The sequence below is a fragment of the Pseudooceanicola nanhaiensis genome (assembly GCF_020171315.1).
Taxonomy (GTDB): Bacteria; Pseudomonadota; Alphaproteobacteria; order Rhodobacterales; family Rhodobacteraceae; genus Pseudooceanicola; species Pseudooceanicola nanhaiensis_A.
In genome coordinates this window covers 1-111,516 of record NZ_JAIUZP010000004.1, presented here as the reverse complement: position 1 = coordinate 111,516, position 111,516 = coordinate 1, and the positions used below count along the sequence as shown (strand labels likewise).

Annotated in this window: 106 protein-coding genes and 2 tRNA genes (1 of these 108 only partly in view); 59 read left to right on the top strand and 49 right to left on the bottom strand. The window is 68.1% G+C overall.

What is annotated here, in order from left to right; genetic code table 11:
- A protein-coding gene (locus LCM32_RS05525) for a polysaccharide biosynthesis/export family protein (RefSeq protein WP_224820068.1) crosses the window boundary here: on the bottom strand, positions 1-17 show its 5' end (the start). Its footprint begins 1,219 nt before the window's first position; only the first 17 of its 1,236 coding nucleotides appear in the window; its start codon is at positions 15-17; the stop codon falls past the left edge of the window.
- A gap of 234 nt (positions 18-251) precedes the next feature.
- On the opposite strand from LCM32_RS05525, the gene LCM32_RS05520 reads away from it, so the two are divergent.
- The 4 genes from LCM32_RS05520 to LCM32_RS05505 are packed head-to-tail and all read left to right on the top strand — an operon-like array spanning position 252 to position 4,445.
- Positions 252-1,490 carry an oligosaccharide flippase family protein gene (locus LCM32_RS05520; protein WP_224820067.1) on the top strand — a complete coding sequence of 413 codons (1,239 nt, stop codon included), beginning with the start codon at positions 252-254 and terminating at the stop codon, positions 1,488-1,490.
- A gap of 1 nt (position 1,491) precedes the next feature.
- Complete coding sequence (locus tag LCM32_RS05515; RefSeq protein WP_224820066.1) at positions 1,492-2,406, top strand: glycosyltransferase family 2 protein; 915 nt, start codon at positions 1,492-1,494, stop codon at positions 2,404-2,406.
- Between the two features lie 28 nt (positions 2,407-2,434).
- Positions 2,435-3,427, top strand: a complete 993-nt coding sequence (locus tag LCM32_RS05510; RefSeq protein WP_224820065.1) for a glycosyltransferase family 2 protein — start codon at positions 2,435-2,437, stop codon at positions 3,425-3,427.
- A 22-nt stretch (positions 3,428-3,449) separates the two neighbouring features.
- Positions 3,450-4,445: a glycosyltransferase family 4 protein gene (locus LCM32_RS05505; RefSeq protein ID WP_224820064.1), complete on the top strand. Its 996-nt coding sequence runs from the start codon at positions 3,450-3,452 to the stop codon at positions 4,443-4,445.
- A 177-nt stretch (positions 4,446-4,622) separates the two neighbouring features.
- On the opposite strand, the gene LCM32_RS05500 is transcribed toward LCM32_RS05505, so the two are convergent.
- On the bottom strand, positions 4,623-6,017 hold the full coding sequence (locus LCM32_RS05500) for an FAD-binding oxidoreductase (RefSeq protein WP_224820063.1): 1,395 nt from the start codon (positions 6,015-6,017) through the stop codon (positions 4,623-4,625).
- Positions 6,018-6,182: 165 nt separating this feature from the next.
- Between LCM32_RS05500 and LCM32_RS05495 the strand changes: the two genes are divergently transcribed.
- The 4 genes from LCM32_RS05495 to LCM32_RS05480 all read left to right on the top strand — a co-directional run bounded on the left by LCM32_RS05495 (position 6,183) and on the right by LCM32_RS05480 (position 9,822).
- Positions 6,183-6,920 (top strand): FadR/GntR family transcriptional regulator, encoded by a 738-nt coding sequence (locus LCM32_RS05495; protein WP_224820062.1) that lies wholly within the window; start codon positions 6,183-6,185, stop codon positions 6,918-6,920.
- Positions 6,921-6,958: 38 nt separating this feature from the next.
- Positions 6,959-7,954 carry an MDR family oxidoreductase gene (locus LCM32_RS05490; RefSeq protein ID WP_224820061.1) on the top strand — a complete coding sequence of 332 codons (996 nt, stop codon included), beginning with the start codon at positions 6,959-6,961 and terminating at the stop codon, positions 7,952-7,954.
- 199 nt (positions 7,955-8,153) lie between these two features.
- Entirely contained in the window at positions 8,154-9,467 is a 1,314-nt protein-coding gene (locus LCM32_RS05485) for an amidase (RefSeq protein WP_224820060.1), read from the top strand.
- An 85-nt stretch (positions 9,468-9,552) separates the two neighbouring features.
- Positions 9,553-9,822, top strand: coding sequence for a DksA/TraR family C4-type zinc finger protein (locus LCM32_RS05480; protein WP_224820059.1), 270 nt, complete (start codon positions 9,553-9,555; stop codon positions 9,820-9,822).
- Between the two features lie 216 nt (positions 9,823-10,038).
- On the opposite strand, the gene LCM32_RS05475 is transcribed toward LCM32_RS05480, so the two are convergent.
- The 11 genes from LCM32_RS05475 to LCM32_RS05425 all read right to left on the bottom strand — a co-directional run bounded on the left by LCM32_RS05475 (position 10,039) and on the right by LCM32_RS05425 (position 22,810).
- A complete protein-coding gene (locus LCM32_RS05475; RefSeq protein WP_224820058.1) occupies positions 10,039-11,700 on the bottom strand; it encodes an acyl-CoA synthetase in 1,662 nt (553 codons plus the stop codon).
- 142 nt (positions 11,701-11,842) lie between these two features.
- Positions 11,843-12,238: a rhodanese-like domain-containing protein gene (locus LCM32_RS05470; protein ID WP_224820057.1), complete on the bottom strand. Its 396-nt coding sequence runs from the start codon at positions 12,236-12,238 to the stop codon at positions 11,843-11,845.
- A 3-nt stretch (positions 12,239-12,241) separates the two neighbouring features.
- A complete protein-coding gene (locus tag LCM32_RS05465; protein WP_224820056.1) occupies positions 12,242-12,811 on the bottom strand; it encodes a peroxidase-related enzyme in 570 nt (189 codons plus the stop codon).
- Positions 12,812-12,823: 12 nt separating this feature from the next.
- Entirely contained in the window at positions 12,824-15,133 is a 2,310-nt protein-coding gene (locus LCM32_RS05460; protein ID WP_224820055.1) for a molybdopterin-dependent oxidoreductase, read from the bottom strand.
- 11 nt (positions 15,134-15,144) lie between these two features.
- Entirely contained in the window at positions 15,145-16,698 is a 1,554-nt protein-coding gene (locus LCM32_RS05455; RefSeq protein WP_224820054.1) for an acetolactate synthase large subunit, read from the bottom strand.
- Positions 16,695-18,203, bottom strand: a complete 1,509-nt coding sequence (locus tag LCM32_RS05450) for an FGGY family carbohydrate kinase (RefSeq protein ID WP_224820053.1) — start codon at positions 18,201-18,203, stop codon at positions 16,695-16,697. Before LCM32_RS05450 ends, LCM32_RS05455 begins: the two co-directional genes overlap by 4 nt.
- A gap of 3 nt (positions 18,204-18,206) precedes the next feature.
- Positions 18,207-18,884 carry a class II aldolase/adducin family protein gene (locus tag LCM32_RS05445; protein WP_224820052.1) on the bottom strand — a complete coding sequence of 226 codons (678 nt, stop codon included), beginning with the start codon at positions 18,882-18,884 and terminating at the stop codon, positions 18,207-18,209.
- 10 nt (positions 18,885-18,894) lie between these two features.
- Complete coding sequence (locus LCM32_RS05440) at positions 18,895-19,953, bottom strand: 2-hydroxyacid dehydrogenase (RefSeq protein ID WP_224820051.1); 1,059 nt, start codon at positions 19,951-19,953, stop codon at positions 18,895-18,897.
- Between the two features lie 10 nt (positions 19,954-19,963).
- The gene (locus LCM32_RS05435) at positions 19,964-21,163 is read right to left on the bottom strand and encodes a CaiB/BaiF CoA transferase family protein (protein ID WP_224820050.1); all 1,200 of its coding nucleotides are present in this window, start codon (positions 21,161-21,163) and stop codon (positions 19,964-19,966) included.
- A 79-nt stretch (positions 21,164-21,242) separates the two neighbouring features.
- Positions 21,243-22,001: a CoA transferase gene (locus tag LCM32_RS05430; RefSeq protein WP_224820049.1), complete on the bottom strand. Its 759-nt coding sequence runs from the start codon at positions 21,999-22,001 to the stop codon at positions 21,243-21,245.
- Positions 21,998-22,810: a CoA transferase subunit A gene (locus LCM32_RS05425; protein ID WP_224820048.1), complete on the bottom strand. Its 813-nt coding sequence runs from the start codon at positions 22,808-22,810 to the stop codon at positions 21,998-22,000. The genes LCM32_RS05430 and LCM32_RS05425 overlap by 4 nt, the downstream gene beginning before the upstream one ends.
- 222 nt (positions 22,811-23,032) lie before the next feature.
- On the opposite strand from LCM32_RS05425, the gene LCM32_RS05420 reads away from it, so the two are divergent.
- The 4 genes from LCM32_RS05420 to LCM32_RS05405 all read left to right on the top strand — a co-directional run bounded on the left by LCM32_RS05420 (position 23,033) and on the right by LCM32_RS05405 (position 28,313).
- Positions 23,033-24,178 carry an ABC transporter ATP-binding protein gene (locus LCM32_RS05420; RefSeq protein WP_224820047.1) on the top strand — a complete coding sequence of 382 codons (1,146 nt, stop codon included), beginning with the start codon at positions 23,033-23,035 and terminating at the stop codon, positions 24,176-24,178.
- Positions 24,175-25,953, top strand: coding sequence for an ABC transporter permease subunit (locus LCM32_RS05415; protein WP_224820046.1), 1,779 nt, complete (start codon positions 24,175-24,177; stop codon positions 25,951-25,953). Before LCM32_RS05420 ends, LCM32_RS05415 begins: the two co-directional genes overlap by 4 nt.
- A gap of 48 nt (positions 25,954-26,001) precedes the next feature.
- A complete protein-coding gene (locus tag LCM32_RS05410) occupies positions 26,002-27,087 on the top strand; it encodes an extracellular solute-binding protein (RefSeq protein ID WP_224820045.1) in 1,086 nt (361 codons plus the stop codon).
- A 473-nt stretch (positions 27,088-27,560) separates the two neighbouring features.
- Entirely contained in the window at positions 27,561-28,313 is a 753-nt protein-coding gene (locus tag LCM32_RS05405) for an IclR family transcriptional regulator (protein ID WP_224820044.1), read from the top strand.
- 31 nt (positions 28,314-28,344) lie between these two features.
- Here the strand turns inward: LCM32_RS05405 and LCM32_RS05400 are convergent, their stop codons facing one another.
- From LCM32_RS05400 to LCM32_RS05370, 7 genes are all read right to left on the bottom strand, one after another.
- Positions 28,345-29,343 carry a LacI family DNA-binding transcriptional regulator gene (locus LCM32_RS05400; protein ID WP_224820043.1) on the bottom strand — a complete coding sequence of 333 codons (999 nt, stop codon included), beginning with the start codon at positions 29,341-29,343 and terminating at the stop codon, positions 28,345-28,347.
- Positions 29,340-29,927 (bottom strand): dual specificity protein phosphatase family protein, encoded by a 588-nt coding sequence (locus LCM32_RS05395; protein WP_224820042.1) that lies wholly within the window; start codon positions 29,925-29,927, stop codon positions 29,340-29,342. The genes LCM32_RS05400 and LCM32_RS05395 overlap by 4 nt, the downstream gene beginning before the upstream one ends.
- A gap of 2 nt (positions 29,928-29,929) precedes the next feature.
- Positions 29,930-30,952: an MBL fold metallo-hydrolase gene (locus tag LCM32_RS05390; protein WP_224820041.1), complete on the bottom strand. Its 1,023-nt coding sequence runs from the start codon at positions 30,950-30,952 to the stop codon at positions 29,930-29,932.
- A complete protein-coding gene (locus LCM32_RS05385; RefSeq protein WP_224820040.1) occupies positions 30,940-32,676 on the bottom strand; it encodes an ABC transporter permease in 1,737 nt (578 codons plus the stop codon). The genes LCM32_RS05390 and LCM32_RS05385 overlap by 13 nt, the downstream gene beginning before the upstream one ends.
- 4 nt (positions 32,677-32,680) lie before the next feature.
- A complete protein-coding gene (locus LCM32_RS05380; RefSeq protein WP_224820039.1) occupies positions 32,681-33,649 on the bottom strand; it encodes an ABC transporter substrate-binding protein in 969 nt (322 codons plus the stop codon).
- Positions 33,650-33,691: 42 nt separating this feature from the next.
- A complete protein-coding gene (locus LCM32_RS05375; RefSeq protein ID WP_224820038.1) occupies positions 33,692-34,762 on the bottom strand; it encodes an ABC transporter ATP-binding protein in 1,071 nt (356 codons plus the stop codon).
- 192 nt (positions 34,763-34,954) lie between these two features.
- Positions 34,955-35,278, bottom strand: a complete 324-nt coding sequence (locus tag LCM32_RS05370) for a HesB/IscA family protein (protein WP_224820037.1) — start codon at positions 35,276-35,278, stop codon at positions 34,955-34,957.
- 174 nt (positions 35,279-35,452) lie between these two features.
- Here LCM32_RS05370 and LCM32_RS05365 point away from each other — a divergent pair, with 174 nt between their 5' ends.
- On the top strand, positions 35,453-36,646 hold the full coding sequence (locus LCM32_RS05365; RefSeq protein WP_224820036.1) for a deoxyguanosinetriphosphate triphosphohydrolase: 1,194 nt from the start codon (positions 35,453-35,455) through the stop codon (positions 36,644-36,646).
- Positions 36,647-36,793: 147 nt separating this feature from the next.
- Here LCM32_RS05365 and LCM32_RS05360 read toward each other — a convergent pair whose 3' ends face one another.
- Both LCM32_RS05360 and LCM32_RS05355 read right to left on the bottom strand, forming a co-directional pair.
- Complete coding sequence (locus LCM32_RS05360; protein WP_224820035.1) at positions 36,794-37,258, bottom strand: GAF domain-containing protein; 465 nt, start codon at positions 37,256-37,258, stop codon at positions 36,794-36,796.
- Entirely contained in the window at positions 37,255-38,943 is a 1,689-nt protein-coding gene (locus LCM32_RS05355) for a gamma-glutamyltransferase family protein (RefSeq protein ID WP_224820034.1), read from the bottom strand. Before LCM32_RS05355 ends, LCM32_RS05360 begins: the two co-directional genes overlap by 4 nt.
- Before the next feature lie 96 nt (positions 38,944-39,039).
- Between LCM32_RS05355 and LCM32_RS05350 the strand changes: the two genes are divergently transcribed.
- The 11 genes from LCM32_RS05350 to LCM32_RS05300 all read left to right on the top strand — a co-directional run bounded on the left by LCM32_RS05350 (position 39,040) and on the right by LCM32_RS05300 (position 50,241).
- Complete coding sequence (locus LCM32_RS05350; protein WP_224820033.1) at positions 39,040-39,837, top strand: GntR family transcriptional regulator; 798 nt, start codon at positions 39,040-39,042, stop codon at positions 39,835-39,837.
- Between the two features lie 54 nt (positions 39,838-39,891).
- A complete protein-coding gene (locus tag LCM32_RS05345; RefSeq protein WP_224820032.1) occupies positions 39,892-40,830 on the top strand; it encodes a tripartite tricarboxylate transporter substrate binding protein in 939 nt (312 codons plus the stop codon).
- Positions 40,827-41,450: a tripartite tricarboxylate transporter TctB family protein gene (locus tag LCM32_RS05340; RefSeq protein ID WP_224820031.1), complete on the top strand. Its 624-nt coding sequence runs from the start codon at positions 40,827-40,829 to the stop codon at positions 41,448-41,450. The genes LCM32_RS05345 and LCM32_RS05340 overlap by 4 nt, the downstream gene beginning before the upstream one ends.
- 10 nt (positions 41,451-41,460) lie before the next feature.
- On the top strand, positions 41,461-43,044 hold the full coding sequence (locus tag LCM32_RS05335; protein WP_224820030.1) for a tripartite tricarboxylate transporter permease: 1,584 nt from the start codon (positions 41,461-41,463) through the stop codon (positions 43,042-43,044).
- 140 nt (positions 43,045-43,184) lie between these two features.
- Positions 43,185-44,015, top strand: a complete 831-nt coding sequence (locus tag LCM32_RS05330; protein WP_224820029.1) for a sulfite exporter TauE/SafE family protein — start codon at positions 43,185-43,187, stop codon at positions 44,013-44,015.
- A gap of 413 nt (positions 44,016-44,428) precedes the next feature.
- On the top strand, positions 44,429-46,174 hold the full coding sequence (argS, locus tag LCM32_RS05325) for an arginine--tRNA ligase (protein WP_224820028.1): 1,746 nt from the start codon (positions 44,429-44,431) through the stop codon (positions 46,172-46,174).
- Positions 46,175-46,242: 68 nt separating this feature from the next.
- The gene (locus LCM32_RS05320; protein ID WP_224820027.1) at positions 46,243-47,421 is read left to right on the top strand and encodes an SPOR domain-containing protein; all 1,179 of its coding nucleotides are present in this window, start codon (positions 46,243-46,245) and stop codon (positions 47,419-47,421) included.
- Positions 47,418-48,422 (top strand): beta-N-acetylhexosaminidase, encoded by a 1,005-nt coding sequence (nagZ, locus tag LCM32_RS05315; protein WP_224820026.1) that lies wholly within the window; start codon positions 47,418-47,420, stop codon positions 48,420-48,422. Before LCM32_RS05320 ends, nagZ begins: the two co-directional genes overlap by 4 nt.
- A gap of 20 nt (positions 48,423-48,442) precedes the next feature.
- The gene (locus LCM32_RS05310; protein WP_224820025.1) at positions 48,443-49,243 is read left to right on the top strand and encodes a segregation and condensation protein A; all 801 of its coding nucleotides are present in this window, start codon (positions 48,443-48,445) and stop codon (positions 49,241-49,243) included.
- Positions 49,236-49,919, top strand: a complete 684-nt coding sequence (gene scpB / locus LCM32_RS05305; RefSeq protein ID WP_224820024.1) for an SMC-Scp complex subunit ScpB — start codon at positions 49,236-49,238, stop codon at positions 49,917-49,919. Before LCM32_RS05310 ends, scpB begins: the two co-directional genes overlap by 8 nt.
- 97 nt (positions 49,920-50,016) lie before the next feature.
- A complete protein-coding gene (locus LCM32_RS05300) occupies positions 50,017-50,241 on the top strand; it encodes a hypothetical protein (protein WP_224820023.1) in 225 nt (74 codons plus the stop codon).
- Here the strand turns inward: LCM32_RS05300 and LCM32_RS05295 are convergent.
- A complete protein-coding gene (locus LCM32_RS05295) occupies positions 50,216-51,370 on the bottom strand; it encodes an MFS transporter (protein ID WP_224820022.1) in 1,155 nt (384 codons plus the stop codon). The genes LCM32_RS05300 and LCM32_RS05295 overlap by 26 nt on opposite strands.
- Before the next feature lie 427 nt (positions 51,371-51,797).
- Here LCM32_RS05295 and LCM32_RS05290 point away from each other — a divergent pair, with 427 nt between their 5' ends.
- Positions 51,798-52,349, top strand: coding sequence for an NYN domain-containing protein (locus tag LCM32_RS05290; protein WP_224820021.1), 552 nt, complete (start codon positions 51,798-51,800; stop codon positions 52,347-52,349).
- A gap of 117 nt (positions 52,350-52,466) precedes the next feature.
- Here the strand turns inward: LCM32_RS05290 and LCM32_RS05285 are convergent, their stop codons facing one another.
- The 8 genes from LCM32_RS05285 to LCM32_RS05250 all read right to left on the bottom strand — a co-directional run bounded on the left by LCM32_RS05285 (position 52,467) and on the right by LCM32_RS05250 (position 58,705).
- Entirely contained in the window at positions 52,467-53,543 is a 1,077-nt protein-coding gene (locus LCM32_RS05285) for a 2'-deoxycytidine 5'-triphosphate deaminase (RefSeq protein ID WP_224820020.1), read from the bottom strand.
- A 240-nt stretch (positions 53,544-53,783) separates the two neighbouring features.
- Positions 53,784-53,860: transfer RNA gene (locus LCM32_RS05280), tRNA-Pro, on the bottom strand.
- Between the two features lie 147 nt (positions 53,861-54,007).
- A complete protein-coding gene (locus tag LCM32_RS05275) occupies positions 54,008-55,096 on the bottom strand; it encodes a MerR family transcriptional regulator (RefSeq protein ID WP_224820019.1) in 1,089 nt (362 codons plus the stop codon).
- A 4-nt stretch (positions 55,097-55,100) separates the two neighbouring features.
- Positions 55,101-55,403 (bottom strand): integration host factor subunit alpha, encoded by a 303-nt coding sequence (gene ihfA / locus LCM32_RS05270; RefSeq protein ID WP_222489683.1) that lies wholly within the window; start codon positions 55,401-55,403, stop codon positions 55,101-55,103.
- Positions 55,404-55,506: 103 nt separating this feature from the next.
- The gene (locus tag LCM32_RS05265) at positions 55,507-56,481 is read right to left on the bottom strand and encodes a beta-ketoacyl-ACP synthase III (protein ID WP_224820018.1); all 975 of its coding nucleotides are present in this window, start codon (positions 56,479-56,481) and stop codon (positions 55,507-55,509) included.
- Positions 56,482-56,485: 4 nt separating this feature from the next.
- Positions 56,486-57,601 carry a phosphate acyltransferase PlsX gene (gene plsX / locus LCM32_RS05260; RefSeq protein WP_263618102.1) on the bottom strand — a complete coding sequence of 372 codons (1,116 nt, stop codon included), beginning with the start codon at positions 57,599-57,601 and terminating at the stop codon, positions 56,486-56,488.
- Between the two features lie 23 nt (positions 57,602-57,624).
- Positions 57,625-57,831 carry a 50S ribosomal protein L32 gene (gene rpmF, locus LCM32_RS05255; protein WP_224820017.1) on the bottom strand — a complete coding sequence of 69 codons (207 nt, stop codon included), beginning with the start codon at positions 57,829-57,831 and terminating at the stop codon, positions 57,625-57,627.
- A 310-nt stretch (positions 57,832-58,141) separates the two neighbouring features.
- Entirely contained in the window at positions 58,142-58,705 is a 564-nt protein-coding gene (locus LCM32_RS05250) for a YceD family protein (protein WP_224820016.1), read from the bottom strand.
- A 95-nt stretch (positions 58,706-58,800) separates the two neighbouring features.
- Between LCM32_RS05250 and LCM32_RS05245 the strand changes: the two genes are divergently transcribed.
- Together LCM32_RS05245 and LCM32_RS05240 are read left to right on the top strand one after the other, a co-directional pair.
- Positions 58,801-59,247, top strand: coding sequence for an outer membrane protein assembly factor BamE (locus tag LCM32_RS05245; RefSeq protein ID WP_224820015.1), 447 nt, complete (start codon positions 58,801-58,803; stop codon positions 59,245-59,247).
- A 288-nt stretch (positions 59,248-59,535) separates the two neighbouring features.
- Positions 59,536-60,276 carry a GNAT family N-acetyltransferase gene (locus tag LCM32_RS05240; RefSeq protein ID WP_224820014.1) on the top strand — a complete coding sequence of 247 codons (741 nt, stop codon included), beginning with the start codon at positions 59,536-59,538 and terminating at the stop codon, positions 60,274-60,276.
- A 148-nt stretch (positions 60,277-60,424) separates the two neighbouring features.
- Here the strand turns inward: LCM32_RS05240 and ssb are convergent, their stop codons facing one another.
- Positions 60,425-60,967, bottom strand: a complete 543-nt coding sequence (gene ssb, locus LCM32_RS05235; RefSeq protein WP_224820013.1) for a single-stranded DNA-binding protein — start codon at positions 60,965-60,967, stop codon at positions 60,425-60,427.
- Between the two features lie 374 nt (positions 60,968-61,341).
- On the opposite strand from ssb, the gene LCM32_RS05230 reads away from it, so the two are divergent.
- The 5 genes from LCM32_RS05230 (at position 61,342) to LCM32_RS05210 (ending at position 64,135) form a co-directional block, all read left to right on the top strand.
- On the top strand, positions 61,342-61,623 hold the full coding sequence (locus LCM32_RS05230; protein WP_224820012.1) for a PepSY domain-containing protein: 282 nt from the start codon (positions 61,342-61,344) through the stop codon (positions 61,621-61,623).
- Positions 61,610-62,212 carry a cytochrome b/b6 domain-containing protein gene (locus LCM32_RS05225; protein ID WP_318246178.1) on the top strand — a complete coding sequence of 201 codons (603 nt, stop codon included), beginning with the start codon at positions 61,610-61,612 and terminating at the stop codon, positions 62,210-62,212. The genes LCM32_RS05230 and LCM32_RS05225 overlap by 14 nt, the downstream gene beginning before the upstream one ends.
- Positions 62,209-62,769, top strand: coding sequence for a helix-turn-helix transcriptional regulator (locus LCM32_RS05220; protein WP_224820011.1), 561 nt, complete (start codon positions 62,209-62,211; stop codon positions 62,767-62,769). The genes LCM32_RS05225 and LCM32_RS05220 overlap by 4 nt, the downstream gene beginning before the upstream one ends.
- 38 nt (positions 62,770-62,807) lie before the next feature.
- Positions 62,808-63,392, top strand: a complete 585-nt coding sequence (locus LCM32_RS05215; RefSeq protein ID WP_224820010.1) for a lytic transglycosylase domain-containing protein — start codon at positions 62,808-62,810, stop codon at positions 63,390-63,392.
- A 227-nt stretch (positions 63,393-63,619) separates the two neighbouring features.
- Positions 63,620-64,135: a hypothetical protein gene (locus LCM32_RS05210; RefSeq protein WP_224820009.1), complete on the top strand. Its 516-nt coding sequence runs from the start codon at positions 63,620-63,622 to the stop codon at positions 64,133-64,135.
- 118 nt (positions 64,136-64,253) lie between these two features.
- Here the strand turns inward: LCM32_RS05210 and LCM32_RS05205 are convergent, their stop codons facing one another.
- From LCM32_RS05205 to miaA, 6 genes are all read right to left on the bottom strand, one after another.
- Positions 64,254-66,314: an ABC transporter ATP-binding protein gene (locus LCM32_RS05205; protein WP_224820008.1), complete on the bottom strand. Its 2,061-nt coding sequence runs from the start codon at positions 66,312-66,314 to the stop codon at positions 64,254-64,256.
- 4 nt (positions 66,315-66,318) lie between these two features.
- Complete coding sequence (locus LCM32_RS05200; RefSeq protein WP_224820007.1) at positions 66,319-67,515, bottom strand: ABC transporter permease; 1,197 nt, start codon at positions 67,513-67,515, stop codon at positions 66,319-66,321.
- A 55-nt stretch (positions 67,516-67,570) separates the two neighbouring features.
- On the bottom strand, positions 67,571-68,614 hold the full coding sequence (locus LCM32_RS05195) for an ABC transporter permease (RefSeq protein WP_224820006.1): 1,044 nt from the start codon (positions 68,612-68,614) through the stop codon (positions 67,571-67,573).
- 244 nt (positions 68,615-68,858) lie between these two features.
- Positions 68,859-70,508: an ABC transporter substrate-binding protein gene (locus tag LCM32_RS05190; protein ID WP_224820005.1), complete on the bottom strand. Its 1,650-nt coding sequence runs from the start codon at positions 70,506-70,508 to the stop codon at positions 68,859-68,861.
- 283 nt (positions 70,509-70,791) lie between these two features.
- Positions 70,792-71,616: a helix-turn-helix transcriptional regulator gene (locus tag LCM32_RS05185; RefSeq protein WP_224820004.1), complete on the bottom strand. Its 825-nt coding sequence runs from the start codon at positions 71,614-71,616 to the stop codon at positions 70,792-70,794.
- Positions 71,617-71,750: 134 nt separating this feature from the next.
- Positions 71,751-72,650 (bottom strand): tRNA (adenosine(37)-N6)-dimethylallyltransferase MiaA, encoded by a 900-nt coding sequence (gene miaA, locus LCM32_RS05180; protein ID WP_224820464.1) that lies wholly within the window; start codon positions 72,648-72,650, stop codon positions 71,751-71,753.
- A gap of 189 nt (positions 72,651-72,839) precedes the next feature.
- On the opposite strand from miaA, the gene pyrH reads away from it, so the two are divergent.
- The 13 genes from pyrH (at position 72,840) to lpxB (ending at position 85,393) form a co-directional block, all read left to right on the top strand.
- Positions 72,840-73,568, top strand: a complete 729-nt coding sequence (gene pyrH, locus LCM32_RS05175; protein WP_224820003.1) for a UMP kinase — start codon at positions 72,840-72,842, stop codon at positions 73,566-73,568.
- Positions 73,569-73,796: 228 nt separating this feature from the next.
- The gene (gene frr, locus LCM32_RS05170) at positions 73,797-74,363 is read left to right on the top strand and encodes a ribosome recycling factor (protein WP_224820002.1); all 567 of its coding nucleotides are present in this window, start codon (positions 73,797-73,799) and stop codon (positions 74,361-74,363) included.
- 22 nt (positions 74,364-74,385) lie between these two features.
- Entirely contained in the window at positions 74,386-75,111 is a 726-nt protein-coding gene (uppS, locus tag LCM32_RS05165; protein ID WP_224820001.1) for a polyprenyl diphosphate synthase, read from the top strand.
- On the top strand, positions 75,108-75,917 hold the full coding sequence (locus LCM32_RS05160; RefSeq protein ID WP_224820000.1) for a phosphatidate cytidylyltransferase: 810 nt from the start codon (positions 75,108-75,110) through the stop codon (positions 75,915-75,917). Before uppS ends, LCM32_RS05160 begins: the two co-directional genes overlap by 4 nt.
- Entirely contained in the window at positions 75,917-77,086 is a 1,170-nt protein-coding gene (gene dxr / locus LCM32_RS05155; protein ID WP_224819999.1) for a 1-deoxy-D-xylulose-5-phosphate reductoisomerase, read from the top strand. The genes LCM32_RS05160 and dxr overlap by 1 nt, the downstream gene beginning before the upstream one ends.
- A gap of 29 nt (positions 77,087-77,115) precedes the next feature.
- Positions 77,116-78,468: an RIP metalloprotease RseP gene (gene rseP, locus LCM32_RS05150; protein WP_224819998.1), complete on the top strand. Its 1,353-nt coding sequence runs from the start codon at positions 77,116-77,118 to the stop codon at positions 78,466-78,468.
- A 149-nt stretch (positions 78,469-78,617) separates the two neighbouring features.
- Positions 78,618-78,758, top strand: coding sequence for a hypothetical protein (locus tag LCM32_RS05145; RefSeq protein ID WP_224819997.1), 141 nt, complete (start codon positions 78,618-78,620; stop codon positions 78,756-78,758).
- 263 nt (positions 78,759-79,021) lie between these two features.
- On the top strand, positions 79,022-81,373 hold the full coding sequence (gene bamA / locus LCM32_RS05140) for an outer membrane protein assembly factor BamA (RefSeq protein WP_224819996.1): 2,352 nt from the start codon (positions 79,022-79,024) through the stop codon (positions 81,371-81,373).
- A 56-nt stretch (positions 81,374-81,429) separates the two neighbouring features.
- Entirely contained in the window at positions 81,430-82,083 is a 654-nt protein-coding gene (locus LCM32_RS05135; RefSeq protein ID WP_224819995.1) for an OmpH family outer membrane protein, read from the top strand.
- Positions 82,084-82,160: 77 nt separating this feature from the next.
- Positions 82,161-82,622 carry a 3-hydroxyacyl-ACP dehydratase FabZ gene (gene fabZ / locus LCM32_RS05130; RefSeq protein ID WP_224819994.1) on the top strand — a complete coding sequence of 154 codons (462 nt, stop codon included), beginning with the start codon at positions 82,161-82,163 and terminating at the stop codon, positions 82,620-82,622.
- Positions 82,623-82,627: 5 nt separating this feature from the next.
- On the top strand, positions 82,628-83,431 hold the full coding sequence (lpxA, locus tag LCM32_RS05125; RefSeq protein ID WP_224819993.1) for an acyl-ACP--UDP-N-acetylglucosamine O-acyltransferase: 804 nt from the start codon (positions 82,628-82,630) through the stop codon (positions 83,429-83,431).
- Between the two features lie 4 nt (positions 83,432-83,435).
- Positions 83,436-84,242, top strand: a complete 807-nt coding sequence (locus LCM32_RS05120) for an LpxI family protein (RefSeq protein WP_224819992.1) — start codon at positions 83,436-83,438, stop codon at positions 84,240-84,242.
- Complete coding sequence (lpxB, locus tag LCM32_RS05115; RefSeq protein WP_224819991.1) at positions 84,242-85,393, top strand: lipid-A-disaccharide synthase; 1,152 nt, start codon at positions 84,242-84,244, stop codon at positions 85,391-85,393. The genes LCM32_RS05120 and lpxB overlap by 1 nt, the downstream gene beginning before the upstream one ends.
- Before the next feature lie 234 nt (positions 85,394-85,627).
- On the opposite strand, the gene mnmA is transcribed toward lpxB, so the two are convergent.
- Positions 85,628-86,770, bottom strand: a complete 1,143-nt coding sequence (gene mnmA, locus LCM32_RS05110; protein ID WP_224819990.1) for a tRNA 2-thiouridine(34) synthase MnmA — start codon at positions 86,768-86,770, stop codon at positions 85,628-85,630.
- A 166-nt stretch (positions 86,771-86,936) separates the two neighbouring features.
- Here mnmA and LCM32_RS05105 point away from each other — a divergent pair, with 166 nt between their 5' ends.
- The 5 genes from LCM32_RS05105 (at position 86,937) to LCM32_RS21945 (ending at position 92,994) form a co-directional block, all read left to right on the top strand.
- The gene (locus LCM32_RS05105) at positions 86,937-87,245 is read left to right on the top strand and encodes a DUF1153 domain-containing protein (protein WP_224819989.1); all 309 of its coding nucleotides are present in this window, start codon (positions 86,937-86,939) and stop codon (positions 87,243-87,245) included.
- Between the two features lie 80 nt (positions 87,246-87,325).
- Entirely contained in the window at positions 87,326-88,042 is a 717-nt protein-coding gene (ctrA, locus tag LCM32_RS05100) for a response regulator transcription factor CtrA (RefSeq protein WP_224819988.1), read from the top strand.
- 195 nt (positions 88,043-88,237) lie between these two features.
- Positions 88,238-90,667 (top strand): NAD-dependent DNA ligase LigA, encoded by a 2,430-nt coding sequence (gene ligA, locus LCM32_RS05095; protein WP_224819987.1) that lies wholly within the window; start codon positions 88,238-88,240, stop codon positions 90,665-90,667.
- Positions 90,664-92,754 (top strand): ATP-dependent DNA helicase RecG, encoded by a 2,091-nt coding sequence (recG, locus tag LCM32_RS05090; RefSeq protein ID WP_224819986.1) that lies wholly within the window; start codon positions 90,664-90,666, stop codon positions 92,752-92,754. Before ligA ends, recG begins: the two co-directional genes overlap by 4 nt.
- A 117-nt stretch (positions 92,755-92,871) precedes the next feature.
- Entirely contained in the window at positions 92,872-92,994 is a 123-nt protein-coding gene (locus tag LCM32_RS21945; RefSeq protein WP_263618100.1) for a hypothetical protein, read from the top strand.
- Positions 92,995-93,471: 477 nt separating this feature from the next.
- Here the strand turns inward: LCM32_RS21945 and LCM32_RS05085 are convergent, their stop codons facing one another.
- Positions 93,472-94,950 carry a methyl-accepting chemotaxis protein gene (locus tag LCM32_RS05085; RefSeq protein WP_224819985.1) on the bottom strand — a complete coding sequence of 493 codons (1,479 nt, stop codon included), beginning with the start codon at positions 94,948-94,950 and terminating at the stop codon, positions 93,472-93,474.
- 144 nt (positions 94,951-95,094) lie between these two features.
- Positions 95,095-95,544: an iron-sulfur cluster assembly scaffold protein gene (locus LCM32_RS05080; protein WP_224819984.1), complete on the bottom strand. Its 450-nt coding sequence runs from the start codon at positions 95,542-95,544 to the stop codon at positions 95,095-95,097.
- 101 nt (positions 95,545-95,645) lie between these two features.
- Here LCM32_RS05080 and hisI point away from each other — a divergent pair, with 101 nt between their 5' ends.
- Positions 95,646-96,005, top strand: coding sequence for a phosphoribosyl-AMP cyclohydrolase (gene hisI / locus LCM32_RS05075; protein ID WP_224819983.1), 360 nt, complete (start codon positions 95,646-95,648; stop codon positions 96,003-96,005).
- 72 nt (positions 96,006-96,077) lie between these two features.
- Positions 96,078-96,794 (top strand): hypothetical protein, encoded by a 717-nt coding sequence (locus LCM32_RS05070; protein WP_224819982.1) that lies wholly within the window; start codon positions 96,078-96,080, stop codon positions 96,792-96,794.
- On the opposite strand, the gene gluQRS is transcribed toward LCM32_RS05070, so the two are convergent.
- From gluQRS to LCM32_RS05055, 3 genes are all read right to left on the bottom strand, one after another.
- A complete protein-coding gene (gene gluQRS, locus LCM32_RS05065) occupies positions 96,791-97,660 on the bottom strand; it encodes a tRNA glutamyl-Q(34) synthetase GluQRS (RefSeq protein ID WP_224819981.1) in 870 nt (289 codons plus the stop codon). The genes LCM32_RS05070 and gluQRS overlap by 4 nt on opposite strands.
- A gap of 10 nt (positions 97,661-97,670) precedes the next feature.
- Complete coding sequence (gene trmFO / locus LCM32_RS05060) at positions 97,671-99,023, bottom strand: methylenetetrahydrofolate--tRNA-(uracil(54)-C(5))-methyltransferase (FADH(2)-oxidizing) TrmFO (RefSeq protein ID WP_224819980.1); 1,353 nt, start codon at positions 99,021-99,023, stop codon at positions 97,671-97,673.
- A 620-nt stretch (positions 99,024-99,643) separates the two neighbouring features.
- Positions 99,644-100,429 carry an enoyl-CoA hydratase gene (locus LCM32_RS05055; RefSeq protein WP_224819979.1) on the bottom strand — a complete coding sequence of 262 codons (786 nt, stop codon included), beginning with the start codon at positions 100,427-100,429 and terminating at the stop codon, positions 99,644-99,646.
- Positions 100,430-100,507: 78 nt separating this feature from the next.
- On the opposite strand from LCM32_RS05055, the gene LCM32_RS05050 reads away from it, so the two are divergent.
- The 4 genes from LCM32_RS05050 (at position 100,508) to LCM32_RS05035 (ending at position 104,306) form a co-directional block, all read left to right on the top strand.
- Positions 100,508-100,930 (top strand): PaaI family thioesterase, encoded by a 423-nt coding sequence (locus LCM32_RS05050; protein WP_224819978.1) that lies wholly within the window; start codon positions 100,508-100,510, stop codon positions 100,928-100,930.
- Positions 100,931-101,138: 208 nt separating this feature from the next.
- Positions 101,139-101,600, top strand: coding sequence for a 50S ribosomal protein L13 (gene rplM, locus LCM32_RS05045; RefSeq protein WP_222489724.1), 462 nt, complete (start codon positions 101,139-101,141; stop codon positions 101,598-101,600).
- Positions 101,601-101,602: 2 nt separating this feature from the next.
- A complete protein-coding gene (rpsI, locus tag LCM32_RS05040) occupies positions 101,603-102,091 on the top strand; it encodes a 30S ribosomal protein S9 (RefSeq protein WP_224819977.1) in 489 nt (162 codons plus the stop codon).
- Between the two features lie 190 nt (positions 102,092-102,281).
- Positions 102,282-104,306 (top strand): DEAD/DEAH box helicase, encoded by a 2,025-nt coding sequence (locus LCM32_RS05035; RefSeq protein WP_224820463.1) that lies wholly within the window; start codon positions 102,282-102,284, stop codon positions 104,304-104,306.
- 135 nt (positions 104,307-104,441) lie between these two features.
- On the opposite strand, the gene LCM32_RS05030 is transcribed toward LCM32_RS05035, so the two are convergent.
- Positions 104,442-105,353 (bottom strand): pirin family protein, encoded by a 912-nt coding sequence (locus tag LCM32_RS05030; RefSeq protein ID WP_224819976.1) that lies wholly within the window; start codon positions 105,351-105,353, stop codon positions 104,442-104,444.
- Between the two features lie 221 nt (positions 105,354-105,574).
- Between LCM32_RS05030 and LCM32_RS05025 the strand changes: the two genes are divergently transcribed.
- Positions 105,575-106,081 (top strand): hypothetical protein, encoded by a 507-nt coding sequence (locus LCM32_RS05025; RefSeq protein WP_224819975.1) that lies wholly within the window; start codon positions 105,575-105,577, stop codon positions 106,079-106,081.
- A 128-nt stretch (positions 106,082-106,209) separates the two neighbouring features.
- On the opposite strand, the gene LCM32_RS05020 is transcribed toward LCM32_RS05025, so the two are convergent.
- The 3 genes from LCM32_RS05020 to LCM32_RS05010 are packed head-to-tail and all read right to left on the bottom strand — an operon-like array spanning position 106,210 to position 108,700.
- Positions 106,210-106,776 carry a TadE/TadG family type IV pilus assembly protein gene (locus LCM32_RS05020; RefSeq protein ID WP_224819974.1) on the bottom strand — a complete coding sequence of 189 codons (567 nt, stop codon included), beginning with the start codon at positions 106,774-106,776 and terminating at the stop codon, positions 106,210-106,212.
- Positions 106,777-106,787: 11 nt separating this feature from the next.
- Positions 106,788-107,324 (bottom strand): TadE/TadG family type IV pilus assembly protein, encoded by a 537-nt coding sequence (locus LCM32_RS05015; RefSeq protein ID WP_224819973.1) that lies wholly within the window; start codon positions 107,322-107,324, stop codon positions 106,788-106,790.
- Positions 107,321-108,700 (bottom strand): TadE/TadG family type IV pilus assembly protein, encoded by a 1,380-nt coding sequence (locus LCM32_RS05010; protein WP_224819972.1) that lies wholly within the window; start codon positions 108,698-108,700, stop codon positions 107,321-107,323. Before LCM32_RS05010 ends, LCM32_RS05015 begins: the two co-directional genes overlap by 4 nt.
- 404 nt (positions 108,701-109,104) lie before the next feature.
- On the opposite strand from LCM32_RS05010, the gene LCM32_RS05005 reads away from it, so the two are divergent.
- A complete protein-coding gene (locus LCM32_RS05005; protein ID WP_224819971.1) occupies positions 109,105-110,535 on the top strand; it encodes a Glu/Leu/Phe/Val family dehydrogenase in 1,431 nt (476 codons plus the stop codon).
- Between the two features lie 80 nt (positions 110,536-110,615).
- Positions 110,616-110,718, top strand: a tRNA-Ser gene (locus LCM32_RS05000).
- Positions 110,719-110,778: 60 nt separating this feature from the next.
- On the opposite strand, the gene LCM32_RS04995 is transcribed toward LCM32_RS05000, so the two are convergent.
- The coding region (locus LCM32_RS04995; RefSeq protein WP_224819970.1) for a tyrosine-type recombinase/integrase at positions 110,779-111,516 on the bottom strand (738 nt) is incomplete at its 5' end.

The following is a 111,516-nucleotide window of genomic DNA, read 5'->3' as shown; positions in this document are numbered from 1 at the left end:
ATGGTCTTGCGGGGCATGGCTGCCTCCTCTGATGGGTGTGAATTCCTGACCTCAGGGATAGCGCGCCGCACCTCCACAGGTCCAACGCGCGGGGGGATTGCCGGGCCTATCCAAGGGGATAGGGCGCTGACCTTTGGGGCGCCTCACCTCGCCGCCCGCGCGGAGGCGGCACGGCGGCCGCGCTGCTAGACCTGTCTCAGCGCCCATTCCCCAACCCCCACACGGTGGGCGCCGCAAAGGAGCTGACTGCCATGACCACAGAGAGCCGCACGGGACATTTCGCCCGTCACCTTCTCGCCTACTGCCTGTCCGAAGTGGCAGCCAAGGCGTCGCGGCTGCTGGTGGTCGTGGCAGTCGCCCGAACGCTGGACGCCGGCGCCATCGGGATCGCCGCCGCCGCCATGGCCGCCGCCGATATCCTCAAGGCCCTGACCGAGACCGGGGTGAACCAGCGTATCATCGCCGCCCCGCAGGGAGAGCTGGAGGCCACCTGCCGCACCGCGCAGCGGATCTTCGACGGCTGGTGCCTCGGGCTCTTCGGGCTTCAGATGATCCTCGGCGCCGCGCTCTGGCTGGCCGGGGGCGAGGCGCTGCTCTTTGCCCTGATCGCGATCCTCGCGGGGGAATACCTCTTCATGCCGCGCGGGCTGGTGCAATGCGCCCTTGCCATGCGGGCGGGCAAGATGCGCCAGACCGCCGCGATTGCCGCCGGTCAGGTGGTGGGGGCGAATATCGCCACTGCCGTGCTGGTGCTGGTGCTGCCCGGGCCGCTGGCGCTGGTGCTGCCGCGCCTGCTGGCCGCGCCGATCTGGCTGATCGCCATGCGCCGCCTGCACCCCTGGCGCCCGGACCGGACCGTTTCTCCCGCGCCGCTCGCGCCCTTCGCCCGCTACGGCTGGGCCGTGCTGGGGGTCGAACTGGTCAAGGCGCTGCGGCTGCAGGCGGACAAGCTGGTCGTCGGCCTTCTGCTGGGGCCCGAGATGCTGGGGCTCTACTTCATGGCCTTCAACGCGGGGCTCGGCCTTGCCAATTCCTTCTCGCAGGCGCTCTCCGTCGCGCTTTTCCCGTCGCTCTGCGCCGCGGAAGACCGCGGGCTGGAGCTGCGCCGCGCCCTGATGCTCTCGGTCGGGATCATCGCCCCGGTGGTCGTGCTGCAGGCCTTCGCCGCGCCGCTCTACGTGCCGGTGCTCTTCGGGGCGCAATGGGCCGGGCTGGCCAAGGTCGTCTCGATTCTCTGCCTTGCGGCGATCCCGGGCGTGATCTGGTCCGCCGTGGCGCAATACCTGCGCGCCGAGGGCCGCCCGCAGCGCGAATTCACCGTCACGCTGGCGATGACCGCCGCGCTGATCGCCAACACCGTCCTCATGGCGCCGCACGGGTTGACCGCGCTCGCCTGGGGCTACCTCGCCGTCGCCGTCGTCACACAGGCCGCAAGTGCGCTGCCCGTGCTGCTGGCGACGCTGCAGTCCCCGCTGATCCGGAGAGCCTGACATGCCGTATTTCTCGATCCTGATCCCCTGCCTGAATGCCGCCGCCACGCTGGGTGAGACGCTCGACAGCCTGCTGGCCCAGACCGATGCCGACTGGGAGGCGCTGATCGTCGATGACGGCTCCTCCGATGGCAGCTGGTCGCTGGCAATCGCCTATGCCCGCCGCGACCGGCGTATCCGGGTGATGCGCAATCCGGGGCAGGGGCCCAGCACCGCCCGCAACCTCGCCATGTCGCTGGCCGAGGGCGAGGTGGTGGCCTTCTGCGATGCCGATGACCTCTGGGACCGGGCCAAGCTGGCCTGCATGCGCGCGGTCTTTGCCGACCGTCACGTGGATGCCGCCTACGCGCAGATCGCCTTCTTCGACGCGCGCGGCTCGCGCACGCTGTCGACGGTGCCCAAGGGTGCGCTGACCGTGCCGCAGCTCATGGGGGAAAACCCGGTTTGCACCATGTCCAACCTCTGCGTCCGCACCCGCGTGCTGACCGCCACGGGCGGCTTCGACCCGGCCATGGTCCACAACGAGGACCTCGAGTGGCTGATCCGCCTTGCGGGCCTCGGTCACCGGGTGATCGGGCTCGACCGGCTGCTGGTGCATTACCGGACCTCGCCCACCGGCCTCTCCGCCGATCTGGAGAAGATGCGGCTGGGGCGCGAGGCAGCCCTGGCCACGGCGGCGCAGCTTGGCTTCCGCCCCGATGCGCGGGCCGAGGCGATCCACCTGCGCTACCTCGCCCGCCGGGCGCTGCGTACCGACGCCCCCGCGCGTGAGGCGCTGCGGCTGGCGCTGCGCGGTGCCTGCCTCAGCCCGCCGGGGTTCTTTTCCGACCTCAAGCGCGGCGGGCTGACCTTCGCCTGTGCCGCCGCCGCCCCCCTGATGCCCCGGACCCTGCGCCGGGCGCTCTTTTCCCACTGACCCCGGCCCACCGAGAGGAGGCTTTCCGATGTCCAAACGCACCCCAAAGGCGACCATCGTGGTCCCCGCCTACAACGTCGCCGAAACCATCGGTGAGACGCTCCAGAGCCTGCTGGCGCAGACCTTCACGGAGTTCGAGATCGTGGTGGTCGACGACGGTTCCCACGACCGGACGCTGGCCGTGGTCCGCGCCATGGGCGATCCCCGTATCCGGGTGATCCAGCAGCCCAACCGGGGCCTTGCCGGGGCGCGCAACACCGGGATCAATGCCGCGCGCGGGTCCTATATCGGCTTCTGCGACAGCGATGACCTCTGGCGCTCGACCAAGCTGGCGGCCCATGTGGCGCATCTGGAGGCCAATCCGCAGGTCGGCCTCAGCTACTCCGGCTCCGAACTGATCGACGCCGCCAGCCGCCCCATGGGCCTTGCGCAGCGCCCGCGCCTGCGCGGCGTGACGGCGGCCCATGTGTTCCAGCGCAACCCGGTCGGCAACGGCTCTGCTGCCGTAATGCGGCGCGCGGCGCTCGATGCCATCGCCTTCCGCCCGTCCTACGAGGAGAGCCGTGACTGGTGGTTCGACGAACGCTTCCGCCAGTCCGAGGATATCGAGTGCTGGATGCGCCTGATGCTGACCACCGACTGGGAGGTGGAGGGCGTGCCGGGCCTGCTGACCCGCTACCGGGTGGTGTCGGGCGGGCTCTCCGCCGGGATCGCGCGGCAGTACCAGACGTGGGAAGCCGTGGTGGCCAAGCTGTCGCGCCTCGCGCCGGGTTTCGTGGCTGCCCATGCCCCCGCCGCGCGGGCCTTCCAGCACCGCTACCTCGCCCGGCGGGCGATCAGCTCCGGCGACGGGGCCGAGGCGCTGCGCCGCACCCGGGCCGCATGGGCCGCCGACCCGCGCGCCCTGCTGCGCGAGCCGGTGAAGACCGCCACCACCACGCTGGCCGCCGGGGTGCTTGCTGCCCTCGGCCCCGCCGCCATCGCCCGTCTGGCCCGCGCCACGGGCCGCCGCGCCACCTGATCTGCCCCTTGGAGGACATGCCATGATCCGTATTGCCCATCTCGTCGATGACACCACCGCAGGCGGCGTGACCCGCTACCTCGATTTCCTCCGGCAGGACCCGCAGATGGCCCGCATCGCCGACCATCAGGTCTGTGTCGTGCCGCGCCATGCGCCTGCGCGCGCCGGGATCGACGCCGACATGATCGTCTCGCATCTGGCGATCACGTGGCGCGGGCTGCCGGGGCTGATGGCGCTGCGGGCGCGTCACTCCGGCCTGCCGCTGGTCCATGTGGAGCACAGCTATTCCGAGGGCTTCACCGCCGCCAATGTCACCTATCGCACCCGCTTCCACCACCTGCTGCGCTGCGCCTATGCGCTCTTCGACCGGGTCGTGGCGGTGAGCGCGGCGCAGGCCGGGTGGCTGGAGTGGCGCGGGCTGGTGCGGGCGCAGGCGCTCGACGTGATCCCGCCCTGTGTCGAGCTTGCCCCCTGTGCCGCGCTGGAGGCCCCGCTGGGCCCGGTGCGGGTGCTGGGCGCCGTGGGACGGTTCGAGACCCAGAAGGGCTTCGACGTGCTGATCCGCGCCTTCCGGTCGCTGCCCGATCCCTTCCTGCGGCTGGCGCTCTTCGGCGAGGGCGCGGCGCGGGCGGAGCTGGAGGCGCTTGCCGCGGGTGATCCGCGCATCCTCTTCCCCGGTTTCACCGCGCGCCCCGAGGAGGCCTATGCCGCCTGCGACGCCATCGCCATGCCCTCGCGGTGGGAGCCCTATGGCCTCGTCGCGCTGGAGGCCAATGCCGCCGGGCGTCCCGTGCTGATGTCCCGCGTGGACGGGCTGAAGGAGCAGGCGGCACGCGGCAATATCCCCGTGACGGAGCTGAGCGAGGAGGCCTGGACCGAAGCAATCGCCCGGCTGACGGAGGCAGAGCGCCCCGAGATCGACCGCAACCTTGCCACGGCGCAGCCCACCCGTGACGGCTGGGCGCGGCTGGTGGAGGAGCTGATGAGCGCGGGCGAGCGGCTGGCGCAGACCGCCTGAGGGCGGGCAGGTCCTAGCGTCATGTTCGGGCGCGACGTCCGTCGGGGCCGGGACATGGCCCGGCCGACCCCGAGACAGGGGCGGGCGTTTTAGGGGACGGATGCGGTGCTGCGCAGGCCCCGCATCGGGACAGGGCGGCGGTGGACAGGCGCGGCGCAGCGCTCCGCGCCCCCCCCCTCAGAGATCGAAGATCCGCCCCCGGTTCAGGATGCCGTTCGGGTCCAGCGCGCGCTTCAGCCGCCGCATCACCGCGATCTCGCCCGGGCTGCGGGCGAGGGGGAGCCACGGCTTCTTGTCCACGCCGATCCCGTGTTCGGCCGAGATCGCGCCGCCATGATCCGCCACCACGTGATAGAGCCGGTCCAGCGCCGCCTCCTTCCGCGTGGTGGTGAAAACGTAGTGCAGGTTGCCGTCGCCGATGTGGCCGAACATGTAGAAGTCCGCCCCCGGATCGACCTCCCGCACCGCCTTTTGGCTGGCCACGGCAAAGTCGGCCATCCGCGTCAGCGGGACCGAGATGTCGCCGCTCGCGGTCTTGTCGAGGTGGCGCACGAACTCCGCCCCGCCGTCGCGGATCTCCCACAGCGTCTCGTATTCCTTGAGCGATTGCGAGACGACGGCATCCAGCGCCAGCCCGTCCTCGATCCCCTCCATCAGCGTGTCGAGGAAACCCTCCGCCGCGCCGCCGGGCGTTGGGGACTGGCTCTCGGCCAGCAGGTAGAAGGGTGCCTCGGTCGCCAGTGGCGGGGTGCGGCCCTGATGGCGGCAGATGCCGAAATAGGCGCCGGGCCACATCACCTCGCAGGCGGTCAGCCGGGGGCCGAGGGCGGCGCGCAGCCGTTGCAGAAGGCTCAGCGCCGCCTCCAGCGAGGGCACGGCGAGGAGGGCGTTCATCGCATCCGCCGGGGCCGGGTGCAGGCGCAGCAGGGCCTTGGTCACCACGCCCATGGTGCCCTCGCTGCCGATGAAGAGCTGGTTCAGGTCGCAGCCGCTGTTGTCCTTCTCCAGCCCGCGCAGGCCCGACAGGATCGTGCCATCGGCCAGCACCGCCTCCAGCCCGGCCACCTGTGCCCGGAACATGCCGTAGCGCAGCACCCGGATGCCGCCCGCGTTGGTGGCGATATTGCCGCCGATGGTGGCGGTGCCGCGCGCGCCGATGTCCACGCCGAAGGTGAACCCGGCCGCGCTTGCGGCCTCCTGCACGGCTTGAAGGGGGGCACCGGCCTCGGCCAGCAGGGTGGCGCCTTCGGTCGAGACGGGGCCGACGGCGGTCATGCGCTCCAGCGAGAGGACGGCTTCGCCCTCGACGATCCGATGCGCCCCCGACAGGCCGGTGCGCCCGCCATGGACCACCACGCGCTGTCCGGCCGCATCGCAGAGCCGCAGCGCGTCCGACACCTCCTGCGTCGTGGCAGGCCGCAGCACGAAGCGGGGCCGGGCCGAGAAGCGATCGCGCCGGTCCTCCTGATAGCGCGGGTCGATCCTGTCTCCGGTCAGCAGGGCCTGCGGCGGCAGCACCGCGCCCAGCCTTTCGATCAGGGCCTCCTCGACCCCGCTCAGTACCTCTGTCATCCGCTCCTCCCCAGGACCTGTGATGGGCAACGGGACGACGGTCGCAGAATTAACCTATTTGTCAAACCTTTTAATCTTTTGCGCGCGGTGCTAGCCTCCGAGTCGCTTGAGAGGGGGACCGCCATGGCGCTCGGCAGTGGGCTACAGACAGGATTGCAGACGGGCTTGCAGACCGGAGAGATCGTCCGGGACGGGCTGTCGCGGCAGGTGGCAGACCAGTTGCGCGCGGCGATCCTCGACGGTCAGCTCAAGGTCGATGACCGGCTGCCGAACGAGGAGGATCTTGCCAAGCATTTCGGCGTGTCCCGGCCCACGATCCGCGAGGCGCTCAAGATCCTCGCCGCCCAGAACCTGATCCGCTCGCGCCGGGGCCCCGCCGGGGGCACCTTCGTCTCGCGCCCCGATCCGCAGGGGCTGGGGGAGGCGATTGCCGATGCGGCCACGCTGCTGGTGGGCACCGGCGATATCGACGTGGAGGAGATGCTGACCGCCCGGGCCGAGACCGAGGCCGTCTGCTGCCGCCTTGCCGCCACCGCCCGGACCGAGGCGGACCTCGCCGCGCTGCGGGCCGAGGTTGCCCTGCAACGGGACGAGAGCCTGCGCGACGAGGACTTCTGCGCCTCCGACGTGCGGTTCCACCGGGCGCTGGTGCAGGCGACGCACAACCAGCCGCTCAAGCTGATGATGTACGCGGTGATCGAAAGCTTCATCCCCGTGACCAACATGCTGATCTACCGCGAGCACGAGCGTCGGCGGTCCGTCGACCTGCACGAGCAGATCACCGAGGCGATCGCGGCGGGCGAGGGCGCCCGCGCCGCAGAACTGATGGGCCGTCACCTCGAGGGGATGCGCGGCCTGCTGAATGCCACGCTCGACCGGCGCGCCGCCGGGCGTACCGGCTGACACACCACCAAGAGATCTATTCCGGGAGGAGAACGGAAATGAGCGAAACCTTTCGCGCCATGATGATCACCGATGTCGAGGGCAAGCCCAAGGCGGGCTTTTCCGACATCACGCTGGCCGATCTGCCCGAGCACGAGGTGCTGGTCGAGATCGCCTATTCCACCGTCAACTACAAGGACGGGCTCGCGGTCAGCGGCAAGGGCCGCATCGCGCGCCGCCGCCCCATGGTGGCGGGGATCGACCTTGCCGGGACCGTGGTGGAAAGCGCCTCTCCGGCGTGGAAGGCGGGCGACAAGGTCGTGGTGAACGGCTGGGGCCTGTCCGAGACGGAATGGGGCGGCTACAGCCGTTACCAGCGGCTCAAGCCCGAATGGCTGACCCGTCTGCCCGAGGCCTTCAGCATGGAACAGGCTATGGCGATCGGCACCGCGGGCTATACCGCCGCGCTCTGCGTCGATGCGCTGGAGCACTGGGGCGCGATCCAGCCCGGCGGCGGCGAGGTGCTGGTGACCGGGGCGGCCGGCGGCGTCGGCTCCACCGCGATCAGCCTGCTCTCGGCCAAGGGCTATACCGTCACGGCGGCCACCGGGCGGCCCGAGACCCATGATTACCTCGCAGGCCTTGGTGCCAGCGGCTTTGTCGCCCGCGCCGAGTTGGCCGAACCGGGCGGGGTGCTGCAGAAGGAACGCTGGGCGGGGGCGGTGGATTCCGTCGGCTCCACCACGCTGGCGAACGTGCTGGCGCAGACCTGCTATGGCGGGGCCGTGGCGGCCTGTGGCCTCGCAGGCGGCATGGACCTGCCGGGGTCGGTCGCGCCGCACATCCTGCGCGGCGTGGCGCTTTTGGGGATCGACAGCGTGATGGCCCCGCAGGCCAAGCGGGACCGGGCCTGGGCGCTGCTGGCAGAGTACCTCGACACTGCCAAGCTGGCCGAGATCGCCCATGTGGAGCCGATGTCGAACCTGCCGCAGCTGGCCGCCGACATCGTCGCGGGCAAGATCCGCGGCCGGGTGGTGGTGGACGTCACCACGTAAGCGCTGCCATACGGGCGGGCGAACTGCCTCATAATTGTACGCAGTACAAGACAAGGCCCGTCCCGCAGGGGGCGGGCCTGCCGCTTTCGCGCGGCCCCTCTTGCGGGGCGCGGGGGGATGGCGAAGAAATCGGGCGGGGGCCCGGGCTGACATATGGCGACCTACACCCCCCGCGCACCACGACCGAAAGGACCCTCCGATGACTTCCGCCGCCCTGCCTTCCGCGCTTCCCCTCACCGCGGTGTCCCCGCTGGACCGGCTGGAGGCCTGTTTCGCCGCCATCGATGCCGACGAGGGCCGGGTGCAGGCCTTCACCGCCATCGCCCGCGACAGCGCCCGCGCCGCCGCCGAGGCCGCCACGCGCCGCTGGCAGGCGGGCACGCCGCTGTCGCCGGTGGACGGGCTGATCGTCGTGCTCAAGGACATCATCGAGACCGCCGACATGCCCACGGATGAGGGCACGCGCTTCTACCACGGCCGCGAGACCGGGCGCGACGCGGCGGCGGTCATGGCGCTGCGGATGGCGGGGGCGGTGATCCTCGGCAAGGTCACGACCACCGAATTCGCCGCCACCGAACCCTTCCACCAGACGGTGAACCCCCATGACGTGACGCGCACGCCCGGCGGTTCCTCCTCCGGGTCGGCCGCGGCGGTGGCCGCGGGCTTTGCCGAGGTGGCGCTTGGCTCGCAGGTGGTGGGCTCGACCCTGCGGCCGGCCAGCTACTGCGGGATCATCGGCTACAAGCCCTCGGTCGGCGGGCTGAACCGGCAGGGCACCTATGACCACTTCAGCCAGAGCTGCATGGGCGTCTTCGGCACCACGCTGGATCAGTGCTGGCTGACGGCGCGGGCGATCTCCTCCCGCGCGGGCGGCGATCCGGGCTATGTCGGCGTGACCGGCCCCGAGGCGCTGCCCGAGGCCGCGCCCAAGGGGCGGCTCGGCGTGCTGAAGCCCGAGGGCTGGGACAAGGTCGGCCCCGAGGCCCGCGCCGCGTTCGAGGCGGCACTGGAGCGCCTGACCGCCGCCGGCTGGGAGGTGGTGCAGGAGGACGCGGCCCTGAGCGCCTTCCGCGACAGCGTCGCGGTGGCCCTGCCGCTGAGCAAGCGCATCAACTCGCGCGAAGGCGCATGGCCCGCCGCGGATCACGCCAGCCGCCACGAGGCAGAGATGAGCCCCACCGTGCTGGAGCGGGTCCAGTTCACCGCGCCCGCCTGCCAGCAGACCTATGCCGCCGACATCGCGCAACGCGCCGCGATCCGGGCCGAGCATGACGTGCTGATGCAGGGCTATGACGCGCTGATCACGCTGGGGGCCACGGGGGCGGCGCCCGTCGGTCTGGGCTGGACCGGCGATCCCTCCATGAACGTGCCTGCCTCGCTGCTTGGCGCCCCGGCGCTGAGCCTGCCGCTGCTGGCGGACGCGGGCCTGCCGCTGGGGCTGCAACTGGTGGGCCGCCGCGATGGTGATGCCGCGCTCTTTGCCGTGGCGGGCGGGGTTCTGGCGGCCTTCTGACGCCTTCGGGCGCGCAGGTGTCGCTGCGCCGCTTTGACCTCGGCCCGGCGCGTGCCTATCTTGAGGCCCTGGACAGGAGGATGCCATGGCCGGTGGATGGGCGCGCGACGGCGCGGTGAGCGAACAGATCGAAGCCTCGATCAGCGACGAGCTGAAGCGGATGCAATCCCGCCGCGGCCCCATGGGCGAGAGCCTGACCCATTGCGCCGAATGCGAGGAGGAGATCCCCGAGAAACGCCGTGTGGCGATCCCGGGGGTGAAGCTCTGCATCGACTGCCAGAACGAGCGCGACGGCCGCATGGTCCAGCGCGGCGGGATCAACCGGCGCGGATCGAAGGACAGCCAGTTGAAGTGACGCGGGCGGGGCCGGGCTTGGGCCCGGCGCGGGGGCTCGGTGCCCGCTCAGGGCACTTCATCCGCAAGGACGGCATGCAGCCTCTCCGGCATGACCCGGAAAATTCGAATTTTCCGGTCCGTTTTCTTCGAAGAAAACGGGCAGGGCCTCACGCGCGCACCAGACGGTGAGCGCCCGCGCGGGGCAGAGGCGGCCGGAGGCCGGCCGCCGCACCCGTCACTCCGCCGCCACGCCCGCGGCCATGGCCTTGGCCCGTTCGCGCAGCACGAACTTCTGGATCTTGCCGGTCGAGGTCTTGGGTAGCTCGTCGAAGACCACCCGCGCGGGGCATTTGAAATGCGCCAGCGACCCGCGGCAATGGGCGATCAGCTCGGCCTCGCTCAGCACGCGCCCCGGGCGCAGCTCCACGAAGGCCGCGGGCCGTTCGCCCCACTTCTCGTCCGGCATCGCCACCACGGCACAGAGTGACACGTCGGGATGCCGGAAAAGCGCCTCCTCCACCTCGATGGAGGAGATGTTCTCACCGCCCGAGATGATGATGTCCTTGGACCGGTCCTTCAGCTGGATGTAGCCGTCCGCATGCATCACGCCGAGGTCGCCGGTGTGGAACCAGCCCCTGGCAAAGGCCTCCTCGGTCGCCTTGGCGTTCTTGAGGTAGCCCTTCATGATCACGTTGCCGCGCAGCATGACCTCGCCCAGCGTCTCGCCGTCGGCGGGGACGGGCTGCATCGTCTCGGGGTCCAGCACGGCGGCTTCGGAGAGCGACAGGTAGCGTACGCCCTGACGGGCCTTGTGGGCGGCCTGGTCGGGCAGGGGCAGGGCATCCCAGTCGCGGTTCCATTCGTTCACCACGGCGGGGCCGTAGGTCTCGGTCAGGCCGTAGAGGTGCAGCACCCGGAAGCCCGCGTCCTTCATGGCGGCCAGCACCGCCTCGGGCGGGGGGGCGGCGGCGGTGATGAAGATCGCCTCCTGCGGGAAGCTGCGCTTGTCGGCGTCATCAGCGTTGAGCAGCGTCGACATGACGATGGGCGCGCCGCAGAGGTGGGTCACGCCATGTTCGGCGATCAGGTCGTAGATCGGCTTGGCCCGCACCCAGCGGAGGCAGACATGGGTGCCCGCCTGCACCGCCACGGTCCAGGAGAAGCTCCAGCCGTTGCAGTGGAAGAGCGGCAGCGTCCAGAGGTAGACCGGATGCTTGCCCATCTCGCCGTGGATCACCTTGTTCAGCGCCATCAGCGCCGCACCCCGGTGGTGCAGAACGACGCCCTTGGGGTTGCCCGTGGTGCCCGAGGTGTAGTTGAGCGAGATCGCCTCCCATTCATCCTCGGGCGGCGGGGCGACATAGGCGGGATCGCCCGAGGCGAGGAACTCGGCATAGTCCCACGTCCCGATGGCCGGGCCCTTGGGATAGGGGGCATCCTCGGGATATTCGGGATCGTCGTAGTCGATGATCAGCGGCGGATTGGCGAGGCCCGCGACCGCCTCGGCGGCAAGGGCCGAAAACTCCCGGTCCACGATTAGCACCTTGGCCTCGGCGTGTTCCAGCTGGAAGGCGATGGCGGGCGCGTCGAGCCGGTAGTTCAGCGAATGCAGCACCGCGCCCTCGGCCATGGCGACGCCGTAATGCGCCTCCACCATGGGCGGCGTGTTGGAGAGCAGGACCGAGACCGTATCGCCGCGCCCGATCCCCTGCTGCACCAGCGCCGAGGCGAGGCGGCGGCAGTTCTCCCAGAGCTGCGCGTAGGAGGTCCGCTGGCCGCCATGGACCACGGCGAGGTGGTCGGGATAGGTCAGAGCCGCCCGCTCAAGATAGGAGATCGGCGTCATCGGCTGATGGTTGGCCGGGCAGGGGGCGAGCCCCTCGTCGTATTTGGTCATCGGTTCCTCCACCGGGCGGGCCCGGCCTCCTCATGGCCCGGGGGCCACATGCCGACCCCCGCACGGGCGGCGGGGGCGTAATCGTCGTTCAGCGCCGGGGCGCGGGGCGGCTCTGCCAGCCGCGCCACCGGCCGCAGGCCCCTCAGGCGCTGCGCTTTTCCTTCTCGGCGGTGGGGTGGCCGTCCTTCTTCCAGCCACCGAAGCCGCCGCGCAGGCTCTGCGCGTCCAGCCCCATCTCCTGCCCGACCCGGGCCGCCAGCAGCGACCGCCAGCCGGAGGCGCAGTAGAAGACATAGGTCTTGCCCTCCGCGAACCACTCCTTGTGGTAGGGGCTTTCCGGGTCGATCCAGAACTCCAGCATACCACGGGGCGCGTGTTTTGCGCCCGGGATCATGCCGTCCCGCTCCAGCTCGCGCGGATCGCGGATGTCGACCAGCACGATGCCCGCGTCCTCCAGCTTGCCTGCCATCTCCTCCGCGGTGACCGAGGTCACCATCGCGTCGGCCTCGTCGAGCATCTGCTTATAGCCTTTTGCCATCGTTCAACGTCCCATGCTGTAGAATTCGGGGTTCGGTTTCATGCTGGTCAGGTTCGCCAGCCGGTTCGACATGCCGAAGAAGGCGGTGATCGCCCCGATGTCCCAGATATCCTCATCCGTGAACCCGTGGCCGTGCAGCGTGGCGATATCCTCGTCCCCCACCTCGTAGGCCCGTTCACAGACCTTCATGGCAAAGTCGATCATGGCCTTCTGGCGGTCGGTGATCGCCGCCTTGCGGTAGTTGATCGCCACCTGGTCGGCGATCAGCGGATCCTTGGCGCGGATGCGCAGGATCGCGCCGTGGGCTACGACGCAATACTGGCACTGGTTCAGGTTCGAGGTGGCGACCACGATCATCTCGCGCTCGGCCTTGGTGAGACCCTCCTTCTTGTCCATCAGCGCATCGTGATAGGCAAAGAAGGCCCGGCATTCGTCGGGGCGGTGTGCCAGCGTCAGGAAGACATTGGGCACGAAGCCGGATTTCTCCTGCACGGCGAGGACTTTCTCGCGGATGTCCTCCGGCAGGTCGGCGATCTCCGGCACCGGGAAGCGGCTGATCGGGGTCTCGGTCATCTTGGTCCTTTCTCAGGTTTCGGCAGCAGCCAGAAGCTCCGCCTGGTAGGTCTCGATCGCGTCACCGGCGGGGCCCTGGTAGGGCGCCACGCGGATCAGGCAGGTATGGGCCGAACAGCCCTGTCCGAACTTGGAAGAGCCGACATCGACGGTCAGCACGTTGGCATTGCCCGCCAGCTCCGGCCCCTGCGCCTGCGGGGTGAACCACGCGCCGGTGGGCAGGACGGCCACGCCCGCGCGCTGATCGGTCGTCAGCGTGGCGGTGGCGAGGCACTCGCCCCGGTCGTTCCAGACCCGCACGGTCTGGCCGTCGCTGATGCCGCGCGCCGCCGCATCCTCGGGGTGCAGGCGCAGCTGTTCGCGGCCATGGCGTTTCTCGGCAAGGCTCGCCGCCCCGGTCTCCAGCTGCGAATGCAGCCGCCCCTTGGGCTGGTGCGAGATCAGGTGCAGCGCCTCGCCGCTGGTGTCATTGCCCAGCCATTCGACCGGCTCGATCCATGCGGCATGGGACCAGCAGTCGTCGTAATCGAGCGCGGCGAGCTTGCGGCTGCCGAGGACGATCTTGCCGCTTTCGGTCGCCAGCGGTGCGGCTTCGGGATCGGCGCGGAATGCCTTGAGGTAGGTGTGATGCCGCTCGACCGGGGCGGGGGTGTGGCCCTCAGCCCAGAAGCTGTCGAAATCGGGCATCTCGAACCCCAGCCGCTCTGCCGCGTCGGCCCGGGTCTGGTCATAGAGGTGGCGGATCCAGCCCATCTCGTCCCGGCCCTCGGTAAAGGCCTCCTCGACCCCCAGCAGGGCGGCAAGGCGCGAGAAGATCTCGTAGTCCGACAGGGCCTCGCCCACGGGCGGGATCGCCTGACCCATGGCCAGCACGTAGTCCGACCGCCGCGCCCCCGCGATGTCGTTGCGCTCCAGCGAGGTGGAGGCCGGCAGCAGGATGTCGGCGCGCCGCGCGGTGGGGGTCATCATCGGCTCCTGCACGATGATCGTCTCGGGCCGGGTCCAGGCCTCGGCCAGGCGGTTGAGGTCCTGGTGATGGTGGAACGGGTTGCCGCCCGCCCAGTAGACGAGGCGGGTGTCGGGGTAGGTGCGGGTCTCGCCTTCGTAGGTGAATTCCGCCCCCGGGTTCAGCAGCAGGTCGGTGATCCGCGCCACGGGGATGAAGCTGTCGATCACGTCGCGGCCCTTGCTCATCGCGGGCGACTTGCCACGCGCGATGGGAGAGCCGACACCGCCGAGAGAGCCGTAGCCATAGCCCACGCCGCCGCCGGGCAGGCCCAGCTGGCCGATGACGCAGGCAAGCGCGAGGGCGGCCCAGAACGGCTGTTCGCCGTGGTGCGCCCGTTGCAGCGCCCAGCTGACGGTGATCATCGAACGGGAGGTCAGCATCGCCTCAACTTGCGCGCGGATCGCCGGGGCCTTCAGCCCGGTGATGCGTGCGGCCCAGTCGGCATCCTTCACCACGCCGTCGGCGCGGCCGTCGAGATAGGCCAGCAGCTCCTCCGACCCGCTGGTGTAGCGGTCGAGGAAATCGGTATCGGCGCGGCCGGTCTTCACGATCTCGCCGGCCATGCCCAGCATAAGCGCCGCATCGGTGTTCGGGCGGATCGGCCACCACTCGGCCTCCATCCACTCGGGCAGGTCGTCCTTCAGCGGCGAGACGAGGGTCACCTTGACGCCGCGCTCCTGCATCCGGGCGAGGAATGTCTCCAGCTGGTGGGTGCCGATGCCGCCCGCCTCACTCTGCGCGGTGCGGGGCGAAAGCGCGCCGAAGACCAGCAGGGTCTCGGTGTTTTCGGCGATGGAATCCAGCGTGTTGGCCCCGCCGCCGCAGGCCTGATCGTCGCCCAGCGTGTGGCGCAGGATCACCGGCCCTGCGGCGATGGAATAGGTGTCGCGGTGGCCGGTGTAGCCGCCCACGAGGTTCAGCACCCGCTTGAGCAGGGTCGAGGCATGGTGGAAGCGCCCGCAGCTGGTCCAGCCGTAGGAGCCCGCGAAGATCGAGGCATTGCCATGATCCCGAGACACGCGGGTGATTTCATCCGCCACCAGCGACAGGGCGATGTCCCAGCTGACCGGGATCATCTTTTCCGACCCGCGCCCGCGGCGGTTGCTGTCCAGACGCTTCTCCAGCCAGCCCTCGCGCACCATGGGACGCAGCACCCGACGCTCTTCCTTCGCCCATTCCGGCACGGAATGGATGATCGGCGAGGGCGCGGGATCGGCGGCGAAGGGCTCGACCCCGGTGATCTGGTCGCCCTCCACCAGCAGGGTATAGGCGCCCCAGTGGCTGCAATGCGGAATGCGTCGGGTGGTGGTCATATGTCGATCCCTCAGATCATGGCTTCGATCAGGAAGGGGCCGGGGCGGGACAGGGCGGCGGACAGCAGGTCGGCAAAGCCCTCTGCAGTGTCGGCGCGGGCCGCTTCGACCCCCATTCCGTTTGCCATTTGCACCCAGTTGAGCGCGGGGTCATCCAAATCCAACATCTTGCGTGCATTTTCACCGGGGTCCCCGGCACCGACGCCTTTCAATTCACCATGCAGGATGTTGTAGCGCCGGTTGGCAAAGACGATGGTCACCACGTCCAGCCGCTCGCGTGCCTGCGTCCAGAGCGCCTGCACCGTGTACATGCCCGAGCCATCCGCCTGCAGCGAGATCACCTTGCGGTCGGGGCAGGCGACGGCGGCGCCGGTGGCCATCGGCAGGCCAAGGCCGATGGCTCCGCCGGTCAGTTGCAGAAAGTCATGCGGTGCCGCGCCATAGGTGGTGCGGAAGAAGTCCCGCCCGGAAGAGACGCTTTCATCGCAGATGATCGCGTGGTCGGGCATGTGGCGGGCCAGGGCGATGGCGATGACATCGGGGGTCAGCGCGCCGGTGGGCATGTCGGGCGCCCCACGCGCGGCCAACTGTGCCGCGGGCGCATCCGCAAGGCCCACCTCGTCGGCCAGTGCCGCGATGGCGGCGGGCACGTCATGGGCGCCGGTGGCCATGTCGATGACGGTGCAGCCCTCGGGCAGCATGTCGCCGGGCTGGCCGGGATAGGCAAAGAAGCCGACGGGCGACTTGGCCGAGATCAGGATCACCTGTTCCGTCTCGGCAAAGGTCTTGAGCGCCAGTTCGATCTTGTAGGGCACCCGGTCGAGCAGCGGGCGGCCCGCACCCCGTTCCATCCGCCCGTTCGACTGCTGCGCGATCAGCCGCGCGCCGGTCTTGCGGGCGATCCGGTCCAGCACCGCCTGCTGCTCCGCGCGCAGGGCCTTGCCGGAGATGATGATCGTCGTGCTCTTGCCGTTGCGCAGGGCCTGTGCGGCCGCGCGGATCTGCGCGGCCTCGGGGGGCAGCGGCGCGGGCGGGATCAGGGCGGCGGGCACCGCCTGCTGCGCGGCACCCCAGGAGGCATCGGCATGCAGGATCAGCGTGGCGATCCGGCCCGGCGCGGTCATCGCCTCGGCGATGGCCTCCTCGGTGCGGTCCACGACCGTGTCGGGGCTGTCCGCCCGTCCGACCCAGTGCGACATCGGCGCGGCGAGGCTGTCGATGTCCGAGGTCAGCGGCGCGTCGAGGGCAAGGTGATAGGTCGCGTGATCGCCCACCACGTTCACCATCGGCGTGTTCGCGCGCTTGGCGTTGTGGACGTTGGCCAGCCCGTTGGCGAGGCCCGGCCCGAGGTGCAGCAGCGTGGCGGCGGGCTTCTCGGCCATGCGGGCATAGCCGTCGGCGGCGCCGGTCACCACGCCCTCGAAGAGGCCCAGCACGCAGCGCATCCGGGGCTGCCGGTCGAGGGCGGCCACGAAGTGCATCTCGGAGGTACCGGGGTTGGCGAAACAGGTGTCGATCCCGTTGGCCAGCAGGGTTTCGCAAAGCAGGTCGGCGCCGATGGTCATGCGTATTCCTTGTCGTGCAGGGGGGCGGCCTTGGCCGCGAGATCTGAAAGCGCGGCCCAATGGGGCCGGGTGGTGTCGATGAGCTGCCGGAAGGCGGCGTATTTGCCCTGTGCGTAGTCCGCCACGGGGCCGCTGTCCGGCATCAGCCGTTCTTCCGCCGGGCCGATCCAGTGCAGGGCGATGTCCTGCGGACCGGCGCCCAGCAGGTGGGTCGCGGCGATGGCCGCAAGGCCGCGCGGCCCGGCATGGGCGGTGGGCGAGCGCAGCACCGGCACCCCGGTGCAGGTGGCGAGGAAGCGGGCGAACGCTGCATCCCGCGCCAGCCCGCCGCCGAGAGAGAGCGCCCCGCCGGGGGCGCCCATCATCGCGTGCGACGTGCAGGCCACGAAGGCGAGCGCCTCGCGCCCGGCCCAGGCGACCTGTGCGGGCGTGGTGGCGGCGGTCAGGCCGAAGAGCGCGCCGGAGGCCTGCGGATCGGTCCAGGGCGCGCGTTCGCCCCCCGGTTCGAGGAAGGGATGCAGGATCAGCGGGGAATAGGCGGGCTCATGTGGCGTGACGGGATCGCGGAAGACGCCGCCCAGATGGGCCAGCACCGTCGCCCCGTTGAAACAGGGGTGGAAGCAGAGGTAGCCCTCGCCGAGCACGTATTTCTGCACCATCGCCCCGCGCGGTGCCTCGGGCATCGTGTCGGGATCGTCGAGCAGGCAGGCGTGGATCGCGCTGGTCCCGAAGACCGAGGCGCGGGTGACTTCGGGCCGTGTGCCAAGGCCGAGGCCGATCAGCGTGGACTGCACGTCGCCCGGCCCCAGCAGCACCGGCAGCCCGGCGGGCAGGCCGGTCATCGCGGCCGCAGTGGGTGAGAGCGCGGCGCGGGCCTCGCCCACGGGGGCGAAGGCGGGTTGCAGCTCGACCCCGCGGGTCAGGCCGAGGGCCTCCTGCACAAGGCGGGAGGTCTCACCGCTGCGCCAGCTGCCCCAGACGGGCAGGGCGGCGGTGGGCTCTGCCAGCAATGTGCCGGTGAGCGTGTAGAAGAGCCAGTCCTTCAGCCGCAGGGCATGGGTGATGCGGGCAAAGCGTTCGGGCGCATTCTGTTGCAGCCAGAGCAGTTGCAGCGATTGCGCGGCGGCGGTGGGGCGGGCGCCGGTGACAGCCTCGATCGCGTCGAGCGCGGGCGCCATGGCGGCGGCGAGCGCGCGCGCCCGCCCGTCAAGCCATGTGAAGGCAGGACCGACCGGGCGGCCCTCGGCATCCACGGGCCAGAGCCCGTCGCCCTGACCGGTGAGGATCAGCCCCTCGGGCCGGCCCTGCGCCTGCGCAGCCACGTCGCGCAGCACCGCCATGGCGAGGTCGCGGCTTGCCTCCATGTCCTGCTCGACCCGTGCGCCCTCACGGCGCAGCGCGGTGTTCGGCCGTTCGGCCGAGGCCAGCAGATGCCCCGCGAGGTCGAAGGCCGCAGCCTTGACCGCCGTGGTGCCGCTGTCGAGACAGATCAGGAAGCGGGTCATGGATCAGGACGCCTTGCGCAGCCCTTCCAGCGTGCCGGGGCTCTGCTGGCCGTAGGTCTTGAACTTCACCAGCACCTCGGCGATCTGCGCCTCGGAGAGGGCAGGCGGCTCGCCCATCGGCAGCAGGAGCAGCAGCTGCGTCGCCAGTTCCTCCACCGTCACGGCGAGGGAGAGCGCGCGCGCGATCGAGACATGGGCCGCGATGACGCCGTGATGTTCCATCAGGCAGGCGCGGCGGCCCTCCAGCGCCTTGACCACCTGATCCGCCAGCTCCTGCGAGCCGAAGATCTCGTAGGGTGCGCAGCGGATGCTGTCGCCCCCGGCGGCGGCGATGGAATAGTGGATCGCGGGAATGTCGCGGCCCAGGATCGAGACCGAGGTCGCCTTGGTCGAATGGGTGTGCACCACGGCGTTCAGGTCGGGGCGGGCCTGCAGGATGTCGCGGTGGAAGCGCCATTCGCTCGACGGCAGCACATCGCCCTCGAAGGTCGCGTCCCAGGTCATCGCCACCACATGTTCGGGCGTCAGCTGGTCATAGGGGATGCCGGTGGGCGAGATCAGGAAGCCGTCGCCGTGCCGGACCGAGATATTGCCGGACGTGCCCTTGTTGATGCCAAGGCCGTTCATCGCCTGGCAGGCCTTGATCAGCTCCTCGCGGAGTGCGTATTCCTCGTCGGTCATCTGTCCCTCCTCACTTGCACAGATGGCGCGGGGTGTCGCCGGCCAGGAACCGGGCCACGTCCTCCGCGATCAGGGTGGCGGCCTTCTTGGCCGAGTAGCGCGAGGCCCCCGCGATATGCGGCGAGAGCGTCACGTTGGGCAGTTGCAGCAGCGGCATGTCGGCGGGCGGCGGCTCGGGCGTGAAGGTGTCGAGCGCGGCCCCCTTCAGGTGGCCCGAGACGAGCGCATCGTAGAGCGCGTCGTAATCTAGCACCTGCCCGCGCGTGGTGTTCACGATGTAGCCGCCGGGTTTCATCATCGCGATCCGCTCGCGGCTGATCATGCCCTTGGTCTCTTCCGTCACCCGGGGGTGCAGGGTGATCACGTCGGCACGCGCCATCAGCTCGTCCAGTTCGGCCTTTTCGTAACCGTCCGCGATCTCCTGCTCCGTCAGCGGCTTGAACGGGTCGTAGATCAGGATCGAACAGCCGAAGGGCTGGAGCAGCTTGGCCACCCGCGTGCCGATGTCGCCATAGCCCACGATGCCCACCGTCAGCTCGCACAGCTCGGGGCCTGCGTTGTCGTAGTGGTAGTAATCGCGGCTGAAGGTGCCCGCCTGCACGGCAAGGTGGCCACGGATCAGGTTACGCGTCTCCGCCAGTAGCGAGGCCACGGTGAATTCCGCCACCGCCGAGGCATTGCGCCCGGGCGTGTTGATCACGGTGATGCCGCGCTCGCGCGCCGCCGCCATCTCGATGTTCACCGGCCCGCCGCGGGACACGGCGATGAGGCGGAGGTCGGGGGCGTGTTTCAGGCTCTCCGCCGTGATCGGCGCGAGGTGGGTCACAAGGATGTCGAGCCCCTCGAGGAAGCCGAAATACTCCTCCGGCCGGCCGAGGAATTCCGCCACCGGCAGGGTGGGGTCATACTTGGTGGTCTTGGCCTTCAGGGGCCAGTCGACCTCCATCTGCCGATAGTCCACCGGACGCGATCCCAGCCGCGCCTCCAGCGCCTCCTGAAACCGGGCGGGTTTCATGAAGCCGTCGCCGATGACGCCGATGGTGAGGGGTTTCGTCTCAAGCGTGCTCATCGCGGCCTCCTCAGGCGGTCTCGTCGGTTTTCACCGGGTCCAGCCCCGGCAGCACATCCGCGAACCGCTCCGTGTCCAGCCCGTACTGCGCCATGACCTCGGCGGTATGCTGGGCAAAGCGGGGCGGGGCGGTGCGGTAGCTGACCGGGGTACGCGACAGCTTGATCGGGCTGCCGGTGCCGCGATAGGCGCCGATGTCCACCACCATCTCGCGGTGTTTTGTGTGTGGGTCCTCGACCACCTGGTCGATGGTGCGGACCGCGCCGCAGGGGACGCCGGTGCGGATCAGGGTCTCGGACAGGGTGGCGCAGTCGTGGCTGGCCATCGCGGCCTCCAGTTCGACCTTCAGCGCATCCTGATGTGCCAGCCGGTCGGCGTTCGAGGCAAAGCGCGGGTCCTCGGCGATCTCGGGCCGCCCGATGGTGGCGCAGAGCTTGGCGAACTGGCGGTTGTTGCCGACAGCGAGGAACAGCGGCGCATCCTTGGTCTGGTAGGTGTCATAGGGGCAGATGTTGGGATGCGCGTTGCCCGTGGGCGCCGCGACCTTGCCCGAGAGGTAGTAGTTCGGCAGATGCGGGTGCAGCAGCGAGACACCGCAGTCATAAAGCGTCGCCTCGACGAACTGGCCCTTGCCGCTCTGCGCGCGTTCGTTCAGCGCCATGCAGACGCCGAGCGCCGCGTTGAGGCCCGTCACCATGTCCACCACGGGCAGGCCGACGCGGGTCGCCTCGCCGCCCTTTTCGCCGTTCACGCTCATGATCCCGCAAAGCGCCTGGATCGCGGCGTCATAGCCCGGCAGCCCGCCCATGGGGCCATCGGCGCCAAAGCCGGAGACCCGGCAATGGATCAGCTTGGGAAACCGCTCCGACAGTTCGTCGTAGCCAAGGCCCCAGCGTTCCAGCGTGCCGGTCTTGAAGTTCTCGATGAAGACATCCGCGCCCGCCAGCAGCTCCAGCAGCAGGTCGCGTCCCGCGTCCTGCGACAGGTCCACGGCGATGCCGCGCTTGTTGCGGTTCAGGCCCTGGAAATAGCTCGCCGCCCCGTCGAGGAAGGGCGGGCCCCAGCCACGGGTCTCATCCCCCGCGGGCGGCTCCAGCTTGATCACGTCGGCGCCGTGGTCTGCGAGGATCTGCCCGCAGTAAGGGCCGCCGAGGACACGGCTGGCGTCGATGACCTTGAGATTGGCAAGGGAACCGGTGCGGGGGATCATGAAGCTCTCCGTCTCGTCAGGGGGCGTGGGAGGGGCCCGGGGCCGGGCCGCTCAGCGTTTGGTCGCAGGCAGGTCGCGCTCAGGCCGGAACCGACAGCGCGGCAAGGTCGCGGCGCCAGTCTGCGGCAAAGGCGGGGTAGGTCTCTTCCAGCTCGTCCAGCACGCGGCTGCGCAGCAGCTTCAGCGTGGCCGCATCGGGCGCGGGCGTCTGGGGCACGCTGTCGGCATGTTCGAAGGCAAAGCCCGTTGCCTCCTGGATCGAGGCGAGGCTCTCACCCTCGTGGGTGCTTTCCAACGTGAAGCCGGGGCGCGTCTTGTCGAAGCTGAAGAGCCCCTTGCCGGTCAGCAGGGCCACCGGGCCGCCGGGGCGGTAGACCTCGGGGTCCGAGAAACCGGGAGCGGAGACGAAATCGACCTTTTCCACCATGACGCGGGGGGTGTGTTCCTCGCGGAAGAGGATCACCTTGGGCACCACGAAGTAGAGATAGGCCGAGCCGAAGGACCCGGGCCAGCGGACCTTGACCTGCGGGTAGTCACCTACACCTACGAGGTTCACGTTGGCCTGTCCGTCGATCTGGCCACCGCCGAGGAAGAAGGCATCGATTCGCCCCTGTCCGGCACTGTCGAAGAGCTCGCACGACCCGTTGGTGAAGAAGTTGTGCTCCACCGAGCCGAGGATCGAGAGGCGCACGGTGCGCTCCTTCTCGTCCAGTGCGCGGCGCAGCATGGCCCCCGCGGCAGGCATCGGGGACGACGCGCCGACGGCCACGTGGCGCACGCCCTCCAGCAGCCGGGCAATGGTGGTGATCAGGATCTCGCGGGGCAGGACGCTGCTCATGCGGGCTCTCCCTGTTTCGCGGTCTCGGACATGTAGGCGTCAAAGCCCTCTTGCGTGCGGGCGGCGGCGGCATAGCGCTTCAGCTCGTCCACATCGGCGTTGTATTCGCCCCAGAGCCCGTAGGGCCACGCGCCCTTCGGCGCCTCCGCCACGGCAGAGACATAGAGCGCGGGCAGGACACCGGCGCCGGTCATCTCGTCCGCCAGCAGGTTGCCCTCGACGATGCGGTCGACGGTCACGTAGGTCTCGCGCGCGGCATAGGCCATGGGGGCCAGTTCGCGGCGGCGGCCGATCCAGACGTTGCCGTGCCTATCCGCCATGGGCGCATGGAAGATCGCCACGTCGGGGTGGATCGCGGGGATCAGCACGACGGGATCCTTCTGATCCGACAAGGGGTTGTCGATCACGGTCCAATCCGGGCGGTTGGCCAGCACATCGGTGCCGATCAGCCCGCGCAGCGGCAGGAAGGGCGATCCCTTCTGCGCCGCGATCAGGCCCGCGTGGACGGCGGGGCAGGTGGCGTCGATCACCTTGATGCTGCCCTCCTTCACCGCGGCGTTGAACCGGGGCGCGCCCCCGGCCTCGCCGAGGCTGACGGCGCTGGTCTCGACCGAGCGGACGCAGCCTGCGCCCACCAGCATGTCGACCTGCAGGCCGCCCGTGGGCACGCAGACGAGATCGAGGTCGCGCAGACCGGCCTCGATCATCGGGCGGGTCAACGCCATGGAGACGCCGGCGTAATCCACCGGCACCGCGATACGCATGCCGCTGCGCATCCGTGAGACGATCCCTTTCAGGTCGCTTTGCATGGGGTCCTCCTCCCTCGCGCCCCTCCGGCGCGTGTTCCAAATTGCGGAACGATGCTTCGAAATCGACCATAGGCCCGCGTCCTTGTCGCTGTCAATCGTCCAATTCATGCTGCGCTGCCGCAAATGACGCGGCGGAATCCCGGGTATTGACAGAATTTGAATCGTGCCCAAAGATAAAACTCGGAAAAGCGTTCTATTATATGGAACGCAAGGGAGGAAAACATGATCGTCAACCTGGCAGAGCGCCCCGGCGCCTCTGATCCCGCTGCCGTCCCCGGCGCGGGGCCGCAGCCGCAGACCGGGATCGGTTCGGGCATTTCCATTCGCGACGCGGTCAAGCGCTACGGCAGTTTCGCCGCCGCGGACCACATCAGCCTCGACATCCAGCCGGGTGAATTCGTCACGCTGCTGGGGCCCTCGGGCAGTGGGAAGACGACGCTTCTGAACCTGCTGGCGGGCTTCCAGCAGCTGAACGCGGGCGAGATCCTCGTGGATGGCAAGGCGATCCACAACGTGCCGGTGCACAAGCGCGGCTTTGGCATGGTGTTCCAGAGCTATGCGCTCTTCCCCAACATGACCGTGGCGCAGAACGTGGCCTTCCCGATGCGGATGGCGGGGCTCGACCGGGCTACCAGCGACCGCCGCGTGCACGAGACGCTCGAGATGATGCGCCTGACCGACCACGCGCAGAAGATGCCCTCGGAGATGTCGGGCGGCCAGCAGCAGCGGGTGGCGATCGCGCGTTCCATCGTGATGCGCCCGCGGGTGGTGCTGATGGATGAACCGCTCTCGGCCCTCGACCGGCGGCTGCGCGAGTCGATCCAGATCGAGATCCGCGAGATCCACCGCACCATCGGCTCCACCTTCCTGTTCGTGACCCACGACCAGAGCGAGGCGCTGACCATGTCGGACCGGATCGCGGTGATGGACGCGGGCAAGATCATCCAGGTCGATACGCCCGATGAGATCTACCGCCGCCCGCGCAACCGCTTCGTGGCCTCCTTCATCGGCGAGAGCAACCTTGTCGAGGCCGAGATCCTGCGCCGCGAGGGGGGCGCGCTGACCCTGCGCACCCGCACCGGCCACCAGTTCCGCGCCGAAAGCCGCGACGAGGTGACGGGCCGCAACGTGACCGTGCTGGTGCGCCCCGAACGGCTGCGCCTGCATGAGACCGCGATGCCCGGCTCGATCCCCGCCAAGGTGCGCTCGGCGCTCTTCCTGGGCGAGGTGCTGCGGATCGAGGTGGAACTCGACTCGGGCGAGGTGATGCTGGTGCGCTGTCCTGACCGGGCCGGGCAGGTGCTGCCCGATCCCGGCAGCGAGGTGCATGTCAGCTGGGGGGCCGAGGACGGCTGGGTGCTGGCATGACCGATGTGCCCGCCGATGCGCTGATGGCCCCGCGCCGCTCCCTGCGCCAGAGGCTGAGCGATCCGGCCCTGCTGCTGCTGCCGGCCTTCGCCTTCCTCGCCTTCATCTACGTCCAGCCGCTGATCGACCTGATGATGACCTCGGTCGAGGGCGAGCCGTGGTATGCCGACCTCGCGCGGGTCTTCTCGACCCCGCTCTATTTCGACAGCCTGATCCGCACCATGCAGATCGCCCTGACGGTGGCGCTGCTCTGTGCGCTCTTCGGTTACCCGGCGGCGCTGTTGATCCAGCGGACCCGGGGCGTCACGCAGATGCTGGTCGCCACGGCGATCATCCTGCCGTATTTCATCGCGATCCTGATCCGCACCTATGCCTGGATGGTCCTTCTGGGCCGCAACGGGCCGATCAACAAGGTGGCGGTCTGGCTGGGCATCTTCGACGAGCCGCTGGGGCTGCTCTTCAACCGGGGCGCGGTGCTGCTGGGGATGACGGCGGTGTTGCTGCCGATCATGGTGCTGTCGATCTATTCCAGCCTGACGCGGGTCGATCCGGCCCTGAAACGCGCGGCCATGGCCAATGGCGCGGGGCCGCTGGCCGCCTTCTGGCGGGTGCTGCTGCCGCTGACCCTGCCGGGTGTCGGCGCGGGCTTCCTGCTGGTCTTCGTGCAGGCGCTTGGCTTCTTCATCACGCCGACCCTGCTGGGGGGCCCGGGCGACATGATGTTCGCCATGCACATCACCCAGCAGGCCGACAGCGTGACGGGCGAGGGCTTCCTGCAGGCGCTTGCGGTGGTGCTGCTGGTGATCACGCTGGTGACCGTGGCCGTCGCCGGCCGCCTGCTGGGGTTCGAGTTCATCTGGGGCGGCACTCGCGCCGCACCTGCGCCGAAACCCGCGAAGGCGGTGGATCGGACCCCGCGTCGCGGGCTGTCGGCCACCGTGGCCGATACCGTGGGCTGGCCGCTGCTGCGCATGGTCAGCGGCTTGCAGGCCCGCTGGGGCGCCTGGACCGTGCGGCTGATGGGCGGGTTCATCGTGGCTATGCTGGTGATCCCGATCGTCGTGGTGATGATCATTTCCTTCAGCAAGGCCAGCTATCTGACCTTCCCGCCGCCGGCCTATTCGCTGCGCTGGTACGAGAAGTTCTTCTCGGACAGCAACTGGATGGATGCCTTCTGGAACTCGCTCGGCATCGCCTGCCTCTCTGCCGGGATCTCGGTCTCGCTGGGGGCGACGGCGGCGATGGGGATCGTGCGCAGCAAGATCAAGTACAAGTCCACCGTGATGCTGCTGCTGGTCAGCCCGATGATCGTGCCGCCGGTGGTGCTGGGCCTGTCGCTCTACTCGCTGTTCCTGAAGTTCGAGCTGGTGGGCACCTACCTTGGCCTTGCCGCCGCCCATTCCATCGGGGGCATTCCCATCGTGGTGGTGATCGTCGCCGCCGCGCTGCAGGGGGTGGACCGCCAGCTTGAGCAGGGGGCAGCCGTGCATGGCGCCTCGCCGCTGACGGTGTTCCGCACCGTGACCCTTCCGGCCATCGCGCCGGGGCTGGGGGCGGCGGTCTTCTTTGCCTTCCTGCATTCCTTTGACGAGCTCGTGCTGACGCTGTTCCTGTCCAGCCCGCGCATGAAGACCCTGCCGCTGATGCTCTGGGGGGACATCAACTACCAGCTGAACCCGGTTCTGGCCGTGGTCTCGACGCTGGAGGTCCTGCTTGTCGTCGGTGGCATCATCCTGGCCCGGCCGGTCCTGACCCGGCGGGCGGGGGGGCACTAAGCAACACACCCATAACCAAAAGCACCGTAAACAGTGGAGGAGAACACGATGCTGAAACTCACGAGGAGGACCCGCCGCCTGCTGGCGTTTGCCATGGCCGCGATGCTGATGGGCGGGGCGCAGGGCGCGCTCGCCGAAGGCGAAGTGATCATGCAGGACCCGGGCGGCAGCTATGGCGACGCGCTGCGCTCTGTAATGTACGACAGCTTCGAGAAAGAGACCGGGATCGACGTGATCACCGTGCAGGAGGCGCGCTCCGGCCCGCGGATCAAGGCGCAGGTCGAGGCCGGCAAGGCCGAGTGGGACCTGACCTTCATCTTCGATCAGGAGACGAAGCTGCTGGGGGATTGCTGCCTGGCGGACATCGACTATGACAAGCTGTCGGACACCGCCAAGGAAACCCTTGCCACCATGCCCGACAACCTGAAGCGGCCCAAGGGCGTCGCGCTGCAGGTGATCGGCGTGGGCCTTGTCTACAACACCGACGTCTACAGCGACGAGAAGCCCACCACCTGGGCCGATTTCTGGGATCAGGAGAAGTTCCCGGGCAAGCGCTGCCTGCCGGCCTGGCCGCGCTTCAACATGGAGGCCGCGCTGATGGCCGACGGGGTGGCGAAGGAGGATCTCTACCCCCTCGACATGGAGCGCGCGCTGAAGAAGCTGGAGGAGGTGAAGCCCTATGTGACCAAGTGGTGGACCACCTCGGCGCAATCGCCCCAGCTGCTGCTGGATGGAGAGGCCGACATGTGCATGGCCTACACCGGCTCGACCTCGCTTCTGGCGCTGGAAGGCGCCCCGATCGAGGTGGAGTGGAACCAGGGCTTCGTCTACTACGACTTCTTCTCGATCCCCAAGGGCGCGCCGAACTATGACAACGCGCTCAAGCTGCTGTCCTGGCGGCTGGACCCCGACCTGGCGGCCGAGCTGACCTCGACCTACCCGGTCGCGCTGCCCTCGCCGCTGGTCTTCGAGAAGGCTGACCCGGAAATCAGCATCTACTGGGCCAACAACCCCGACAACGTGTCGAAGGCGATCGAGTGGAGCCCCGAGTTCTGGGGCGCCATGACCGCTGACGGCAAGATGACGAACGAGGAATGGGGCCAGGAGAAGCTGAACGAGCTTCTGGCGAAGTAAGCTCCCATCGCCGGACTGACGTGGCCGCGGGAGGCTTCCTTCCGCGGCCACTGTTTTGGGCTGGGGGTGTCGGGCGGTTTGGGGGTGTCGGCTTGCTATGAGATTTGGCTTGGGGTGCGACAGGGCGAAGGGTTGGGGTGCCAATGGGCGTTTTCGCGTCCGGGCTTCCCACGTGATGCAAGGTTTCCCTCGCCGTGCAATAGGCGTTTCCCTTGGGGCGTCATCCCATACTCGGGCACCTAGCAACCATTCCCTCGGACTGTCCCGCCCGGCCTCAGGCCGGGCAGCGCCGACCCGCCCCCCTGGGGCGGCGCTTATGCGCCACCCCGCGGGCCGGCGCTGCCCTTCGTGGGGGCCATTGGGGGGGCAGTGGGATCGGGGACCGAGAACCCAACCACCCTCTCAACATCATTCCCGGGTTTGCTCGGCCCCGGGAACATCGTATTGCTGAGTGAAACAGGTTCGGGGACGGAATGGACAAGGCATTCGTGAAGGGATTGCGGCTGATCGAGGCCATGGCGGCCAGTGACGGCGCCCGCGGCGTGACCGATCTCGCCAAGCAGCTGGAGCTGACCAAGAGCAACGTCCACCGCCTGCTCACCACGCTCTCCGCCCATGGCTACATCCGGCAGGACCCGGCCAGCAGCGGCTACGAGCTGACCACGAAACTCTGGGAACTGGGCAGCAAGGTCGTCGGACGGCTCGACCTGACCAAGGTCGCGCGGCCCGCGATGGAACGGTTGGCGGCGCTCACCGGCGAGACGGTGCACCTGTCCGTGCTGGAAAACGAGGACGTGGTCTACCTCGACAAGATCGAAAGCTCGCACCACATCCGCGCCTATACCAGCGTCGGCCAGAGGGCGCCTGCCTATACGATGGCCACCGGCAAGGCGATGCTCTCGACCCAGCCCGATGCCTACCTCGAACGCTACCGCAACCGGCTCCAGCCCTTCACGGAATACACCGTCACCACGATGGATGCGCTCTACCGCGACATCGAGGAGGTGCGCCGCACGGGCTATGCGCAGGTGCTCCATGGCCAGTGGCGCACCGGGATCGCCGCCTGTGCCTGTCCGATCCGCGGGCCGCTGGGGGACCTTGCGGGGGCGATCGGTGTTTCGGGGCCCGACACGCGGGTGCAGCAGGCGGAACTCGATGCCTTCGCACCCCATGTGGTGACGGCGGCGCAGACGATCTCGCGCGCGCTCGGCTACACGGGCGAGTAGGGCCTCAGGCGCCCTCAGCCCACCGTCGCCCTCAGGCCACCGTCGTCCGCTCCACCAGCTCCACCGGCACGGCAAAGCGGGTGGGCGGGGCCTCGGCCGGGCGGTCGATGGCCTCCAACGTGGCGGCGGTGAGCGCGTCGAGCGACTGCCGGATCGTGGTCAGCCCGTGGGACGACCACTCCGAGATCGGCGCATCGTCGAAGCCGATGACCGAGAGGTCGCCCGGCACCGACAGCCCCAGCTCGTGCCGCGCCGTGTTCAGCACGCCGAGCGCGATTTCATCCGTCACGCCGAAAATCCCGTCGAGTCCGGGCTGCGCCAGCAGGCTGCGCGCCGCCTCGACCCCGGTGACATAGGCATTGGCCCCGTCGGCCCATGTGGTCACCGCGACGCCCCGTGCGGCCATGACCGCGCAGAAGGCCTCGGCCCGGGCCTTCTTGGCCGTGGTGCGAGAGCCCGAGACCACCACCGCCACCCGGCGGCAGCCCGCCGCGATCAGCCGTTCCGCCGCCAGCCGGCCACCCCGGGCGCTGTCGGCGAGGATCAGGTCGGCCTGCGTGCCCTCGGGCGGGGGCGGGCGGTTGATCAGCACCATCCGCGCCCCGTTCTGGGCGCAGAGCCGGATCAGGTCATCGGGCGCCGCCCCGGAGAGCAGCACCACGTTGCGCACCCGGTAATCCAGCAGCCGGGCCAGATGTTCGGAGACATCCGCCCCGGCGGTGGCGGTGTTCATCAGCAGGCATTGCAGCCCGCGCCCCTGCAAGGCGCAAGAGAGCGCGTCGAGCTGCGCCGCGATATAGGGGTTGGAAAAGTTCCCGCCCACGAGGCCGACGAGGTCCGAGCGATCCTGATGCAGGGTCCGCGCCAGCCGGTTGACCCGGTAGCCCAGTTCCTCTGCCGCCGCATGGATGCGCTTGCGCGCGGCCTCCGAGACGGCGGCGCCGGGGGTATAGGCCCGGCTGACGGCAGAGCGGGACACGCCCGCCAGACGCGCCACGTCCGCGGCGGAGACGAAGCGCGGCTTCGTCATGCCGGGATCAGGCCGCGGTCCAGCGCCGCGCGGGCAAGGGCGATCATCGGCGGCAGGGGATAGCTCTCGTCCTGTCCGCGGACCTGCCGCAGGTGGCTCAGCGCCGCGTCCAGCGTCGGGAACGCGTCGCGCCGCCGCAGATGCAGCCAGAGCGCCAGCACGGTGACAGACCGCGAGCGCCCGCCCCGGCAATGGACCAGCAGGCCGCCCTTGGCATGGGGCGGGTAATGCGGCTTGCCGGGCACGTAGACGCCCGCCAGCCCGTCCACCAGCTGCACTGCGGCGGCCAGCATGGCGGGGTCGTTGCCGGGCCCGTCGAGCATACCGATCTGGTAGCGCCGCACATGGACCCCCGAGGGCAGCTGCACCGGCCCTGGAAAGATGTTGATGGCGAGGTTCAGCGTCGCGGTGATGCCCGCCGCCTCCAGCGCCTGCGCATCCTCCGCCGCCGTCAGGTTGCCAAGCCAGAGCTGCGTCAGCCCCGGTTCCGCCGCACAGACCGGGAACAGCAGCGGGCGGGCATCCTCCAGCGCCTCGGCCTCGGGCGTGGCATCGGGGAGGAAGTGGCGGGTCGTCTCGGTCATTCTCATACCTCTGCGCAGGTCGCGCGGTTCAGTCTGTTCCCGAGGGCGGCCACAAGGCGTGGCGCCGCGTCGAGGTCGAGGAAGGCGGGCAGCACCTGCCGCGCGCCGGTGGTCCGCGCCAGCGAGACGAGGTCATCGAGGCGGGGGTGGACGTTCCAGCCCATCCATTCTGCCGCACCGGCGGCGATCATGCCATGGGCCGGGCTGCTGCGCGGCACATGGGAGGAGAAGATGAAGCGGAATCCGGTCCGCCACCGCAGCGCGGCGGGCAGCCCGTGTTCCGCGTTGGGGCCATCGGCGACGATCACCATGCCGGGGCGGGCGGTCTCCTCGGTCACGGCCACGGGCAGGGCAAAGCCCAGCCGGGCGCATTCGGCGGCGATCACCGGGCAGGCGTGGACGGTCAACCCGGCCTCGGAGAGCCCCGCCACCATGTCCGGCCCGCGCCCGTCGGCGGGGCAGGGCAGCACGGCCCCGCCACGGGCGGCGCGCGCCAGCCGCTCGATCTGGTCGGTCAGCGCCTCGTCCCGGTCGCCGTAGGAGGCATCGGCCAGCACGCTCGCGGCGCGCGGGAAGGGATCGCAGGCCAGCAGCGCGCCCTCGGTGCTGAAATCGCCGGTATAGAGGAAGCCGCCCGCCTCGGTCTCGAAGCGCATCCAGATGCCGCCGGGCGCATGGCCCGCGCGACCGGTTTCCACCGTCAGCCCCGCCACCTCGGCCCGGCCCGTTTCGGGCAGGGCCTGCGCCGTCGCGGGGCGGGTGCCGTTCAGCTGGCGCAGGCATTCCGCGCTTGCCAGCACCGGGGGCGCTCCGATCTCCTCCAGCCGGTTCAGCGCCCCGGCGTGGTCCACGTGGGCATGGCTCAGCAGCACGGCATCCACCCGGCCCGCGCCGGAAAGGTCGGGCACTTCGCCCACCTCCAGCCCCGCGCCAAGGTCCAGCAGCAGGCGGCGGTCGTCGATTTCCAGCAGGAAGATCGCGGCGCTCTTGCGTCCGATCCCGCTGAGGGCGGTCAGTCGCGCCATGGCAGAACCCCCTCGGGCAGGCGGCGGCCGAACACGAGGCTCAGCCCCATCAGCGCCAGCACCAGCAGCACCATCAGGCAGCCCACCGCGGCGGCCAGCGTGGAGGAGCCCGCCTCTTCAAGGAAGATGATCATGGGCCCGATGGTCTGGGCCCGCGAGGAGACGAGCAGGACCGAGGTCTGGATCTCGTTGATCGCGGTCATGAAGACGAGGATGCCCGCCGCCGTGGCCGCAGGGGCGACGGAGGGCAGGATGATCGTGCGCAGCCGGGTGAAGATGCCGGCGCCTGCCAGCTGCGCGGCCTCGTCCAGGGCCCGGTCGATCTGGGCATAGCCGCCGAGGATGGGGCGCAGGGCGAGGGCGAGGAAGTTCGAGAAATAGGCCGCGAGGATCACCCAGACGGTGCCATAGAGCCCGGTGCCGATGAAGGGGAGCGGGCGCAGGAAGAAGAGGATCATCGCCACGCCGATGATGATGCCCGGCAGCGCGTAGGCCAGTTCCGAGGCCAGCCGCAGCAGCTTCGCCACCCAGCCGCGCCGCCATGTCAGCACGTAGCCGAGGGCGACCGCCACGGGGATCAGCACGGCGACGGTAGTGCAGGTGATCCAGAAGGAGGTGACGAAGGCCTCGCGGATGCCCTTGTGGTGGAAGAGCGCGTTGGCGAAGTTCTCAAACGTGATCGTCTCGGCATTCAGCGGCTGGCCATAGCCGCGCACGAGGGCGGCGGCGAAGAGCGCGCTCAGTGGCAGGGCGAGGCAGACCAGCAGGTAGCCCCAGGCGGCGAGGCCCACGGGCCACTGCCAGGGACCCAGCGTCATGCGGGGGGCGCGGTGCGCGCTGTCGACCCGCTGGTCGCCCTTGCGGCCCAGCCAGGCGGTCAGCGTCATGCCGATGACGGTCAGCACCGCCAGCAGCAGCGCCAGCAGCGCCATGTCGTTGAGCGCGGAAGGCCCGTAGGAGTTCAGCCGGCGGTAGATCATGGTGATCAGCGTCTCGACCCGCGCGGGGATGCCCAGCATGGCCTGAATGCCGAAGTTCCCGATCGAGGAGACGAAGGCGAGTGCGGCGCCCGCAAAGACACCGCCCCGGATCAGCGGCAGGATGATGTCGCGGATCACAGCCCCCCGGCCCGCGCCGTTGGAATGCGCGGCCTCGACCAGCGAGGCGGGCAGCCGTTGCAGGCTGGCACGCACGGACAGGAAAACGAGCGGCGCATTGTAGAGCCCCAGCAGGAAGATGATGCCGCCCATGGAATAGAGCGGATGGCGCGTGCCCGGCGGCAGCGACAGCCCGAGCGCACCCAGAACGGGGCTCGAGGGCGAGAAGGCCTGCACCCAGGCCAGTGCGGTGACCTGCGGCGGGATCATCAGCGGCAGCACGAAGCCGAAGACCCAGAGGGTGCGGGCGCGCATGTCGGTCAGCGTGGTCAGCAGCGCGGCCAGCGTGCCCGCGACGGTGGCAAGGCAGGTGGCGGCGACGGAAATCCAGATCGTGTTGAGCGTGGCCCCCACGACGCGGCGCCCGCCGAGGATGTCGGCGATCCGGCTGGCATCGAACTGGCCCTGCGGCACAAGGGCGGCCCAGGCGAGGCGGGCCAGCGGCGCGATGGAGAGGACGCCCACGAAGAGCACGAGCGCCAGCATCAGGGCGGCTTCGCCCGTCAGCCATCGCGGCAGCCGAAGCGCCCGCAGGGGGCGCTTCGACAGGGTTTCGGTCAGGCTCACAGGCTCAGAACCCGAAGATCTCGGCGAACTTGGCGCGGACCTCTTCGTTGGTCTTCACCGCTTCGTCGGCGTCGTAGCCCAGCAGTTTCATGTCTTCCAGCGCCGGGAATCCCTCGGGGCCGGCGACGCCGGGGAGGATCGGCAGGTTGCCCTGCTTGGACACCAGTTCCTGGCCTTCGCGGCTCAGCAGGAAGTCGATGAAGAGCTTGGCTTCCTCGGGGTGCTGGGTGGTGGACATGATCGCGGCCGGTTCGGTGATGAAGGAGACACCGTCCTTGGGCGCGATGTAGTCGATGGGCGAGCCGTCGGCCTTGGCGCGCAGGGCGTTGGCATCCACGAGGATCGCGTATTTCGCCATGCCCGAGGCGACGGCCTTGGTGGCCGGGCCGTTGCCGCCCTCGGGGACGATGTCCAGGTCGGCGAGGCCTTCATAGAAGTCCCAGCCGATGCCCTCTGCGTTGATCAGCGCGTGCAGGTGGTTCAGCGCGGCGCCCGAGTAGAGCGGCGAGGGCACGGCGATCTGGCCGCGGTTCTCTTCCTTGAGCAGGTCCATCCAGCTCTCGACCGGCTCTGCGATCTGGGGGTTGTAGGCGATGCCGGTGGTGATCGCCTTGGTGCCGAAGAAGGTCATGTCCGGGTCATAGGTGGCGGCGTCGTAGTCCGCGACGGGCGCGTCCTCATAGGCCATCAGGTGGCCACCGGCCTTCAGCTCGCCGAGGTTGATCACGTCAGCGACCAGCAGCACGTCGGCCTGCACCTGGCCGGCTTCGATCTCGGCGCGCATGACGTTCATCAGGGCCGAGGTGCCGTTGCGGGTCCATTCGACCTTGATGTCGGGGTGGGCGGCCTCGAAGGCGTCCACGGTTTCCTGCGCCTGTTCGGGCGCCTGGCTGGTGTAGAGCGTCAGGGTGGTTTCGGCATAGGCCGCCGAGGAGAGCAGCGTGGCCGCAAGGGTGAGGGAGGCGAGTTTCATGTCTCTGTCCTTGGTTCGGGTCGGAGGAGGGGAGAAGGGTCGTCAGGCGGCTGCGTCGGGAATGACCCAGCCGTCGCGCAGGGCGAGGGTGATCCGCTGGCCGCGCGTGAGCGAGGCGGGGGCGGCGATGTTCACGGAGAGGGGCACGTGGCCCCCGGGGCCCGCCATGACCTCGGCGCGCAGGTAGGCGCCGCGATAGGTCGCGCGGGTGACATTGGCGGCGATGCCCTGCGTCTCGGTCAGTTGCAGGTCACCGGGGTGGAAGGAGATCTTGGCCCGCCCCCGGGCGCGTTCGCCCGGCGCGCAGCGCAGCTCGACCGTCTGGCCCATGAGCGAGGCGGCGGCGCGGCCATTGCCAAGTGGGCGGATATCCTCCGCCTCCAGCACGCGGCCCTCGCCGATGAAGCCCGCGACGGTCTCCGAGGCGGGCTGGCTGAAGAGCGCCTCGGGCCGGTCGAACTGCAGGATGCGGCCTGCGTTCATCACCGCCACCCGGTCGGCGAGGGCAAGCGCCTCGGCCTGATCGTGGGTGATGTAGAACATGGTCGCGCCCGAGCGGGCGTGGAAGGCGGCAAACTCCTCCTCCAGCGCGCCGCGCAGGTGCACGTCGAGGTTGGCCAGCGGCTCGTCCAACAGGACGACGCGGCTTTCCATGGCAAGGCAGCGCGCCAGCGCCACCCTCTGCCGCTGCCCGCCGGAAAGGTCGGCGGGGCGTCGGTTCGCCAGCGGGCCGAGCGCGACGAGGTCCAATACACGGGACACCCGTTTCATGCGCTCGGCCCGGGGGATGCCGGCGATCTTGAGCCCGTAGGCCACGTTCTGAGCGACGCTCATATGCGGCCAGAGGGCATAATTCTGGAACACCACGCCGATGCCGCGCCGCTCGGGCGGGACATGGGCGCGGGGGGCCGAAACGGTCTCGCCGCCGATGGCGATATGGCCACCGTCAAGCTGTTCGAACCCCGCGAGGCAGCGCAGCAGCGTGGTCTTGCCACAGCCCGAGGGCCCCAGAACGGCGACGAATTCGCCCGCCTCGATGGCAAGGGAAACGTCCTTCAGCACCTGCGTCGGGCCGAAGGATTTCGAGATGGCGTCGATGCGGATGTCGCTCACGTCGGGTCCTGTCTGCTGTCACTGCACAGCTGTGCAATCTGTGCCGCAGATGTGCCCGGCGCAGGCAACAGGTCGGTGACGACCCTGTGACGGTTTGATGAAGTTCGCCCGCCGTGGTGACGGAGCCGGGTAATGGGCAAACGAATACGGGCGCCCGAAGGCGCCCGCGTCATCCACCTTTGGTGGCGTGGCTTACATCGCGAAGGAGGTCCCGCAGCCGCAGCTGGAGGAGGCGTTCGGGTTCTCGATCACGAAGCGCGCGCCGATCAGCTCATCGGAGAAGTCGATCGTGGCGCCAGCAAGGAAGGGCAGCGAGACGCTGTCCACCACGACCTTCTGGCCCTTGCCCTCCAGCACGAGGTCATCCTCGGCGGGGGCGTCCAGCGTGATCTCGTACTGGAAGCCCGAGCAGCCGCCGCCTTCGACGGCGACGCGCAGGGCCTGGCCCTGGGTGTCCGCGCCGATCTCGGCGAGGCGGTCGAAGGCGCGGTCGGTCACGTGCGGCGGCAGGTTCATGGTCTGGTCTCCTGGCAGGGCGGGCGCGGGAAGGGCGGCGGGGGGACGGCAGGGCGCGCAGGACACCTGGCCGGCTCTTTTCGCCAACTCTTTTTGCATGTTACGTCCCCGCAATATAAGGGGTGCACTCAAGGGCGACAAGAACGCCGGACAGACTGAACGTGGGACTTTGACATGCGTGCCTCCTATGCCTCCGACCCGGCCCTGACCCGAGGGCGGCTCTTCCCGGAGGAAGAGAGCCATTTCCGCTCGCCCTTCCAGCGCGACCGGGACCGGATCATTCATGCCTCGGCCTTCCGCCGGCTCAAGCACAAGACGCAGGTCTTCGTGGAGCACGAGGGCGATTACTACCGCACCCGGCTGACCCATTCCATCGAGGTGGGGCAGGTGGCGCGGACCATTGCCGGCACGTTGGGCCTGAACCAGGAGCTGACCGAGGCGGTGGCGCTGGCCCATGACCTCGGCCATCCGCCCTTCGGCCACACCGGCGAGGACGCGCTGGAGGAACTGATGGCGCCCTACGGGGGCTTTGACCACAACGCGCAGGCGATCCGCATCGTGACCAAGCTGGAGCGCCACTATGCCGAGTGGGACGGGCTGAACCTGACCTGGGAAACCCTCGAAGGCATCGCCAAGCATAATGGCCCGGTGGAGGGCGAGATCCCCTGGGCGCTGGCCGAATACAACGCCCGCCACGATCTGGAGCTGCACACCCACGCCAGTGCCGAGGCGCAGGTGGCCGCGCTCTCCGACGACGTCGCCTACAACAACCACGACCTGCACGACGGCCTGCGGGCCGAGCTCTTCTCGACCGACGAACTGGCCGAGATGCCGATCCTCGACACCTGCTTTGCCGAGGTCGACCGGAAATACCCCGGCCTCAACTACTACCGCCGCCGCCACGAGGCGCTGCGCCGCTTCTTCGGCGTGCTGGTGGAAGACGTGATCTCGGTTTCGCAGGCCAACCTGAAGGAGCTGAAGCCCCAGCGGGTCGAGGACATCCGCGAGGCGGGCCGGATGATGGTGCAGTTCTCGCCCGGCGTCTGGAAGGACCTGAAGGTGGTGCGGGAGTTCCTCTTCCACCGCATGTACCGCGCCCCCGACGTGGTCGAGACCCGGCGCATCGTCACCCAGATGGTGCGCGACCTCTTCCCGCTCTTCATGGCCCAGCCGGAGCTTCTGCCCAAGCAGTGGCGCAAGGACGTGGAGGAAATCGCGGGCGACCAGACCGCGCTCGCCCGGATCGTCAGCGACTACATCGCCGGCATGACCGACCGCTTCGCGATCCAGGAACACGCACGGCTGCTCGACGGGCCGGGGCTGGACGTGCTGCGCGGCTCGGGCCCGGGCCGCGTGCGCCAGGGCTGATCCGCAAAGGTCGGACTGAGTATTTGCAGAAAGATGAAGACCCCGGAGATCGCCTCTCCGGGGTCTTTCACATCCACTGTTCCCAAATATCCTCGGGGGGAGGCCCGCAGGGCCGGGGGGCAGACAGCCCCCCTCTCGCGGCCAGTTTCAGGCGCCGTAGGTCCCGCGCAGCGCAAGGGCGGCCGCAAGGATCTGCCCCGTGGCGGCCTCGTCTTCCGTGAAGGGCGCCCCGCCGCGCAGGAAGTTGATCGTCCCGATCACCTGGTCGGCGCGGATCACCGGCACGTTCAGCACCTCCGTCAGGCCGAGCCCGAGGATCGTCTCGTGATCCGAGAAGGCCCAGGCGATGTCATCGGGGCCGGAGCCGAGGTTGGGCCGGCGCTGCACCAGCACCTTGGTGCCCCACTCGGTGTCGCGCTTGGGCTTGCGGCCCGAGACCGGGTAGACATCGGGCATGGAGGAGAAAAGCCGCTCCACCTCCATCGCGTCTGCGTGGAACCGCATCGCGGTGAAGAGCCCGTTGGGGATCGCCCCATTGCAGAGCGCAAGCGCCTCGTCCTGCGCGACGGCGGGGTCCATGATGCGGGCGAGGGTCTCGGCGAAGGCGGTCATGCGGTCTCTCCTGTGGCGGCCGTACCCGCGCGGCGGGGATCGGCGATGGCGATGGTGCTGCCGGCCTCGCGCAGCGCGACGCAAAGACCACCGGCCTTCCACGTCAGTGCGGGCCATGCCTCGAGGTCGTGGCCCCGGGCGGCAAGGTCGGCCAGTTGGCCTTCGGGCAGGTCGGCCTCGTAGAGCACCTTGTTGGGGTGCACGTCATGGGGCGCGAAGCTGCCGGGGTAGGCATAGGTCGCCACGCGGGGTGCGCGGATCGCGTCTTCCAGCGGCAGGCCGAGGTCGAGCATCTGCACCAGCACCTGCGTCATCGCCTGCACCTGCACGTCGCCGCCGGGCGTGCCCATGGCCATCCAGGGCTGGCCGTCCTTCAGGGCGAGGATCGGGTTCGGCGTCAGCCGGGGCCGCTTGCCGGGGGCGAGCGCGTTCAGGTGGCCGGGGATCGCGCGGCTCTGCGACCCGCGGGAGGAGACAGAGAGCCCGGTGCCGGGGATCACCACGGTGTCATAGCTGGGATCGGAGGGCGTGGCGGAGAAGATGTTGCCCGCCGCGTCGATCACGCTGACATGGGAGGTGTCGGCACAGCCCGCGCGGAAGACCGGCGTCTCGCCACTGTCGGTGACGGGGGCAGGGGCCACAGCGTCACCGGGTGCGGGCAGGGGATCGGAGGTGCCGGTGATCGTCGCGAGGCGGTCGCGCAGGAAGTCGGGGGCGAGCAGGGCGCTCTCCTCCACTTTCATGAAGCGCGGATCGGTGACATAGGCCTCGCGGTCGGCGAAGACCCGTTTCAGCACCTCCAGCAGGAAATGCAGGTCCGGCGCGCCGTCCTTCACGGTGGCCTCCGGCCCCGCCGCCTCGATCATCGAAAGCGTCTCGGCCATGGAGATGCCCTGACACCACGCGCCGCAGCAATGCACCTCGGCCCCGCGGAAGGCGACCTTGTGGGTCGGCTCCTCGCGGACCTCGTAGGTGGCGAGGTCCTGCGCCGTCATCAGCCCGCCGTTTCCGGCGTGGAAGGCCACGATCTTCTCGGCGATCGGGCCCTCGTAGAAGGCGGCACGCGCGGCATCGAGCCCGGCGAGGCGGTCGCCGCCCGCGGCCAGTGCCGCGGCCTCGGCGTCGATCATGCATTGCAGCGTGCGCCCGAGGTCGGCCTGAACGAAGATCTCACCCACCTTGGGCGGCTGGCCATCGGGCAGGAAGATCGCGGCGGTGGAGGGGAAGCGGCGGTATTTCTCGACCCGCGTGGCGACGAAATCGGCAAAGAGCGGATAGACCTCGAACCCGTCGCGGGCGGCCTCCAGCGCGTCCTGTGCGATCTCGGCGAAGCTGCGGGTGCCGTGGCTGCGCAGCGCCTTGATCCAGCTTGCCGGGGCGGCGGGGATCACGGTGCGCAGCAGGCCCTCGGGGACGTGATCGCCATGGGCGGCGTGCATCACCTCCACATCCGCCGCGGCGGGCCAGTGCCCCACGCCGTCATAGCTGGTCACCCGGTCTTCACCGGCGAGGTACATCACGATGGGCGCCACGCCCGCGACCGATACCAGATCGGGCTGCACCACCCCCAGCGTCAGCCCGGCGGCGACGCCCGCGTCCACCGCGTTGCCGCCTGCCTTGAGGATTCGCTCCGCTGCCTGTGTGGCGCGGGGATGACCGGAAGCAACCGCCCAAGTCTCGCTCATGTACCTGACCCTGTATAACTTTCTGTGTATATATGGTGGATATTGATTAACTACGTAGTTGACAAGATCAAAACGATCCTCTCTACCATAGTTTTCATGAGCGAACCGATGACCAAACTCTCGCTGGAGCCGCTGGTGCAGGCCTGGGAAGCGCAGGACAGCGCGGCCCAGGGCACGACGAAATATGCCCGCCTGGCCGAAGCCTTCGGCGACTGCATCGAAAGCGGCGCCTATGCGCCCGGCGGCCACCTGCCGGGCGAGACGGAGATCTGCGCGGCGCTGCCGCTGGGGCTTTCCACCGTGCAGAAGGCGCTGTCGCAGCTGGTGGAGCAGGGGCTCATCGTGCGTCGCCGCAAGGCGGGCAGCTTCATCGCCGATCAGCGCCATCAGGTGCCCGAGGTCCACGTCTACCGGTTCCGCGATCCGCGCACCGGCGAGATGATGATGCCCTATACCCGCATGGTGGGTGTGCAGCGCGTGCCCACGGCCGAGTTCGGCCCGCTGCTGACGGGCTTCGGCTGCGAAGAGGCGATCCGCATCGACCGCCTCGTCTGGGTCACCGGCGAGCCGCCGGCCTTTTCCTCGCTCTTCCTGCGCCCCGAGCACGGCGGACACCTGCCGGGCCAGTCGCTGGAGGCGCTGCACGGCATTTCCTACCACCGGCTGCTCTGGGAGGACTTCCGCGTCCGCACCCACTCGGTCCGCCACTCGGTCAGCGCCGACCTGCTGTCGCGGCAGGCCTGCGCCAGCCTCGACCTGGCCGCGCCCCATGTGGGCATGGTCTGGGATGCCTACGAAGAGGACCGCGAGGGCGTGCTGCAACTCGTCCAGCGGTTCGAACTGCCCCGTGGCCACAGGCCCATGGAACTCATCGAAAGCAAGGCCGGGTTCTGACCCGCCCCTTGCTCCCGACACCACCAACAATCGAACGACCAACAGGAGAACGACATGAAACGCACCCTCATGATGACCGCATCGCTGATGATGCTGGCCGCCCCCGCCTTCGCGGAGTGGAACCCCGATGGCCCGATCCGTCTGTGGATCGGCTATGGGGCCGGTGGCGGCACCGACGTGCAGGGCCGCACGCTCGCCAAGGAGATCGAGGCCAAGCGCGGCTGGCAGGTCATCCCCGAGAACAAGGCCGGTGAAGACGGCACCGTGATGTCGGCACAGCTGAAGGGCGAAGAGCCCGATGGCCAGACCCTCGGCTTCGCGATCACCACGACCTACGACTTCGCGCCGATGAACTCGGACAACCTCACGCCCGAGGATTTCACCTACATCACCACCACCGCAGGCTCGCAGATGGCCGTGCTGGCGCGCGCCGAAAGCGGCTGGACCTCGATCGAGGACATGGCGGCGGCGGCCGCTGCCGGTGAGCAGATCGTCTGGGCCAACTGGGGCACCCAGGTGGAAGCCGGCGCCGAGATCGTCGCCCGCGCGCTTGGCATCCAGGTCAACCACCTGCGCACCAAAGGTGGCCGCGGCGCGCTGAATGCGCTCGTCTCCATGGACGCGAATGTCGGCTGGGGCGGTGGCGTGCAAAAGCCGCTGGTCGAAGCCGGTGAGCTGGTGATCCTCGCCTCCGCCGAGAACGGCCCGGTGGCGCTCGCGCCCGAACAGCCCACGCTGAAGGACCTCGGCGTCGATCTGAACCTCGGCTACCAGTACATCATCACCGCGCCCGCCGGTATGCCCGACGAGATCCGCGACGAGATCGCCGGTGTCGTGGCCGAGATCCTTGCCGATCCGGCCAGCGAAACCCGCCAGTTCATCGAAAAGCAGTACCCGCCCGCGCCGATCGTCACCCAGGGTGCAGAGCTGCGCGAGCAGATCCTGACCACCTATGACGCCAACGTCGCCATGATGAAGGCCCTCGCAGAATGAGCGAACGTCCCGTGGAAACCGATGCCGCCCCCCAGGGGGGCGGCCGCTGGAACCTCTGGCTCGGGCTTGGCACGCTGGTCTTCGCCGCCGTCTGCCTGCTGATCTGGTTTCCGCGGGACATTGGCAGCGGCTTTCTCCAGACCAACCTCACGGGGCGTCTGGTGCCGGGCGATGCCTTCTTCCCGATCCTGCTGGTGGGGCTTATGGTCCCGCTGGCGCTGCTCCTCGTCTTCAGCCAGCTGCGCGGCGGGACCGCCCGCGGCGGCGAGGCGGTGGGCGACATCAGCGGCGCGAACCTCCTGTTCCTGCTGCGCGCGATCCTCTTCGTCACCGTTTCCCTTCTGGTGATGAACTGGACCGGTCCGGCGCTGGTCTGGCTGACCAACACGCTGGGCCTGACCGAGGTCAGCGGCTACCGCGCCGTCTCGGGCACCTTCCCCTTCCGTGCCAGCGGCTTTTTCGTCGGCGGCACGCTGCTGACCTCGGGCTTCATCCATACCACGCGTCACGAACTGCGCCCGCGCGACATCCTCGTCGCCGCGCTGACCACCGCGGTCCTGATCCTGATCTTCGACGGCCTGCTCGACAACGTGCAGCTGCCGCCCAACGCCGACCTCTGAAGGAACTTCCATGGACCTCGTGCTGCAATACATCGGCCTCGGCGTGACCTCTGTCTTCACCGGGGCAGAGGGCGGGCTCTGGCTCATGCCGCTGGCCATGGTGGTGGTGGGCGTGCTGGTGGGCATCCTCGTCGGCGCCACGCCGGGCCTGTCCGGGCCCTTCGCCATGGCCATCGCCCTGCCGGTGCTGGTCTCGATCTTCGGCTATTCGAACGAGGCGCTCTATCCCGTGCTGGGCTGTCTGGTGGGGATCATGAAGGGCGCCACCGTGGGCGGCGCCGTGCCCGCGATCCTCTTCAACACGCCCGGCACGCCAGATGCCTTCCTGACCACGCTGGACGGCAACCCGATGGCCCGCAAGGGGCTGGGGCGCAAGGCGATCCAGACCGCGCATTTCTCCTCGGTGATGGGCGACAACTTCTCGGACATCGTGCTCTTCGTGGCGGCCCCGATCATCGCCGTGGGCGTGGAGCGGGTGCTGGGCCTGCCGGAGAAATCCGCGCTGATCATCCTGTCGCTGTGCTTCATGGCCGCCGTGGTGGGCGGGGCGCCGCTGAAAGGGCTGATCGGCGGGCTTCTGGGCATGTTCGTCTCGCTCGTCGGCTCGACCTTGTCGGGCAACGGCCCGCGGCTGACCTTCGGCATCCCCGAGCTGGGGGGCGGCCTGCCTCTGACCTCCTGCGTGCTGGGTGTGCTGGTGCTCTCCGAGGTGCTGATCTCGATCGAGGACATGCGCAACGAACGCCGCCGGCAGACCACGCCGCCCGAGGCGCCCGAGATGGGGCCCAAGCTGACATGGGGCGAGCGCGGGCGCATGCTGCCCGGCATCCTGCGTGGCGCGACCATCGGCACGCTGATCGGCGCGCTGCCCGGCATCGGCACGACCACCGCCGCGACACTGAGCTACGACACCGCCAAGCGCCGCTCGAAGGAGCCAGAGAGCTTCGGTCAGGGCAACCCGCAGGGCGTGGTGGCGACGGAATCCGCCAACTCCGCCGTGTCGGGGGCCAACCTGATCCCGGTGATGAGCCTCGGCATTCCCGGCAACTTCGCCGCCGTCTTCATCATCCTCGCGGTCGAGACCATCGGCGATTTCGCCTTTGGCCCGCAGGTCTTCCGCTTCACCCCGATCCGCGAGATCGAGGGCTTCGACACGATCCTGAACAAGGACCTCGTCATGGCCTTCGGGCTCTTCACCATGATGGTCATGGCCAATGCCGTGAACTGGACCGTGGGCGGCTTCCTCATGGGGCTTCTGGGCTATCTCGTGCGCATCCCCAAGGACGTGATGCTTCCGGTGATCCTGACCGTGTCGCTGACCGCGGCCTATGTGCAGGACGGCGGCTACCTCGGGCTGCTGAGCGCCTGTGGCTTTGCCCTGATCGGCTATGCGCTGCGGCGGCTCGACATCTCGATCCTGCCCTTCGTGATCGGCTTCCTGCTGGCGCCGACGCTGGAGGGGCTGGTGCGCGGGGCCTATACCGCCTCGGGCGGGGATGCGCTCTTCCTCGTGAAATCGCCGATTTCGCTGGTGATGCTGGCGCTGTCGGTCTTCCTGCTGGTCCGCATGGTCCGGCAGGCGCGGCGCGCCTGAGGCGACCGCAGACCAGATCGCGCGCCCTGCAATCCCGGGCGCGCCGAGACGGGCAGTAGCCGGGGGCGTCGTCCCCGGCTATGAAGTTCCCGAAGAGGCCCTTTCAAGGCCCGCACTCGACACTCCGAGGAGACAACCGAATGAACATTGATCCATCCACCCTGCTGACCCTGATCGCCGTGGCCGTGGGGGCCGGTATCGTGGGCGGCGTGCTGGCGGGCCTTCTGGGGGTCGGCGGCGGCATCGTCATCGTGCCCGCGCTCTACTTCGCGCTTTCGCTGACGGGGATGGAGCCGGGCCTCGTGATGCAGGTGGCCGTGGGCACCTCGCTGACCACGATCATCTTCACCTCGCTTTCCTCGGCTTCGGGCCACTACAAGAAGGGGGCGGTGGACTTCTCGCTGCTGAAGCTCTGGGCCCCTTCGATCCTCGTGGGCGTCTTCCTCGGCTCCGCCGCGGGCGGGCTGATCGACGGGCGCATCCTGATGGGTGTCTTTGCCGTGGTCGCTGCCGTGGTGGCGCTGAACATGGTCTTCGGCAAGAAGAAGACCGAGGTGGAGCCCAAGGGCTTCTCCAAGCCGGTCTGGGCCGGTTTCGGCATCTTCGCGGGCGCGATTTCCTCGATGATGGGGATCGGGGGCGGGACGGTCTGCGTGCCGCTGCTGAACATCCTCGGCTATGACATCCGCAAGGCGGTGGGGACCTCGGCGGCCATTGGGCTGGTGATCGGTCTGCCGGGCGCGATCATGTACGTGATCACCGGTCTCGGGGTCGAAGGGCTGCCGCCGTTCTCGCTGGGCTATGTGAACCTCGTGGCGGCGGCGGTGATCATTCCGCTGACCGTGGTCTTTGCCCGCGTCGGCGTGGCGATCGCCCATTCCATCCCCCAGCGGGTGCTGCAACTGGCCTTCGGCCTGTTCCTCGGCCTGACGGCGATCCGCATGGCGCTGGACCTCTACCACTCGCTCTGAGCGGTTCAGGTGACGTGAAAGAGGCGGGGGTGTCGTGGGACGCCTCCGCCTTTTTCGTGTCCGTGTGGTTCACGCCTGAGCGGCACCCCTCGATATGCCCCGCCCGGCCGACAGGCCGGGCAGCGCCGACCCGCCCCCATGGGGCGGCGCTAGTGCGCCCCCCCCGCGGGCCGGCGCTGCCCTGCGCGAGAGATGGAGAGGGGCGAGGCGTCACGTTGGGCGTGCCCGCACCGATTAAGCGGGTCGTGCCGCCCTGCGGGGCGGGGTGTCTTGAGGGGGAGATCAACCGACCGGGCAGGGCCGACCACGCCTGATCCCCCAAATCCCCCGGAAACTTCCCGCTTTCCGCCGCTCCCTTTGTTGACGCGGGCGGGCGGCGTGATAAACCCCTGCCACCAGTTCCAGGAGCCACCATGAACCTCTTTTCCGATATCCGGACCGTCGTGATCTCTGCCCTCGAGACGATGATGGCCGAGGGCCGACTGCCCGAGGGGCTCGACCTCGCCAATGTCGCGGTGGAACCGCCGCGCGATGCCGCCCATGGCGACATGGCGACCAACGCGGCCATGGTGCTGGCCAAGCCCGCCAAGATGAAGCCCCGCGACATCGCCGACGACCTCGCCGCCCGGCTGCTGGCCGATGACCGCATCGCCACCGCCGAAGTGGCCGGCCCCGGCTTCCTGAACCTGCGCCTCGCGCCCGCCGTCTGGCAGGGCCTCGTGGGCCTCGTGCTCAAGGACGGCGCCGCCTTCGGCAAGTCCGACCTCGGCAAGGGCAAGAAGATCAACGTCGAATACGTCTCCGCCAACCCGACCGGGCCGCTCCACGTGGGCCACACCCGGGGCGCGGTCTTCGGCGATGCGCTTGCCTCGCTGCTGGATTACGCGGGCTACGACGTGACCCGCGAATACTACATCAACGACGGCGGCGCACAGGTCGACGTGCTGGCCCGCTCCGTCTACCTGCGCTACCTCGAAGCCCACGGGCAGGAGGTCACCTTTGCCGATGGCACCTATCCCGGCGACTACCTGATCGAGGTCGGCGAGGCGCTGAAGGCCAAGGTCGGCGAGGCCTATATCGGCCAGCCCGAGGAGGTCTGGCTCGAAGAGGTGCGCGAGTTCGCCACCGACCGGATGATGGACCTGATCCGCGAGGACCTGAAGGTGCTCGGCGTCGAGATGGACGTCTTCTATTCCGAGAAATCCCTCTATGGCACCGGCCGGATCGAGGCCGCGCTGGCGACCCTCGAACAGAAGGGCCTGATCTACGAGGGCGTGCTGGAGCCGCCGAAAGGCAAGGTCCCCGAGGATTGGGAACCGCGCGAACAGACGCTCTTCAAATCCACCGAACACGGCGATGACGTCGACCGGCCCGTCAAGAAATCCGACGGCGCCTGGACCTACTTCGCGCCCGACATTGCCTACCACTACGACAAGATCACCCGCGGCTTCGACGCGCTGATCGACGTCTTTGGCGCCGACCACGGCGGCTACGTCAAGCGGATGAAGGCGGCCGTTTCGGCGCTCTCCGATGGCAAGGTCTCGGTCGACATCAAGCTGTGCCAGCTGGTGAAGCTCTTCAAGAACGGGGAACCCTTCAAGATGTCCAAGCGGGCAGGGACCTTCATCACCCTGCGCGACGTGGTCGATCAGGTGGGCCCGGACGTGACCCGCTTTGTCATGCTGACCCGCAAGAACGACGCGCCGCTGGACTTCGACTTCGACAAGGTGCTGGAGCAGTCCAAGGACAACCCGGTCTTCTACGTGCAATACGCCAATGCCCGGGTCTGCTCGGTGCTGCGCAAGGCCGTCGAGGCGGGCATCGCGGTGGATGACGCCACTCTGGCGGCCGCTGACCTGTCGCTGCTCGACCACGAGGCAGAGATCGCCGTGGCCAAGAAGATCGCCGAATGGCCGCGCCTTGTAGAGATCGCCGCGCGCACCAACGAGCCGCACCGGGTGGCCTTCTACCTCTATGAACTGGCGGGCGATCTGCACGGCCTGTGGAACCGCGGCAACGACGATATGTCGCTGCGCTTCCTTCAGGAGGACAACCCGGCCGCATCGCAGGCGAAAATCGCCCTCGCGCGGGCCGTGACCGTTGTTATTTCCGCAGGCCTTGGTATTCTTGGCGTGACCCCGGCGGAAGAGATGCGTTAACAATCCGCGCCTCCGTCGGTCGAGCAGTTCGGACAGCCGGGACCAACCCGGGCACGAAGGTGAGGCACATGGCGGAGTATCAGGCGGACGGGGCTTACGAGGCCCCGCGTGGCGTTTCTGTACAGACGATGGTGAACTGGATGGGCGCAGCTGCGTCCGTCGCCCTTGTGGCCGGGATCGGCTACTGGGGATACAAGATGGTCATGCGGGACGTCTCGGGCGTGCCTGTCGTCAAGGCCATGGAGGGCGAGATGCGTGTCGCCCCCGAGGATCCGGGCGGGCAGCCCGCCGCGCATCAGGGCCTCGCGGTCAATGCGATCGCGGCCGACGGTGTGGCGGAGAAACCCGCCGACACCCTGCGCCTTGCCCCCAAGGCGATGACCCTGCGGGCCGAGGACGTGCCCACCGGGGCGATCCCCTCCGAAGAGACCCGGGCACTGGCCGCCGCCAGCGAGCCCAAGCCTGACGCCAACCGCATGGCCTCGATCCAGGCGCTTGCCGACCGGCTGGCACAGGGCGCGGCCCCGCTGTCGGGGCTGCGCGCCGGGACCGATCCCGCGACCAACGGGCCCGCGGCGGATGCCACCGTGGCAGATGCGGCCGGGGAGGAGCCCGAGGTGATCGACCTGACCGAGGGCGGGATGACCGCGGCCGATGCCGGGATCGACGCCCAGACCATCGTGGCCGAGACGCAGGAGCAGATCGCCGAAGTCGTGGCCAGCTCTGACGCCGACACGCCGGAAGAGAAGGCCCTTGCCCTCGCGCTTGCCACCGCCGCGGCGGAACAGACGCTGGAGGAAGAGGAAAAGGAAATGAACACCCCGCAGGAAGGCGCCGTGTCGCATTCGCTGCGGCCCAAGACCCGCCCGGTGCAGCTGGCCTCGGTGATGGCGAGCGCCACGTCGACCATGGCCGCCGAGCCAGAGGCGGCAGAAGCGGCCGAGGCCCCCGTGGTGGCAAGCGGCGGGCTTGACGTGGCTGCGGGCGACGTGCCCCCGGGCACCCGCCTTGCCCAGCTGGGCGCGTTTGAGAGCGCCGAGGTCGCCCGCTCCGAATGGGATCGCCTGAACGGGCGGTTCAGCGAATTCCTCGACGGTAAGCAGCGCGTGATCCAGCGGGCCCAATCCGGCGGGCGGACCTTCTACCGCCTGCGCGCCATGGGCTTCGAGGACCTCGCCGATGCGCGCCGTTTCTGCGCGGCCTTCGTGGCCGAGAAATCCGACTGTATCCCGGTGGTGTCCAAGTGAGCAATTTCGGCGCAACGATCCTCGATGCGGAGGGTCTCCGCCTGACCGAGGCCGAGAAGCGGTTCTTCCGCGACGTGCGGCCCTTCGGCTTCATCCTCTTTGCCCGCAACATCGACACGCCGGATCAGGTCCGCGCCCTGACGGATGAGATCCGGCAGGCGGTGGGCCACGATGCGCCGATCATGATCGACCAGGAGGGCGGGCGCGTGCAGCGCCTGCGTGCGCCCCAGTGGCGCGAATGGCTGCCGCCGCTCGATTTCGTGGAGCGCGCGGGCGAGAACGCCGACAGCGCCATGCTGCTGCGCTACCGGATCATCGCCGCCGAACTGCGCGCCCTTGGCATCGACGCCAACTGTGCCCCCATGGTGGACGTGGCACAGGCCGATACCCATGCCTTCCTACGCAACCGCTGCTATGGCGACACGCCCGACCGGGTGGCCGATCTGGGCCGCGCCGCGGCCGAGGGGCTGTTGCAGGGCGGGGTGCTGCCGGTGGTGAAACACATCCCCGGCCATGGCCGCGCGGTGGCCGACAGCCATTTCGACCTGCCTCATGTGACCGCACCGCTCGACGCCCTCGACAGCGTCGATTTCGCCCCCTTCCGGGAGCTGCGCGACCTGCCCATGGGGATGACCGCCCACATCGTCTATGACGCCATCGACGACCGCCCGGCGACGCTGTCACCCGACGTGATCGGGGTGATCCGGGGCCAGATCGGCTTCGACAACCTGCTGATGACTGACGACATCTCGATGAAGGCGCTTTCGGGCACGCTGTCGGATATCACCCGCGACAGCCTCAACGCGGGCTGCGACGTGGTGCTGCTGTGCAATGCCACGCTGGCCGACCGCGCCCGGGTGGCTGGGGCCGCCGGAGAGATGACGCCGATGGCGCAGCTCAGGGCCGAGCGGGCGCTTGCCGCGCGCAAGACACCGGCCGAGGTTGACATTGCGGCGCTGGACGCGAAGCTGGAAGAGCTTTTTGCCACGTCCGGGGCCTGACTTCGCCTGATGACACCTGAATGACCGAACGGGATCTCTTCGAGGAGGACGAGAGCCGCTCTGTTGCCGAACGTCTGGCAGCGGAGGCGCTGATCGTCGATGTGGACGGGTTCGAGGGGCCGCTCGACCTGCTGCTGACGCTTGCCCGGACGCAGAAGGTGGACCTGATGAAGATCTCGGTCCTGCAACTGGCGCGCCAGTACCTCGCCTTCGTGGAAGAGGCCAAGCGCCTGCGGATCGAACTGGCGGCGGATTACCTCGTCATGGCGGCCTGGCTGGCCTTCCTGAAATCGCGTCTGCTGCTGCCGCCCGATCCCGAGGAAGAGGGGCCCTCAGGCGAGGAACTGGCCGCGCACCTGGCCTTCCAGCTGGAACGGCTCTCGGCCATGCGCGAGGCGGCGGCACAGTTGATGGCGCGGGATCAGCTAGGCCGGGACTTCTTTGCACGTGGCCAGACCGAGCAGGTCGAGCGCGTGCGCCGCGTGAAATACACCGCCACGCTGCTGGACCTGATGCAGGCCTATGCGCGCATCCGCACCAAGGACGATTTCCGCCCCTTCGTGATGGATCGCGACAACGTCTTTACCATGGAACAGGCGCTCGACCGGATGCGCGGCATGATCGGCTTTGCCGGGGCCTGGACCGATATTTCCTCCTACATGCCCATGGGTTGGGACAAGGACCCGATGCGCCGCCGTTCGGCCACCGCCGCCACGTTCGCCGCCTCGCTGGAACTGGTGAAGGAGGGCAAGGCCTTCATTCGCCAGTCCGAGACCTTCGCGCCCATCCAGCTGCGCCGCAGGGACAAAGACAATGAGTGACGAGACAGAGAACCTCGCCGGGGAGGACGCCGTCCTGCCCCCCGAGGCCGCGCAGGACACGCTCTTCGAGGCCCCGCCCATGGCGGAGCAGGAGCGCATGGTGGAGGCGATCCTCTTCGCCTCGGCCGAGCCGGTGACCGTGGCCGACCTGAACGCCCGCCTGCCGCATGGCTGCGACGGGGCCACCGCCGTGGAACTGGTGCGCCGCCGCTACGAGGGCCGGGGCGTGCATGTCGTTCGCGTGGGCGAGGCCTGGGCCATGCGCACGGCGGGTGACCTCGCCTTCCTGATGCAGAAAGAGACCGTGGAGATGCGCAAGCTCTCCCGTGCGGCGATCGAGACGCTGGCGATCATCGCCTACCACCAGCCGGTGACCCGGGCCGAGATCGAGGAGATCCGCGGCGTCTCTGTCTCGCGCGGGACGGTGGACCAGTTGCTCGACATGGAATGGATTCGCTTCGGGCGGCGCAAGATGACCCCGGGGCGGCCCGTGACCTTCGTGGTGACGCCGCATTTCCTCGACCATTTCGGGCTGGAAAACGCCCGCGACCTGCCGGGGCTCAAGGAGTTGCGCGCCGCCGGTCTGCTCGACAACCGCCCGCCGCCGGGTCTGCACCTCGTGGAGGACGATCCCGAGGACGACGACGGCGAACAGGGCGAGATGTTCGAGGAGTGACCGGCTGCGCCCGGGCCGAAAAGAGGCCCCAGAGTGCCCCGGTGCATCGGCCCGCCGGATCTGCTATTCTGACGGCAGAGCAGAAGAGGCACCCCCGATGAACACCGAAGGACTGATCCGCATGTTGCTGCGCCGCTTTGGCATGCGCGCCGTCAACAAGAGCATCCGCACTCTGGGCCAGAGTGGTGGCCAGAGCGGCGGCAAAGGCGGGCAGGGCGAGCCGATGACGCCTGCGCAGCGCAAGCAGAAGCAGCAGGCCCGTCAGGCCGCGAAACGCGCCCGTCAGGCGGCGCGGCTCACCCGGCGTCTGGGTAAGTTCTGAGCCCCCGCGCGGGCACCAGCACCTCCGCGAGGCAGAGCCCGAGCGCAAGCGCCGAGACCGCGGCGCAGCCCATCATCCCGAAGGCGTCGTAGACCGGGCGGTAGAGCGCGATGGCCACGCTCACCGCGAGGTAGGTCACGGCGGAGTTCAACCCCATGATCGCGCCCCTCTGGCGCGGCTCCAGCGCGGCCAGCCGCGAGACGACGTAGTTCAGACCAAGGTGCTGGATCACGCCCCAGACCACCGCGAAAAGCGCCAGCTGCCAGAGCCCGCCCGACAGCAGCCCAAGTCCGAGGTAGGTCAGCGCCAGCAGGCCGAAGACCCAGATCCCCGCCACCCGCATCGACAGGCGGTCGATCCACGGGTCCGCGAAGACCGACAGGCCGAACCCCACGCCATAGCCCAGCACGACCCAGCCGGTGCCCGTGGCCCCCAGCCCGAGGTGGTCGGCCACATGGGCGCCGAGGAAGCCGAAGGCGCCGTAGAAGCCGAACATCAGCAGCCCGGCGGAGAGCAGCCCGCGCGGCACGCCCTCGACCCGCAGCGCGGTCAGCGGCGAGGTGCGCGAGACGGCCACGCGCGGCACCGAAAGATCGCTGCGCAGCATCGCCACCAGCAGCACCGCCATGCAGGCCGCCAGCACTGCGTAGACCGTCCGCCAGCCCGCCGCGCCCGCAAGGAAGCCCGAACCCGCCACGCCCGCCACCAGCGCCAGCGTCCAGCCCGTCAGCACGAGGCCGGTAGAGCGTTTCTCTTCGCCCGGCGGGCCGACCTGCGGCGCCAGCGAGTAGATCGCCGGCAGGGCCATGCCCGCGCCGATCCCGCCGATGGCCTGCGCCACGGCCAGCACCAGCAGGCTGGGCGCCAGCATCGAGGTGACCAGCGCCACCAGCAGCAGCACGACCGCCTGTTTCAGGGCCTTGTCCGGCCCGATCATATCCGCACGCGGCGCCAGCAGCAGGGCAGAGCCTGCTGTAGACAGCCCGAAGGCCGCCACCGCGCGGGTGATGTCCGCCGGCGCGCCGCCGAGGTCGGCTGCGACCGCGGCGGTGATCGGGGCGAGAACCATGGAACTGCCGCCCACGACGCCGATGGCACCGGTGAGCAGGGCAAGCTTGCGGGGGATCATGCGGGGAACTCCTGTTGCCGCGCGACACTACAGCCGAGGCGCGCGGAGGCAAGAGGAGCCGCACAGGTATGGGGTACAAGGGCGGGGCTGCAGGACGCCTGCGACCGCCGATGATCCCGTAAGTTCAGCGCACGCTCGCCTGCACCCAAGACCCGTCTCGTCCATCGAAATCGCCAGCGTCCCCCATTTTCTTGCCCCAAATATCCTGGGGTCCGGGGCAGCGCCCCGGGTCTGCGCAACAGGCCCCGCGCGCGCGGGAGGGTCTCATCGGCCGCAGCCGTCTCCCGTCGCCGGCCGCCTGTCGCTCCCAACGTCAGCCCCGTTTCGCACCCCGCCACGCGCTCCGTTCCGACACGGGTGCTGCGTCGCGCAACTCCCCCCGGAAAACCGTCTTGGCCTTTCGCGACCCGGCGGCTACTCACAGGGGATGCGATTGCCTCTTGTTCTGTTCTGCGCCGCCGTTGCGGCCGCCCTTGCCGCCCGTTACGTGCCCGCTCTGGCCGATCTGATGATCCCGGCCATGGCGGCTGCGCTTGCGGCTCTTGTCCTGCTGCTTGCGGCGCTGCGCGACCGGCTGCGGCGGCGCCCGGTGCTGGTGGACGGCTCCAACGTCATGCATTGGCGCAAGGGAACGCCCAGCTTCGACACGCTGCGCGAGGTGCTGGTGCTGCTGCGCAAGCAGGGCTATCGGCCCGGCATCGTTTTCGACGCCAACGCGGGCTACAAGCTCTCCGATCGCTACATGACCGACCGCGACATGGCGCGGGAGCTGGGGCTACCGGTGAACCGCGTCCTCGTGGTGCCCCGGGGCGAACCTGCCGATCCCACGCTGCTGCATGCCGCCCGGGACATGGGTGCGGCGGTCGTCACAAACGACCGGTTCCGGGACTGGGCAGAGAGCTACCCGGAGGTGGCAGAGCCGGGGTTCCTGATCCGGGGCGGGGTCCGGGACGGGCAGATCTGGCTGGAGCCGCGTTAGAACTGCGCGTAGGACGCAGGGCTCTTTCTCTTCGATATCAAAGCACTGGGCCGCCCTGTTGACGTGGCGCCCGAAACGCAGCCCAGCCGAACAGGCCGGGGCGGCGGCTGGCCGCCCTCAGGCACTGCGGAAATGCTTTGCCAGTTTCAGCCCCTGACCCTGGTAGTTCGAGGCGATCTCGCGGCCATAGAGCGTCTCGGGGCGTTCACCCATGCGCTCGTAGACAAGGCGGCCCACGGTCTGCCCGTGTTCGAGGACGAAGGGCGCCTCGTGGCAGCGCACCTCCAGCACCCCGCGCGAGCCGGTGCCCCCGGCACCGTCAAAGCCGAAGCCGGGATCGAAGAAGCCCGCGTAATGCACCCGGAACTCGCCGACCATGGCGAGGAAGGGCGCCATCTCGGCGGCGTAATCGGGCGGGATGCAGACCGCCTCGCGGCTCACGAGGATGTAGAACGCGCCGGGGTCGAGGATGATCTGGCCGTCGCGGCTGTGCAGCTCCTCCCAGTACTCGGACGGGTCGTAATGGCCGATGCGGTCGAGGTCGATGATCCCGGTGTGCGGCTTGGCGCGGTAGCCCACCAGCGTGCCCTCGGCGGGCTTCAGGTCGACCGAGAAGCCGAGGCCCTCGCCGATGACGGGGGGCGTGTCCACCAGCGGCGTCTCGGCGTGCAGCGCGCGCAGTTCGGTGTCCGTGAGGATCGACTGGCCCTGCCGGAAGCGGATCTGGTTCAGCCGCATGCCCGGACGCACGAGGACCGAGAAGCTGCGCGGGCAGATCTCGGCATAGAGCGGCCCGGTGTAGCCTGCGGGGATGCGGTCGAACTCGGTCCCGCCATCGGTGATCGTGCGGGTCAACAGGTCGAGCCGCCCGGTGGAGCTCTTGGCGTTGGCGACGGCCTGCATGTCGTCGGGCAGGTCGAGGGATTCGAGCAGCGGCACCACGTAGACGCAGCCCTTCTCCAGCACCGCGCCCTGGGTCAGGTCGACCTGGTGCATCTCGAACTCTGACAGCCTCTCGGCCACCGTGCGGTCCGCCCCGGTGAGGAAGGAGGCGCGCACCCGCCAGGCCCGCGTGCCGAGGCGCAGATCGAGGCTCGCCGGCTGCACCTGTTCGGGCAGCACTGCGGGTTCGGCGCTGATCTGGCCGGTCTCGATCATGGCGCGGATACGCTGGCTGGCGCAGATCCCTGTCATCGCTGTCCCCTTGTTCTGGAGGGCGAGACTAGAGCGCAGGCGCGGGAAAGAAAAGATCGCGCCGCCCGCCACAGAGACGGAAAATTCTTCGAAGAATTTTCCCAAGAATTTTCGAAAATTCTTGGCTGCCGGACGGAGAGATATGCGGAGGAGGAGAGGGCTGTCCCGGTGAAGGACGCCACCCCTTGGGGGGCATCCCTTGCGGGATGTACCGTCGGTCATTTCTCGATATTCGTGAAATGGTCGGGCTAGCAGGACTCGAACCTGCGACCTTCCGTCCCCCAGACGGACGCGCTACCAGGCTGCGCTATAGCCCGACGGTGCGCGCTTAATATCCGATCTGACGGTGGGAGCAAGAGGGGATCGCGACTTTTTTCACGCGGCGTCCCAGGCTGTCCCAAGGTCATCCGCACAACGCAAAACGGGGCGCGCTGCGCCCCGTTCCGACGACCCTGCAGAGGGCCTTATTGTGCTGGGCTTTCAGCGAATTGTGCCAGCCGTGCCGCCAGCGGGCGGATATGGGCGAGGTCCTGCGCCGAGAAGCCGGCACGCCGTTCGCTGATCCGGCTGAGAAGGCCGGGGGCCGCGATCAGCTCGGAATCGCCGGGGTCCGGCGGGGTGGCGACAGAGGCGGCGCGTGGGCCGGGCGTGGGCGTCACCGGCTCCCGCGTCATCTCGAAGAGAGAGGGGCGCGGGGCAGGCGGGGCGCGGTGCGCAAAGATGTCGGTGGGCGCGCGCGGTTCCTCGTCCTCGGGCTCGGCCTCGATGAAGGGGGCCTCTTCAGAGAGGTCGGCCTCGGCGGCCTCGGGCTCCTCGTAGACCGCCTCGATGAAGGGGGCGGCCTCCAGCGCATCCTCCTCCTCGGAGGGGGCGGGCGCATAGGTCTGGTCCGGGGCCGCGGGCGAGAGCGCCTCGACCGGATCGCCGAAGGGCAGGGCGGGGGCCTCTGCCGCCTCTTCCGGGAGTTCGGTGGTGGTGTCCTCGGGCGCCTCGACAGGCTGGGCGGCTTGCGCCGCGATCTCGTCGCTGGGCGCCTCCTCGGCGACGGGCGGGGCCACGCGGGGCGCCTCGCTCTCCGGTGCCGTCTCGGCCGGCTCTTCGCTGGCGTGCAGATCGGCATCCGCCGCAGGCGCGGGCGCTTCGGTCGCGGCCTCGACGGGAGCCTCCACAGTCGCTTCGACGGGCGCAGGCCGCGGCGCTGCGGTGACCGGGAAGGTGACGACTTCGGCTTCCATGGGCGGGGCGATGGCGGTGGCCTCTTCGACCTCTGCCTCGCCGTCCAGCGGCGGGGCGAGCGCGGCCACATGGCCCACGCCCTTCTCCCGCAGGAGTTTCTGCACGCCCTTGATGGTCATGCCATCCTCGTGCAGCAGCCGCTTGATCCCGCCAAGCAGCAGCATGTCCGCGGGGCGGTAATAGCGCCGCCCCCCGGCCCGTTTCACGGGTTTCACCTGGGTGAACTTGCTCTCCCAGAACCGCAGAACATGTGCCGGCGTGTCGAGCCAGTCGGCCACCTCGCTGATGGTACGGAACGCGTCTGCGGACTTGCTCATTGCCTCAGGCCTTGTTGCCGGCGGCGACGCGCTCTTTCATCAGGTGGGAGGGCCGGAAGCTCAGCACCCGGCGCGGGTTGATCGGCACTTCCTCGCCCGTCTTCGGGTTGCGCCCCACGCGGGCCGCCTTGGACCGGACCGAGAAGGTCCCGAAGGAGGAGATTTTCACCTGCTCCCCGTCCACAAGCGCATCCGACATGTGCTGCAGCACCGATTCAACGAGCTGTGCAGATTCGTTGCGGGAAAGGCCCACCTCGCGGAAGACGGCCTCACTCAAATCCATACGCGTCAGCGTCTTGTCACTCATCCCTGTCCCCTCTTGGCTGCGTTAAGCATAGGGGGTGCGATTTTTCCGAGTCAATATCAACCACTTGCATGAGCGGTTGAAAGCGACCCGGCAGAGCACCGCCTTACCAGCGCAGGATGACCGAGCCCCAGGCCAGACCGCCGCCGATCGCCTCCATCAGGAGAACCTGACCGGGCTTGATCCGGCCGTCTTCGACCGCGACCGAAAGGGCCAGCGGGATAGAGGCCGCCGAGGTATTGCCGTGGTCCTGTACCGTAACCACAACCTGTTCCATTGGCAGGCCCAGTTTCTTGGCCGTGCCCTGGATGATCCGGATGTTCGCCTGATGCGGCACGATCCAGTCCAGCTCCTCGGACGGCATGTTGATCTTGGCCAGCGAAGCCTCTGCCGTGGCTGCAAGTTTTCCAACCGCCTGACGGAAGAGCGGGTTGCCCTGCATGCGCAGTTTGCCCGACTCACCCGTGGTGGAGACGCCACCATCGACGTAGAGCATCTCGCGATACTGCCCGTCCGAGTTCAGGTCGGCGGCGAGAATCCCGCGATCGTCATTGGTGCCGCCGCCATCGCGGCCTTCGAGGACGAGCGCGCCTGCGCCATCGCCGAAGAGCACGCAGGTCGCGCGGTCGGTCCAGTCCATGATCCGGCTGAAGGTCTCGGCGCCGATCACGAGGATTCGGTTCGCCTGACCGGAAACGATCATCGCGTTGGCGGTGGAGAGCGCATAGACGAAGCCCGCGCAGACCGCCTGCACGTCGAAGCCGAAGCCCCGCGTCATGCCGAGCCCCTGCTGCACCATGGTGGCAACGGAGGGGAAGGTCAGGTCGGGCGTGGAGGTGGCCACGATCACCGCGTCGATGTCGCTGGCGGCAAGACCGGCCTGCGCAAGCGCTGCCGTCGCGGCCTTGATGGCCATGTCCGAGGTGGTCTCGCCATCGGCGGCGAAGTGGCGTCTCTCGATCCCGGTCCGGGCCTGAATCCATTCGTCCGACGTATCCAGCGTCTTCTCGAATTCGGCATTGGGAACGATCCGCTCAGGCAGGTAATGGCCCACACCAAGGGCCACGGCGCGCATCGTCATAGTCTTATTCTCCCTCAGCTCGCCCGGTATCCTGCGGTGCCTGCACGGCACTTGCAACCCGGGCGGCGAGCTTGTCGGTAAAACCTTGCTGAGCCAGCAGGAAGGCCAGCTTGATGGCGGCCGAGACACCCATGGCGTCGGCCGACCCGTGGGACTTCACGACCGTCCCGTTGAGCCCGAGGAACACGCCCCCGTTCACCCGCCGCGGATCGATCCGCTTTTGCAGGCGCCGCAGCGAGGTCATGGCCAGCAGGGCCGCGACCTTGGACAGGGGAGAGTACTGGAAGGCTTCCCGCAGCAGGTCCCCGATGAGTTTCGCAGTGCCTTCGCCGGTCTTCAGCGCCACGTTCCCGGTGAAGCCGTCGGTGACGATCACGTCACAGACATCGCCCGGAATGTCGCCGCCTTCGACGAAGCCCACGAAATCGAAGTTCGCTTCCTCGGCCTGCGAGGCGATCAGGTCATGGGCGAGTTTCAGCTCGGCCCGGCCCTTGTGCTCCTCGGTGCCCACGTTCAGCAGCCCGATCCGCGGACGGTCGAGGTGCATGCCGTTGCGGGCATAGGAGGCGCCCATGAGCGCATATTGCAGCAGGTCCTGCTCGTCGGCGCGGATGTCGGCGCCCACGTCCAGCATCACGTTGAACCCCTGCGGGTTGCGCGACGGCCAGAGCACGGCGATGGCAGGGCGGTTCACGCCCGGCAGCTTGCGCAGCCGCACCATCGAGAGCGCCATCAGCGCCCCGGTGTTTCCGCAGGAAACGGCGACGGTGGCCTCGCCGTTGCGCACGGCGTCCAGCGTCGACCACATGGAGGTGCCCTTGCCGTGACGCATCACGTGGCTGGGCTTGTCATCCATCGTCACGACGCCGCCGGCGTCGCGGATCTCGATCCGGTCCCGCAGCCACTTGCGGCGCCCGATGAGCTTCTCGAGCTCGTCCTGGGGGCCGTGCAGCAGAAAGCGGATATCCGGGTTCTTCTTGGCAGAACGCGCGATGCCGGCAACAACAGCTGCCGGCCCACGGTCGCCGCCCATGGCATCGATGGATAGCACGTAGGATGCGCCGGCTTTCTTGCCGGCGGCACCCACCGCGGAACCCGTCGTGTCTGGCGCTGCGCTCATGCGATTGCCGCCCGGGACTTATTTCAGGCGGCGTCGTCTTCCAGATCGATTTCGTCGGCCTGGGCCACGACTTCACGATCGGCATAGTGGCCGCAGGCGCCGCAGACGTGGTGCGGACGTTTCAGCTCACCACAGTTGGGGCATTCGTTGGGGTTGCCTGCGACAAGCGCGTCATGGGCGCGGCGGTTGTTGCGGCGCGACTTGGAAACTTTGTTCTGTTGGACAGCCATGTCACAACCTCTGTTTGATGGGCCGCGGCCCGGTTTCGATTTCGGTGCGGAGCCGCCGGGCAGGGCCCGGATCGGATCCGCAGAATGGGTGAGGGGCTCTTAGTCTGCCCAAGGCCCCGGCTTCAACCCAAAATTCGGATGAGGGCGCGAAAATACGTCTATTTCCGAAAACCGCAAGCGATTCGTCGCCGCTTCCCCGGGGTCGGAGGCCTCTCCCGCGGGGGGAGCGGGGCCTTGCAGCACAGCGTGTAGCACAGGCTTGCAACACAGGGCGCGGCGCGCGGCGGCGCGGGCCCGGTGCACGCAGGCCTCACTCCTCGGGTTTCTCCATCTTCGCCTTGAGGGCCGCCAGCCCGGCAAAGGGCTTCGTCTCCTCGTCGGTCATGGCCTGCTTGCCGGGCTCGGTGAACTGCGCCTCTTCCATCTCGGCGCCCTCGGCGCGGGGGTAGAGCGGCAGCGCAAGCGCAAGTGCCTCCGCCAGCACGACGCCCGGGTCGATCACCTCTCCGAGAGGTTCCACGGAATCATCTTCCGGCATTTCCATATCGTCGATCTCCGGCAGGGCCTCGACCGACGGGTCATAGCGCCGCACCACCTCTTCCTCGATCCGCGTGGTCACCGGGGCCAGCGTCACGATGCAGGGCTGCACGACGGTGGCGCCCAGCTTGCCCTTCAGACGCCAGCGGCGCTTGCCCTCGGCTTTCACCTCGCCGGTAAAGCTGACCTTGCGCAGGTCGCTCAGCCCCAGCTCTTCGGCCAGGCGGGCCATCTGTGCGGCGTCCGGGCGGATCTCCACGGGCGTCGGCCGGGAGGTCGGCAGATCGGCCACGCGCAGCGGCGTGAACAGGGGGCGGGCGGGGTCGGCGTCGGCCATGGGGCGGCGGTTCCTTCCTTGAACGGGGGGCTTTCCTTCTGTAATGGCAGATAGAAGGCGGAAGACGCCGGAGCAAGAGGGCAGGAATGCGTGGCATGACGAATTGGGCGAAACGGGCCGTGGCCGTACTTCTGGTTATGGCGGCGGCTTCCTGCACGGCTCGCTACCGCGACCACGGCTATGTGCCTCTCGACAGTGACCTTTCCCAGATCGCCGTCGGCAAGGACACCCGCGACACCGTCAGCGAGAAGGTCGGCGCGCCGTCGACCTCGGGCATGCTGGACGGTGGCAATTATTATTACGTGCACAGCCGCGTGCGCCACTTCGCCTACACCGAACCGCAGGTGGTCGAGCGCGAGGTGGTCCAGATCGCCTTCGATCAGCGCGGCGTGGTCTCCAACGTCTCGCGCTACGGGCTGGAGGACGGCAAGGTCGTCACCCTGTCGCGCCGCGTGACCGACGACGGCTCCACCAGCACCGGCATCATCGCACAGCTTCTGGGCAACCTCGGCCAGTTCAGCGCGAGCGATTTCGCGAACTGATCCGGGCAACCCCGGCTGATCCAAATGTCAGGGCGCAGACCGGCAGACCGGTCCGCGCCCTTCGCATGTCCGCCCTCCCTCAAGGCCGCACTCCGACTCTCCATTTTCTTGCCCCAAATATCCCGGGGTCCGGGGCAGCGCCCCGGGACGGCGCCCAGGCCGGCCGTGCCCGCGACCTCCCCGTCACAAGCCGCCCCTCCACCCGCATCCCGAACGTCACGCCTTTGTCATCCCTTGTGTGCTAGGGCGGGCCTGCCTATCTTGACCGCATCGCCCTGGAGGCCTGCCATGCTGTCGCTGATGAAGGGACGTTACCGCGCCCGCTTCGCCGAGACCCCGGAAGACATCCTCGCCGCACAGCGGCTGCGGACCCTGTGTTTCCACGGTGACCCGGACAGCCATCCCCTCGATGCCGATGCCTTCGACGCGGTCTGCGCCCATGTGCTGGTCGAGGATCAGCGCGACGGCACGCTCGTCTGCTGCTTCCGCATCCTGCCGCTGACCGGCGGGGGCGAGATCGCGCGCAGCTATTCCGCGCAGTACTACGAACTCTCCGCCCTGAAAGACTTCGAGGGGCCGATGGTCGAGATGGGCCGCTTCTGCATCCATCCCGAGGCCCGCGACGCCGACATCCTGCGCGTGGCCTGGTCCGCGATGACGCGCTACGTGGACGAGAACGGGGTCGAGATGCTCTTCGGCTGTTCCTCCTTCCACGGCACCGACACCGCCGATTACCTCGACGCCTTCGCCATGCTGAAGGAACGCCACCTCGCGCCGAAACGCTGGCTGCCGCGGGTCAAGGCGCCCAATGTCTTCCGCTTCGCCCAGAAGCTGCGGCGCAAGCCCGACGCGAAACAGGCCATGCTGCGGATGCCGCCGCTTTTGCGGACCTATCTGCTGATGGGGGGCTGGGTTTCGGATCACGCGGTGGTGGACAGCCACATGAACACGCTCCATGTCTTCACCGGGCTGGAGATCAAGGCGATCCCGCCCGCGCGCAAACGCCTGTTGAGGGCCACCGCGGGCTGACGCCGCCCGGCGCGGGCCCCGGCGATCCACTGCGGATCATTGGTGGTGACAGGGCCTAGCCGGTCGAGGGTCTCGCGCTTCGTTCCATAGAAAAACGCCGCCCCCGGACAGGGGCGGCGTTTTGTATGTCTCTGTCAGGCGCTTTGCCTCAGAACGGAATCTCGTCGTCCAGATCGCGCGAGGGCGACCCGCCGCCGGACCGGCCGCCGCCACCGCTGCCACCGCCGTAGCCGCCACCCGAGGGGCCTTCGTCGTAGCCGCCGCCGTAGTCACCGCCGCCGCCGCCACCGTAGCCGCCGCCCGAGCCACCGCCGTAGCCGCCACCGCCGCCGCCTTCACCGCGGCCGTCGAGCATCACCAGCGTGCCGCCGAAGCCCTGCAGGACGATCTCGGTCGAATAGCGGTCCTGGCCGGACTGGTCCTGCCACTTGCGGGTCTGAAGCTGGCCCTCGATGTAGACCTTGGAGCCCTTGCGCAGGTACTGCTCGGCCACGCGCACGAGACCTTCCTGGAAGATCGCGACCGAGTGCCACTCGGTCCGCTCGCGCCGCTCGCCGGTGTTGCGGTCCTTCCAGTTTTCCGAGGTGGCGATCCGCAGGTTGCAGACCTTGCCCCCGTTCTGGAACGACCGGACCTCCGGGTCGCGGCCCAGATTGCCGATCAGAATGACCTTGTTCACCGATCCCGCCATGAGACCCCCTGTGTCGAATCCGAATTCAATGATCCCGGCGTTAAAGCAGGCACCGCCGCCCGCCGCAACCGCCGCCGTGCGGCAATGGAAGCGCAACACGGTTAATCCAACGTTAGCGGGGCCGGGGCGCCTCGGCAATGCGCCAGAGAGGGCAGAGGGACGGGGCTGGCCCGGTGGACTGGCCCGGTGGACTGGAGGGGCGTGCCAAGGGGCCGCCCGGAGGGTGGCGCCTGCCAGACGCCCGGAAAAGCGGCCTAAACTCCGGTTATAGGCCGCCCGATCGGCACTCCCGGCGGATCGCGCGGCCTGCCGATCCGCGACAGATGGGAGGGGCAGGGCGCCGGACAGGCCGGTCCCCCCATCGGAGAATGCACATGCTGAAATCCCTCTGGAACGCGACCGCCCTCGGCATCGTCACCGTCACCGGCACGCTGGCCGTCTGCTTCGTCACGACCACCGCGGCGCTTGCCTCGGGCCGCCCGGACGACGCCACCAAGGCGCAGATCACCGAGAAGCTCTCCGCCGAGGGCTACGAGGTGCGCCGCATCGGCATGGAGGACGGCATGATCGAGGTCTATGCCCTGAAGGATGGCAAGAAGCTGGAGCTCTACCTCGACGACGCCCTGAACATCGCCCGGGTCCATGGCAATGACTGATGCAGCCTTCGGCGACCGCAAGACCCGGAGCGCCCGCACGGCGCTGCGGGTCTGGGATCCGCTGGTGCGCATGTTCCACTGGTCGCTGGTCGTGCTCTTCGCGGCGAACGCGCTGATCACGGACCCGGAGAAGGACCTGCACCACCTCATCGGCTATGTCGTCGTCGGGCTTGTGGCGGTGCGGCTGGTCTGGGGGCTGATCGGCACCCGCCACGCCCGGTTCCGGGATTTCCCGCCCTCGATCTCGGCGGCCTTCGGACAGTTGGCGGACATCGCGCGGGGCCGGCGCAAGGTACACGTCGGGCATACGCCCCTCGGCGCTCTGATGATCTACAACCTGCTGGCCACGATGCTGCTCATCGGGCTGACCGGCTGGATGATGACGACGAATGCCTACTGGGGCATGAAGTGGGTCGAGGAACTGCACGAATTCTTCGTCACATGGGCCGAGGTCAGCATCGTGGCACATATCGCCGCGGTGATCTGGGAAAGCCGCCGGACGGGTGTTAACCTTCCGCGAGCCATGGTGACGGGGGTAAAGATGATCGAGCCGAATGACATGCCGCAGTCAGGGCACACCCCCGGATGAGCGATCTCAAACCGACGCGGAACAGCCTGGCGCTTGCCGGGCTGATCCTCGTTCAGGCCCTGTGCACCACGTTCTTCATCGCGGATGCCGTGGCCGATACGATCGACGAGGGGCGGGGCATCTTCTCGGACCCGGGCCAGATCGTCGAGGGGCTGGCGGCGCTGTCGCTGCTGCTTGCGCTCGCGATCGAGATCCGGGTGCTGATGGTCCTGCTGCGGCGTCAGAAGGACCTCGAGCGCACGCGCACCGTGGCGCAGGGGGCGCTGCACGAGGTGATCCAGGCCTATTTCGTCGACTGGGGGCTGACCCCCTCCGAGGCGGATGTCGCCGGGCTGACGCTGAAGGGGCTCTCCATCGCGGAAGTGGCGGAAATCCGCGGGTCGGCCGAGGGCACGGTGAAGGCGCATCTGAACGCGATCTACCGCAAGGCCGGGGTGCAGGGGCGTAACGGCTTGATGTCCTTGCTGATCGAGGACCTGATGGGCGCGCCGCTGGTGCCTGAACCGGCGGCGGAGGCCCTGCGGACGGGGGGTGGCAATTCACGCTCCGCTGGCTAGAATGCCGCCCAACAAGAGACATCGGAACGGACGGGACAATGCAGAGATACCTCGGGGTAGCCCTTGGCGCCGTGCTGGCGCTTGCCCAGCCGGCGAGTGCGGATGTGCTGTCGTCCAAGTCGCGCGTGAAGCTCTTCAAGTCCCAGACCTCGATCCTCGACGGGCGCGCCTCGCAGCAATACAACAACTCGGTCCGGCTGCAGCCGCAGGCGGTGATCGTGCCCTCCAAGTTTCCGGTCGCGCCCTTCCGGGGCAAGTACACCGGCCCCTACCTCGACGTGGCCCGCTCCGCCGCCAAGCGGCATGGCATCCCCGAGGATCTCTTCCTGCGCCTCGTGCAGCAGGAGAGCGGCTGGAACATCCACGCCAAGAGCCACAAGGGCGCCCTCGGCCTTGCGCAGCTGATGCCCGAGACGGCGCGGCACCTTGCCGTCGATCCGATGGACCCGGAGCAGAACCTCGAGGGCGGCGCGCGCTACCTCGCCCGGCAGTACCGCGATTTCGGTAACTGGCGGCTGGCGCTGGCGGCCTATAACGCCGGACCGGAAGCGGTGCGCAAGTACGGCGACATCCCGCCCTACAAGGAAACCCAGAACTACGTGAAGGTGATCTGGGGCCACTGAGCCCCGATCCCTCGCCACCGCAGGTCTCGCCCGCAGGTTGCGCGGCGGGGCTGACCGCTATCGGCGGATTTTTTCCGATGCCGCTGATGCCCCTGTGCCCTCGTTGCGATGCGATGGAACCGATCCGGCTGGCTAACGTTCTCTCCCCACAAGCGAAACAGATGCGGCACCGCGCTGCCACCGACCCCGGAAGAGGGGACGGGCGCGTGCCTGGAAAGGACGTAACAATGCTGAAACGGACCCTGATCGCCCTTGGTATGGCCACCGCTGTGGCTGCCCCTGTCTATGCCCTCGACAACCCGCAGGTGAGCGCGGTTGACGTGGCAGCTGGCGCTGAACTCGACGGCAACAGCTCGCTGAGCAAGTTCCCGACCCTCAACGACGACCTGTCGAAAACCATCACCGCGGCGCTGAACGATCAGCCCGTCGGCGTGGAGCCGGGCTACAAGGTGCAGGTCGAGCTGACCGAGCTGGACATCAGCCCGAACCCGACGGAATCCTTCGTGAAGGGCTTCAACAAACTCTCGGGTACCGTCACCGTGATGGACCCCGAAGGCAATGGCGCCATCGGTGCCTTCCCGATCGAGGTGAACGCCCAGTCGATCCTGCCGGCCCCCGGCACGCTGACCGTGGCCCCCTCGGATGAAGAGCTTTACACCGCCATGCTGGTCGGCTTCGCCGAGGCGACCGAGAACGGCATGGACACGCTGTCGGAGACCAACTCCGACACGAACGACCGCTGATCCGACGACGTCCCCGGGACGGTTCTCCCCCGGACCGTCCCCGTCTCTCCCCCGAGACGCAGTCACCCCGGTGCCCCAAGCGCCGGGGTTTCTGCTGTCCGGGATCGGCCGTGCGGGGTCAGTCGGCCGCGTGCCGCAGCACCGGGGGCATATCGGTCAGCACCTCCGGGGCGAGGTGACAGCGGATCTGATGTGCCCCGAATCGACGCATCTCGGGCAGCTCGGTCGCGCAGCGGTCGCCCGCGACCTGCGCCTTCCAGCGGCAGCGGGTCTGGAACGGGCAGCCCGGCGGCGGATTGGTGGCCGAGGGCAGCTCGCCCTCCAGCACGATCCGCTCCTTCTCGACCGAGGTATCGGCAATGGGCACCGCCGAAAGCAGCGCCTCGGTATAGGGGTGGTAGGGCGGGGCAAAGACCTCCTCCACCGTGCCCAGTTCGACCACATGGCCGAGGTACATGACCAGCACCCGGTCCGCGAGGTAGCGCACCAGCGACAGGTCATGGGAGATGAAGATCAGCGTCGTCTTCTCGCGCTTCTGGATCTCCATCAGCAGGTCGGTCACCGCCGCCTGCACCGAGACATCCAGCGCCGAGACCGGCTCATCCGCCACCACGATGCGCGCGCCGCCCGCGAAGGCCCGCGCGATGCCCACCCGCTGCTTCTGCCCGCCGGAGAGCTGGCGCGGCATCCGCTCGGCGAAGTCACGCGGCAGCTTCACGAGGTCGAGCAGCGTCAGCATCCGCTCGCGCCGCTCTGCGTCCGAGGCGCCGTAGCCGAAAAGCTCCAGCGCGCGGATGATCTGGCGGCCCACGGGGATCGAGGGGTTGAGCGTGTCGAAGGGGTTCTGGAACACCATCTGCAGATCGCCCAGCAATCCGCCATCCCGGTCAGCCACGGGCAGGTCCTGAATTTCCCGCCCGTCGAGCAGGATGCGCCCCTCGGTCGCGGTCTCCAGCCCCATGAGCATCTTGGCCAGCGTGGATTTCCCGCAGCCGGATTCCCCCACGATTGCCAGCGTTTCGCTCTCGCGGGCCTCAAAAGTAAGGGCCTCGTTGGCCTTCACCACCTGTGTCTCGCCCCCGAAGAGCGCATTGGCCCCGGCCTCGTAATACTTCTTCAGCTTCTCGACGCTGAGCACGACCTTGCCGGGGGTGCGGGCCTCCGTCTCGGCCTCCGCCTCGGGCTCGGCGGTCCAGTCGATCTCCTCGGCCCGCAGGCAGCGGGTGGCATGGCCGGGGCGGACATCCTGCATCGGGATCGCCTGCGCATCGCAGCGCCCGGCCTCGAAGTAGCTGCACCGCGGGCCGAAGTTGCAGCCCGGCGGGCGCTGATGGGGCAGGGGGAAGTTGCCGGGGATCGCCTGCAGCGGGCGGGCCGTCTTGTCGGCCCCGGGCAGCGGGATCGCGCGGAAGAGCGCCTGCGTATAGGGATGGCGCATGGTGTCGAAGACCTCGGCCACGGTGCCGGTCTCGACCGCCTCGCCGGAATACATCACGCAGATGCGGTCGCAGGTCTCCAGCACCAGCCCGAGGTTATGCGAGATGAAGAGCATCGCCGTGCCGTACTTGCGCCCCAGATCGCGGATCAGCTCGACAATCGCGGCCTCCACGGTGACGTCGAGCGCGGTGGTCGGCTCATCGAGGATCAGCAGCGCGGGTTTCGACATCAGCGCCATGGCGATGACGATGCGCTGCTGCTGCCCGCCGGAGAGCTGGTGCGGATAGCTGTCGAGGATGCGCGCCGGATCGGGCAGCTTCACGTCGTCCAGCATCTTGAGCGCGCGGGCGCGGGCCTCTTCGGCCGTCACGCCCTCGTGGATCATCGGCACTTCCATCAGCTGTCGGCCCACCTTCATGGCGGGGTTCAGCGAGGCCATCGGCTCCTGGTAGATCATCGCGATCTCGTTGCCGCGGATGCGGCGCAGCTCGGCCTCCGACATCTCGGCCATGTCGCGGCCCTTGAAGCGGATCGTGCCGCCCGCGATGCGCCCGTTGCGGCCCAGATCGCGCATGATGCCAAGCGCCACGGTGGATTTGCCGCAGCCGCTTTCGCCGACGAGGCCCATGGCCTCGCCCGGCTGGACCGAGACGGAGAAGTCCATCACGGCCGGGATCTCGGCCCGGCGGGTGTCGAAGGAGATCGAGAGGCTGTCGATGGCGAGGATGGGCTCTTGTGTCATGGCCTCAGTCCTTCAGGCTTTCTTCGCGCAACCCGTCGGCCAGCAGGTTCAGGCCGAGGACGAGCGAGAGCAGCGCCACGGCGGGCGCGATGGCGGGATGGGGGAAGATCGACAGCAGCTTGCGGCCCGCGTTGATCGTGGTGCCCCAGTCGGGGCTGTCCGGCGGCAGGCCGAGGCCGAAGAACCCCAGCGTGCCCAGCAGGATCGTGGTGTAGCCGATGCGCAGACAGAAATCGACGATCAGCGGCCCGCGCGCATTGGGCAGGATTTCCCACAGCATGATGTACCACGGGCCTTCGCCCCGGGTCTGGGCGGCGGCGACGTAGTCGCGGGTCTTGAGGTCCAGCGTCAGCCCGCGGGTCAGGCGGAAAACCGTGGGCGCGTTCACGAAGATGACCGAGACGAAGACCACGAGGATGCCGCCCGGCACGTCGAAGAGGTCGAGCGCCGCGGGCAGCAGGTCGAGCGCCGAGCCCTGCGCCGAGATCAGCGAGAGATAGGCCCAGCCGAGCGGCAGCAGCATCACGGCCAGCAGCATCCAGCGGCGGCGCGGATTGGTCCGGGCGCGGGCGTTGATCAGCAGGCCGAGGAAGACGAGCGGCAGCAGGAAGAGCCCGGCGGAGAGATAGGCAGGCAGGCCGCTGGCCACGATCTCGGGCGTGACGAGGAGGTAGAAGAGCAGGATCACCGGGAAGGCGAGGATCAGGTTCGCCGCGAAGGTCAGGACGCTGTCGAGCCGCCCGCCGAAGTAGCCCGCCGGAAGCCCCAGCGTGATCCCGGCCATGAAGGCGAAGAGCGTGGCCAGCGGCGCGATCTGCACCACGATCCACGACCCCGCCACCATGCGCGAGAAGACATCGCGGGCCAGCCCGTCGCCGCCCAGCAGGTAGTAGGGAAAATCCCCGTCCTCGGCCCCGCGCAGGGGCGTGCCGGGGACCTTGTTCTTCATGCCCGAGACGGCGGTCAGCGGGTCATGGGTGGCGATCCAGTCGAAGAGCCCGGCGGCAAGCGCGGTATAGACCCAGAAGAGCGTCAGGAAGAGCCCGATCAGGCCAATGCGATTGTCGAAGAGTTTGCCGTAAAGGCCCAGTTTCGCACGATAAACCCACGACAGGCCAAAGGTTGCGGCAAGGGCGATCCAGACCGGCAGGAACTGCAACAGGATGCGGGCAGCGATGGCGCCCCAGCTCAGCGGTTCCATGCGGTGGCCTCCGGTTTTGCGGCGTAGGGGGCGGGTGTCGTCATTCTCGGCGCCCTCATGCGATCCGGATCCGGGGGTTCAGGTAGACATAACCGATGTCCGAGATCAGCTGCGTCAGCAGCACGACCACGACGGAGACCAGCGAGATCCCCAAGAGCAGGTCCACGTCGTTGTTGCCCGCCGCCTGAACGAGCGCCCAGCCGAGGCCCTTGTAGTTGAAGAGCGTCTCGACGATCACCACGCCGTTCAGCAGCCACGGAAATTGCAGCATGATCACCGTGAAGGGCGCGATCAGCGCGTTGCGCAGCGCGTGTTTCAGCACGATCTCGCGGAAGTGCAGCCCCTTGAGCCGCGCGGTGCGGATGTACTGCGAGGTCATCACCTCGGCCATGGAGGCGCGTGTCATCCGGGCGATGTAGCCCATGCCGAAGAGCGCGATGGTCAGCACCGGCAGGAAGAAGTTCTCGAAGGTGGCGTTTTCCATGGCGGAGGTGGCGGTGCCCTTGAACCATTTCAGCCCGAAGGCGGAGGAGGCGAAGACCGCGATCAGGATCACGCCCGAAACGTATTCCGGCGTTGCCGTGGTCAGGATCGAGAGGGTCGAGAGGCCGCGGTCGAGCTTCGATCCCTCGCGCATGCCCGCCAGCACACCGATCACCAGCGCCATGGGCACCATCAGCACCATGACCCAGAACATCATCTTGCCGGTCAGGGCGAGGCGGGTGGCGATGAAGGGGCCCACGTCTTCGCGGAAGACTCGGCTTTCGCCCCATTCGCCCTGCAGGATGCCGCAGCGTGCGGGGCTCTCCGCAATTGTGCCGCCCACGGGGACGCAGCGGCCATATTCGCCGCTCTCGTCCGTGCGGGTCCAGCCGGGTAGCGCGCCCAGCCATTCGCCGTAGCGCACCAGCATCGGCTGGGCATAACCGTTCTTCTCCAGCCAGCTTTCGACCTGCGCGTCGCTCATCCGGGCATTGCCCTCGAACTTGGCGATCTTCTCGAGGTTTGCGGGCAAGTTCGTCAGGGCAAAGACGATGAGCGACAGGCAGAGCGCTGTCAGGAGCATCACGCCGAGGCGGCGGAGCAGGAAGAGGATCATGGGGCCGTCCTGTCTGTGGCAGGCCCCGCGAGGGGCGGGACCGGGCCGGGATGGGAGCCGTGGAGGGAGGCGCGCCGCGCCGGGGAAGCGGGGCGGTTGTGGTGGCCCCCGTGCCTCAGGCCGTTCGGGCAGCGGGCCGCGGGGGCCGGAGCGCTGCCGGAACGGATCGGGCCGATCACGGGGCCACCCTCAGGGCGGCCCCGGGCACTGCGCGGGCGGGTAGGCACGGGCTGTCTCAGGGCGCTCAGGCCCGGACCCACCACTTGTCCATATGCATCTCGAAGGTCGGATGCATCTCGGTGCCCATGACGTTTTCCTTCATGTGGCGGAAGAGCGAGCGCCAGTAAGGCTGGATCGTCACACCCTCGTCGAGCATGATCTGCTCCAGCTTGGCCATGACCTCGCGCCGCTTGTCGGCATCGGCAATGGCGAGCGCCTCGTCCATCAGGCTGTCGAACTCGGCATTGGCAAAGCCGGTTTCGTTCCAGGCCACGCCGGACTTGTAGGCCAGCGACATCACCTGCACGCCGAGCGGGCGCATGTTCCATTCGGTCGCGGACCACGGGAAGGTGAGCCAGTCGTTCCAGAAGGTCGAGCCGGGCAGGATCGTGCGTTTCACGTTGATGCCCGCGTCGCGGCACTGCGCCGCCACGGCGTCACAGGTCGCCGACTGCCATTCGTCGTCGATCGAGATCAGCTCGAACTCGGTTTCGGCATGACCCGCGTCGGTCAGCATCTGCAGCGCCGCGTCCGGGTCCGGGCTGATGCCGGGGATGTCGGCGTATTCCGGGTGGATCGGGCAGACGTGGAAATCCTTCGCCACGGTGCCGAGGCCGGAATAGCCCAGTTCCAGCACCACCTCGTTGTCCACCGCCGTCATCAGCGCGCGGCGCACGTTAACGTCGTCATAGGGCGCGTTGGTCTGATTGAAGCGCACGCAGATCGTGGCCGCCGTCACCGCCTCCGAGACCTTCCAGCCCATGGCCGTCAGCACATCGACGAATTCGCCGGTGGACTGGTAGGTCATGTCGATCTCGTCCGCGTCCGCCGCCGCGACCCAGGAGGCCATGTCGGTGCCGAAGTCGATGAACTCGATCCGGTCGAGGTAGGCGCCTTCGCCCCACCACTGGTGATCGGCGTTCTTGACCAGCACCTGGCGCACGCCGACCTCGTTGGTCTCGGGCAGGAAGGGGCCGGTGCCGATGGGGTTTTCCGACGGATCGCCGCCCGCGTAGGAGGGGTGCACCACCGCCGCCGGGTAATCCGAGAAGCCCGCGGGCAGGGTGATGTCGGGGCTTTGCAGCATCAGCTTGACCGTGTGGTCATCGACCTTCTCCACCGCGCCTTCGCGCAGGGCCTGCGTCTCGCTGTCGATCAGCGCGCCGAGGCGCGACGCCATCGAGTTGCCCTCGACCCCGGCCTCGCACCAGCGGGAGAGGTTGAAGATCACGTCATCGGCGGTGAAGGGATCGCCGTTGTTCCAGCTTACGCCCTGACGGACGTGCAGCACGTATTCGGTGGCGTCGTCGTTGACCTCCCAGCTCTCCAGCAGGCGGCCCTCGAAGGAGCCGTCGGCGTTGTACTGCACGAGGTATTCCAGCCAGCCGCGGGCGAAGTTCGCCATTTCCGACCAGTCGAAATTGCGCGGGTCCTTCAGCGCCTTGGTCTGCATCTGCACCCGCAGCGTGCCGCCCGGGGTGGGGGCCTCCTGCGCCATGACCGGCTGTTCCAGCCCGCCGAGCGCATAGACCAGCGGGGTGGCAACCCCCAGCGACGAGGCGCGCGTGATGAATTCCCGACGGCTGAGCTTCCCGGCCTTGAATTCCTCGGCATACATGCGGGCGCCGGGGTGGACGGCGGTGGCGCCGGTCCGGTCGGTCTCTGGCTTGGTCATGGTTTTCTCCCTGTGACAGATGATCTGTCTGTCTTGCCGCATTAGAGTGGCGGTTTCGTGAAGTGGCGCGAGGACGCCTTGATCGACAGGATAGGAGCGCGATTGCCCCCTGCGTCAATGCCCGTGCCCGCCCGCGGGGGCGGCCATGGCGGCGGGCAGGGGCGGCTGCGTCCTGACTTGCTTGATTGCGACATGTATCATGTCGCAAATGGACTGCCACCGCTTTTCGGTAGTTCGGGCCCTCGGGCCCCGGCTTTTTCCGAAACGGGGCCGCGCCGCGCGGCTAGGCCCGGACCGGCTGTGCCGAGAGTGGGGCCGCATGGGCCTGTTTGCGCAGGGCCGAGGGCGTCTGCTTCGTGTGGTGCTGGATGAAGCGCGTGAAATAGGCAGCGCTGGAGAAGCCGAGGCTTTCGGCCACCATGCGGATCGGCAGGTCGCCGTCCTGCAGCATCTCGCGGGCGCCATGCAGCACCCGTTCGGTCAGGATGTCGGCGGCGGTCATCCCGGAGGTCTGGCGCAGGGTGCGCGTCAGGTGGGTCGGCGTCACGCCAAGGGCCGTGGCATAGGCCGCCATGGGCGCGCCGCTGCGGTAATCCCGTGCGACGAGCGAGCAGAAGGCCTCCGCCAAGCGCTGCGCGGCGTTGGGCTGCGGGGCCGGGGGCTCCTGCGCCTGCACCCGGCGGATCCAGACCGAGAGCAGACCGGCATGGGCGCGGGCGGCCTCGGCGCCGAAGGGGCGGTGGGTCGATTGTTCGCGCTGCATGGCGTCGAGGATCGCGGTCGCCTCGCCCTGCACCAGCACGTCGCGCACCCGGAGGTGGAGCGCCTCCTGCGTCGGCAGGAAGGGGACGGAGCCGCCGGGGATGCGCACGGCGAGGCCATAGACCTGCTTGCCGAGATCGAGCGACATCAGCGTCCGCGCAGGCAGCAGCAGCGCATTGTGCGGCCCCAGCCCCCGGCGGCGGCCCATGACCAGCACGCGGCCCTGTCCGCGGGTGATCCAGAGGAAGAGGTGATCCTCCCGCGAATGCTGCAATTCCGTGCGCCACGGCCCCCCGCGGCTGAGCTGGGCGAGGGAGATCAGGCTGGGCGCGGCGGGATCGGTCATCGGCGTCCCCTCGGTGGAGGTGGTGGCATTGCGGTGACGGCGCGAGGAACCCCAAGATGTTGTGTTTGGGCTGTATTCCCCTGTATTTCTTGGGGAATGCTGCGAAAAATGTCCGCTTATGTAAAGAAAATAGCTTAGCTGTCCGCGCTGAGGTGCTGCCAGTGTCGCATCCTTGCGCGGAACCACGTCCGCTGCCGCTTGGCGAAGCGGCGGGTGGCCACGGTGGCGGCCTCGCGGGCTTCATCAAGGGTCATCTCGCCGCGCAGATGGGCGATCAGCTCCGGCGCGCCAATGGCCTTGGCCGAGGGCAGGTCAGGCGACCAGAGCGGCAGGTTGTCCCGGGCTTCCTCCAGTGCGCCGCCCTCCAGCATCAGGTCGAAGCGGCGCTCGATCCGGGGCGTGAGCCAGTCCTTGGGCGCGGAGACGACCATCGGCGCGGTCTGCTCCAGCGGCAGCAGGGGCGGCGGCGTCTCGTCCTGCCAGGCGGCGATGCCGCGCCCGGTGGCCTGCAACACGGACCACGCCCGCGTGACCCGCGCCGGGTTGGCGGGGTCGATGCGCGACCGGCTCTCGGCGTCAAGCTCTGCCAGCAGGGGGGCGAGGCCCTCGGCCGCGATGCGGGCATTGGCCTCCTCGCGGATCGCCTCTGGCACGGGCGGGATATCGGCCAGCCCCTCGGTCAGCGCGGTGAAGTAGAGCCCGGTGCCGCCGGTGATGATCAGCCGCTCGGGCCCGGTGAGCATGGGCGCCACCTCGCGCAGCCATTCGCCGGTGGAATAGGGCTGATCGCCCGCGATGTGGCCGAAGAGCCGGTGCTCTGCTGCGGCCTCTTCCTGCGCCGAGGGGCGGGCGGTGAGGACGCGCCAGTTGGCATAAACCTGGATCGCATCGGCATTCACGATCACGCCGCCCTGACGCTGCGCCAGTTCGATCGCCAGCGCCGTCTTGCCGCTGGCCGTGGGGCCCGCGATCAGCACGTGGGCGTCGCGCGGAATGCCGGCCAGATGCGCCGACCAGCCCGCGCGGGATATCATCGGGGCGATCATCGGGGCAGGCAGGGGCGTGGCGGAGGCCGGGGCCCCTGCGGGAAGGTCTTGATTTCTAGGGCTCATTTTCGGCGGTATTTGGCTATTCGGGCAGGGCGGGCAATACCGGATTGAACCGGGCGTCGTTTTCCGACATTTTGCCGCCGATCCTAGACCCCCTGACATGCGGAGCGCAACATGGCCGACACGCCCCCGAACCCGACCTACAAACGGGTGCTGCTGAAGATTTCGGGCGAGGCCCTGATGGGGAATACGGGCTTTGGCCTGCATCCGCCCACCGTCGAGCGGATCGCCCGCGAGGTGAAATCGGTCCACGACATGGGCGTCGAGGTCTGCATGGTGATCGGCGGCGGCAACATCTTCCGCGGGCTGCAGGGCAGCGCGCAGGGTATGGAACGCACCACCGCCGACTACATGGGGATGCTGGCCACCGTGATGAACGCGCTTGCCATGCAATCCGCGCTGGAGGGCCTCGGCATCTTCACCCGGGTGATCAGCGCGATCCCGATGGATCAGGTCTGCGAGCCCTACATCCGCCGCCGTGCCGTGCGTCACCTCGAGAAGAAGCGCGTGGTGATCTTTGCCGCCGGCACCGGCAACCCCTATTTCACCACCGACACTGCCGCGACCCTGCGCGCCTCCGAGATGGCCTGCGAGGCGATCTTCATGGGCAAGCAGGTGGACGGGGTCTATGACAAGGACCCCAAGAAGCACGACGACGCGGTGCGCTACGACAGCATCACCTACGACGACGTGTTCAGCAAGAACCTCAAGGTCATGGATGCCTCGGCGATCGCGCTTGCGCGGGACAACGACATGCCGATCGTGGTCTTCTCGCTGGACGAGCCGGGCGGCTTCCGCGGCATCCTTGCCGGGCAAGGCACCTATACAAGAGTGCACAGTTGACGATATGAGAGGCGCAGCGAAAACGCCGCGCCTCCCCCGGCCCCGATAGGGACAGACGCCGGGACAAGAGACCGGACCGCCGGCCCCGGAAGGGGGCGGTGAGGACCGATACGGCACTGGCACGGCATCGACACGGTGCCGGCTGGGGCCGGCGGCGATCAAGGACCGGCACGGCCGGCGAGGAACAAGGACCGGCCAAGCCGGCGAGAACGAAGAGGAACGGACCACATGGCCGACGAGGATTTCGAGATCGACACCGACGACCTGCGGCGCCGGATGGATGGCGCAATGGGCAACCTGCGGACCGAGTTCGCCTCGCTGCGCACCGGGCGGGCCTCGGCCTCCATGCTGGAGCCGGTGCAGGTCGATGCCTATGGCCAGATGACGCCCATCAACCAGGTCGGCACCGTGAACGTGCCCGAGCCGCGGATGGTCACGATCAACGTCTGGGACAAGGCGCTTGTCGGCAAGGTCGAGAAGGCGATCCGCGAATCCGGCCTCGGCATCAACCCGCAGCTCAACGGCACGATCATCATGCTGCCGATCCCCGAGCTGAACGAGGAACGCCGCAAGGAGCTGACCCGCGTGGCCGCCCAATATGCCGAACACGCCCGCGTCGCCGTGCGCAACGTGCGCCGCGACGGCATGGATCAGGTCAAGAAGGCCAAGTCCGACGGCATGCCCGAGGATGACCAGAAGTTCTGGGAAACCGAGGTGCAAGACCTGACCAACGAGTTTATCGCCAAGGTCGACAAGGCACTGGAGACCAAGCAAGCCGAGATCATGCAGGTCTGAGGCACTGCGGGAGGAGAGGCCCATGGCCGCCGACAAGCCCAATGCGCGGGGTCCGCGCCACGTTGCCGTCATCATGGACGGCAACGGCCGATGGGCGCAGGCCCGCGGCCGGCCGCGTCTCTTCGGGCACCACGCCGGGGCCCGCCGGGTGCGCGAGATCGTCGAGGCCTGCCCGGATTTCGGGGTCGAATACCTGACGATCTTCGGCTTCTCGACCGAGAACTGGAAGCGCACCCAGATCGAGGTGGCGGGGCTGATGAGCCTGTTCCGCCGCTACATCCAGAAAGAGGCCCGCGCCCTGAAGGCCGAGAACGTCCGCGTCCGCTTCATCGGCGACCGGGTCAAGCTCGACGCCAAGCTGCGCGGTCTGATGGATGAGCTCGAGGAAATGACCGAGGGCTGCACCGGCACCAACCTGACCATCGCGCTGAACTACGGCGGTCGCGACGAGGTGGCCCGCGCCACCAAGCGGCTGGCCTGTGACGTGGCGAACGGCAAGCTGGACCCGGAAAGCATCGACGAGGAAACGCTGCCGCGCTACCTCGACACCTGCGTCCTGCCGGACCCGGACCTCGTGATCCGGACCAGCGGCGAGGCGCGGATCTCGAACTTCCTGCTCTGGCAGTCGGCCTATGCGGAATACGAGTTCATCGACACGCTCTGGCCCGACTTCACCCGCGACATCTTTGGCGAGCTGGTGGGCAACTACGGGGGCCGCGACCGGCGCTACGGCGGGGCGAAGACTTGACCGGGGAGCCGACACAACCGCGCGCCAAGCGCAGCTGGGACGACCTCGGCCCGCGGCTGGCCTCCGGGCTGACGATGGTGGCTCTGGGCCTCGTGATGATCTGGCTCGGCGGGCATTGGTTCCACGTCTTCGCAGCGCTGATCGCGGGCGGCATGGTCTGGGAACTGGTCCACATGGCCGTGCCCAACGTCTCGGGCGCGAAGTGGCAGATGGCGGGCATTGCCTGTCTCGCCATGCTGCTGGCGGTCTACCTGCCGGTCTCTGCCGCGCTGCCGCTGCTGCTGGCGCCGGGCATGGTGGCGCTCTCCATCGTGCCGCACCGGCGCACGATCACGATCACCTTCACCGCGCTGATCCTGCTGTCGGCCTATGGCATGGTGCAGCTGCGCGACGGCTACGGGATGATCTGGCTGCTCTGGCTGGTGGTCACCGTGGTGGTCACCGACGTGCTGGGCTATTTCGCGGGCCGCCTGATCGGCGGGCCCAAGTTCTGGCCCCGCGTCAGCCCCAAGAAGACATGGGCCGGCACCATCGCGGGCTGGCTGGGGGCCGGCGTCGTCGGCCTGATCTTCGGTCTCTGGACCGGGGCAGGGATGGAGCTGATCGGCTTCTCCATCGCGGCCTCCATGGCCTCGCAGATGGGCGACATGGCGGAAAGCGCGATCAAGCGGAAGGTCGGGGTCAAGGATAGCTCCTCGCTGATCCCGGGCCATGGCGGGCTGATGGATCGTTTCGACGGGATGCTGGGCGCCTCTCTCTTCCTGCTGCTGGCCGGGTCCGTCGCAGGGTTCCCACCGGGGTTGTAATGAAACGCGTATCCATTTTCGGGGCCACGGGCTCGATCGGGCAGAACACCATCGACCTGATCAAGCGCGCCCCGTCCGAGTATCAGGTCGTCGCCCTCACCGGCGGCGGCAACGTCCGCCAGCTGGCGGCAGATGCCCGCGCGCTGAACGCCGAGGTGGCGGTGATCGCCGATCCCGCCCGCCTGCCGGACCTGCGGGCTGCCCTCGAAGGCACCACTGTCGAATGTGCCGCGGGCGCCACCGCCCTGCAGGAGGCCGCCAGCCGCCCGGCTGACTGGGTCATGTCCGCGATCATCGGGGCCGCCGGGCTGCGCCCCGGCCTTGCCGCCCTCGCGCAAGGCGCCACGCTGGCGCTCGCCAACAAGGAGACACTGGTGGCCGCCGGGCCGCTTGTGATGTCCGAGGCCGCCCGCCACGAGGCGACGATCCTGCCGGTGGACAGCGAACATTCCGCCATCTTCCAGGCCCTTGCGGGCGAGGCCCCGGCCTCGGTCGAGCGGGTGATCCTGACCGCCTCCGGCGGGGCCTTCCGCGACTGGCCTCTGGCAAAGCTGGAAACGGCAACCCCGGAAGAGGCTGCGACCCATCCCAACTGGGACATGGGCCAGCGGATCACGATCGACAGCGCATCCATGTTTAACAAGGCGCTGGAAGTTATTGAGGCGCGGGAGTTTTTCGGGTTCGAGCCTGAGCAGATCGAAGTGCTGATCCACCCGGAGTCCATGGTCCACGCCCTTGTCGGCCACGTGGATGGCGGGCTGATGGCGCACCTCGGCGCGCCGGACATGCGCCATGCCATCGGCTATGCGCTGCACTGGCCCGCGCGTGCGCCGCTGCCGGTGGCGCGGCTCGACCTTGCCGCTCTCGGGAAATTGACCTTCTCGGACCCGGACCCGGCGCGCTACCCGGCGCTCGACCTTGCGCAGCGCGTGATGCGGCGCGGCGGGCTCTCGGGCGCTATTTTCAACGCCGCCAAGGAACGTGCGCTGGATCATTTCATCGCGCGGCGCATCGGCTTCACCGACATGGCGCGGATCGTCTCTGCCGTTCTGGACCGCACCGACGCGACGGCGGGCGTTGTTGACGCGGAATTTACCCTTGATAACGTTTTAAACGCCGACCATTTGGCCAGAATACGCACTGACGAAATCATTGCATCGCGCGGCTGACGCGCGGCGGGGCACAGCAGGTAAGAGATATGGATGTTATGGCACTACTTCCCGAATTCGGCGGGCTTCTCTGGACTTTGCTGGCCTTTGTCGTCGCGCTTTCGGTGATCGTCGCCATCCATGAATACGGCCACTACATCGTCGGTCGCTGGTCCGGCATCCATGCCGAGGTCTTCTCGCTGGGCTTTGGGCCTGTGATCTACAGCCGCACCGACAAGCGCGGCACGGTCTGGCAACTCGCCGCGCTGCCGCTGGGGGGCTACGTGAAGTTCCTGGGCGACAGCGACGCGGCCTCCGGCAAGGACGGTGCTGCGATCGAGGGGCTGAGCGAGGCCGACCGCCGCCACACCATGCATGGCGCGCCGCTGTGGGCGCGCTCGGCCACAGTGGCCGCCGGGCCGGTCTTCAACTTCATCCTGTCGATCCTCGTCTTTGCCTCGATGCTGATGTTCCAGGGCCGGGTGGCAGAGCCCTTGACCGTGGGCGCCCTGACGCCTCTGCCGGCACAGGGCATCACGCTGCAGCCGGGCGACGAGTTGATCGCCATTGGCGGCGCCAAGGTGCCCGCCTTCGACGATGCGGATGGCTATGCCACCTTCTCGGACGATCTGCCGATGGAGCCGCTGCTGCCCTACGAGGTGCGCCGCGACGGGCAGGTGACCACGGTGCAGGGGCCCTATCCCTATCCGCCGCTGGTCAGCCAGCTGGCCCCCAATTCCGCCGCCTACAGCGTCGGGCTGGAGCAGGGCGACGTGATCACCGCCATCGACGGTGCGCCGATTTTTGCCTTCGGGCAGCTGAAGGACCGGGTCGAGGCCTCGGAGGGCGCGCCGCTGCTGCTGTCAGTCTGGCGGCCGGGCAGCAACGAGGCGCTGGAATTCGCCCTTGCACCGCGCCGCGTGGATGAACCCGCGCCCGGCGGCGGCTTCCGCACCGAGTGGCGCATCGGCATCGCGGGCGGCATGGCGTTTGAGCCGGCGACCGAACGGGCAGGGCTCCTGGCCTCGCTGTCGGGCGGCGTGTCCCAGACCTGGGGCATCATGGTCAGCTCGATCTCGGGCCTCTACCACATGATCACCGGGGCCATCAGCACCTGCAACATGTCCGGCCCCATCGGCATCGCCGAGACCTCGGGCGCCATGGCCAGCCAAGGCGCGCAGAGCTTCATCTGGTTCATCGCCGCGCTCTCGACCGCCGTGGGCCTGCTGAACCTCTTCCCGATCCCGGTGCTGGATGGCGGCCACCTCGTCTTCCACGCCTTCGAGGCGGTGACCGGCCGCCCGCCCTCGGACAAGGCGCTGCGCGTGGCGATGACCGCCGGGCTGGCGCTGGTGCTGTCGCTCATGGTCTTCGCCCTCGGCAACGATCTCTTCTGCCCGTAACCGGGCCGGGGGTGCGCACCTGTCCCTGACGGGGTAGGCGCGCGCCCCATTCTCGACACAATCGAGACCGGAATTCCGCCGCATTCGGATGCGACTTTCCGTTCAAGACCCCCGCAGAGACGGGGGAGCACTCTTGGAAGGGTTCCGAAATGCACACCATCGAGAATGTCTATCCGTTCTTCCGCCTCATGTTCGACCTGAACTGGGACCGGCTGCTCTATGTCGCCGCGATCGTCATGGCGCTGCTCTTCGGAACGTTCCTCGGCACCGTGCTGATCTCTCTGCCCTGATCCGACGCATGTGATCCTGCGACCGGGCCCCGCCCGCGACGCGATCACGTTTGCGCGGGCAGGGCTGCGGGCAAGGCCCACAGCTACAGACCGACCACAGACAGACGGCCCCCCGAGGCCGCGAAGGCCGCGAAGTGCAAGCTTCTGCGGCCTCTCGCATTTCGGGGCTGCGATGGCCCCGCCGAGGGGTGCCCTTGGTTTTGACAAGACCCCCCAATCCCGATACCACCGTCTGAAATGATACTTGGGACAGGGTCTGCCACATGACGCACACCACCGGTTCGGGGGCTGCCACCTCCAAGCGCCGGGCGGGGGCTACCAAGCCGCTGCTTACCGCGCTTCTGCTCGGTTTTACGGGGACTTACAGTGTTCTGCCGCAGGCCGTCGTGGCCCAGACCTACACATTCTCGAACGTGACGATCAGCGGCAACGACCGCATCGGCGCCGGGACGATCCTGTCCTATGCAGGAATCGCCCGTGGCGAGAGCGTGAGCGGGGGGCAGCTGAACGACGCCTATCAGCGAATTCTTGCCTCCGGCCTGTTCGAGAGCGTCGATCTGGAGCCCCGTGGCAACACGCTGGTGATCAACGTCGTCGAATATCCGATCATCAACCGGATCGCCTTCGAGGGGAACAACCGCAAGAAGGATGACGAACTGGCACCGCTGGTGAAATCCCAGTCGCGCCGCGTCTTCTCGCCCTCGCAGGCCGAGGCCGATGCCAATGCCATCGCGGAAGCCTATTCCCAGTCCGGCCGCGTGGCCGCGCGGGTGACGCCCAAGGTCATCAAGCGCTCCAACGGCACCGTCGATCTGGTCTATGAAGTCTTCGAAGGCGGCAACGTCGAGGTTGAGCGGATCAGCATCGTCGGCAATGAGGCCTATTCGGACGGCCGTCTGCGCCGGGTGCTGCAATCCAAGCAGGCGGGCCTGCTGCGGGTCATCTTCCAGCGCGACACCTTCGTCGAGGATCGCCTGAACTTCGACAAGCAGGTCCTGACCGATTTCTACAACTCGCGCGGCTACGTGGACTTCCGCGTCACCGGCCTGAACGCCGAACTGGCGCGCGAACGCGATGGCTACTTCGTCACCTTCACGGTGGAAGAGGGGCAGCAGTTCCGCATCGGCAACGTCTCTGTCACCAGCGAGATGGAAGGCGTGGACGCAGCGGTCTATACCGCCGTCAAGCGGATCAAGCCGGGCGTGGTCTTCTCGCCCTCGCTGATCGAGACCGATGTCGCCCGGATGGAGCGGCAGGCGATCAAGGACGGCGTGAACTTCATGCGGGTCGAGCCGGTGATCACCCGGAACGACCGCGACCAGACGCTGGACATCAACTACAAGATCACCCGCGGGCCGCGCATCTTCGTCGAGCGGATCGACATCGAGGGCAACACCACGACGCTCGACCGGGTCATCCGGCGCCAGTTCAAGGTGGTGGAGGGCGATCCCTTCAACCCGCGCGAAATCCGCGAGAGCGCAGAGCGTATCCGGGCGCTTGGCTTCTTCGCCAACGCCACGGTGAACGCGCGCGAGGGCTCTTCCTCCGATAAGGTCATCGTTGACGTGAACGTGGAAGAGACGACCACCGGCTCGCTCTCCTTCGGCGGCACCTATTCGACGGCCAACGGCGTCGGCCTCGCCATGAGCCTCTCCGAGAACAACTTCCTCGGCCGTGGCCAGCGTGTCGGGGTGACCTTCTCGGGCGCGACGGACCTGCGCAACTACGGGCTGACCTTCAGTGAACCGGCCTTCCTCGGCCGCGACGTGCGCTTCGACTTCCGTCTCGCCTATCAGGAGACCGAGGCGAGCTATACCGAGTACGACACCTCGAACCTGAGCTTCTCGACCGGCCTGACCTTCCCGATGACCGATCGGACCCGGCTGAACCTGGCCTACAAGTTCGACCGCAACGACATGTCGACCACCGAGGACGGCAACCCGGGGCAGATCATCTCGGCCGATATCGCCGAAGACGACCGCTTCACCTCGGCGCTCGGCTATACCTATACCTACGACAGCCGTCTGACCGGCCTGAACCCGAACGCCGGCGTGCTGCTGGAATTCGGTCAGGACGTGGCCGGCCTCGGCGGGGATAGCAACTACGTGCGCACCACGGCGCGGGCGATTGCCCAGACCAAGGTGTTCAACGAGGAGGTGACCCTGCGGGCGACCTTCCGCGCGGGCGCGCTGTCCTTCTTCAGCGGGGATGAGGGCATCACCACGGACCGGTTCTCGGTCGGCAACTCGATCATGCGCGGCTTCGAGCCCAAGGGCATCGGCCCGCGCGAAGTGGATACCGCGAACGACATCGACGATGCGCTTGGCGGGAACTTCTACGCCGTGGGCTCCTTCGAGGCGGAATTCCCCCTCGGCCTGCCCGAGGAATACGGCATGTCCGGCGGCGTCTTCTATGACGTCGGCACGCTCTGGGGTCTCAACAAGAGCAACGCCAACGTGCTCTATGAAGACGCCAGCCTGCGCCACGTGATCGGGGTCTCGCTGTTCTGGACCACGCCGATCGGCCCGCTGCGCCTGAACTGGTCCAAGGCGCTGGTCAAAGAGGATTACGACAAGGAACAGACCTTCGATCTGACCATCCAGACCGACTTCTGATGCCAGTCCTTCCGACATTTCGGACCCTGCGGCCCGGGCGATCTTTCGTCCGGGCCGTGGCCTTTGCCCTCGCGCTCTGCGGTGCCCCGCTGGCCACGCCCGTGGCGGCGCAGGACGGCCTGCACCTGCGCAGCCCGATCCTGACGATCGACAGCCAGCGTCTCTTCGCGGACAGCAAGCTGGGCCAGCAGATCGCGGCCCGGGTCGAGGAAGAGACTGCCGCCCTGACCGCCGAGAACCGCCGGATCGAGGCGGAGCTGATCGCGGAGGAACAGGACCTCACCGACAAACGCGCGACGATGGAGCCCAAGGCCTTCCGCGATCTTGCCGATGCCTTCGACGAGAAGGTGCGCCGCATCCGCAGCGAGCAGGACACCAAGGCCCGCGCCCTGAACCAGACCAACGACGCCTCGCGGCGCGAGTTTCTGGGCCGGGCCCGCCCCGCGCTGGAGCAACTGATGCAGGAAATCGGCGCGGCCGTGATCCTGGAGCAGCGCAGTGTCCTGCTCTCGGCCGGTGTCATCGACATCACGGACGAGGCGATCTCGCTGCTCGACCGGCAGATGCCCGCGGCGCCGGAGACCGCGCCGGGGATGGCCGCTGAAACCACGCCCGAGACCCCGACAGACGCCCCCGCCACGACACCGGACGCCGCCCCGGCGACGGGCGAAACCGCGCCCGCGGCGGACGGGACCGTGCAACAGCCCTGAAACATCGCTCACAGGCGCGCTTGCCCCCTCGGGGGCTTGTTGCTACTGACGCGGGCGACCGGGAAAGGAGCCCTGACATGTCCGACCTTCAAAGCGCCGATATCGGCCTGATCCAGAGGATCATTCCGCACCGCTATCCCTTCCTCCTCGTGGACAAGGTGGAAGAGATCGACAGCCACAACAGCTGTGTCGGCATCAAGAACGTCACCATGAACGAGCCCCATTTCCAGGGCCACTTCCCCGGCAAGCCGATCATGCCCGGCGTCACCATCGTCGAGGCGATGGCGCAGACCTCGGCAGTGATGATCGGCCTCGCGCTCGGCCTCGAAGGCAAGAATGCGCTGGTCTATTTCATGTCCATCGAAAGCTGCAAGTTCCGCCGTATGGTGGTGCCCGGCGATGTGCTGAAGATGAAGATCGAAACCCTGCGCGGCAAGCCCGGCGGCAAGGTCTGGAAGCTTCAGGGCACCGCCACGGTCGATGGGGAACTGGCCTGCGAGGCCGTCTTCATGGCCATGATCGACGTGCCCAAGGAGTAAGCCCCATGGCCATCAGCCCGCTTGCCCGGATCCATCCCTCCGCCATCGTCGAGGAGGGGGCCCAGATCGCCGACCGCGTGACGGTCGGTCCCTTCTGCCACATCGGTCCCGAGGTGGTGCTGCACGCGGGCGTGGAGCTGATGAGCCACGTGGTCGTGCAGGGGATCACCGAGGTGGGCGAGGACACGCTGGTGCATCCCTTCGCCGTGCTCGGCGGCATCCCGCAGGACCTCAAGTTCAAGGGCGAGAAGACGCGGCTGGTCATCGGCAAGCGCAACCGCATCCGGGAACATGTGACCATGTCCACCGGCACCGGTGGCGGCGGCGGGCTGACGCAGGTCGGCGATGACGGGCTCTTCATGGCGGGCTGCCACGTGGCGCACGACTGCATCGTCGGCAACAACGTCATCCTCGTGAACAACTCGGCGCTGGCCGGGCATTGTCACATCGGGGACGAGGTGATCGTCGGCGGGCTTTCTGGCGTGCACCAGTGGGTGCGCATCGGGCGCGGCGCGATCATCGGCGCGGTCACCATGGTGACGGCCGACGTGATCCCCCATGGCCTCGTGCAGGCGCCCCGCGGCAAGCTCGACGGGTTGAACCTCGTCGGCCTCAAGCGCCGCGGCGTGGACCGCTCCGACATCACCGCGCTGCGTGCCGCCTTCCAGATGCTGGCGCAGGGCGAGGGCGCCTTCCAGGACCGCGCCCGCCGTCTGGGCGACGAGACCACCTCCGACTACGTGCGCGAGATCGTGGCCTTCGTCACCGGCGAGACGGACCGCTCCTTCCTGACCCCGGGCAAGGCGTAAGCGCTTGGCCGGGCGGCTCGGCATCATCGCCTGTGCGGGCGCGTTGCCGCCCGCACTGGCCGAGGCCGATCCCGCGGCCTTCGTCGCGGGCTTCGAGGGGATCGAGACCCGCTTCGCCCCCGACCGGATCACGCTCTTTCGGCTCGAAAAGATGGGCGGCCTCGTCAAGGCGCTGAAGGCCGAGGGGGTCACCCGCCTCGTGCTGGCGGGGGCGCTGACCCGCCCGCGTCTCGATCCCAAGGCGCTCGACACCACCACGATGATGCTGGCACCCAAGGTCATGTCCGCGTTGAACGCGGGCGACGACGGGCTGCTGCGGGTGATCGTTGAGTTCTTCGAGAAGAAGGGCTTCGAGGTTCTGGGCGCCCACCAGGTGCGCCCCGATCTCACCGCGCCTGCCGGGCTGATCGCCGGGCCCGCCCCGGACAAGAAGGCCCTCGCGGACATCGCGCGGGGGGCCCAGATCCTCGCCACGCTTTCGCCGCTCGATCTCGGGCAGGGCTGTGTCGTGGCAGGCGGTCTCTGCCTCGGGATCGAGACCCTGCAGGGCACCGACGCGCTGATCGACTTCGTCGCCCGCACGCCCGAGCGTCTGCGCCGCGCGCCCGCCACGCTGGTGAAGGCGCCCAAGGCGGGGCAGGACCTGCGCATCGACATGCCGGCCATCGGGCCGAAGACCATCGCCTCGGCCCAGGCGGCCGGGCTCTCGACCATCGCCGTGGCCGCGGGCCGCGTCCTGCTCCTGGAGCGTGAGGCGACGCTGGCGGCGGCAAAGGCGGCGGGGATCACCATCTACGGGGCGGATATCTGATGCGCATCTACCTGATCGCGGGCGAACCCTCGGGCGACCTCCTCGGCGCGGCGCTGATGCGGGGCCTGAAGGAGCTGGTCCCGGGCGTCACCTTCACCGGTGTCGGCGGCCCCGCCATGTGCGCCGAAGGGATGGAGAGCCAGTTCCCCATGGACGAACTCTCGGTCATGGGGCTGGCAGAGGTGCTGCCGAAGTACTTCCATCTCAAGCGCCGCATCCGCGAATGCGCCGAGGCCGTGCTGGCCCAGAAGCCTGACCTGATGATCACCATCGACAGCCCGGATTTCTCGCTCCGCGTGGCCAAGCTGGTCAAGGCCGCCTCCGACATCCGCACGGTGCATTACGTGGCCCCCACGGTCTGGGCCTGGCGTCCGAAGCGCGCCGGGAAGATGGCCAAGATGATCGACCACGTGCTGGCGCTCTTCCCCTTCGAGCCGCCCTACATGGAAGCCGCCGGCATGGCCTGCGATTTCGTCGGCCACCCGGTCACCACGCGGCCCCAGGCGAGTGAGGCCGAGGCCGCCGCCTTCCGCCTGCAGCAGGGGCTTGGCGAGGCGCCCGTGGTGCTGCTGCTGCCGGGCTCGCGCCGGGGCGAGGTCACCCGCCTCGCGCCGGTTCTGGGCGTCGTCCTCGACGAACTCCGCGCCCGCTATCCCGATCTGCGCGCCGTGCTGCCCGCCGCCGCCCCTGTCGCGGGCCTCGTGCGCGACCTCGTCGAAAGCTGGCCGGTCAAGCCGCTGATCCTCGATCCCACCGGACAGGACAGCGCGGCCTTCGAGGCCACCAAGCGCGCGGCCTTCCGCGCCGCCGACGTGGCTGTGGCCGCCTCGGGCACCGTCTCGCTGGAACTCGCCGCCGCCGGCACCCCCATGGTGATCGCCTATGACATGGCGCCGCTGACCCGGTTCATCCTGAAACGCATGATGCTGGTGGACACGGTCACGCTGGTGAACCTCGTCTCCGACACCCGCGCCGTGCCCGAATTCCTCGGCGAAAACTGCCGCGCCGACCTGATCGCCCCCGCGGTGGCCGCCACGCTCAAGAACCCGGGGCCCCAGCAGCAGGCCATGACCCTGACCATGGACCGCCTCGGCCGCGGCGGCGAAGCCCCCGGCCTGCGTGCCGCCCGCGCCGTGCTCGCCCGCCTCTGACCCGAAGCCCCGGCCAGTCCAACTGATCCGGCGACGCGCCCCGCGGCCCCCGGGCACCCGGCCCCGTCCATTTTCGTTGCTCAAATATCCTCGGGGGGAGGCCCGCAGGGCCGGGGGGGGCAGACAGCCCCCCTCGACGCCCTCCACAGGCGCCCCCTCCGATGTCGGCCACGCCAACAGCCCGTGATCACCCAAGGCCACGCCCCGTGATCCCCCGGGCTGTCGCCGCAGCCCTCAGCCCTTGTGAATCCAGCCGCCCCCCAGGATCCGGCTGCCCTCGGTCTCGTAGAAGACGCAGGCCTGCCCGGGCGAGATGCCTTCCTCGGCGGTCAGCAGTTCCACCTCTGCGGTGGTGGGGCTCAGCGGGCGCAGGATCGCCTCGCGCGGCGGCCGGGTGGAGCGGACCTTCACCGAGACATGGCGCTCGGCCATGTCGTCGAAGCCGCCGTCGCCCAGCCAGTTGATCTCGCGCACGGGCACGATGCGGGTCGCCAGCATCTCCTTCGGCCCCACCACGACGCGGCGCGTGTCCACGTCCAGTTTCACCACGTAGAGCGGCTCCGAGAGCCCCCCGATTCCGAGACCGCGGCGCTGACCGATGGTGTAGTGGATGACCCCGTCATGGGTTCCCAGCACGCGGCCGTCCGGATCGACGATCTCGCCCGGTTCCGCCGCGCCGGGGCGCAGCTTCTCGATCACGCTGGCGTAATTTCCGTTTGGAACGAAGCAGATATCCTGGCTGTCCGGCTTGTCCGCCACCGGCAGCCCGTATTTCGCCGCAAGCGCCCGTGTCTCGGCCTTGGAGGGCAGGTGACCCAGGGGAAAGCGAAGGAAATCAAGCTGCTCCTGCGTGGTGGAGAAGAGGAAATAGCTCTGGTCGCGATTGCTGTCGGCGGCACAATGCAATTCCGCGCCATTCGCGCCGATTTTGCGTTGTATATAATGGCCGGTGGCCATGCAATCTGCGTCCAATTCCTTCGCCGTTTGAAGGAGATCCTTGAATTTCACCCGCTCGTTGCAGCGAATGCAGGGCACCGGGGTTGCACCGGCGAGATAGCTGTCGGCGAATTCGTCGATCACCGCGTCCTTGAAGATGTTCTCGTAGTCCAGCACGTAATGCGGGAAGCCCATTTCCTCGGCCACCCGGCGGGCATCGTGGATGTCGAGCCCGGCACAGCAGGCCCCCTTCTTGGCGAGCGCCGCACCGTGGTCGTAAAGCTGCAGCGTTACGCCCACCACGTCGTACCCTTCCTCGGCCAGCATCGCGGCCACGACGGAGGAGTCGACGCCGCCGGACATGGCAACGACGACGCGCGTCTCGGCCGGGCTCTTCGCAAAACCCAGCGAATTCAACTCATTGGTGCGGTCCAGTGCCATGGCTTTGCTCCTGAAAGGGCGCGGGAAAACGGCGGGGTGCGGCCCGGTCGGACCGCAGGAGAACCCGGAGAATATAGGAAAATGCGACATACTCTCAAGGTCGCGTTTCATCCCGCGTTAAGGCGCGCGGCACAGGATACCGGCGCATCGATAAGGGACAGGTGCCATGTATCTGAAGAAAGTGCCGGGGCCAAGGGCCGTGACCCTTCCAGACGGCAGCGTGATGAGCCGCGCGGATCTGCCCGCGAAGGACACCCGTCGCTGGGTCGCCTCGCGCAAGGCGGCCGTGGTGCGGGGCGTCGTCCACGGGCTGATCACCCAGGAAGAAGCTTTGGAACGCTACGGATTGAGCCCCGAGGAATTCCTGTCCTGGGTCGCAGCAGTCAGCGAGTTCGGCGAGGAAGCGTTAAAGACGACGAGCCTCCAAAAGTATCGACATTGCGAAAATGTTGAGGGAAAATGGAATACGGAGTAACGTGTCGTTAACTAATTCGCTCCAAAGTTAATTGAGGTGAGCGGATATACATTGTTAAATAGACAGATCGGAGTATGACCATGCGCGTTCTTCTTGTCGAAGACGATCCGACAACCTCCAAAAGCATTGAGCTCATGCTGACCCATGCGAACCTGAACGTCTACACGACCGATTTGGGGGAGGAGGGGATCGACCTCGCGAAACTCTATGACTACGACCTGATCCTGCTGGATCTCGGGCTGCCGGACATGAACGGGCATGACGTGCTGCGCCAGATGCGCCTTGCGCGGGTCGAAACGCCGATCCTGATCCTCTCCGGCGCCGACGACACGGAAAACAAGATCCGCGGTTTCGGTTTCGGGGCAGATGATTATCTGACCAAGCCCTTCCACCGCGAGGAACTGGTGGCGCGCATTCACGCGATCATCCGCCGCTCCAAGGGGCATTCCCAATCGGTCATCCGCACTGGCAAGATCTCGGTCAACCTCGATGCCAAGACGGTGGAGGTGGGCGGCAAGTCGGTCCATCTGACCGGCAAGGAATACCAGATGCTGGAGCTGCTGAGCCTGCGTAAGGGCACGACGCTCACCAAGGAAATGTTCCTCAACCACCTCTATGGCGGCATGGATGAGCCGGAACTGAAGATCATCGACGTCTTCATCTGCAAGCTGCGCAAGAAGCTCTCCACCGCCACCGGGGGCGAGAACTACATCGAGACGGTCTGGGGCCGGGGCTATGTCCTGCGCGATCCGGAGCCGAGCGAGATCGACGAGGAACGCCTGGCCATCCGCGCCTGAGGGCTGCCGATCCGGGGCAGATCAGGGGACAGGCCGCGGAGGCACGGAAGATCGAACTGCCGTCTAGCTTTCCCGCATGGGGATACATGCAGCGGGACGCCACTCACGGAACGGCAGGCGGTCGGCAGGTCTGGACCCGGATCGCGGGCGCGCCTATCACTGGCCTGATCACAGACGTTCAGGGCAGAGGCAGGCATGACGGCCGATATTTCCGTATCCAATCTCACGGAAGCGCAGGCGAAGGAGGAGCTTGCGCGGCTCGCTGACCTTCTGTCGCGCGCCAACACGGCCTACCACGGCGAGGATGCGCCGGAGATCTCCGACGCGGACTACGACGCGCTGAAGATCCGCAATGCCGAGATCGAGGCCCGGTTCCCGGAGCTGAAGCGTGCCGACAGCCCCAGCGAGCAGGTGGGCGCCGCCCCGGCGGAAGGCTTTGCCAAGGTGACCCATGCACAGCGCATGATGTCGCTGGCCAATGCCTTCACCGATGAGGATGTGACAGATTTCGACGCCCGGGTTCGGTCTTACCTGAGCCTCGGGGCCGCGGCGCCGCTGGCCTTCACGGCAGAGCCCAAGATCGACGGTCTCTCGCTCTCGCTGCGCTACGAAGGTGGCAGGCTGGTGCAGGCCGCCACCCGGGGCGACGGGGAAGTGGGTGAGAATGTCACCGCCAACGCCCGGACCATCGCGGATATCCCCGAAGAGATCACCGGCGCGCCGGAGGTGCTGGAGGTCCGCGGCGAGGTCTACATGAGCCACGAGGATTTCGAGGCCCTGAACCTGCGCCAGGCCGAGGCCGGGGCCAAGACCTTCGCCAACCCGCGCAACGCCGCCGCAGGCTCGCTCCGGCAGCTCGATGCAGAGATCACCCGCGCCCGCCCGCTGCGCTACTTCGCCTATGCCTGGGGGGAGCTCTCGGCACCGTTGGGCGAGACGCAGGTCGAGGCGCTCGCGCAGCTCAAGGCCTTCGGCTTCGTGACCAATCCGCTGACCCGGCTCTGCGAGGGCCCGGCGGAGATGATGGCGCATTACCGGGCGATCGAGGCGCAGCGCGCGACGCTCGGCTATGACATCGACGGCGTGGTCTACAAGGTGAACGACCTCGCGCTGCAGGGGCGGCTCGGCTTCCGCTCGACCACGCCCCGCTGGGCCATCGCGCATAAGTTCCCCGCCGAACTGGCCTGGACCCGGCTGGAGGCGATCGACATCCAGGTCGGCCGGACCGGTGCGCTCAGCCCCGTCGCGCGGCTGCACCCGGTGACCGTGGGCGGCGTCGTCGTCTCCAACGCCACGCTGCACAACGAGGATTACATCGCCGGGCGCGACGCCCGGGGCAACGAGATCCGCGGCGGCAAGGACATCCGCGTCGGCGATTGGGTGCAGGTCTATCGCGCCGGGGACGTAATCCCCAAGGTGGCGGATGTGGACCTCGCCAAGCGGCCCGAGGGGACGGAACCTTTCGTCTTCCCGACCCGCTGTCCCGAATGCGGCTCGGAGGCGGTGCGCGAGGAAGGCGATGCTGTGCGCCGTTGCTCTGGCGGGATGATTTGTCCTGCGCAGGCCGTTGAAAAGATGAAGCATTTCGTCTCCCGTGCAGCCTTCGACATCGAAGGGCTGGGGGCCAAGCAGGTGGAGAAGTTCCATGATCTCTTCTGGATCGCTGAGCCTGCCGACATCTTCACGTTGGAGACCCGCGACAAGACGGACAAGCTCCTGATTTCCGAAGAGACTTTGCGGGCCCGGATCGAGGAGGCGCAGGCGCGTCACGCTCAGGACGGCGAGCCCGAAGCCTTCCGTGCGCAGTATGAAGAGGCGCTCGGCCCGCAGGATCCGCTTTTCCGCTGGACGCCCGAGAAGGTGGCCGAGGAGATGATCAAGGCGGCGCGGACGCCGCTGGCCGAGACCAAGGGTTGGGGTGAAAAAAGCGCGAAGAACCTCTTCGAGGCCATTGAGGAAAAAAGAAAAATCCAGCTGTCGCGCTTGCTCTTCGCGCTCGGCATCCGCCATGTGGGCGAAGTGGTCGCCCGGGATCTGGCGCGCGCCTTCCACAGCTGGGAGGCCTTCCTGATCGCCGTGGATCGCGCCTTGCCCGCCTATGACCGCTTCCGCCGCGCGGCCGAGGCGGTGAACGCGGAACGCGCCGCGGCCGCAGCGGAGGGCCGCCGCGCCCAGATCACCCAGACCCGCGAGGCCGTCTGGACCGAAGAGCCGACCCCCGCACCGGAGGCCCGGGCCGCCTGGGAGGACCTCGTCGGCATCGACGGCATCGGTGACGCGGTGGCTGCAGCGCTCTGCACGGCCTTCTCGCAGGAGGCGGAACGGGCCTCGATCCTGCGCCTTGTCGAGCAGCTTTCTCCGCAGGACGAAGCCGCGCCCCAGACCGCCGACAGCCCGGTCGCGGGCAAGACGATCGTCTTTACCGGCACGCTCGAAAAGATGTCGCGCAACGAGGCGAAGGCACGGGCCGAGGCGCTCGGCGCCAAGGTGTCGGGCTCGGTCTCGTCCAAGACGGACCTGCTGGTGGCGGGCCCGGGCGCCGGGTCGAAGGCCAAGAAGGCCGCCGATCTGGGCATCGAGACCATCGACGAGGACGGCTGGCTCGCGCTGATCGAGGGGCTATGAGCGGTAGGCCCGAGGTCCTCTTTCCGCTCTTTGCCGGGCTGGACACGCTGGAGGGCGTCGGGCCGAAAACGGCCAAGGCGCTGGAACATCTGGGTGTTTCCCTGCCGCGCGACATGCTCTTCGTGCTGCCGCATGCCGCCATCGACCGCCGCCGCCGCGACACGATCCGCGGGCTGGAGATGCCCTGCATCGCCACGGTCGAGGTGGAGATCGGGGCGCATCGCCCGGCCAGCCGGCGCGGCGGCACCTACCGGGTGAACGTGCGTGACGCGGAGGAAGAGTTCCAGCTGGTGTTCTTCCATGCGCGCGGCGACTATCTGAAGAAGCTGCTGCCGCCCGGCGAACGGCGGCTGGTCTCGGGCAAGCTGGAGTATTTCGACGGCATGGCGCAGATGGTCCACCCGGATCATGCCCTGCCGCCCGACGAGGCCGCGGCGATCCCCGATTTCGAGCCGGTCTATCCGCTGACCGCGGGCGTCACCCAGAAGCTGATGGCGAAGGCCACGCAATCCGCCGTGGCCCGCGCGCCGGAGATTGCGGAGTGGATCGACCCGCAGCAGAAGGCCCGCGCGGAGTGGCCAGACTGGCACGCGGCGCTGGAGGCTGTCCATGCGCCCGACCGGCCCGGTGCGGTCTCACCGGCCGATCCGGCGCGCGAGCGGCTGGCCTATGACGAGCTTTTCGCCCATCAGCTGACACTCGCGCTTGCGCGCCGGGGCATGCGGCGTGGCAAGGGCATTCCCTCTCTCGGCGACGGGCGGCTGCGCCAGCGTGTGCTGGCCTCGCTGCCCTATGCGCCCACCGGTGCACAGAGCCGCGCGGTGGAGGAAATCGCCGCGGACATGGCCTCGGACCGGCGCATGTCGCGGCTGTTGCAGGGCGACGTGGGCGCGGGCAAGACGCTGGTGGCGCTGATGGCGTTGCTGGTTGCCGTAGAGGCGGGCGGGCAGGGCGTCATGATGGCGCCGACCGAGATCCTCGCCCGGCAGCACCTCGAAGGTCTGGCCCCGTTGGCCGAGGCCGCGGGCGTGCGGGTCGAGATCCTGACCGGGCGCGACAAGGGCGCCGAGCGGCGGACGAAGCTGGCCGATCTGGCCGAGGGGCGGATCGACATCCTCGTCGGCACCCATGCGGTGTTCCAGGCGGACGTCGCGTTTCACGACCTGCGGCTTGCCATCGTCGACGAGCAGCATCGTTTCGGCGTGCGGCAGCGGCTGGAGCTGGGCAGGAAGGGCGCGGGCGCCGACGTGCTGGTGATGACCGCGACGCCGATCCCGCGTTCGCTGGCACTGGCGCAATATGGCGACATGGACATCTCGGTGCTGGACGAGAAGCCGCCGGGGCGTAAGCCGGTGACCACGGCGCTGGTCTCCTCGGGCCGGATGGGCGAGGTGGTGGAGCATCTGCGCCGCGCCGTCGCCGAGGGGCGGCAGGCCTATTGGGTCTGCCCGCTGGTGGAGGAGAGCGAGAGCGTCGATCTGACCGCCGCGGAGGATCGCTTCAAGCGGCTGCGGGCCGAGCTGGGCGAAGGTGTCGTCGGTCTCGTCCATGGCCAGATGCCGCCGGCCGAGAAGGACGCGGCCATGGCGAAGTTCGTGGTGGGCGAAACGGCGGTGCTGGTGGCGACGACGGTGATCGAGGTGGGGGTGAACGTGCCCAATGCCTCGATCATGGTGATCGAAAGGGCAGAGATTTTCGGGCTCGCGCAGCTGCACCAGCTGCGCGGCCGGGTCGGGCGCGGCGAGGCGCAGGCGACCTGTCTGCTGATGTACCAGCCGCCGCTTGGCGAGACGGCGGAGAAGCGGCTGACGCTTCTGCGCGAGACGGAGGACGGCTTCCGCATCGCCGAGGCCGACCTGCAGATCCGCGGCGCGGGCGACATGATCGGGACGGCGCAATCCGGCCTGCCACGGTTCCGGGTGGCGGATCTCGAATCGCAGGCGCCTCTGATGGCCGTGGCGCAGAGCGACGCCCGCACGCTGCTGACGGTGGATCCACAGCTGACCTCGCCCCGCGGGCAGGCGGCAAGGGTGCTGCTGTGGCTCATGGGGCAGGATCAGGCAATCCGTTTGATTTCCGTGGGTTAGCGCGGTTGTTCCCGCGCGCATCGCGTTTTGTTCACAAATGTTCTCAAAAAGTTCTTTACTCAGCGGAATGGATATGAGAACAAAGTGGCAACACAACGCAACGCAGCGGAGGTCAACATGGTTCAGCAAGTCAAAACGGTCGTCAGCCGGTCCGGCATGGAACTGGTGCAGGACCTCGTCGGTGCGGTGGCGCTGATCGTCATTCTCGTGGGCAGCCTGCATCTGCCCGGCCTCGTCTGAGGACACGCCTTACGTCTGTTTCTGTCCGCATTTCCGTCAATCCGAGGGCCTGCCCGTCACGTCCCCCACATGTGACCCGCACCGAGATGCCTGTCTTGGATGCGCCGGGGTTGCCTCATCCCCCGGTTCCGCTCTCTTCTGTCCCCGACGGAAATGTTCACTCACCGCCGCCTTCCGAAAGGAAGTGCGGCGGTTTTTTCGGTGCGGTGCAGGTGGATCGCGAGGCGATGTGATGCGGTACGGTACGGTGCAGCGCGGATCGGGATGCGCGGCCATGCAGGGGGCAGAAAGAGTCGACGGCGAAGGCAGCGGGGCAGCGCGCCTATACGCGGCCAGCGGCCGAAGTCCCAAGGTCCGGGTCATCGCGCCTGTGCTGAAGGCCTCCGGCGCGGTCACCCTATCCCGGCAGATGTGGTCGCCCGGGTCCCGTCGAAATCAGGCGGCCGGTGTGCGTCAGCAGCAGACGGCCGCTGCCCGTCAGAAGCGGTAGGCCAGCCGCAGCCCGCCCCAGTGGCGGCCTTGCACCACGATCGGGGCCGAGAGATCCTTCATCGTTATATAGCGCCCGCCGCCCATGTCGCGGCGGTAGACCTGTAGCAGGAACGGCTCGGTGTTGCGGCCCGCCTTGAGGCCGACGCGATCGTCGAAGATGCGCCGGTTACGGCAGTTCGCCGTGTTCCAGACCGGATCTGCCCCCTGCATCTGCGAGAACTGCCGGTTGTGCGTCGGGAGGTAGCCGTTCCGGTCCACGGCCGCACAGAAGACGACGCGGCTGTCGAGCTTCAGTGCAGGCTCCTGGATTTCCGGCAAAAGCGCGTCGGTCAGGGTTGTGAACCGGGTGGTGAACTGCGGCGGGTTGCTGCCGCGCACCTCGGCATAGGACCGGTCGAAGAGCTGATCCAGCGTGATGCGGCCATGGGCGAGCGCGGCCTCAAAAGCCTCGGCCACGCGGGCGGCGCGGGCCTGAACATCCTCGATGAAGAGCCTGTCATCGGTGATGCCGCCGATGGCCACGCTGTCCTGCACCAATTGTTCCGACGTCTCGATCAGGCTTTCGACGTGCTGATGGGCGGCGGCCACGCCCTGCGCACCGGTGGCAATCGACTCGGTGATCCGGGCGATGCGCGGGGCAAAGCCCTGCAGCGCCTCACCCGCGGTGGTGGCGTCGCCGGCGATGAGCCGGGTCCGCTCGTTCACCGCGCGGGCGGTCTCGACCGTTTCATCGAGCTGCCGCGAGGTGTCCTTGCCGGCACTGCGCATCTCTGTTGCCTTGAGCGCGAAGGCCCCGGATTCCTCCTGCAGCTGGCCGATCCAGCCGGTCAGCGTGCTGACATTGCCGGCAATGTCCTTGGCCGCATTGCCGGTGTGCCGGGACAATTCGTTGATCGCATCGGCTACGACGGCAAAGCCCTTGCCAGCCTCCCCGGCACGGGCGGCCTCGATCTTGGCGTTGATCGCCAGCATGTTCACCTGTGCCGCGATGGCGGCGATCTGCTCGTTGTCCTTCTCCACCGCGTCGAGGGTCACCTGCACCCCGCGCGACCGTTCGTCGAGGGTCAGCACCCATGTGATGACCTCCTCGGCGGTCTCGGTCGCCTCGCGCATCTGCTGCCCGGTGGCGGTGAGCGTCTCCAGCATCTGGCTGATCGCGCCGGAGACCTTGCCGAGTGTGTCCATCGCGCTTGCATTCGACTGCACCACGCGGCCCGCACCATCGCGCAGCTGCGCGAGGGCCGTGGCCTGATCCTTCGACTGTTCCTCGAGCGCGTTGAGGTGGCCCGCAATCTCGACGATGGCGCGGCCCATCTTGGTGGCGGCGCGGGCGAGGCGGTTGAGATGTTCCAGATCCTGCGCGGCACCGGGACCGCCCGCGCCCGGCAGGCCCGGCGCATCCGGTGGCAGCACCGGAGGCGCGCCGCGAGAGCCGGGAGGGGGAAGGTCTGTCACAAGGGTCATCGGTGCGCTCGCTCCTGCAGGTGCAGGCAGACTAGCGTCAGATATGCGAACAACCGGTTAAGTGGGGCCCAGACGGGGCAAAGGAGGGCAGGCGGCATTGATCAGACCCTCGCCTCGGACCGGGGCGCAGACCGGAGCCTGCCCTCAGGCGCAGTCGCGCTGCGCGATCTTGTCCATCGCCTCGGCGGTTGCCTCGAGCGTCAGCAGGATCGAGGCGTGGCGGTTCTTGTAGTCGCGCGCGGGCCGCAGCACCTCCAGCCCGTCGAAAGGGGCCTCCGGCGTGGGGCCGTCTTCCTTCAGCATGGCCTTGAGCGCATCGCGGGCCGCGTGGATCTGGGCGCGGTCGCAGCCGACAACATTGGCGCCGACCACGGCAGCGGCGGCCTGGCCGAGGGCGCAGGCCCGCACATCCTGACCGTAGTCGCTGATCTTCCCGTCGGTCACCTTCACGTCCACCGTCACGGTGGAGCCACAGAGCGGCGCGCGGCGTTTCACCGTGGCATCGGGCGCCTCAAGCCGGTCCTGCCGCGGAATGTCCGAGGCAAGCCCCAGAATCCGCTGGGAATAGAGTTTGATCAGGTCGCTGTCGCTCATGGCTGTCCTTTCCCCGCGGGCCTGTGGCAGGCAGTGGCTGGCGCCGGGCGGGTCATTCCCCTAGATAGTCCTCTCACGCCCGGATGCAAAAGGTTTTGCCGATGACTTTCGATCCCGACACGCTCAAATACGACGACAAGGGCCTGATCCCCGCCATTGCGCAGCAGGAGGGGACCGGGGAGGTCCTCATGATGGCCTGGATGAATGCCGCCTCGATCGCGCGCACGCTGGAGACCGGCCATGTGACCTACTGGTCGCGCTCGCGGCAGAGCTTCTGGGCGAAGGGCGAAAGCTCGGGCCACATGCAGAAGCTGGTGGAGATGCGGATCGACTGCGACCGGGATTGCCTGCTGCTGATCGTGGACCAGACCGGGCCGGCCTGCCACACCAACCGCCGCAGCTGTTTCTACACCGCCGTCACCGCGGAGGGCGAGGCAGAGCTGATGAAGCCGATGGCGTAAGCTCTGCTTGCCTAACGGGAATCCTCTGCTACCTTTACACCATTTAAGTGTGTTGGTTTGCGAGGCGTCCCGGTGCGGCTGAGTATCGTTTTTTCTGTTCTTCTTCTTGGGGGCGCGGCTCTGCCGCAGGCAGCCCGCGCCTTCGATCCCGAGAAAAGCTGTGGCACCCTGCTTCAGGCGCCGCTCTCCGATCAGCTGCTGGCGGCGGGCTGGATGGCGGGCATGCGCGAGGCCGGGGGGCTGCCCCGCGGAGCAATGGACCCGGGCGAGGCGCTCGATGACCTGACGCGGCTCTGCGAAGGGGCGCCGGGCCGGGCGGTGGCCGATCTGGTCCAGCCCCCGGACGCGGGGCCTGCGTCGGAGGATGCGGTGCGCGGGTTGCTGTCGCGGTTCCTGTCCTCGCAGGCCGACCGCGCCGCCCTGACGCAGGAACTGGCCCCGCAGCCCGAGGATGTGATCGCCGTCTTCGGCCCGGTGCTGGGCGCGCGGCTGGTCCCGATCTATGCAGAGCTGTTCCGGCCCGGCATCGCCCTGGTGCCCAAGCCCGATCAGACCGCGCTGACCATCCTGCACACCACCACCTCCGAGCTGAAATCGGACATCGGCCTGCAGCAGGAGTTTCCCGGCAGCTATGGGCTGCTGCTTCCGTACCTCGCCGAAGGGATACCGCTGGTCCGGTTCCGCTTCGTGCGGCCGGGTGATCGCTGGGGGCTGGCCTTCGAGGGGCTCTACTTCGTCCATGGCCGCTGGGTGCTGATGCCCAAGGCCTGGCGCGGGCTGGAGTCCTAAAGGCCCACCATGGCGCGGACCTGCGCGGGCGTATGGCCCTCGGCGCGGTAGAGCGAGATTGCTCGCGCGTCGTCCCGTTTCGCCAGCCGCTTGCCGGCGGCGTCGCGGATCAGTCGGTGGTGGTGATAAGCGGGCCGGGGCAGGCCGAGGAGATGTTGCAGCACCACGTGGATCGGCGTCGCCTCGAAGAGATCGGCCCCGCGGGTCACCAGCGTGATTCCCTGCGCGGCATCGTCCACCACGACCGACAGGTGGTAGGAGGTGCCCATGTCCCGGCGGGCCAGGACGATGTCGCCCACGCCCTCGATAAGGTAGCTGCGGTCGATGGAGATACGCCCGGTCTCGCCCTCCGGACCGGTGCCTTGTTCTTCGAAAAATAGTTCAAGATCAATTTCTTGCAGGGCGCGGTGCATGTTGAGCCTGAGGGCGGTTGCCTCGGGCATCGGGCCGTCCGGGGCCTGCGCGGGGCGGCAGGTGCCGGGGTAGACGATGCCGTCCGGGCCCATCAGCGGCGCGCCTTCCTGCGGGGCGCTCGCGGCGGCGAGGATGTCGCGCCGGTTGCAGTGACAGGGATAGAGCAGCCCGCGGTCCCAGAGGGCGTGGAGCGCGGCCGTATAGGCCGGCATCCGGTCGGACTGGCGCATCACCGGTGCGGGCCATGTGAGGCCGAGCCACTGCAGGTCGTCGTAGATCTGCGCCTCCCACTCCGGGCGGGCGCGGCTCTGGTCGATGTCCTCGATCCGGAGCAGGAAGGTCCCGCCCGCGGCCTGGGCCAGCTGCTGCGCGATGAGGGCCGCGTAGGCATGGCCAAGGTGCAGCGGCCCCGTCGGCGACGGGGCAAAGCGCGTGACGGGACCGGAGGGCACGGCGGCCCGCTCAGCCCTGCGCGGGCTGGTCCGAAAGCCAGCCGGCAAAGAGCTCCTTGGCGCGGTCGGTATAGCCCTTGTAGCGGTCCTTGCGGCCGCGCCGTCCGCCGCGCACACTCTCGAGCGGCGGGAAGAGCCCGAAGTTCACGTTCATCGGCTGGAAGGTCTTGGCCTCGGCCCCGCCGGTGATGTGGGTGATCAGCGCGCCCATGGCGGTCTCGGCAGGCGGCGGGGGCAGGTCGCGCCCGAGGATCTCCGCCGCGGCCATCCGGCCTGCGAGCAGCCCCATGGCGGCGCTTTCCACGTAGCCCTCGACCCCGGTGACCTGACCGGCGAAGCGGATATTGGGCCGGGATTTCAGCCGCATCCGGTCGTCCAGCAGCGTGGGCGAGTTGATGAACGTGTTCCGGTGGATGCCGCCAAGCCGCGCGAAGCTGGCATCCTGAAGGCCGGGAATCATTTTGAAAACAGCGGTTTGCGCGCCGTACTTCATCTTGGTCTGGAAGCCGACGATATTGTAGAGCGTGCCGAGCGCATTGTCGCGGCGCAGCTGCACCACCGCATAGGCCTTCTCCTCGGGCTTATGCGCATTGGTCAGGCCCACGGGCTTCATCGGGCCATGGCGCAGGGTCTCGCGGCCCCGTTCGGCCATGACCTCGATCGGCAGGCAGCCGTCGAAGTAGCCCGCCGTCTCGCCCTCGTGGAACTCGGTCTTCTCGGCGGCCAGCAGCGCGTCGATGAAGGCCTCGTACTGGTCCTTCGTCATCGGGCAGTTGAGATAGGCCTTCTGCTCTGCCTCGGTCTCACCCTTGTCGTAGCGCGACTGCATCCAGGCCACGTCCATGTCGATGCTCTCGGCATAGACGATGGGGGCGATGGCATCGAAGAAGGCGAGCCGTTCGGCCCCGGTTTCGGCCTGGATCGCGGCACCGAGTGCGGAAGACGTCAGCGGGCCGGTGGCGATGATCCAATGGCCCTCGGTGGGCAGCTCGGTGATTTCCTCGCCCGAGACGCTGACATTGGGCAGCGCGGTCAGGGCGGCGGTCACGCTTTCGGCGAAGGGATCGCGGTCCACGGCGAGGGCGCCACCCGCGGGCAGGCGGTGCTTGTCCGCGGTCTGCATGATCAGCCCGTCCGCCGCGCGCATCTCCCAGTGCAGGAGGCCCACGGCGTTCTGCTCGCTGTCGTCCGAGCGGAAGGAGTTGGAACAGACCATTTCGGCGAGGTTGCCGGTCTGGTGGGCGAAGGTGCCGACCTTGGGGCGCATCTCGTGGATCACCACGTTGACGCCCTGCTTGGCGGCCTGCCAGGCCGCTTCCGAACCGGCCATGCCGCCGCCGACGATATGCAATGTCTCTGTCATGGTCGGGCAGATAGGGGATCGGGGGCGATTTGGGAAGGGCCCGCGCAGGGGCGGCGGTGCGGCGCGGGCGAAGCTGGGACGGGAGTAGGGGCCGGAGCAGAGGGCAGAGCGCGGGCTGCGGCGAAACGCTGGCTGATCAAATTCGGGGAAGACCCGTTCCCGGGGCATCCGAGGGGGTCACCGCGTTGCACGTCCTGAGCCTGAGAGAGAGCGGCCTGGAGGGACTGGATCGCGGCGGTGACCCACACTCGCATCGTTCAACACCTGATACGTTAAGGTGTTCTTGAGGGATAGCAGAGTGAAATGTGTTCAGAAAGTGGCAATCTGGAAAAAATACGGCGAAAATGTGGAAACACTGCGGAGGGGGCGGGGCGGTGCGCCCTGATGCTGCCCGGTGCTGTCTTGTCGTGGTGTGGGACAGTCGCGGCGGGGCGCCCAAGAATTTTCGAAAATTCTTGGCAAAATTCTTCGAAGAATTTTGGCGTGGGGCGAGGGCGGCGGTTTGGTCCGTGAGCGTGGCACCCGGGGCAAGCGGTGTGGGAGGGGGCTGTCTGCCCCCTCTTGCGGGCGTTGCCCGCAATTCACCCCCGAGGATATTTTGAAACAGTGGATGGAGGCGATCACTGGGTCCAGTCGGGGGGGCGCTTCTCGATGAAGGCCTGCATGCCTTCGGCGGTGTCGCGGTTCAGCATGTTCTCGACCATGACCTGCGCGGTGTGGGCATAGGCGGCCTCGACCGGGAGTTCGAGCTGATCGTAGAAGGCGCGCTTGCCGATGCGGACGGCGGAGCCGAGCTTGGCGGCGATGGTCTCGGCCAGGGCGAGGGTTTCGGCCTCGAGCGCGGCAAGGGGAACGGCGCGGTTGATCAGGCCCAGGGCCATGGCGCGGTCAGTGTCGAGGAATTCACCCGTGGTAAGCATCTCGAAGGCCTGTTTGCGCGGGATGTTGCGGGAGAGCGCGACCATGGGGGTGGAGCAGAAGAGGCCGATGTTCACCCCGTTGACGCCGAACCGGGTGCCCTCGGCCGCTACGGCGAGGTCGCAGGAGGCGACGAGCTGGCAGCCCGCGGCGGTGGCGATGCCATGGGGCCGGGCGATGACCGGCTGGGGCAGGGTTCGGATCGCCGTCATCACCTCGGTGCAGCGGGCGAAGAGATCGGCGAAATAGGCAGCGCCCCCGTCCTCGGCCTGACGGCCCGCCTGCATCTCCTTCAGGTCGTGGCCGGCGCAAAAGGCCTTGCCCGCGCCAGAGAGGATCACGACGCGGATGGTGCGGTCCTGCGCGAGGGTTTCGAGCTCTGCCTTCAGCGCCGCCAGCATCCCGTCGGAGAGCGCGTTCAGCGCCCCCGGTGCATTCAGTTGCAGATGGGCAATGGCGCCCGTGTCGTGACGTTCCAGCAGGGACATCTTGTTCCTCCTCCTCTTTGGCGAAACTGTAGGGGCCGGAGAGGATGATGGCCAGAGATGTGGCCAATGGGAGGATGAATGGCACTGCAAATGGACGCGGCGGCGCTGAACCGCTTTCTGGAGGCGGAATTCGCGCAGGTGGCGGGCGAGTTCACCGTGGAGGCGGTGGAGGAGATGGCCGTCACGGTGCGCATGACCATAGGCGAGAAGCACCTGCGGCCCGGGGGCACTGTCTCGGGGCCCTCGATGTTCGCCCTGGCCGATGTCTCGGTCTATCTCGCGATCCTCGCGATGATCGGGCCCAAGGCACTGACCGTGACCACGGGCTGTTCCCTCGACTTCATGCGCAAGCCCGCGGCGGGGGCCGACCTGATCGCCCAATGCCGCCTGCTGAAGCTGGGCCGGGTGCTGGCGGTGGGCGACGTGCTGCTTTATTCTGAGGGCGTGGCGCAGCCCGTGGCGCGGGCCTCGATGACCTATTCGATTCCTCCGGAGCGGTGAGGCGCGGGGGGGCGGACGGGCCTGAGAAGGCCCGAACGGGGCAAAAAGTGTGGGGTAAAATAATACCGTTTTTGTAACGCATTGTTTTGCAACGTTTTTGTGCTGATGGTTGCTGTTGACTGGGTGCGCGAAGTGTTTATAACCCGCCCATCGAATTGCCCCGGGGGAGACGCTCTGCCCGGGGGAGCCACCAACAAGGGCACCCGAGATGAAAACCTTTTCTGCTACCCCGGCAGACATCGAGAAGAAATGGATCGTGATCGACGCCGAAGGCGTTGTTCTGGGCCGTCTCGCCTCGATCGTCGCCATGCGTCTGCGCGGCAAGCACAAGCCGTCGTTCACCCCCCACATGGACATGGGTGACAACGTCATCGTCATCAACGCCGACAAGGTGCAGATGACCGGCAAGAAGCGCGCCGAGAAGAAATACTACTGGCACACCGGCCACCCGGGCGGCATCAAGCACCGCACCGCGGAACAGATCCTCGAGGGTGCACACCCCGAGCGCGTCGTGACCGCTGCCGTCAAGCGCATGCTGCCGGGCAACCGCCTGAGCCGCACGCAAATGACCAACCTGCGCGTCTACGCAGGCGCCGAGCATCCCCACGAGGCGCAGGCGCCGGAAGTGCTGGATGTCAAATCCATGAACTCCAAGAACACGCGGAGCTGAAAATGGCCGAACAGATCAACTCGCTCGATGAGCTGAAAGGCGCCGTGTCGGAAACCGCAGCGGCTGTCGAGCTCGACGCGCCCCGCGAACCCGTCCGTGACGAACTCGGCCGCTCCTACGCCACCGGCAAGCGGAAAGACGCTGTCGCACGCGTCTGGATCAAGCCCGGCTCCGGCAAGGTCTCGGTCAACGGCAAGGACATGGACGCCTACTTCGCGCGCCCCGTTCTGCAGATGATCCTGCGCCAGCCCTTCACCGTGGCCGGCGTGGAAGGCGAATTCGACGTCTACGCGACCGTCGTCGGCGGTGGCCTCTCGGGCCAGGCCGGTGCAGTCAAGCACGGCATCTCGAAAGCGCTGCAACTCTACGATCCGTCGCTGCGTGGCGCTCTGAAAGCCGCAGGCTTCCTGACCCGCGACAGCCGCGTCGTCGAGCGGAAGAAATACGGTAAGGCCAAGGCCCGCCGCTCCTTCCAGTTCTCGAAGCGCTGATACGCTTTCGCATCGCACAGAGGAAAGGCCGCCCGAGTGGGGCGGCCTTTTCGCTTGGGAGCAGGTCCCCGGGGCAGCCTGTTCCATGTTTGGATGGCCCTGACACGTTTTCCCTTTTCGGGCCCTCGGCATTGGGCCGCCTGCGAGCGGCATGGCCGACTAACCTTCAGACTTGGAACTTTGCTCCGTGATACTTTCCCCGCTTTCCCAGGCGCTTGAAGCGCGTGGTTACGAAACCCTTACCCCCGTTCAAGAGGCCGTCAGCGCGCCCGAACTGGCCGAGAAGGACCTTCTGGTCTCGGCCCAGACCGGCTCGGGCAAGACCGTCGGCTTCGGCATCGCGATTGCCCCCACGCTGTTGGGTGAGGCCGAACACTTCGGCCCGGCCGAGGCGCCGCTGGCCCTCGTGATCGCACCGACCCGCGAACTGGCCTTCCAAGTGATGCGCGAACTTCAGTGGCTCTATGCCCGCACCGGGGCGCAGGTCGCCTCCTGCGTGGGCGGCATGGACATGCGGCAGGAACGCCGCACGCTGGAGCGCGGCGCCCATATCGTCGTGGGCACGCCCGGTCGTCTGCGCGACCACATCGAACGCGGCTCGCTCGACATGTCGGGCCTGCGCGCCATCGTGCTGGACGAGGCGGACGAGATGCTCGACCTCGGCTTCCGCGAAGACCTCGAATTCATGCTGGGGCAGGCGCCCGAGGACCGGCGCACGCTGCTCTTCTCGGCCACCGTGCCGCCGATGATCGCCAAGCTGGCGGAACAGTTCCAGCGCAATGCTGAGCGGATCTCGACCATCAGCAAGACCGACCAGCACGCCGACATCTCCTATCAGGTGCTGCGCGTGGCCCAGTCGGATGGCGACAACGCCGTTTTCAACCTGCTGCGCTTCCACGAGGGTGAGAGCGCGATCGTCTTTGCCAACACCCGCGCCGCGGTGAACCACCTGACCGCGCGGCTGACCAACCGCGGCCTGCCCACGGTGAGCCTCTCGGGCGAGCTGAGCCAGACCGAGCGGACCCATGCCCTGCAGGCCATGCGCGATGGCCGGGCCCGTGTCTGCGTGGCAACCGACGTGGCCGCCCGCGGCATCGACCTGCCAAACCTCTCGCTGGTGATCCACGCCGAGCTGCCGACCAACACCGAAAGCCTGCTGCACCGGTCGGGCCGGACGGGCCGCGCCGGGCGCAAAGGTGTCTCGGCGCTTATCGTGACGCCCAAGGTGGTGAAGAAGGCCGAGCGTCTGCTGAAATGGGCCAAGATCACCGCGGAATGGACCCTGCCGCCCTCGGTCGAGGACGTGCTGGAGCGTGACGAGGCCCGGCTGCTGGCCGATCCCTCGTGGTCCGATCCGCTGAACGAGGACGAAGCGGCCTTTGCCGAGCGTCTGCTGGCGGCCCATTCCCCGCAGGAGATCGCCGGGGCCTTCCTGCGTCTGCACCGCCTGCGCCACGCCGCGCCCGAAGACCTGATGTCGCCGGACGAGCGCGGGCCCAAGCGCGAGCCGCGCGAGTTCGGGCCGAGCCGCTGGGTCTCGCTCTCGGTCGGGCGCAATGACCGGGCCGAGCCCCGCTGGCTGCTGCCGCTGCTCTGCCGCGCCGGTAACATCGAGAAGACCGCCATCGGCGCGATCCGCGTGCAGGACAGCGAGACCTATGTCGAGCTGGCCGAACCGGCGATCGACGGCTTCATGACGGCGCTTGGCGATGGCACGCTGGAGCAGGGGATCACCGCGACGCTGATGGAGGGCGCGCCCGTGCTGCCCACCCGCAGCACGCGTCCGCCCCGCGATGACCGTGGCCCCCGCGGCCCGCGCGAGGATCGCGGCCCCCGTGGCCCGCGCGAAGACCGTGGCCCGCGCCGCCCGTACGAGGGTGGCGATGCCCCCCGTGGGCCCAAGCCCGCGCCGCGTCCGCGCCGCGAGGAAAGCGCCTATCATCCCGATGGTCCGGCAGAGGCCTCGGACAGCCGTCCGGCGCCCAAGCGCAAGGGCGTCTGGAAGACCGAGAAGCCGTCGCACGAGGGCGCACATGGTCCGGCCAAGTCCCGTGGCAAGCCGCGCGATGACAAGCCCAAGGGCGGTAAGCCGGCCGGCAAGTTCGCCAAGCCGGGCGGCAAGCCCGCGGCCAAGGGCAAGGCCCCGGCCAAGGGCGGCAAGTTCGCCAAGCCGCGCCCCGGTGGCGGCGAGCCGCCGAAGCGGTCCAAGGGCTGATCCGCAGCGCCTCTCCCATGGGGGGGGCGTCGGCGGCCCCGGGCCGGTGACGGCGCAGGGCACATGTAAACGCACATGAAAACGGGCGGGGCCATCGGTCCCGCCCGTTTGCGTTTTGGGGGCGCGCGGCTCGCCCTAGTGGGCGGGCTTGATGAAGGTGCCGTTGCGCAACTCGCGCATGGCCTGCATCAGCTCTTCCTGCGTGTTCATTACGATGGGCCCGTGCCAGGCCACCGGCTCGTTGATCGGCGCGCCGGAGATCAGCAGGAAGCGCATGCCCTCGGGGCCGGCCTGCACGGTGACCTCGTCACCGGTGCCGAAGCGGATCAGCGTCCGGTTGCCCGACAGATCGCGAATGTTGACCTCCTCACCGGCCACTTCCTTCTCCAGCAGGACGCCCGAGGGCTTGGAGGCATCGGCGAAGGCGCCCGCGCCCTCGAAGACATAGGCGAAGGCCCGGCGATAGGTGTCGATCTTGAAGGTCTTCTTCACCCCTGCGGGGATCGAGATGTCGAGGTATTGCGGATCGGCGGCGATGCCATCCACCGGGCCGGTCTTGCCCCAGAAGCTGCCCACGATGATCCGCACCACGGTGCCGTCGTCATCCTGGATCACCGGGATCTCGGTTCCCTTCACGTCCTGGTAGCGCGGCGCGGTCATCTTGAGCGACGAGGGCAGGTTGCCCCAAAGCTGGAAGCCGTGCATCTGGCCGGCCGTGTTGCCCTGCGGCATCTCCTGATGGAGGATGCCGGAGCCCGCCGTCATCCACTGCACGTCACCCGCGCCCAGAACCCCGTGATTGCCGAGGCTGTCGCCATGTTCGACCGTGCCCGAGAGGACATAGGTGATGGTCTCGATCCCGCGGTGAGGGTGCCAGGGGAAGCCGCGCTGGAAGTCCTCGGGGCGTTCATTGCGGAAATCGTCGAACATGAGGAAAGGGTCCAGCTCGCTCGGATCCTGGAACCCGAAGGCGCGGTGGAGTTTCACCCCGGCGCCTTCCATGGTCGGCTGGGCGAGGCGGGTTTCGAGCGTTGGCCTGAGGGACATGACCCTTCTCCTGTGCTGCTGCGGGCCGGAGCGGCCCTGTTGCCCCTAGAGTAGGCAGCCTGGGCCCCTGCGCCAAGACGGCGAAGGGTTCGCGCCCTGTCGAAGTCCTGTGCGCCGCTGCACGCCGCCGCGTGGGGCGCGGGCGGGCGCTGTCGGCGGGGCATGGTCAAGGCGGGCCGGATCGGCTAAGGCCGCTGGGACAACTGCGAAGGGAGCGGGACATGCAGGATACTGGCGATCGGGACGACATCGTATTGGCGCGGATCGCGCCCTCGATGCCACGGCGCCTGTTCGGGATGGCCGTGCTGCTGGGGCTGGGGGCGCTGCTGCTCTACCTTGCGCTTGGCACGCCGGTGCAAGGCATGGTCCTGAAGCTTGGCCTCATCGCCCTCGCGCTTGGCGCGCTCTGGGTGGCCAGCGCGCTCTACACCGCCACCCGGCACGAGTTGCAGCTGACCGATGCGGGCCTGCGGGACAGCACCGGCGTGGTCATCGCGCCGATGGCCCAGATCGTCCGCGTGGACCGGGGAACCTTCGCCTTCAAGCCCTCCAACGGGTTCCTGCTGCGGCTGGAGAAGGGCGCGGGCGGCGCCCTGTGGCGGCCCGGGCTTTACTGGCGTTTCGGTGGCCGGGTCGGGGTTGGCGGTGTCGCCAAGGCGGCCGAGACCAAGCAGATGGCCGACATCATCGCGGTGAAACTGGCAGATCGCGCCGCAGCCGAAGCCTGAGGCCCGCGCAGCACAAATGAATGGGGGGACGCCGCTGGCGTCCCCCTTTTTCGTGTGTCGGTGTCGGTGTGGGTGTCTTTCCGTGACCGGGCCGGTGCCCCGGTCGGCCCCGCGGGCCCGGTGTCGCCTCAACTGGAGAAGGTCACCTTGGGCGCGAAACGGGGCCGGACAAAGACGAAGGTCTTGATCGGGAAATCCTCCATCCCGATCCGGAACGGCAGTTCGTAGGTCGTCCATGTCTCGACAAGGATGATCCGCTCGTCCTCAGGCATGATCGGCAGGATATTGGTCCAGTTCTTGACGTCGTCGTCCGTCAGGGCGGTCTTGGACCCGCGCGCTTCGGACCAGTCGACCTTGAAGTAGTCGGGATCCTCGGTCCAGCGCAGCTCGCTGATGCGGATCGCCGTGCCGTCGTTCACGCGGGCGAGGTATTCGTAGAGGGTCTGCGCGCCGTTGATATAGGTGTCGTCGATGGCCGTCGTCTCGCGCGAGAGCATGTCCGCGACGGTGAAGGCGGCCTTCTCGTTGATGTCGTACTGCCGCACCATGTCGTAGAAGGTGAACATGCCGAGGTAGCCCCAGATCAGGATCGGGAACATCACCACGGCCTCGATGGCCACGGTGCCGCGGGTGTCGCGGGCAAAGCGGGCGAGGGGCTGACGCAGGCGGGCGCCGAGGGTCTGGATCAGGGTCATCGCGGCGCTCCTTAAATCGGTTCCTGCACGAAGGCAGAGAGGGCGACCATCGCGGCATCGCCGTTGCCGTCCACCGCCATGCTCTTGCCCAGGCCGATGGTCGGGAAGATCGGATCGAACTTCACGCAGGCGCGCAGCAGCATCATCTGGTTGCCTTCGCCCGCCACGAAGGAACGCACGGGGTTCACCTCTTCGGCGCGGTCGACGCAGTCGACGCTCGCTGGCAGGCTGTCGAAGCCCCACATGCTGACCGGCTTCATCTCCAGCTTCAGCGAGGTCGAACAATCCTCGATGATGCCGGCGTATTTGCAGATCAGGTCCTTCAGGTCGTCGTGGCTGGTTGCCTGTCCGGTGGCCAGCCGCAGGTCGCGCACGGCAAGGTCCAGCCCGCGTTCCAGCATGGTCTGGCGCAGGGTCCAGATGCCCAGTTCGACACCCGACAGCATCACCGTCAGGTAAAGCGGCAGCATCACGGCGAACTCCGCGACGGCGGCGCCGGTTTCATTGCGCCAGAAGCGGCGCAGGGGGGAAAGCAGGAAACGCATCATTGGGTCAGCTTCAGTGTGACAAGTTGCGTGGCGATCGTCCGGAAGGCGGTCGAAATCTCGATCCCGTCGACCCGGAAGAAGTGGCTGTCGGAGGAGGCACAGTTGCGCATCACCTCGGCCCCGTGGTTGCCGACCTCGAAGCCGATGGTCCAGACCACGATGCCATTGTCCTTGGCCGCATCGCAGATGTCCTCCAGCAGGTTGTCGGCCTGGGTCGAGGTGTAGCGGGTGTAGTAGAACTGGCTGCGCAGGTTGGAATAGGCGTCGTAGATCGTCTCGTAGAAGCTGCGGTAGCCCCAGTGATAGACCATGTCGGGGGTGGCATAGACCTCGGGCCGCAGGCGGATCGTGTTCACGTTCTCACCGTCCGTCATCAGGATGACGTTCTTGGAGCTTTCGCCGTATTCCATCGGACGGCCGAGGAAGTTGGCGTCGATCAGCCCGTCGCTGACCATGTCGGTCACGACCGGGCGGAAGGCCGGATCGAGCAGGCCCACGCCCCATTTCATCCCGAGGTGGATGGCGGTGTTCGCGCGTGAGGTCAGCTGGTTGATGTTCGACTTGAGCGTCGTCGTGCTGTGGCTGAAGGGCTGGATCCGCTCGTAGCTGCGCATCGGGCAGGCGGGGTTGACGATCCCGCTGCGGGTCGAGGAGGTTTCCTCGAAATGCTGGCCCTGGATGTATTTCTGGGTCGTCGTGATCGTGGTGTTCGAGAAATCGTCGTCGTCGAACTCGATGCAGTGGGAATAGCCATGCACCTGCGTCACGTTCATGCGCGACATGATTTCGGGCCCGGCGTTCACGTTCGACGTGTAGGGCACCACCGACAGCGAGACCTTGTCATAGTCATCGGAGCCCAGAACCGTATCCACGAATTCCGAGGCCGCCGAGCGGAGCTGCGACATCTTGCTGCTCTGGCTCATGGAGCCGGAGATGTCGACGACGAGCGAGATTTCCGCGTCGCCCACCGCTTCCTGCGCCTCGCCCGAGATCGGGATCGGCAGAGTGGGGAAGCCGAGGGTGCGCAGGAACTGCGTCGGCATGTCCTGATGCGCCGTCACGTTCACGGTGCGCGCGCCCGCATCGCCCGTCACGGTGACAGTGTCGATGTAGGACAGCATGTCGTATTTGCGGAAGTAGTCGTCCACCACGTCCTTCGGATCGAGCAGCTGGTCCTTGTCCGCCGCCGCAAGCACGGCCCGGTCGAGAACGGACTGCATCCGCGAGCGCTGCAGCTCCTGCCGCATGAAGTCGACCCCCATGCCGCCGACAGCGATCATGATCAGAAGGAAGAAGATGGCGATCGCGATCATCACGCCACTCTCGTCCCGGGCAAAGCGGGACAGGTATTGTTGCAGACGTGCGCTGGGGCTCATCCTGCCGGTTCCCTCGTTATGACTACCCTTGGCCGTGGTTTCGACCGATGCCTTGCGGCTTTTCATTCGGAAACAATGAGTAGACCGGGATCGTGGCGAAAGTTGGACCCGACCCGGGACCGCCCTGCGGTAAACCGGCGGCATTGTCTGGGCAGCGCGGACAATGCTGCCCTGCGGCGGAAAACACGCCTTCCGGGCAACAATGCCTTGTGATCTAACTCTCCCAGAACGCGTGATTTTCAGGGCCAGAACCGCGAGGAGGCGCGGATTCCACCGGATCTTCACAAATCCGCCCCGATCATGCCGCGTTGTGAGTCGCCCCCTCCGCAGGGGTGGCTTTGCCCCGTCGGAGCCCCCCCGGCTCCCGGTGGCTCCGTTTCACAGATTGTGCAAAGGGGAGGACGATGCACAGATTCCAGGAACCCTCATTCCGCGACTCCGTAGACCTGATGTTCAACCGCGCCGTGGCGCTGATGGACCTCGAACCCGGCCTCGAGGAGAAAATCCGCGTCTGCAATGCGACCTATACCGTGCGCTTCGGCGTGCGGCTGCGCGGGCAGATGCACACGTTCACCGGCTACCGCTCGGTCCATTCCGAACATATGGAGCCGGTGAAGGGCGGCATCCGCTACGCGCCCGAGGTGAACCAGAACGAGGTCGAGGCGCTGGCGGCCCTGATGACCTTCAAATGCGCCCTCGTGGAGGCCCCCTTCGGCGGCTCCAAGGGCGGGCTCTGCCTCAATCCCCGCGACTGGGAGGAGCACGAGCTGGAGCGGATCACCCGCCGCTTCGCCTACGAGCTGATCAAGCGCGACATGATCAACCCGGCCCAGAACGTGCCCGCCCCCGACATGGGCACCGGCGAACGCGAGATGGCCTGGATCGCGGATCAATATGCCCGGATGAACACCACCGACATCAACGCCCGCGCCTGTGTCACCGGCAAGCCACTGAACGCCGGCGGCATCGCGGGCCGGGTCGAGGCCACGGGACGAGGCGTGCAATACGCCCTGCAGGAGTTCTTCCGCCACCCCGAGGACGTGGCCAAGGCCGGCCTCTCCGGCACGCTCGACGGCAAGCGCGTGATTGTGCAGGGGCTCGGCAACGTGGGCTTCCATGCGGCCAAGTTCCTCTCTGAGGAGGACGGCGCCAAGATCATCGGCGTGATCGAGCGTGACGGCGCGCTCTACAACCCGGCGGGCCTCGATATCGCGGCGCTGCGCGACTGGCTGGTGCGCCATGGCGGCGTCGCGGGCTTCCCCGATGCGACACACACCGCCGAAGGTGCCACGGTGCTGGAGGAAGACTGCGACATCTTGATCCCCGCGGCCCTCGAAGGGGTCATCACCATGGAGAACGCGCCCCGGATCAAGGCCCCGCTGATCATCGAGGCCGCCAACGGCCCGATCACCGCCGGGGCCGACGACATCCTGCGCAGCCGCGGCACGGTGATCATCCCCGATCTTTATGCCAACGCGGGGGGCGTCACGGTCTCCTACTTCGAATGGGTCAAGAACCTCAGCCACATCCGCTTCGGCCGGATGCAGCGGCGGCAGGAAGAGGCGCGCCACCAGCTCCTCATCGACGAGCTGGAGCGCCTGTCCCGCGACAGCGGCATCGGCTGGACCCTGAGCCCCGGCTTCAAGGACAAGTACCTGCGCGGGGCAGGGGAACTGGAGCTGGTCCGCTCCGGCCTCGATGACACGATGCGCACGGCCTACCAGTCCATGCGCGAGGTCTGGCACGCCCGCGCCGACGTCCCCGACCTGCGCACCGCCGGCTACCTCGTCTCGATCGACCGGGTCTCCGCCAGCTACCGCGCCAAGGGGCTCTGACGCGTCCGACACCCCGATGAGGGCGGACCGCCGCACCACGCGCCCTCCGCCCTCATCCACTGTTCCCAAATATCCTCGGGGGTGAATTGCGCGGTCACGCGCAAGAGGGGGCAGACAGCCCCCTCGCTCCGTCGCCGGATTGCAAATCCGTGCACACCGGTTCGATTCCGGTACTCGCCTCCAACGTTTTCAATGACTTAACGCGAAGCGCGCGAAAGCCCCTGAAAATGTCTAAGCAAAAGTCTAAACATTCTGTTTTTGTTCTGTTCTCATCCGCTGCGCTTGGATGTCTCTCAGACGCTGCCGAACCTTTTTGGTGTAGTGCAGCACCATGGCCGGGCTCTGGCCCGTCACGGCGGCGATCAGATCATCCTCGCAGCCCGCTTCCAGCAGCTCGCAGGCCGCGTTGTAACGCCATGAGTGAATGTCGTAGTCGAGCGCCCCGATCTTCTTGCGGACCTCGCGCACGGCATGTGACGCCCCGCGATAGGACCAGCGGTTGGTCCCCTGCTCATTCGTCACCATGAAGATCGAGTTGCGTTGGGCGGCATCGAGCGCCGCCTGTAGCTCCGGCAGGATCGGCACCCAGAGAACTTTCTTGGTCTTGTTCTGCTGGAGGACGATTGCCCCCTCCTGAATGTCGGACCAACGCATTTCGAGAACATCCCCGATCCGCTGGCCGGTGCAGACGCAAAGCTCCATCACGAGCCGTTCCCGCGTCGCCAGCGGGCAGGTCTCACGGAAGGCGTCGAGGAGTTCGCGCGGCCACGGCTCGCGCTGTTTCACCGTCTCGGACTTGAGCTCCGCCACACCCCGCGCCGGATTGGTCTCGCGCCAGCCCAGATCGACGCAGTGCTCCATCAGGACACGGAGCACGCGCAGCGAGTAGTTGGCGAAGTAGACCTTGTGGGCGTTGCTGTCACGCATGCGGATCACGTCTTTGCGCTTCATCGCCGCCGGGTTGGCGTCCCCCATGATCGA

What these genes read in the sequence shown, in the direction of transcription:
- LCM32_RS05520 (WP_224820067.1), top strand. Translation starts at nt 252, where the DNA reads ATGACCACAGAGAGCCGCACGGGACATTTCGCCCGTCACCTTCTCGCC.
- LCM32_RS05515 (WP_224820066.1), top strand. Translation starts at nt 1,492, where the DNA reads ATGCCGTATTTCTCGATCCTGATCCCCTGCCTGAATGCCGCCGCCACG.
- LCM32_RS05510 (WP_224820065.1), top strand. Translation starts at nt 2,435, where the DNA reads ATGTCCAAACGCACCCCAAAGGCGACCATCGTGGTCCCCGCCTACAAC.
- LCM32_RS05505 (WP_224820064.1), top strand. Translation starts at nt 3,450, where the DNA reads ATGATCCGTATTGCCCATCTCGTCGATGACACCACCGCAGGCGGCGTG.
- LCM32_RS05500 (WP_224820063.1), bottom strand. Translation starts at nt 6,017, where the DNA reads ATGACAGAGGTACTGAGCGGGGTCGAGGAGGCCCTGATCGAAAGGCTG.
- LCM32_RS05490 (WP_224820061.1), top strand. Translation starts at nt 6,959, where the DNA reads ATGAGCGAAACCTTTCGCGCCATGATGATCACCGATGTCGAGGGCAAG.
- LCM32_RS05485 (WP_224820060.1), top strand. Translation starts at nt 8,154, where the DNA reads ATGACTTCCGCCGCCCTGCCTTCCGCGCTTCCCCTCACCGCGGTGTCC.
- LCM32_RS05480 (WP_224820059.1), top strand. Translation starts at nt 9,553, where the DNA reads ATGGCCGGTGGATGGGCGCGCGACGGCGCGGTGAGCGAACAGATCGAA.
- LCM32_RS05475 (WP_224820058.1), bottom strand. Translation starts at nt 11,700, where the DNA reads ATGACCAAATACGACGAGGGGCTCGCCCCCTGCCCGGCCAACCATCAG.
- LCM32_RS05470 (WP_224820057.1), bottom strand. Translation starts at nt 12,238, where the DNA reads ATGGCAAAAGGCTATAAGCAGATGCTCGACGAGGCCGACGCGATGGTG.
- LCM32_RS05465 (WP_224820056.1), bottom strand. Translation starts at nt 12,811, where the DNA reads ATGACCGAGACCCCGATCAGCCGCTTCCCGGTGCCGGAGATCGCCGAC.
- LCM32_RS05460 (WP_224820055.1), bottom strand. Translation starts at nt 15,133, where the DNA reads ATGACCACCACCCGACGCATTCCGCATTGCAGCCACTGGGGCGCCTAT.
- LCM32_RS05455 (WP_224820054.1), bottom strand. Translation starts at nt 16,698, where the DNA reads ATGACCATCGGCGCCGACCTGCTTTGCGAAACCCTGCTGGCCAACGGG.
- LCM32_RS05450 (WP_224820053.1), bottom strand. Translation starts at nt 18,203, where the DNA reads ATGACCCGCTTCCTGATCTGTCTCGACAGCGGCACCACGGCGGTCAAG.
- LCM32_RS05445 (WP_224820052.1), bottom strand. Translation starts at nt 18,884, where the DNA reads ATGACCGACGAGGAATACGCACTCCGCGAGGAGCTGATCAAGGCCTGC.
- LCM32_RS05440 (WP_224820051.1), bottom strand. Translation starts at nt 19,953, where the DNA reads ATGAGCACGCTTGAGACGAAACCCCTCACCATCGGCGTCATCGGCGAC.
- LCM32_RS05435 (WP_224820050.1), bottom strand. Translation starts at nt 21,163, where the DNA reads ATGATCCCCCGCACCGGTTCCCTTGCCAATCTCAAGGTCATCGACGCC.
- LCM32_RS05430 (WP_224820049.1), bottom strand. Translation starts at nt 22,001, where the DNA reads ATGAGCAGCGTCCTGCCCCGCGAGATCCTGATCACCACCATTGCCCGG.
- LCM32_RS05425 (WP_224820048.1), bottom strand. Translation starts at nt 22,810, where the DNA reads ATGCAAAGCGACCTGAAAGGGATCGTCTCACGGATGCGCAGCGGCATG.
- LCM32_RS05420 (WP_224820047.1), top strand. Translation starts at nt 23,033, where the DNA reads ATGATCGTCAACCTGGCAGAGCGCCCCGGCGCCTCTGATCCCGCTGCC.
- LCM32_RS05415 (WP_224820046.1), top strand. Translation starts at nt 24,175, where the DNA reads ATGACCGATGTGCCCGCCGATGCGCTGATGGCCCCGCGCCGCTCCCTG.
- LCM32_RS05410 (WP_224820045.1), top strand. Translation starts at nt 26,002, where the DNA reads ATGCTGAAACTCACGAGGAGGACCCGCCGCCTGCTGGCGTTTGCCATG.
- LCM32_RS05405 (WP_224820044.1), top strand. Translation starts at nt 27,561, where the DNA reads ATGGACAAGGCATTCGTGAAGGGATTGCGGCTGATCGAGGCCATGGCG.
- LCM32_RS05400 (WP_224820043.1), bottom strand. Translation starts at nt 29,343, where the DNA reads ATGACGAAGCCGCGCTTCGTCTCCGCCGCGGACGTGGCGCGTCTGGCG.
- LCM32_RS05395 (WP_224820042.1), bottom strand. Translation starts at nt 29,927, where the DNA reads ATGACCGAGACGACCCGCCACTTCCTCCCCGATGCCACGCCCGAGGCC.
- LCM32_RS05390 (WP_224820041.1), bottom strand. Translation starts at nt 30,952, where the DNA reads ATGGCGCGACTGACCGCCCTCAGCGGGATCGGACGCAAGAGCGCCGCG.
- LCM32_RS05380 (WP_224820039.1), bottom strand. Translation starts at nt 33,649, where the DNA reads ATGAAACTCGCCTCCCTCACCCTTGCGGCCACGCTGCTCTCCTCGGCG.
- LCM32_RS05370 (WP_224820037.1), bottom strand. Translation starts at nt 35,278, where the DNA reads ATGAACCTGCCGCCGCACGTGACCGACCGCGCCTTCGACCGCCTCGCC.
- LCM32_RS05365 (WP_224820036.1), top strand. Translation starts at nt 35,453, where the DNA reads ATGCGTGCCTCCTATGCCTCCGACCCGGCCCTGACCCGAGGGCGGCTC.
- LCM32_RS05360 (WP_224820035.1), bottom strand. Translation starts at nt 37,258, where the DNA reads ATGACCGCCTTCGCCGAGACCCTCGCCCGCATCATGGACCCCGCCGTC.
- LCM32_RS05355 (WP_224820034.1), bottom strand. Translation starts at nt 38,943, where the DNA reads ATGAGCGAGACTTGGGCGGTTGCTTCCGGTCATCCCCGCGCCACACAG.
- LCM32_RS05350 (WP_224820033.1), top strand. Translation starts at nt 39,040, where the DNA reads ATGAGCGAACCGATGACCAAACTCTCGCTGGAGCCGCTGGTGCAGGCC.
- LCM32_RS05345 (WP_224820032.1), top strand. Translation starts at nt 39,892, where the DNA reads ATGAAACGCACCCTCATGATGACCGCATCGCTGATGATGCTGGCCGCC.
- LCM32_RS05340 (WP_224820031.1), top strand. Translation starts at nt 40,827, where the DNA reads ATGAGCGAACGTCCCGTGGAAACCGATGCCGCCCCCCAGGGGGGCGGC.
- LCM32_RS05335 (WP_224820030.1), top strand. Translation starts at nt 41,461, where the DNA reads ATGGACCTCGTGCTGCAATACATCGGCCTCGGCGTGACCTCTGTCTTC.
- LCM32_RS05330 (WP_224820029.1), top strand. Translation starts at nt 43,185, where the DNA reads ATGAACATTGATCCATCCACCCTGCTGACCCTGATCGCCGTGGCCGTG.
- argS (WP_224820028.1), top strand. Translation starts at nt 44,429, where the DNA reads ATGAACCTCTTTTCCGATATCCGGACCGTCGTGATCTCTGCCCTCGAG.
- LCM32_RS05320 (WP_224820027.1), top strand. Translation starts at nt 46,243, where the DNA reads ATGGCGGAGTATCAGGCGGACGGGGCTTACGAGGCCCCGCGTGGCGTT.
- LCM32_RS05310 (WP_224820025.1), top strand. Translation starts at nt 48,443, where the DNA reads ATGACCGAACGGGATCTCTTCGAGGAGGACGAGAGCCGCTCTGTTGCC.
- scpB (WP_224820024.1), top strand. Translation starts at nt 49,236, where the DNA reads ATGAGTGACGAGACAGAGAACCTCGCCGGGGAGGACGCCGTCCTGCCC.
- LCM32_RS05300 (WP_224820023.1), top strand. Translation starts at nt 50,017, where the DNA reads ATGAACACCGAAGGACTGATCCGCATGTTGCTGCGCCGCTTTGGCATG.
- LCM32_RS05295 (WP_224820022.1), bottom strand. Translation starts at nt 51,370, where the DNA reads ATGATCCCCCGCAAGCTTGCCCTGCTCACCGGTGCCATCGGCGTCGTG.
- LCM32_RS05290 (WP_224820021.1), top strand. Translation starts at nt 51,798, where the DNA reads ATGCGATTGCCTCTTGTTCTGTTCTGCGCCGCCGTTGCGGCCGCCCTT.
- LCM32_RS05285 (WP_224820020.1), bottom strand. Translation starts at nt 53,543, where the DNA reads ATGACAGGGATCTGCGCCAGCCAGCGTATCCGCGCCATGATCGAGACC.
- LCM32_RS05275 (WP_224820019.1), bottom strand. Translation starts at nt 55,096, where the DNA reads ATGAGCAAGTCCGCAGACGCGTTCCGTACCATCAGCGAGGTGGCCGAC.
- ihfA (WP_222489683.1), bottom strand. Translation starts at nt 55,403, where the DNA reads ATGAGTGACAAGACGCTGACGCGTATGGATTTGAGTGAGGCCGTCTTC.
- LCM32_RS05265 (WP_224820018.1), bottom strand. Translation starts at nt 56,481, where the DNA reads ATGACGATGCGCGCCGTGGCCCTTGGTGTGGGCCATTACCTGCCTGAG.
- plsX (WP_263618102.1), bottom strand. Translation starts at nt 57,601, where the DNA reads ATGAGCGCAGCGCCAGACACGACGGGTTCCGCGGTGGGTGCCGCCGGC.
- rpmF (WP_224820017.1), bottom strand. Translation starts at nt 57,831, where the DNA reads ATGGCTGTCCAACAGAACAAAGTTTCCAAGTCGCGCCGCAACAACCGC.
- LCM32_RS05250 (WP_224820016.1), bottom strand. Translation starts at nt 58,705, where the DNA reads ATGGCCGACGCCGACCCCGCCCGCCCCCTGTTCACGCCGCTGCGCGTG.
- LCM32_RS05245 (WP_224820015.1), top strand. Translation starts at nt 58,801, where the DNA reads ATGACGAATTGGGCGAAACGGGCCGTGGCCGTACTTCTGGTTATGGCG.
- LCM32_RS05240 (WP_224820014.1), top strand. Translation starts at nt 59,536, where the DNA reads ATGCTGTCGCTGATGAAGGGACGTTACCGCGCCCGCTTCGCCGAGACC.
- ssb (WP_224820013.1), bottom strand. Translation starts at nt 60,967, where the DNA reads ATGGCGGGATCGGTGAACAAGGTCATTCTGATCGGCAATCTGGGCCGC.
- LCM32_RS05230 (WP_224820012.1), top strand. Translation starts at nt 61,342, where the DNA reads ATGCTGAAATCCCTCTGGAACGCGACCGCCCTCGGCATCGTCACCGTC.
- LCM32_RS05225 (WP_318246178.1), top strand. Translation starts at nt 61,610, where the DNA reads ATGGCAATGACTGATGCAGCCTTCGGCGACCGCAAGACCCGGAGCGCC.
- LCM32_RS05220 (WP_224820011.1), top strand. Translation starts at nt 62,209, where the DNA reads ATGAGCGATCTCAAACCGACGCGGAACAGCCTGGCGCTTGCCGGGCTG.
- LCM32_RS05215 (WP_224820010.1), top strand. Translation starts at nt 62,808, where the DNA reads ATGCAGAGATACCTCGGGGTAGCCCTTGGCGCCGTGCTGGCGCTTGCC.
- LCM32_RS05210 (WP_224820009.1), top strand. Translation starts at nt 63,620, where the DNA reads ATGCTGAAACGGACCCTGATCGCCCTTGGTATGGCCACCGCTGTGGCT.
- LCM32_RS05205 (WP_224820008.1), bottom strand. Translation starts at nt 66,314, where the DNA reads ATGACACAAGAGCCCATCCTCGCCATCGACAGCCTCTCGATCTCCTTC.
- LCM32_RS05200 (WP_224820007.1), bottom strand. Translation starts at nt 67,515, where the DNA reads ATGGAACCGCTGAGCTGGGGCGCCATCGCTGCCCGCATCCTGTTGCAG.
- LCM32_RS05195 (WP_224820006.1), bottom strand. Translation starts at nt 68,614, where the DNA reads ATGATCCTCTTCCTGCTCCGCCGCCTCGGCGTGATGCTCCTGACAGCG.
- LCM32_RS05190 (WP_224820005.1), bottom strand. Translation starts at nt 70,508, where the DNA reads ATGACCAAGCCAGAGACCGACCGGACCGGCGCCACCGCCGTCCACCCC.
- LCM32_RS05185 (WP_224820004.1), bottom strand. Translation starts at nt 71,616, where the DNA reads ATGACCGATCCCGCCGCGCCCAGCCTGATCTCCCTCGCCCAGCTCAGC.
- miaA (WP_224820464.1), bottom strand. Translation starts at nt 72,650, where the DNA reads ATGATATCCCGCGCGGGCTGGTCGGCGCATCTGGCCGGCATTCCGCGC.
- pyrH (WP_224820003.1), top strand. Translation starts at nt 72,840, where the DNA reads ATGGCCGACACGCCCCCGAACCCGACCTACAAACGGGTGCTGCTGAAG.
- frr (WP_224820002.1), top strand. Translation starts at nt 73,797, where the DNA reads ATGGCCGACGAGGATTTCGAGATCGACACCGACGACCTGCGGCGCCGG.
- uppS (WP_224820001.1), top strand. Translation starts at nt 74,386, where the DNA reads ATGGCCGCCGACAAGCCCAATGCGCGGGGTCCGCGCCACGTTGCCGTC.
- dxr (WP_224819999.1), top strand. Translation starts at nt 75,917, where the DNA reads ATGAAACGCGTATCCATTTTCGGGGCCACGGGCTCGATCGGGCAGAAC.
- rseP (WP_224819998.1), top strand. Translation starts at nt 77,116, where the DNA reads ATGGATGTTATGGCACTACTTCCCGAATTCGGCGGGCTTCTCTGGACT.
- LCM32_RS05145 (WP_224819997.1), top strand. Translation starts at nt 78,618, where the DNA reads ATGCACACCATCGAGAATGTCTATCCGTTCTTCCGCCTCATGTTCGAC.
- bamA (WP_224819996.1), top strand. Translation starts at nt 79,022, where the DNA reads ATGACGCACACCACCGGTTCGGGGGCTGCCACCTCCAAGCGCCGGGCG.
- fabZ (WP_224819994.1), top strand. Translation starts at nt 82,161, where the DNA reads ATGTCCGACCTTCAAAGCGCCGATATCGGCCTGATCCAGAGGATCATT.
- lpxA (WP_224819993.1), top strand. Translation starts at nt 82,628, where the DNA reads ATGGCCATCAGCCCGCTTGCCCGGATCCATCCCTCCGCCATCGTCGAG.
- lpxB (WP_224819991.1), top strand. Translation starts at nt 84,242, where the DNA reads ATGCGCATCTACCTGATCGCGGGCGAACCCTCGGGCGACCTCCTCGGC.
- mnmA (WP_224819990.1), bottom strand. Translation starts at nt 86,770, where the DNA reads ATGGCACTGGACCGCACCAATGAGTTGAATTCGCTGGGTTTTGCGAAG.
- LCM32_RS05105 (WP_224819989.1), top strand. Translation starts at nt 86,937, where the DNA reads ATGTATCTGAAGAAAGTGCCGGGGCCAAGGGCCGTGACCCTTCCAGAC.
- ctrA (WP_224819988.1), top strand. Translation starts at nt 87,326, where the DNA reads ATGCGCGTTCTTCTTGTCGAAGACGATCCGACAACCTCCAAAAGCATT.
- ligA (WP_224819987.1), top strand. Translation starts at nt 88,238, where the DNA reads ATGACGGCCGATATTTCCGTATCCAATCTCACGGAAGCGCAGGCGAAG.
- recG (WP_224819986.1), top strand. Translation starts at nt 90,664, where the DNA reads ATGAGCGGTAGGCCCGAGGTCCTCTTTCCGCTCTTTGCCGGGCTGGAC.
- LCM32_RS21945 (WP_263618100.1), top strand. Translation starts at nt 92,872, where the DNA reads ATGGTTCAGCAAGTCAAAACGGTCGTCAGCCGGTCCGGCATGGAACTG.
- LCM32_RS05085 (WP_224819985.1), bottom strand. Translation starts at nt 94,950, where the DNA reads ATGACCCTTGTGACAGACCTTCCCCCTCCCGGCTCTCGCGGCGCGCCT.
- LCM32_RS05080 (WP_224819984.1), bottom strand. Translation starts at nt 95,544, where the DNA reads ATGAGCGACAGCGACCTGATCAAACTCTATTCCCAGCGGATTCTGGGG.
- hisI (WP_224819983.1), top strand. Translation starts at nt 95,646, where the DNA reads ATGACTTTCGATCCCGACACGCTCAAATACGACGACAAGGGCCTGATC.
- trmFO (WP_224819980.1), bottom strand. Translation starts at nt 99,023, where the DNA reads ATGACAGAGACATTGCATATCGTCGGCGGCGGCATGGCCGGTTCGGAA.
- LCM32_RS05055 (WP_224819979.1), bottom strand. Translation starts at nt 100,429, where the DNA reads ATGTCCCTGCTGGAACGTCACGACACGGGCGCCATTGCCCATCTGCAA.
- LCM32_RS05050 (WP_224819978.1), top strand. Translation starts at nt 100,508, where the DNA reads ATGGCACTGCAAATGGACGCGGCGGCGCTGAACCGCTTTCTGGAGGCG.
- rplM (WP_222489724.1), top strand. Translation starts at nt 101,139, where the DNA reads ATGAAAACCTTTTCTGCTACCCCGGCAGACATCGAGAAGAAATGGATC.
- rpsI (WP_224819977.1), top strand. Translation starts at nt 101,603, where the DNA reads ATGGCCGAACAGATCAACTCGCTCGATGAGCTGAAAGGCGCCGTGTCG.
- LCM32_RS05030 (WP_224819976.1), bottom strand. Translation starts at nt 105,353, where the DNA reads ATGTCCCTCAGGCCAACGCTCGAAACCCGCCTCGCCCAGCCGACCATG.
- LCM32_RS05025 (WP_224819975.1), top strand. Translation starts at nt 105,575, where the DNA reads ATGCAGGATACTGGCGATCGGGACGACATCGTATTGGCGCGGATCGCG.
- LCM32_RS05020 (WP_224819974.1), bottom strand. Translation starts at nt 106,776, where the DNA reads ATGACCCTGATCCAGACCCTCGGCGCCCGCCTGCGTCAGCCCCTCGCC.
- LCM32_RS05015 (WP_224819973.1), bottom strand. Translation starts at nt 107,324, where the DNA reads ATGATGCGTTTCCTGCTTTCCCCCCTGCGCCGCTTCTGGCGCAATGAA.
- LCM32_RS05010 (WP_224819972.1), bottom strand. Translation starts at nt 108,700, where the DNA reads ATGAGCCCCAGCGCACGTCTGCAACAATACCTGTCCCGCTTTGCCCGG.
- LCM32_RS05005 (WP_224819971.1), top strand. Translation starts at nt 109,105, where the DNA reads ATGCACAGATTCCAGGAACCCTCATTCCGCGACTCCGTAGACCTGATG.